The organism is Sulfurimonas sp. (genome assembly GCF_019429335.1).
Classification (GTDB): Bacteria; Campylobacterota; Campylobacteria; order Campylobacterales; family Sulfurimonadaceae; genus Sulfurimonas.
The window spans coordinates 57672-149276 of the sequence record NZ_JAHYJB010000002.1 but is presented as its reverse complement, the minus strand read 5'-3'; the positions used below and the strand labels follow the sequence as shown (position 1 = coordinate 149276).

The following is a 91605-nucleotide window of genomic DNA, read 5'->3' as shown; positions in this document are numbered from 1 at the left end:
CCTCTCAAACCCGCTACCCGTCATTGCCTTGGTGAGCTCTTACCTCACCAACTAACTGATAGGATATAGTCTGATCCCAAAGCGAAAAGACATTTCCCTTCATAACTTATGGTATGAAGGTATATCCGGTATTAATCACCGTTTCCAGTGGCTATCCCGGTCTTTGGGGCACATTAACTATATATTACTCACCCGTGCGCCACTCGTCAGCAAAGTAGCAAGCTACTTCCTGTTACCGTTCGACTTGCATGTGTTAAGCACGCCGCCAGCGTTCACTCTGAGCCAGGATCAAACTCTCCATAATTGAATTGTTTAATCTTTGCCCAAGATTTTAAAATCATTGGCTTTATGTTGCCATCATGTAATTTAATACTTGATGGACTTTTTATTCTGTATAGTATCTATACTATTGGGTATCTCTAAATTAATAGAGACCAAATAGAATAGACGGTTGTTGTTATTTAGTTATTTCTAAGTAAACTTATTAATGACCATCTAACTATTTCTAGTTATTAAAGTCTATTTACTTGCTTAGTTTTCAATGATCTCAAACCTAGATTTTTAAACCTAAACTTTAGGTCTCTTTGTTTGTGGAGGGGAATTATAGGGAAGTTATGCTTATTTAATTCTTAATCTTTAGGGAAATTTTCCTTTATACAATAATATGTAATTTTATATACAAAACTGAAAAATTTTATAATTTACGAATTTTAAACTATAGTATAGATTAAGATTGATTTTTATTAAAGAGTGCATAAAAGAGGTGTAATTAAAAGCGGGAATGGATGGTAAAAAAGCCTAGAAGATTATTTTCTTCTAAGCTCTTTAATACGAGCTGCTTTACCGGCAAGATCACGTAAATAGAATAGCTTAGCGCGACGTACACGACCGCGGCGAACTACTGTTATTTCATTAATAGAGTCGCTATAGATTGGGAATATTCTCTCAATACCTATACTGTTTGCACCGATTTTACGAACTGTAATAGTTTGACCAGTACCCTGACCTCTTTTTGCAATACAAACACCCTCGTAATTTTGTACACGAGTCTTGTCACCTTCTTTAATTGTTACCGCCAAACGAACAGTATCACCGGCACGAAAGTCTGGAATATTTTTCGCAGCTACTTGTGCTTTTTCAAAGTTTTCTATGTACTTATTTCTCATAAGATTTCCTTGTTCTGTGCTTTAAAAGCTGCTCTGGTCTGAAGAATTTGGTCTTACATTCAGACAGAGCTAATTTTAGTGAGCGGATTCTACTATGATTTCCCTTTAAGTATTCTGATGGAACACAATTGTTTTTATAATTTTCCGGTTTAGAGAAAGATGGAGCCTCTAGCAAATTGGTTTCAAAACTCTCTATGTTTAAAGAGTCGCTATTACCGAGGACGCCGTCTATATTTCTAGATATTGCATCGCAAATAACCAAAGAAGCCAGCTCTCCGCCGGTTAAAATATAATCACCAATGCTAAAGAGTTCATCAGCATACTTCTCGATAACTCTCTCGTCAATCCCCTCATATCTTCCACTCACAAAAGCTATATGGGATTTTTTTGCTAATCTTTTAGCATCATTTTGTCTAAAAGGCTTCGCAACAGGAGTTAAAAAAACTACATGTACATTTTTGTCTTTTGTTTTCAACTCGCTTAAAGCGTCATATAGAGGCTGTGGATTCATAACCATTCCGGCACCGCCACCAACAGCAGTATCGTCAACTTTGTTGTGTTTTGAGTTGCTAAAATCTCTCGGATTTAGGTACTCAATACTCAAAATATCTTTTTGAATCGCTCTTTTTAAAATAGAGTCTTGGAAATATCCCTCGACTATATTTTGAAATAGAGTTACAAATGTAAATTTCATTATGAAGCTTCTAGAATATCCATAGCACCGCTAACGGTTATGATTTTCTTTTCTATGTCGGTTTTTATTGTAAAAGGTTTGTTAAAAGGTATTAAAAAACTTTTTGCAAAACCCTCTTTTACCAAAGGCTCATCAGTTTTTACAAAAAGATAATTGGTAATAGAAATTCTGTCAACTTCATCAACAATGCCTAAAACTTTTCCATCTTCAACTACGCTACAACCCACTATATCAAACCAGAAATGTTCACCATCTTCTAAGCGGCACTCACTTCTTGTTCTCTCTATAGTTGTATATAGATGCTTATTTGTAAGTTTTTTCGCATCTTCTAACGAGTTGTACCCGCTGAACTTTACAAGACCTCTTTCAAGATTAACACTCTCAAGAGTTACACTCTCTTTTTCACTTATAAAAAAAGAGGTGCCTTTTTTAAACTGTTCAGGAAAATCACTTTTTATGTGAAGCTTCATTTCGCCTTTTAAACCGACACTTTTGCCGATTGTGGCGATATTTAGCAGATTACTTGATTGCTTCGACATTAATACGGTAACTTACACCATCTTTTGCTTTGCAGCCAGAGATGACGGTTTTTATCGCACCGATCATCTTGCCCTCTTTACCAATCAATTTACCGATATCGGCTTGATTTGCATAGAGGAGAATCTCGGTCGTTTCATCGCCCTCTTTTACCTCAACTCTTACATCATCAGGGTTAGATGCTATAAGTCTTGCAAATTGTGCGACAAAATCAGCTATCATCTTAGCGACCTGTTATCTTTTTAACACGATCGCTCATTTTAGCGCCAACACTTAACCAGTAATCTAATCTTTCGTTATCAACAACCATTGTCTTCTCTGCTACCATTGGATTATAATGTCCAATTAACTCAATCCAACCACCGTCTCTTCTTTTACGTGAGTCTGTTACCGCGATACGGTAAAAAGGTTGTTTTTTTCTTCCCATTCTAGTTAGGCGAATTACTGTTGCCATGTTTTGTCCTTCTCTGCGCTAGTCATATTTCAACTAGCTGTATATGTTAAATTTGCATTTTGAATGCAAATCTATAAGCTTCTAAAAGATTATAGATTTACTTTCTACATGTAGAAACAGAAGCTACCTTCTAAGTGCCCCTGCTCCGCCCATCTGTCCCATCATAGCTTGAAGATCTTTCATGCCGCTTTTGCCTGAAAATCTCTTAGCCATTTTACCCGCATTTTTAAACTGCTTAATCATACGATTAATCTCAACTTGGCTGAGCCCGCAGCCATTAGCGATTCTCTGCTTGCGTGAGTTGTTTAAAAGGTCAGGGTTTTCTCTCTCTTTCATCGTCATTGATGAAACCATTGCTTTGATTCTTTTAAGCTCGCCGGAATTATCAAGATCAAAATCTTTAAGTGCCTTGGACATATTTCCCATTCCCGGAATCATACCCATTAAAGACTTCATGCTGCCCATCTTCTTCATACTTTCCATCTGCTCTAAAAAGTCATTGAAATTAAACTCACCTTTTTTAATCTTTGAAGTAAGTTTTTTAGCCTGTTTTTCATCTATTACAGATGATGTCTTCTCGGCCAACCCCTCTATGTCTCCAAAGCCCATAAGACGGTTTACGACACGATCAGGCAAGAAAACTTCTAAGTCCTCCATCTTTTCGCCGCTACCGATAAAACGAAGCGGAACTTGAACCTGTGATGAGAGTCCAAGAGCAACACCGCCCTTTGAATCACCGTCATATTTACTTAAAATTACGCCGTCAATTCCAATTTTTTCTTTAAAAGTAGTTGCAGTTTTAATTGCATCTTGTCCAGTTAAAGAGTCTGCAACATAAAAAATCTCACTTGGATTTGCAGCTTTTTTAACAGCTTCAAGCTCGTTCATAAGTTCGTTATCTATCGCTAAACGACCTGCGGTATCTATAAGTACAACATCGTAAATACCGCTGTTTGCTTTTTGCAGCGCAGCTTTTACAACTTCGACTGGGCTTTTTGTACTCTCATCTTCGTAAAGTTCAACGCCTATTTGAGTTGTTATTTGACGAAGCTGCTCAACCGCTGCTAAACGCTGTAAGTCAGCCGCAACAACCATAACTTTTTTCTGTTTGTTTTTCAGATAAAGCGCCAGCTTACCTGTAGTTGTTGTTTTACCGGAACCCTGAAGTCCGGTCATAAGAATAACGGTCGGAGGTTTTGAGGCAAATATAAAGCCTCTGTTTCCGCCTATCTCTAAAAGTTCATATAGCGCACCCTTTAGAGCAGCCAAAAACTGATCTTTTCCGATTCCGTTTTTTCTAGTCTCTATCTGAACTTTGGCTATTAAATCTCTAACAACTTTATGGTTTACATCAGCTTTTAAAAGAGACTTCTTTAGCTCGTCAAGAGCCTTAGTGAGGGCTTTGTCGTCATCATGAAATCGAATTTTTTTAATAGCATTTGTAAACGAATCTGTTAATATATCAAACATAAGCCCTTCCTATTATAATCTCGTATTGCCTAAACAAGTCCAGACTTCACTCAGTCACTTGTGTGTTCTGTGCCATTTCAAAGCACAGAATAAAAGCTACGCCTTTGGCGAGAGTAAGTCTAAAAAACTATTATCGATACTTTACATTTAAGTGTAAAAAGTTGCGAATTTTATCTGAAAGTTACTTTAAGTTTGCTTTAATTTTTGCAATATTTAGTCAGAAACTTATGGAGCTGATTTGCAAACCGGTGAGCATCTTTTTGGTTGAATGGTTTTGGGCCTCTTGTCATCTCTCCGCCCTCTCTTATCTTTTCCATTAAATTCCTCATCGCCAAATATTGCTTAATATTGTCAATGCTATAAAGCTCGCCCCTGTGGTCAATCGCATGTGCATCTTTTGCTATAACTCTGTCGGCAAGCAGAATATCTGCCGTTATAACTAAATCCCCATCTTTTACCAGCTCTACTATATGGTTATCTGCCTCATCCGCACCCTGTTCTACTATGATATATGAGATAAGTTTAGATTTACCGATGGTTATATGTTTGTTTGAGACAACAAATGTTTCAATACGCAATCTCTCAATTTGGCGAAATATAATCGGCTTGAGCAGGTTTACAAATGCATCTCCGTCAACAAAAATACGCATTATTTTATAAGGGAGAGTTTTTGGATTTTTGAGAGCTGTTTGATTTGATGCTCTCTTTTTGAAGCGCTGCTTTTGTCAACGTGAGACTCAGAGTAGATTAGCTCTACCGGTCTTCTAGCGCGTGTATATTTTGCACCTTTTGGCGAGCTGTTGTGCTCGTCAACTCTTCTTGCTAAATCTGTTGTTATGCCGGTATATATAGTTCCATCACAACATTTTAACATGTAGATATGCCACATACTATTTTGGTTATTCAAAATGGATAAATGCCTTTGGTTCAGCTGCTACAAACTCCATATCAAAAAGTCTGACTTTATATGCATGAAGCATTACACGTTTTGCACGTCTTCCGCCGTACTGCTCATCACCGACTATAGGATGTTCTATATATCTTAGGTGAGTTCTTATCTGATGTGTTCTTCCATGATGAATAATACATTTGATTTTAGTCTTATTTCCGCTTACCAAATCCGGAAAAACCTCGGTTCTTGCAGGTTTGCCTTTTGATGAGACATTTGAAGTTGCACGATTATTCTTCTTTGTCGTCAAAATCGGTCTGTCTATCTCTACAGGCTCACTTATAATTCCCTCTACCCATGCGATATACTCTTTATAAACTCTGTCTCTTTTGAACTCTTGTATAGCTTTTTCTCTAAACTCTTCATTTTTTACAAGCATCAAAACTCCGCTTGTTTCGCGGTCAAGTCTGTGAAGAAGAACAGCAGGCTTAAACTGTCTCTCAATCTCATCTGAATTGACGTGCGCAGGTTTATCCACAACAACCAAATCATCATTCTCAAAAATCGGTCTTATTTTTTCAATCTTCTCTACCTTAAAGAGTGTTTTTGTATCGATGTCTCCGCGGGCAATCATTACCTTTTTATTTGCGGCATATACTAAACCGCGGTCTATCATCGACTTTGCTTCCGAGTTTGAAATTCCCTCTTGAGCTGCTAAAAGTTTATATGCTTTTTCTAATGCCATATCATTGTCCTTATTATTTTATTATTCTCTCTATTACAGGCTTTAAGTCTATCTTCTCTTCAACCATACTTGGCGGCAACTCTCTACATTTCACAAGCGCTTTATGTATCTCATCGCTCTCAACGTACTGAACATGATGAACATATTTAAAGAGCTCTTTTTGATGAAAAAAGTGTTTTCCTGTAATAATTTTACATCCGAAATGGGCAGGTTCAAGCGGATTGTGTCCGCCGACATCCTCTTTAAATGCACCGCCGAGTATTGCTATATCGCTGATTGCATAGATATTGTTCAACTCACCCATTGCATCGATTAAAATCAAATCTGTCTTAAACTCTCTATCCTGAGAAAATCTGCTTAGTGTCAGAGAGTTTTTATCTGCGTATTTTTTCATAAGCTCATATACTGCCTCAAATCTCTCTGGGTGCCTTGGAACAACGGCGAGCTTTGCATCACTCTGCTTTCTATACTCTACAAATGATTTTAAAACGCTCTCTTCTTCGCCATCATGTGTGCTGCCCGCTACTATCAACTCTACTTCAGGCTTTTTATACTCTTTTGTCTTAGCAATCTTGCCTGCGAGTTTGATATTTCCCATAACCTCTATGTTTTTTGCCCCGAGTGCTAGAAAACGGTTTTTGTCTGCCTCGCTCTGTGCATAAATTATCTCAACATTTGAGAGCAGTTTTTTATAAAACCATGCAAATTGAAGATACTTTTTTGCACTCTTCTCGGATATACGGGCATTTAAAAGAATTACCCTTGTTCCTTTAGCTCTTAAAACGCTAAATAGCATAAACCAGAACTCAGCTTCGAGTACAATTAGTATCTTCTGTTTCTTAGCCCAAAGTGGGATAAACATCTCATAAGGAAGGTATCTAACCTCTGCATCATACCTCTTGGCCTCTGAATGCCCTGTATGTGTTATGGTTGTTATCTTTATATCCTGATTGCCGAGAAACTCTAAAAGAGGTTTTAGCGCGCTTGCTTCACCAAGAGAACATACATGGAACCAGATTCCATTATCTTTTTTAAATCGTGGATTGTTAAAAAGAAAAAAACGAGACGGAATCGACTCTCTGTATTTTTGTTTAAATGAGAGATATACTAAAAGCGGCAGCGCTACAAAATATAGCACTACGCTCAATATGAAGTATAAGAGGGTAAACGGCTTCAAGCCTATTCTTTGTCAGTTTCCATATAGAGAATACGTCCGCAGTGTGGACAAGTTGTAATCTCCTCGGCTTTTATAACATCTGCGTAAATTTTGTCGTTGATAAGCATATGACAACCCATACATGCTTGATCTTCAACACGAACTACAGTAGAGTTTTTAGCCCATCTACGAATTTTTTGATAAAACGCAAGCCCTTTTTGGTTCATTTCAGAGATTAGTTTCTCTTTTTTTACAAAAACTTCTTGGCGAGATTTGTTGATAACTTCAAGCTTCTCATCTACTTCTGCTTTTATAGATGCAAGATTTGCATCAAGCTCTGTCAATGTTTTTCTTGCAGCTTCAACTTGCTCTGTTTTTAACTCAACAATTCTCTCAAGTCTCTCTATCTCTTCGTTTGCAAAAGTTACCTGCTCCTTGGCAATCTCCTCTTCTAGTTGAAGAGATTTCATTTCGCGCTCAGTCTTAACTTCGTTACTTTTTTTAGAATTATCTGAGAGTTTTTGCGAAAGCTCCTGCAAATGAAGTTCATTCTTCTTTTTTTTGAACTCTTCATCTCTGATTTCGTTAGTTAGGTTTTCTATGTCGGAGTCGATACTCTTTTTTTTAGCCAAAGCCGCTTCAAATTTATAGCTAGCTTCTTCTATTTGTGGTTCAAAAGCATCTATAGCTTTATCAATATGTGACAGGTCAATTAGCTGTTTTAGGTGAAGGTTCATTAATCTCCTTTTGGATTAAATAGTTGTGCCGATTTTCTTATATATAAGTAAAAGGGTTTTTTGATGATGAAATTATAGCTTCTAAACCTAAATTTTTCAAATGTTTAAGCAAAATCTCTGCAAAAAATTGTTCACTCTCGAAATGTCCGATATCAATAAGCGATAAATTTATGCTCTTTGCCTCCATGGCATCGTGGTATTTTACATCTCCTGTTAAAAAACAGTCCGCCTTTATAGATTTAATCAAAGAGCATCCGGAACCGGTTGTCAAAGCTGCTCTTTTTACTTTTGGAGAACATTTTACACATTTTGCATGTGGAAGAGAAAATGCGGAAGCAACTTTTGAAGCAAAGATGTCAAAATCTTCATCAATATCCAAATATGCAACAAATCCGTCTTTTTGCGAAATCTTATATCCCAAAATTTCAGTTGCCACATATTCGTTTAGATGCGTCTGGTCAAAATTGGTGTGCATCGAGATATTTGAGATATTTTTTTGTATCATCTTGTGAATAAGGTTTGCGGGATATTTGCTAAACTCAAGCTGTTTAAGCCCGCCAAAGATGAGCGGATGGTGGGTTACAAGAAGAGTATTCTCCTCCATGGAGTCTATAAGCGCTTCGTCAACATCTATGCTTAAAACTATTTTTTGTATCTCTTGGTTAAAGTCTCCAAGCAGCAGTCCCGAGTTGTCCCAAGACTCTTGAAGCTCAAAGGGCGAGAGTGCGTCCAAAAAGTTATAAATCTCCGATGTCTTCATCTGCTCTCCTAGCCTAGTTTTTCCAGCTCTTCTTGCGCCTCTTTAAAATCTTCTTTTAACGCAAGCGCATTTTTATACATCTCTTTTGCCTCTTCAAGATGCTTCATATCCACCAAAAGATTTCCGTAGTTGTAGTATGTTATAGGATTTTTATCATCAAGTGCCAAAGAAGCGTTTAGATGCATTTTAGCTGAGACAAACTCGCCCTTTACTCGGTAAACGCTTGCTATGGAGTTGTGGACAAACTCATTCTCTTTGTCCAGCTCAAGAGCCTCTTTATAGTACTTTAGCGCCTCTTCATTGTCGCCGAGCTGTTGGAGAATATAACCCATCTTAAATAGAACATCAGAGTTTTGTGCCTCTTTTGCGTTTGCTTCTTTTAAAAGAGCAAATGCTTTTTGCAGATTGCCAGCTTCAAACTCTTCATCAGCTTTAATGATTAATGCTTGAGGATCAAATGGAGAAAATGCCTCCGCACTTTTTTTTAACTCAGGCGAAGAGCCGCCCTCTTGTCCATCCGAATCTTTTAATGTTTGAATATGCTCATATACTTTATATGCAAAAAATGCTGAAGCGCCAAGCATAAGGAGTTGAAATAGTGTCATTATGTACCTTTTAATAAATTTTTGTTAATCAGCTCTATAAAGTGCAGCGGGTCGACCTGTTCGCCGCCGATTCTAACGCCAAAATGAAGATGCGGACCGCTTACCCTGCCGCTACTGCCGGAGAGTCCTATGACCTCTCCTCTTTTGACCTGTTGACCTTCTGCTACATCAAACTTGCTCATATGAAAATAACATGTATAAATTCCATGTCCGTGGTCAATTATAACAGAACCGCCTGAATAAAATCTATCTTTTACCATAACAACCCTACCGTCATTGCTTGCGACAAAAGGTGTGCCGACTGCAGCTCTAAAGTCAGTTCCACCGTGGTAGCCTGCCAGAGTGTTGTTGTAGAGTCTAGCTTTTCCAAAATCACTTGTTATTTTACTATCCATTGGGATAATAAATTCAGATGACATGTAACTTTTAGGCGTAGCGTTTTTATATATCTCCATCGCCTCTGCATACTCTTTTAAAGCTCTTTTTTGGTCCTCTTTGCTCAAAATTACTTTTGAGCTATCAACGCTTAGCGTCTCTTTTTCGTAATTGCCCTCTATCACATGAAATAGAAGCTCATTGCTCTTTTGTTTTGCACCATCTTTGTAAAAAATCTCTATTTTTTTATCGGATGGTTTTTCTTTGTAGCTTATGGGAATAAGTGCGTAAAACTTCTCTTCATTTAGCGGATTTTTAAAAATTTTGTATCTTTTTTTGTCCACCACGACATATTCATAGCCGACTCCCTTCTCTTTTTTAAACTCCAAAAGAGCTGTTTTTCCGTTTGAGATGCTGGAGTTTGCCATCTTTACATCGAGTGCAAAAATTGTACATGTAAAAATAAGAAGAAGAGAAAATAACCTCATCAATAATCCTTGATTGAGCGTTCCATATCGCGCTTCATATCCTTCTCTTTTAAATCATTTCTCTTATCGTGAAGCTGTTTTCCTTTTGCAATAGCAATCTGGATTTTTACTATATTTCTATCGTTGAAATAGAGTTGCAGAGGAACAACTGTATAGCCATCTTTCTCAACCGCTTTAACCATCTTTACTATCTGCTTTTTATGCAGAAGAAGTTTTCTGCTTCCTCTCTCTTCATGTGCATAGAAGTGATGCGTCGTCTCTAGCCTGCCTATGTGTGCATTGAAAAGAAATGCTTCGCCCTGAACAAAACGGATGAAACTGTCTTTTAAGTTTACACGCCCGGCTCTGATAGCCTTTATCTCGCTTCCTTTAAGAACAAGTCCCGCTTCAAACTTCTCTTCTAAAAAGTAATCAAAATAGGCTTTTTTATTTTTTGCTATTGTTTCGCCCATTATCTATTCTATCCTCTCTTTTACCCTAAAAAAACTGCTTCCGCTTCCGCTGAAGTAGTATCCGTGTCTGTAGTGATTTTTCAGCTCTTTGTAGAGCTCAAGAGCGGGCTTAAAGAGGTCGTTAGCCTCATCCGCCGCCACTGTTTTTAGTATATCTTTTGAAGCCATTTTTTTGAGCCTCTCAACTTCAAATCCATCTATAGGATTGTAAAAATTCTCTCTGTAAAGCCCATAAACCTTTGGCGTGCTTATCTCTATGGATGGCGTAAAAACTTCAATGTCCAAGAGCTTCTCTCTGAACTCTTCGACTATTTCGCCTATGCCGCTTACGTTTGCGCTATCATATCCGTAAATAAAAAACGGAACATCCGCGCCAACCTTTAATCCGATAAGCGCCAATTCGTTAAGACTTAAGCCCAGATGCAGAACTTCGTTGCACATTTTTAAAAATGTTGCCGCATCGCTGCTGCCCCCGCCAAGACCGGCAAAAGCAGGGATATTTTTTTTCACATGTACTCCGTATCTGCTAAAGAGATTTTGAAGTGAATGAGCCGATACCTCATCCAATGAGTCCAAAAGAGCCGCATAGGCCTTATATATTGTGTTTTGTTTTGTCTCGCATGAAAAGGAGCCGATAATTTTAAACTCATCGCTCACATCTTTTGGAACAAACGAGAGCTCATCATAAAGAGAGTCAACCCTCATAAATCTTGAGATGATTTCATGGTAATTTCCGCGCATGCCTGTAATTTTTAAAAATATATTTACTTTGGCGTACGCTTTGTAGAGCTTCATATAAAATTCTCTTATTTTTTAATAAATGCGCTAAGAGAGGTCAGGTCTGAGAGTTTTGTCCCTTTGGATGCGGCGATGTTTGCATCTTTCACATCTTCAAGCAGTTCGCTTCTGACGATTGAGACGTTTTTAGGTGCATCAATTCCAAGCTTGACTACTCCCTTTTCAACAGATATGACTTTTATTGTGATATTGTCCCCGATAACAATCGACTCATCCACTTTTCTTGATAAGACTAACATTCAATCCTGCCTAATTCGTAATTTACTTCTCTGTTCTTTATATTTATTATAGAGATAAAACTGCCGCTATCAAGCCAGTAGCATCCATCCCCTTGAATCTCTAAATCCTCTAAAGCAAGAACTCTTCCATATTTTAGATTATCACTCTCGCCGTGGTAAAAATTCTGAGCTATATTTAGGGACTTTTTTATATCAAGCGGCTTTTGCCCATCATACTCGAATTGACCTTCGCTCAGCCTCTCTAAAGCGCTAAGACTGCCAAACTCCACGCCGAGCCTCTCTGCTATCATCAGCCCAAGAGAGCGTATATAGGTTCCCTCTGAGACTCTTGCTTCAAAAGTTACAAACGGATGGCAATAGCTTATGAGTTTTGTCTCATAAATCGTAGAGTCTATCTTGTTTAACGTAAACTCTTTGCCCGCTCTTGCCAAATCATAGGCTCTCTGCCCGTTTATTTTTTTTGCACTGAATATCGGAGGCTCATACGTAAGATCTCCTTCCAAAGATTTAACCGCCTCCAAAACGCTCGATTCGTCAAACTCTTTTAATATCTCTACATGTTCTATCATCTCTGTGTCTAAAGTGTCGCTTTTTGCACCAAGCCAGAGAGTCGCGCGATAAACTTTCGGTGCTTTGTTCAAAAAACGAAACAGCTTTGTATAGCTTCCGATACCAATGAGTAAAACACCCTTTGCAAAAGGGTCAAGCGTTCCAGAAAAACCTGCTTTTTTTGTCTTGTACTCTCTTTTTAATTTTGTCAAAAAAAAGTTTGAGCCTACGCCGGCTGGTTTATATGCGACAAAGAGTCTATTCATAGTCTTTCAACAAACGAAGCCAAAATATCTCTTGAAGTGCCGGCAAAGTTAATGTTTAGCTTAAACTCTCTTCCCGACTTGCTCACGCCTATTACTCTGCCCGTTCCAAATACCTTATGGCGGACAAGGTCACCCTTTTTAAATGCCGTGTTTTTCTCTACTATCAACGAGCCTTCGCAAAGTCCGGCTTCATTAAAGAACCTGCTCTTTTGCAAATCGCTTCTTCTGCCCTTGTAAAATCTGCTATCGGCATGAGAGAGAGTCAGGGTCTCTTTTGCTCTCGTAAAAGAGACATATCCCAATCTTCTCTCCTCTTCAAGGTCACTTCCATCGCCCACAAGCGGCAAAAAGCCCTCTTCAAGCCCAATAATAAAAATATGGTCAAACTCCAAACCTTTTGAAGCGTGAATACTCATCATGTAGATGCTATCGCCCTCTACTTGGTCCTGTTCGCTCTGAAGTGTAAGCTCATTTAAAAACTCATCAAGCGAAGAGTCGGGAGAGTTTTTAACAAAATCTCTAAAAAGACCGTAAAACTCATCCATATTTAAAATCTTCTCAGCTTCATCAGGCATGCCTGCGTATATATCTTTTAAATGGAAAGTATCCTCTAAAATGTCTATAAAGTTATATGTGGACTCGCTGACAACCTTTGCAACGCTCTGAATATCTTTTACAAACTTTTTAAGAGTTTTAGCATTCTTAGCTTTTACCAAAGCCTCTAACTCTGCGATTGGAACTTTTTTAATATACTCAAATATAGAGCTGCCGTTTTCATGTGCAGCTAGCTCTATTTTATCCACGCTTGCTTTGCCCAAACCTCTTTTTGGTTTGTTTACTATGCGCTTAAATGAAAAATCGTCATAGAAATTTGTGATAACCCTTATATAGCTTATGAGGTCTTTTATCTCCGCTCTGTCGTAAAATCTAAGTCCGCCTATAAGTTTATAAGCAATACCTGAGCGGTTGAGTCCCTCTTCTATAGAGCGGCTTAGCACGTTTACGCGATAAAGTACCGCTATATTTTCAGCTTTTACGCCCGAATCCAAAAGCTTGGAAATCTTTGATGCGATTTTTCTCGCTTCCTCACTCTCATCGTTTGAGTTTAAAATGGTAACATCTTCGCCGCCCCCGCGCGTAGGAATAAGTTTCTTGCCAAGTCTTGAGCGGTTGTGCTCTATAAGCGCATTTGCAACTTTAAGTATCGGCTCTTTGGAGCGGTAGTTCTCTTCAAGCTTGAAAACAGACGTATCTTTAAAATCCTGGTCAAACTCCATAATATTTCTTATATGTGCCCCGCGCCAACCGTATATGCTCTGATCATCATCACCTACAACACAGATATTATTGTGCGCAGTGCATAGTTTTTGCAGAAGTTTGAGCTGAAGCTCGTTCGTATCTTGATACTCATCAACCATGATGTAGCGGTATCTCTCTGAAGTAGCATGTGCGAGCTGAGGGTTCTCATCAAGCAGCCTAAACGTAAGCGCTATTAAATCGTCAAAGTCAACAAGATTGTTCTCCAAAAGATAGTTCTGATACTCTTCGTATATCTTTGCTATCTGCTGATAGTTATAAACTTCAGCCTGCTTGTAGGCATCATCGGGACTCAATAGCGAGTTTTTATATCTTGATATTTCACTTGCTATTAAGGGGGTAGGAATCTCGCTATTTATCTTTTTAATGATGCGTTTTTTATCATCGGTATCGATTACTACAAAGTTATTCTGACGGTTTAAGAGATGGATGTTAAATTTTAAAAAAAGAAGCCCGAATTTGTGAAATGTACATAGTAGAGGAGGATGTGCAGGATTTTCCATCATGCTAGATGCGCGCTCACGCATCTCTTTTGCAGCCTTGTTTGTAAATGTAAGCGTTAAAGTATTTGATGCTGGAATACCAATCCCTTGCACGAGGTAAGCTAGACGCGAGATAATTGTTGTCGTCTTTCCGCTGCCCGCACCGGCCAAAATCAACACGGGACCCTCTGTCTGCCTGACAGCATCGACCTGTGAATTGTTTAATTTTTTAAATATTTTTTCCATCTCTTGCAACTACTATTATTGATTTGTTTTATTATAACCAAAAAGATATAAATTATTATGAAACTATTGCATTACTTATAATAATTAGTTATACTTTTGTCTATTATTTAAACTTATAGGAATTATTATGTTAAAAGATTTTGCAAAGTTAGAAACTTTCTTAATGGTCATAAAAGAGAAGAGTTTTTCAAAAGCGTCCGCTAAACTAGGCATTTCTCAACCTGCAGTAACCCAACAGATAAAATATATCGAAGATTATCTAGATACTAGGATAGTAGAAAGAAAGAAAAACGGTATTTTATTAACAAAAGAGGGAGAAGATCTTTTTAGAATCGCTAACAAACTTGAAAAAGCCATAGCAAGCGGCGAAAAAGAGATACTGAAAATAATAAACAAAGATTTTACCTTTATAATGGGGTCATCAAATGCGATTGGAAACTATGTTCTTCCAAACTATCTTGGTGAAATCAAAAAAAGAATCAACAACAACGTATATATGAATGTTGGATTGTCGTGTGAAATCATTGACCAGCTAGAGGACAAGAAGATAGACGTGGCTCTTATAGAATCTCCTGTTTTTAGAGACGGAATTGTATATAGAGAGTGGGTTTTAGATGAGCTTGTTGTGTTCTCCAACCAGCCACTAAAAAAACACCTGACAGCGGATGAGTTGCTAGACTTTGATTGGATTTGCCGCGACGAGAATTCACATACAAGAAGACTCACAAGTGAAGTCTTTGAGGAGATGGGGGTTCAGTGCAACAACTTCAGTGTGCTTGGCGTCTTGGGAAGTCCAACTGCCATAAAGGAGTCTATTCTTCATGCCGATCCGCACAGTGAAAGACCAGTTGTGTCGATAATGTCAAGGCATGTAATTGCAGCTGAGCTTGCAGAGGGAAAACTATTTGAAGCAAGACTTAAAAATTATAAGATTGAGAGACACTTCTATATTGCTTACCTAAAAGATAGAAAACATGACGCTTTTGTGGACAATGTTGTAAACTATCTTCTATCACTAAATAAAATATAAACTCGAAAATTGGCTATTTTTTTATAAACTTTGAGTTCTCAGGGTTTGACAAAAAAGATGCCATCGAGTTTTCAACTCCGCCATTGTCTGCTTTTTTAAGAGCTTTTTTCTCTTTTTTATAATTCGCCAAATTTATAAGCAGTGGCGTCTCGTCAACTATTACCTGCACAATAGAGAGCAACGGCACGGTAACAATACTGCCGAAATTATCAGCTCCAAATCCAGCTTCAAACACTAAGTTGTCTCCAACTATTGCAGCCGTATCAAACGTATATCCAGCCAAGAAAAAAAGCGTCATTGACCTAAACTCTTCAATTATCTCTTTTGGAAGCGGCGGCTCAAACGTTATATGTTCGATTTTACAAAGAATACCAAAATGCTTATCTTTTTCAAATAGATAAATTATTAAATTTAGTATACTTTTTTGCATCACTTTTGCAAAATTTCTATCTTCTAGCACATTATCTAACAAAAAATTCCTTTGCTTTTTTTGTAATTATATCAAAATCTACCATAGCATTCATAAGAGCAATTTTTGAATATTTTTCCAAATCATCTACTCTTATATCCTCTTGAAAGATTTTCCTCTCTCTTAGCAGCCTCTCTCTTGTCGTACCATTTAATAGTGGCGTACTCGGCGTAATCCATCTATTTGAGTCAAAAAAGGCAATGTTTGCAATAGTCGTATCGGCTATAAGAGAGTTCTTTACTATCAATACATCATCACACTCGCCTCTTTGAGCAAAGAGAGCATCCAATCTATCTCTACATGTAGATTTTAAAGGGTACTCTATATCATCATCATACAGAAGCTTTAGAGATTTTATATCTCTTTTTTTATACTCTTGATATGTAACTTCTATATTATGTGGTGAATCGGAGAGATTGTATGTTAGTCGGCATCTATATGTACCGATTTTTGGTGGATTTAGAAACTTTTCTAAGTTTTGCGCTTCACTTGCGCCAAACTGCTTTAAAACACTCTTGTACCGCCATTGATGGAAAGAGATATTGAAAATCTCCCCATCTACAGCTCTAATGGTCTCAAAAAAAGTTTTATTCACTAAAGAGGTCTGTGCTAAGATATCTCTCACCCGTATCACAAAGGATAGTCAGAATTGTCCTACCTTTAAACTCCTCGCGTGAAGCGATTTGCATCGTGGCAAACACATTTGCACCTGCCGATATGCCAACAAGCAGACCCTCCTCTCTTGCTAACATTTTTGCAGTGCTGATTGCATCTTCATTGCTTACTTTTATCACTTCACCATAAACCGTTGTGTCTAAAATCTCAGGAATAAAACCGGCACCTATGCCCTGAATAGCGTGCCCACCCGCGCGCTCTCCGGATAGAACTGCTGAACTGGCAGGCTCAACCGCAAATATTGCGATATTTTTTATCTCCCTCTTTAGCACCTTTGACACTCCTGTTAATGTTCCGCCTGTTCCGACAGCCGCAATAAATACATCAAGCTTTTTATCCGTGTCGCGCAATATCTCCTGCGCTGTTGTAAGCTCATGAATCTCAGGGTTTGAAGGATTTTTAAACTGCTGAAGAACTATTGAATTTTGAATTTCACTCTTAAGCTCATCAGCTTTTGCAATTGCCCCGCTCATTCCAAGTGCTGTAGGAGTAAGTACAAGCTCCGCTCCTAGCGCCTTTAATAGATTTCTTCTCTCCATGCTCATGGATTCAGGCATGGTTAAAATCAATTTTATATTAAGAGCAGCGCAATTTGCCGCAAGAGCTATCCCGGTATTTCCGCTTGTTGGCTCTATTACAGTAGTTCCCTCAATGATTTCTCCAGCCTCGATTGCGCGTCTTATCATATTGAATCCGATTCTGTCTTTAACGGAACTTGTAGGATTCATAAACTCGCATTTGGCAATAATATTTGCACCGCAAAGTTCTGATGCTTTGTTTAGTCTAACCAATGGAGTATTTCCGATTAGTTCGGTTATATTTTTTGCAATTTTCATAAATTATCTCCAAAATAATAAGGGTAACTCTAAAACATTTTTATGATATGCTACCAAAAAATTTCTAATAAGGAGCTGTCATGTACTTACGCAAAGAGATTAATTCTATTGAGGCGGTGCCTCAGAAGAGTGGAAAGGGCGTATTTATGAAGATGCTTTTATCTCCTGATGAGTCGCCGAATTTTGCCATGAGAAACTTCACAATAGAAGCGGGCGGTCATATGCCTCTTCACACGAACAGCGTAGAGCATGAGCAGTATGTTTTATCAGGTCGCGCGCTAGTCCAAATCGGGGATGAAACTTTTGAAGCAAAAGCCGGCGATATTCTGTTAATTCCAGCGGGTCTTTCTCACAGCTATAAAACTCTTGGAAGTGAAGCATATAGTTTTTTATGTTTGGTGCCAAATAGTGAAGACTCTGTTGTTCTTATTAAATAAAACACTCTTTATTGCTTTGCTTTTTATAGCAGGCTCTTATCTTGTTGCTCATGAGACGAGTAGTAATAAAGAGATTGAAGCTACTGAAACCAGCGAGGATGAAGCAAAAAAACTTTTTCTTTTTCAACATCTTGATATGCCAAAAGATTCAGATGCAAGAGATGCAATGATAGCAAAAATTTTTAGTAACTTCGGCTTGCTTCCATATGAAAAAAATTATTTTCTTCCTTTTGCATATACAACGAAAGATTATGAGCAAAAAGATCCTGCCCTCTACCCAAACTATTACCAATTTGACAAAAATATTGAAGCAGAGTTTCAAATAAGTTTAAAAAAAGATTTAAGCTACAATCTATTTGGTTTTAATGAAATAATAAGTTTTGGATACACGCAAGAAGTGTGGTGGCAGCTCTACTCGGATTCTGCTCCGTTTCGTGAAACAAACTATAGACCTGAAGTATGGCTTACCTTACCTATTGAAGATAAAGAGTTCTCTGAATTTGGATTTAAAGCTGTTAAGTTTGGTTTTTTACATGAGTCAAACGGAATGGGGTCACCACTCTCTAGATCATGGAACAGAATCTATTTGGAGTCTATTTTTTATAGCCGAAATCTTATGACAAGCCTTAGAGCATGGGTAGCAGATGCAGGAGAGAATAACAAAGATATAACCTCTTATCTTGGGTATGGACATTTAAAGTTAAACTATTTTCTCAAAAAGCATCAGTTTGACTTAACATGGCGCAACAATCTTCATTTAAACGGCGAAAATCGAGGCTCAGTTGAAGTAGACTGGTCGCATCCTACCGGAAACTCAAAAAACAACTTCTGGTACCTTAAAATATTTAATGGCTACGGAGCAAGTTTGGTGGATTACAATCAGCACCAAAACAGAGTAGGATTTGGATTTTTATTTTCTAGATAGATTAAGAGAGTTAAAAGCTTAAAAGGGAAGTTTTTATATAAAAATGGTGCGACCGGGGAGATTTGAACTCCCACACCCGTAGGGCGCTACCACCTCAAGGTAGTGTGTCTACCGTTCCACCACGGTCGCATAGAGGTCGTTAGCCGAAGCCAACGTGTATATTTAGGAGATTAACCTAAATATGGGTTTGCGTAAAGTGCTATAAGAGCAATTACAAGCGCGTAGATAACCTGAGCTTCGATCATCGCAAGAGCGATAAACATCGTAGTCATAAGCTTAGCACCTAGACCTGGGTTTCTTGCAGTACCGGCAATAGTTGCAGCAGCAGTATGACCCATACCGATAGCTCCACCTAATGCAGCAAGACCAAGACCAAGACCAGCAGCGATCATTGAGTAAGCTTTAAGAGTTTGGTTAGCAACATCAGTCGCAACAACAGCATCTTCAGCAAATAAAGCAGCAGCGAATGCTACCATTAAGAAAAGAATTTTTTTCATAGTTTCTCCATTAAAATTATTACAAATTTTTTCGGCTAGCGTAACCACATCCACAATGAATATGGCAACCTCTACATAAATGCAAAGATTTCCCTACTAAAATTTGATGGCGAAGTATACATAAAAAGTGCTAAAAATTACTTTAAGAGACCCCTGCACAACGATGCTTTTGCCCCATTTCTTTGTTGAAATTTAGTAAAATTTTGTCATTTACTACAGTAAACTCCTCAATTTGACTAAATTTCGCCTCAAACTTGAACAAAATCCTCTATTGTGCAGTGCTCTTTAATGTATGCAATTTTATCTACGCGCGTCCTAGAGAAATTTTATTGCCCTTGAATTCCAAGATTTCAACATCTATCTCATCGCCTTCACTCACTACGTCGCTTACCTTGTCAACTCTCTGCTCAGATATTTTAGAGATGTGTAAAAGTCCGTCTGTTCCATCCGGAAGTTCTATAAACGCCCCAAAATCAACTATTTTTTTGACTATGCCTTTATGTTTGTCTCCGACTTTATACTCAATTTTTGCAACTTTTGGAGTATTTACGATTCCCTCGATATGCTCTCTTGCAGATTTCACGCCGCTTTTACTCTTGCCTGTAACCTTAACTTTTCCATCTTTTTTATCTATGTCGATTGCTACTCCAAACTTCTCGATTATTTCGCGGATAGTCTTACCTGCCTGACCGATAATCTCTCCGATAAAACTTGGATCTATGTGAAAAAAGTCCGTACTTGGTAAAACACCTTCGTTAAACTTTATTTCTTTCTCTGCTTCTTGCATAATATCTATAATATGTGCTCTTCCCTCTTTAGCTTGATAAAGCGCTTCTTTTAAAACATTTAAGCTGATTCCGCCTAGTTTTATATCCATCTGCATAGCCGTGATGCCATCTTTTGAACCTGTTACCTTAAAGTCCATATCACCGTCATGGTCTTCTAATCCCATAATATCTGAAAGAATGGCATACTTTTCGCCATCACTTACCATACCCATGGCAATTCCTGCTACGGTATCGCTAGTCTCTATATCTGCAGCGCGAAGTGCCATATATCCGCCGCAAACTGTCGCCATCGAAGATGAGCCGTTTGACTCTAAAATCTCTGAAACTATACGAACAGTCTGTCCATCAAGGTTTACTATCGGCTCCAACGCTCTTTTTGCCAAGTTTCCATGACCCAACTCTCTTCTCTTTGTCCCCATAATTGGAGAGGCTTCTCCGACGCAAAATCCAGGAAAATTGTAGTGAACCATAAAGTTCTCATTTTGAGTTCCATCGTCTGTCAGATTTTCAAACATCTGCGCATCTTTTGGTCCACCCATTGTCAGAACAACTAGCGCTTGTGTCTGTCCGCGCGTAAATAGGCATGATGAGTGAGCTCTTGGAAGTACATTTGTGCTGATTGATATAGGTCTTATTTCGTTTAATGCTCTGCCATCAGCCCTGACTCTCTCATTTAGTATCTGAGACCTTACCTGTTCTCTCTTTACTTTCTCAATCCCATCTTTAAGTTCAGCCTCATTCCAATGTTCTTGATTTAACATTATCTTTTTTCTAAGCGCTCTAAGCGCGGTTGAACGTTCGGACTTTGCCATCTGATTCATAGCCGATTTTATATCCTCAAAGTGGTTGTCCTGCACATATTTGACCATCTCTTCATTGATAACATGCGCTTTGTACTCTATTTTCATAGTCTCTTTTTTAAATGCCTTAAACGCCTCTTCGTATTTTGCATTAGTCTCAAAAAGAAGCTGCTCAGATTTTTGAAAAATAGTTATCAGCTCATCTTCTGCTACGGCATTTGAGACGTGAGTTGTTATGATTGGAGCACTAAGCGTTGGGTCCATCATAGGGTCTGCGATAAGCGTGGTATCAACTTTCTCTTTGCCCATGCTTCTCATCTCAATCATCAAAAGGTCATCTTTTGTTCCTGAGAGATAAAGGTCTAATGTAGATCTGCCGAGCTGTGAAAGTGTCGGATTTAAAACAAGCTCTCCGTCTATCTTAGCGGCTCTTACGGCAGATACTGACGTATTTATATCTATATCGCTTACAAAGAGCGCTGCCGAAGCAGCATTAAGAGCCAAAACCTGAAGATCCGACTCTTTATCGACGCTAAACGTCATAATCGTTATCTGTGTCGGATGACCAAAGCCTTTTGGAAAAAGCGGGCGAAGAGAGCGGTCAACTATGCGTGATGTCAGTGTTTCAAAATCGCTCGGTTTTGTTTCGCGCTTAAAGAATCCGCCTGGAATTCTGCCTGCCGCATACGCTTTTTCAATATACTGAACTGTCAATGGAAGAAAGTCATCTTTTACTATCTCTGTCTCATCTATAACTACCGTTGCCAAAATAACAGTGTCACCGCTTTTTATCCAAGCTGCGCCGTTTGCCTGTTTTGCAACTTCTCCAAACGAGTACTCTTCTTCTCTATTTTTCAAATCTACTTTAATGTCATATTTCACTTTTTTCTCCTAATATTTTTTCTATTCTCTCTTCGCCTATCTTTTCAAGCTCTTCATAGTAAAGCGATGTTTCGACGTAATCATCTATTTTATGAAGAAAGAAGATACTGTCCGCAAACGGCTCTAAAAACTCCAAAACATCACTCGGTAAAATAGGAACTGCAATATATATCGCCTTTGGCTTCATTGCCAAAATTGCTTTAAGTGCAGTTACAAATTTCAGTCCGGTTTCCGTCCCCTCATCTACAAGCAAAACAATCTGGTTGTGCATGGAGGTAAAAGGACGCCCTTTTCTATACTTATAGATAGAACTTAGTATCCTCTCTTCATGTTTTCTATGCGCCTCACCGTAAATATAGTCATACTTTATTCCAAAGCTTGAGACTAGATTTTCGTTTATAACTATCTCTTCACCCTCACAAACTCTGGCTATTTCACACTCATGGTTATTTGGAGCCATTATAGCTTCTGAAAAAAGAATATCGATACTGTTTTTATATTTTCCCTTTATGTGGTATGCGAGCTCCAAGCCGCCTTTTGATACAGCTATCAGCCTCCAGTTTTCATCCTTGAACCTCTGCATCGGTATCACGTCATGAAGTTTTCTTGCTGCATCTTCACGGTCTTTTAAAATATTTTTATACTGCTTCATGCTCTTAATTTGTCTCCGATTTATCTGGAAATCTGTATGAGAATCCCGTTCCTTTGCCCTGCGGCGACATTATAGGTTTGAGTCTTATAATCACATATATATATCTGTCGTATATGGAGTCGGAAACACCGCTTAGATTAAGAATAGGTCTGTTATTCTCAACATATCTTAGTCCAAAATCCCAGCATCTTTTTTGATATAAAAAACCTACCTCAAACCCTTTTTTTTCGCTTCTCTCCAAATCGTAATCATGTTTAAAGCTGTATGAGTAGTGCTTGTTGTATTTGTAATTTATGCTGGTTGTCAAATAGCTTGTAATTGGCGTGTAGTTATCGGTTTTTGTTAAAAAAGTGTCTCTGTACATGTGGGAGAGCCCCAAATCAAAGCTGCTGTTTAGATACGTTATTTTGTTGAAATTCTTAGAAAAACTGCTCTCGTCATAGTTATAGAACATATTATTGTAAAAATTAAGATTGTCGGTTATCTGATAATCAAGCTCATTCTCAAGCTCGCCAGCTCCGCCACCAATCTCCTTATAAGAGATATTTTGCGCAAGCCTATGGTAAACTATCTGTTTTCCTGTCACATCATATAGATAGTGTGAAAAGTAGAGCTGCAGATTCTTCTCTATCTCTGTAATATTATAAAACTCACAAATAGGCTTTGATTGATTTACTCTAATCGAACAATAATCTCTTTGCTCATCATAATATCCGTCTTCAAGCTTAGAGCCATCCACCTGATACTGCGCACCGAAATCAACTACATGAGTAAACTCTTCAAACGCCCTTGTCAACTGAGTTGATGCCGAAAATGCATGATAATTTCTTGCAAAATAGCCGCTGTTATACTCATTTGCTGTGGGTATCTCCTCTTCGCCTTTAAAGCTTGTATGCTGCGCATAGATATTTGCTTTATATGCAATATTTAAATACTCGTCAAAAAGCGATGTTTGCAGCGTCAGAGGGATGTTTATATCTGTTTGCGTAGCACTCTTTCCAAGCGCTCTGTAGTAGTTGTCACTTTTCACATCCAAGCTGTATAAGAAATGGTCTTCAAGAAGAGTATCCAAATATCTGTGGTAGTGCAGAGCAGGAAGGTCTTGAAGAGTCCTCTTGTTGCTATCTAAATTTAAATCTTTATAGTGTTTAAAATAGGCCCCTATATAGTTATCATCAGTATTGTAAAAGAGGTTTATTCTTGAGAGAAGCTGCGTTGTTGTCGCATTTTTCGTAGTGTCGTTTGTTGAAAGATTAATATAGTCTACGTCATTCATGTTAACAATGTCCATATATAGACCAGACTGTCCCTTCAAGTTTGTGCCAAACCACTCATTTATTACGTCACTGTTGTCATAGAGAAAATTAAAACCGTAGTGTTTTTTGTTTGCCAGCTTACTATCATCAAAATACTTTTGCTTCTCTTTAAAATACCCTGCACTAAGAGAGCCTTTTGATATCTTGCTGTCTACGAATCTAAAAGTGCTATACAAACCGGAACCGCGATTTGTTCTTAATTGTGGCTTAAGCTCTAAATCCCACCAATTTTGCTCTGCAATATAGAGTGCCTGTTCATAGTATAGTCCCTCTTTTTCTGAAAAACCTACCATTGGAGGCAAAATACCAGTTCTCCTTGTTGTATCTAGTGAATATCCGAAATATGGTGTGTAAAAAACGGGGATATCATAAAGATAAAGCCTAGCGTTGTATAGATTTAACCACATGGTGTCTGTATTATACTCAGATGATGTAAACTCCATCTTCCAAAGAGGGTCATTTGGATCGCATCCGCTCATTACACCAGAAGTTATCTCAACCTCTTTATCTTTTGCGTATCCGTTGTCGCCGCTCAACCAAACATCTGATGTTTTTTCAAGCATAAAAAAAGGACTGAATGTTCTCTCTTTGTTTGCTATGTTCAGTTTTGCATACTCTCCGAGGAGCTGGATATTCTCGCCTTGGCTTGCTCTAATATTTCCAAATAGCTCCAAATCGCCGTTGTTTCTGTCATAGCGAGCTCTTTTAGCACTTAACTGATAGTCTTGGTATATTACGACAACTTCACCGTCTGCGGTAACGATATTATCTTTTGTGTCCATTGCAGTGGCATATACTTCAACCTTCTCATTACCGACTACATGCGTAGTAATCAGGATTAAAAATATTAGTAGCTTAAACATTTACAACCAAAGTCTTAGCGCTTTTATCATGCCAAGTTTGACGAGCAGGGTCTAATACGCCCCATAAAAATCCGAGATAAAAAAGCATCTCGCTCACCACCCTTACGATTGAGCGATTAAGAGAAACAATAACATTTGGCGTTTGCAATGTTTTTACCTCTACTACCCTGATTTTCATAAAAAGCTTGCCGAGCGTCGCACCGTACTGCATTACAAAAAAGGCTTGGTAAAAAAACTTCATCGCCATATATTCCAAAACAAAAGTGTTTGTAAGGATAATCATCTCCTCAACTGTTTTAGCTTCAAAAAAAGAGTTTCCTAAAGCTAAAATAAGCAAAAGCGAAAGCAGCATCTCATCTATAAAAAAGGCCATCGCCCTCTTCTTTACAGGCGCCAAACTCATTCCCTCGCGATGAAGTATATCTTGTATCTTTTCGTTCACTTCATCTCTTCTTAAAGCGCTTGATAAGCTATATCTGTACGAAGTTTTTTGCCTGCAAAGTGAACTTGCCCACATCTCATATATGCTCTGTCTCTCGCCTCTTTTATCGTATCTCCAATGCCTACGCAAACAAGAACTCTGCCACCATCAGCGTAAAGTTTACCCTCAATCATGCTCACTCCTGCATATGATATGTGGGTATATTTCTCTATCTCTTCATGATGTACATTATCTACTATTATCTCCGCTGGAGTTGAATTTTTATATGGATAATCCCCACTTGCCATAACAACGCCGACTGCAAACTTCTTAGAAAACTCTACTTTAATCTCGCCAAGTCTGTTTGTAGCGGCTTTATAAAACATATCACTTACGCTTGATGTCATCAAAGGCATAAGAATTTCACACTCAGGATCTCCGAAACGAACATTAAACTCTAGCGTAATAGGCTCGCCTTTTACTACCATGATTCCAATAAATAAAACACCCTCAAAAGGCGCTCCCTCTCTCTTCATACCATCAAGGGTAGGACGTATAATTCTATCTCTGACCTTTTGGTAAAGATGCTCATCAACAAGAGGTGTAGGAGCGTAAGCACCCATTCCGCCTGTATTTGGTCCTTGGTCATTATCCATAAGTCTTTTGTGGTCTTGCGCTGCCGGAAGAAGTATATAATCCTCTCCGTCGCAAACCGCAAACATTGATAGTTCATAGCCGTCTAAAAACTCTTCGACAACTACTTTTCTTCCAGCTTCTCCAAAACTTTTTCCACTTAACATTTCAGAGATTGCAATTTTTGCCTCATCATGAGTTTGGGCGATAATAACGCCTTTTCCACCGCAAAGACCGTCCGCTTTTACAACAATCGGGGTAGAAAGCTTCTCTGCAAATCTAAACGCGTCTTCGATTGAAGATGTTTCTATGTAGCGCGCTGTTGGAATATTGTACTTTGCAAGAAAGTTTTTCATATATACTTTTGAACCCTCAAGCCTTGCAGCCTCTTTGCTCGGTCCAAAAATTGTAACTCCATGAGATTTGAATATATCTACAGCACCACCAACAAGCGGAACCTCCGGTCCAACAATAGTCAGCTCAATGCCACTGCTTTTTGCAAATTTTGCCAATTCATCATAATCTTTAATATCTAGATTTGTTCCGAGGGAGGAGGTTGCGCCGTTTCCAGGCATAAAGAAGAGCTGGTGTGCCTCTTTTTCGTTTAAAATTGCACGAGCTATAGAGTACTCTCTGCCGCCGCTGCCTAATATTAAAATCTTCATCAACTCTCCATAAATTAGTTAAAAATATTTAGAGCATCTCTAAAGAGCCCCGATTAAGTGAGGATTTTTAGAGGTGCCCTTTGTTTAAGGTCAAAACAAAGACAGTGTAACTGCTTTGTACATGTAGCCCAGATAGCCGTCTCGCGTTTGGCTTGGTTCTAAAAGCCGTATTTGGGCGAAGAGAGAGCTTGCTATCGGCGACATTGTCTTGACAGAGTTAACGTATCTCAAACGACAACACCAACACACGCAAGTCCTACTAATTCGCTGTATTCATGTGTAGAACCCTCATAGGCGATATATCGAACTACCCAGACTACAGATACTATTATACAAAATAATTCTTGATTTTCTTTTATAAAACACTATTTTATATTGTGTGCCAACTCCACACAGCTCTCAATTGAGGTATTTTGGCTAACTATATAGCTAATTCCCTCTGGCAAGCAGTTGGCGGTTGTTGTACCGATAACGATAACTTTTGCATCAGGATGGATAGTGTTGTTTTTCAAAAAGCACTCTATTGATGACGGAGATGTAAAAATAAGCGTAGAATCATCGTTTACCCTGACATCCAAAATCTCTTTAGAGCATTCACTTGCGTAAAGGATTTTTTCATCAATTTTGTACCCATCATCTCTGCTTTTTTGCACGAAACCAGAAGCAATGAGTTCTGCTCTGAGATATAGCCACTTCGTCTCACTTCTATACTCTTTTATGCTTTTTGCCAAATTATCCCCATACCCATCACCAACTGCCAAAATTTTGCCACCGAACTCTTTATATAAATTTGCAGTTTTCGGGGAGACACAAAGTGCGGGAATATCGATAAAATCTTTTGTGTCATACTGCTCTAATGCTTTTACTGTCTGCTTTGATGTAATAATAAGATAGTCGTATTTTGAAAAATCAATCTCTGGTTTTAAGAACCTGACATCCAAAGATTTTATATTGATAGCATCTTTGCTTTTTGACGTTGCAAAGAGATAGATTTTTTTTTGCATGTACTGATTTTATTCCCACTCAATCGTAGCCGGAGGCTTGGAGGAGATGTCATACACTACGCGGTTAATACCGTCAACTTCGTTAATGATTCTTCTGCTAATTCTCTCTAACAAATCATGCGGAAGATGTGCAAATGTTGCCGTCATGCCGTCAACTGCCTCAACAACCCTTACACAAACAGTGTTGTCATAAGTACGGTTGTCGCCCATAACGCCAACCGATTTTACATTTAATAAAACTGCGAAAGCCTGCCAAGTTTTAGCATAATATCCGCCAGCTTTTAACTCATCAAGCAAAATAACATCTGCTTCACGCAAAAGTGTCAAATCTGCCTCATTTACATCACCCATGATGCGAATTGCAAGTCCCGGTCCAGGGAACGGATGACGATTAATCATAGCTTCAGGAAGTCCAAGCTCAAGACCGATTTTACGAACTTCGTCTTTAAATAGTTCACGAAGAGGCTCTATCAGTTCAAAGTCCATCCAATCAGGCAGACCACCGACATTGTGATGAGATTTTATAACCTCTGAAGGACCGTTTACGGAGATAGACTCTATAACATCAGGATAGAGGGTTCCCTGAGCCAAAAACTTGATACCGTCATGCTTTTTAGCCTCTTTTTCAAACTCCTCTATAAACGTATGCCCGATAATCTTGCGTTTTTTCTCAGGGTCTTTTACACCCGCAAGCTTGCCCAAGAAGCTCTCTCTTGCGTCTACCACTACCAAAGGCACTTTAAGATTGATTTTAAAAACTTCTTCAACCTGTTCTCTCTCGCCTTTGCGCAGTAGTCCGTTATCTACAAAAACCGGAACCAGTTGATCGCCGATTGCCTCATAAAGCATAGCGGCAACGACAGAGCTGTCAACCCCGCCGCTTAGTCCGCATAGAACTTTTGCGCTTCCCACTTTTTCACGAATAATCTTAATCTGCTCTTTTAAAAAGTGTTCCATTTTCCACTTCTCTGTTACTCCGCAGATAGTTCTTGCAAAGTTGCGAAGCATTAAATATCCCTCTTCTGAGTGCTGAACTTCAGGATGATACTGCATTGCATATATGCGTTTTTCTTCATTTGCAACAGCAGCATAAGGAGAGTTTGCCGAAGTAGCTATCGGCGTAAAGCCCTCTGGAAGCACGTCAACCTTATCGCTGTGGCTCATCCATACGATTCTGCCGTCGTCACAATCTTTTAGAAGAGGCGAGCACCCCTCTTCAGTATTTATAATTTTCAATTCAGCTTTTCCGTACTCATGGTGTGATGAGCGGATAACACTTCCGCCGAAATCTACGGCAATTCTCTGCATACCGTAACAGATGCCAAGAACGGGAATTCCCATCTTGTATATGCCCTGATCTACCTCATAAGCATCTTTGTTATAAACAGAAGATGGACCGCCGCTGAGTATTACCCCTTTTGGGTTTTTCAACTTAATATCTTCTACTTTTGTGTGATAAGGAAGAATTTCGCAATAGATTTTATCTTCACGAAGACGACGAGCAATAAGTTGGGTATATTGGGAGCCAAAGTCTAAAACTATGATGCTAACATTTGTCATAAAGTACCTTTATTAAGAGTGTATTGAAGTGCCAAAATGGCTTTAAGAGGGCGCACCCTTTCGATGATGAAAGGATACAATAATTAAGATTAATGTTTAATATATAGACCTAATACTTCATATTGCAGATACCAGATTGAAACCGATGCAACATAGCCTATAAAGATGGTCCACGAGTATCTCATATGCGAACCGAAAGTGTAGATTCCAGGAAGTTTGCCCATAACGCCTACGCCTGCCGCGGAACCAAAAGAGATAAGCGAACCGCCCACTCCAGCCGTCAAAGTAACAAGCATCCACTGGTCAAGACCCATTTCAGGGCTTGCTTTAAGCACTGCCGACATAACTGGAACGTTATCTACTATCGCTGAGAGGAAACCAACACCTATATTTGACCATGTAGGACCTAGAACCGATGGGTCGTAAACCACCGCCGCAAGCGCCAGCCAGCCTATAAAATAGAGTGCGCCGACAGCAGCGAGTATTCCGAAGAAAAAGAGAAGCGTATTGTTCTCTATTTTACTCATAGATTCAAAGATATTGAGATGTGAGTCATACTTTATCTTAAGTCTGTATTGGTACATTTTAAGAAGCGCCAAACCAAACATCATACCCCACATTGCAGGAAGGTGAAGCAGCTGATGAGAGAGTACCGCTGAAGCAATTGTTATAATACCAAGAGCAATTACTCTGTTTGCACCCTGCATAAGTTCAGGGACTTTCTCTTTTGTGACGTCAAAATCAGGCTGAGTCTCAGGCACAAATCTACTTAGCAGATATGCTGTTACAAGGTATCCGCTGATTGATGCAGGAAAGAGAAACATAAAATCCATAAACTGCCCTTTGCCTGCAGTCCAAGCCATAAGAGTAGTGATGTCTCCAAACGGACTCCAAGCGCCGCCTGCATTCGCCGCAACGACTATGTTGATAGCACCGGGGACCAAAAACGATATTTTTTCACGCTCTATTGTTATTAACACAGTTGAGAGAATAAGCGCTGTTGTCAAGTTGTCGGCAATCGGCGAGAGAAAAAATGCTAAAAAACCGGTAAGCCAGAAGAGTTTTCTATAGCTGTACCCTTTGGATATCAGGTTATATTTCAACTTCTCAAAAACATTCATGTGGATAAGCGTCTCAATATATGTCATTGCGACAAACAGGAAGAAGAATATCTCTGCAATCTCAAGTATAAGATGTTGCGCTTGAGTATGAACAAGATTCATATCAAGATGATTCAACATGTAATAAATTGCTATAAGGATAAACATAAACGTACCGATAAAAAGAGCCGGTTTTGCTTTATCTATGTGATATTTCTCCTCCGTTGCGACAAAGTAGTACCCCGCTATAAATATGACAAGAGCGGCAAATCCGACCCATGTAAACGTAAGGTCCGGAATTGCATCAACCGAACCGCCTGAGCTTGCAAATGCAAAACTAAAACTCAACATAATAATTAATAACTTAATCATTATTATCCTTTTCTATAAAATGTACACCTATTGATTCATCTCTGGCTAATGCTGCAAGCACTATCTCTTTTGCAGTAAGTAAACGAAATTTGAGAAGTTTACCAATTTTTTCATTCAAAAGAGCATTAATTTGGTTCAATGCGTCATTAAGAGCGCTTTTTGTCCTTACGATTGAGACGTTTTTCCACATAATACGACGAAGAAGATTTTTTTTCTCTTTGTCCTCTTTTAGACTCATCACCTCATCGCTGACTTCAAATTTTATATCTTTTTTTACATGTTCTTTTTTTAACATCTCTTCTACGGCTCTTTTTCCAAACACAAGTCCCTCTAAAAGGGAGTTTGAAGCAAGTCTGTTAGCTCCGTGAACCTTTGTTGATGCAACTTCTCCTACGGCATAAAGCGATTTGACGCTTGGAACCGCGCCGTTTACATCAGTCTTTATCCCGCCTATTGCATAATGAAATGCGGGAGATATAGGAACTCTCTCTTTAGGCGCATTAAAGCCCAGTAGCTGCAGATTTTTATATATATTTGGAAATCTTTTCATAAAATATACAAGGTCAAAATTTTTAAAAGAAAGATATATCTGCATCTCTGTTTTTTTATTGTAATCGTATATTGCTTTGCTCACTATATCTCTTGAAGCAAGCTCTCCTCTCTCATCATAATCAAACAGAAATCTTCTGCCATTCTCATCTTCAATGGTAGCGCCCTCTCCCCTTAACGCCTCGGTTAGAAGCATTTTTTGCGCGGAGTTGTTGTCTACATAGACAGTGGGGTGAAACTGCATCATCTCCATGTCAGAGAGTTCTATCCCCTTTAAAACACAAAGACCCTGCATATCGGCGCTGATACAAGGCGCATTTGTATGGTATTCGTAAAGCGAGCCTACTCCGCCGCTTGCAATTATTACATTGTCGGCATATATATTTCTACTCTCCCTGTGGTCTAACACGGTCACCCCGTAGCACTCGCCATCTTTTATAAGCAAGTCAACTACTCTGGCATCTGTTAACATCGGATGAGGATTCTGCTCTAATAAAAAGTAGTGAAGATATCTCCCCGTTGCGTCTCCGCCGGCATGAAGTATTCGCTCTTTTGAGTGAGCCGCCTCTTTGGTATAGAGCAGTTTTCCGTCTTTGTCTTTGTCAAACTCAAATCCGCGCGCTATTAAATCATCGATTGCTCCTCTTGAGCTCTCGCTTAAAACCCTCACAGCCTCTTCATCGCAAAGACCTGCTCCAGCATCAAGCGTATCTTGAATATGAGTCGGTATATCATCTTTATCAATGGCCAAAGCTATGCCGCCTTGGGCATAAAAACTGTTGCACTTAAAAGTCTCTCTCTTGTTTATGATTAGAACTTTTTTGCTTCGAGGCAGATGCATTGCGGCATAAAGACCTGCAACACCGGCACCTACGATTATTACGTCATATTTCATCTATTATCATTGTCGCTTTCGTTGTTATCGCTGTTTGGCTTTTTGATAATAAACTTTACATTATTATCGCCCTGCGGAGCGCTCTCTAAATAATACGGATCATCCTTGTATCCACATCCACTCAAACTTAATAAAAACATTGCTATAATTACTAAATGAAAAGCGCCAGTCAAATTATAAACTCTATCCAAAGCAGACCTCAATTCTCTAAACTATCTTATTATAAATGTATCAAAATAGTACAATCTATGTTCACTGCACCCGTACAAAAAATGATTAACTTTGCATACATAAAAAACAGAACTCTGTTTTTCGTCTTCAATCACCCCGTCGGCAAACAAGAGTTTGATAATAATATACAATCCATTAAAAGTGCTTTAAAGTTTTATATGCCCGATGAGTGCAAAGATTGCCAAGAGAGTCTCTTTGATGAGATAAAAGCTTTTGTGACGCATACTCCAAGAAAAAGCAAAGAGGAGTATAAAGAGATAAAAGTTCTCTACAAGGAGCGCTCTAGCGGTAATTTTGAAATAAATATACACGAAACGAAACTCAGAGAGCTTGTAATGTCAATTCAAAAAATCATAAAAGAAAAAAACAGCAATGACTCTTGAAGAGAGTATAAAACAGCTTCCTCAAAACGCGGGAATATACCAATATTTTGACAAAGAGGGGCGTCTTTTATACATAGGAAAAGCAAAAAGTCTCTCCAAACGTGTAAAAAGCTATTTCAGCTTCGCTCCCTCGCTAAAGCCAAATCCCAATCTCTCGGCAAGAATATCAAAAATGATCTCCCAAACAGCCTCAATGAACTACATAGTAGTAAACTCTGAGCATGACGCGCTGATTTTGGAAAATTCTCTTATAAAACAGTTAAGCCCAAAGTACAATATTCTGCTCCGTGACGACAAAACATACCCTTACATCTATATAGACAACTCAAAGGAGTATCCGCGCTTTGAGATAACAAGAAAAATCATAAAATCTTCAAATATTAAATACTATGGTCCGTATTCAGTGGGTGCAAGAGATATACTGGACTCAGTCTATGAGATATGCAAACTTGTCCAAAAAAAGGGGTGTCTGAAATCAAAAAAACTCTGTCTCTACTACCAGATAGGCAAGTGTCTTGGCCCATGCGAGCTTGATATCTCAAAAGAGGCGTACAAAAAAGAGCTTGATGCGGCAAAAGAGTTGATTGAAGATAAAAAAGTTCTTCTTAAGAAATTAGAGGAGAGGATGCTTTTTTATGCAAAAAATCTCCGTTTTGAAGAGGCTGGTGAAATAAGAGACAGATGCGAGAGGATAAGCCGCTCTGAGATTAAGAGCGAGATAGATTTTGCAAGCAATGAAAACTACGATATTTTTGTGCTTGAACACACAGAGCACAGAGCCGTAGTAGTGCGTATTTTTATGCGCGGTGGCAAAGTTATCTCATCATCACACGACTACATCCAGCTTCACGAAGGGTATGATGAAGATGAGCTCTACCAAAGGGTGCTTATGGATTTTTACTCAAACGGCAAACCTCCAATCATTGCACCCATTTTAGTCGCATCAGAATTTGAAGGCAAAGATATAATTGAGAGTTATTTAACAACACTCTTTGAAAAAAAAGCGCAGATAAAAGTGCCAAAAACAGGAAACAAAAAACAGCTCATTGATTTGGCGCTAATAAACGCCGCAGAGCTCTTAAAAAAAGAGTATAAAGAAGATGAAAGCAATATAGCTCCTGAAATAAAAAAACTTTTTTCACTCCAAAGAGCTCCATTGCGCGTAGAAATTTTTGACAACTCTCACATGTCGGGAGTAGCAACCGTAGGAGCAATGGCGGTATATGACGAGAATCAATTTGATAAAAAGAGCTATCGCATCTACCACCTAGATGCAAGAGACGAATACTCACAAATGAGAGAACTGTTAACGAGGAGGGTTGAGAGTTTTTCTAAAAATTCTCCGCCTGATTTATGGATTTTAGACGGCGGAAGCACACTTTTAAAGCTTGCACTTGATATTTTGGAATCAAGCGGAATTTTTATAGATGTTATCTCCATATCAAAAGAGAAGATAGATGCAAAATCTCATCGTGCAAAGGGAGGAGCAAAGGATATTATTCATACCAAAGATGACACATTTAATCTTCTAGAGAGCGACAAAAGGCTTCAATGGGTACAAAAATTAAGAGATGAAGCTCACAGATGTGCCATAAACTTTCATAAAAAAACAAAACTGAAACTCGATAAAGAGAGTAAACTTTTGACATTAAAAGGAATATCGCAAGCTAAAGTTGTTAAGTTAATAAAGCACTTTGGCACCTTTGACGCGCTTAAAAAAGCAACTGTTGAGGAAATAAGCTCTGTTTTAAATTTAAAAGATGCAAATATCATAAAAAATATTTATCTATAAGTTTTTTTTTAAACTATTAATGATATATTTAGTCAAGTTTTATGATATTAACTATATTACACAGAGGTTTTTATGAGCAGAGTTGTGCCGAAAAATGAAGAGTATATTTTTGATGGCAAGGTGGCCATTAGTCAAACGGATTTGGAAGGTAATATAACTTTTGTCAATAGAAAATTTTGTGAAATATCAGGTTATACTCTTGATGAGCTAATCAATACCAGCCACAGTATAATAAAACACCCAGAAGTAAGCGAAGAGATATACGAAAAGATGTGGAATACGCTAAGCAGCGGGCAAGTATACAACGGTATGCTAAAAAACCTGCGCAAAGACGGTCGCTACTACTGGACTGACATTGAAATTGCCCCTATATTCGACATAAAAGGGCAAAAGACTGGATATATATCCGTAAGCAAGCCTTCCCCTAGAAAAAATATTCAAGAAAATGAAAGAGTTCAGCAAAACGCTAACAATAAATAGTAAAGGGTTTACATGTTAATTTACAATCATAAAAAAGAGTTTTTGGGAATTGATGAGAGTGATTTAAAAGCTCTCGGTCTCTCTAATCTTACAGATCTTAGTGCGGAAGCAAAAGATTTTGCGGACCTGTTTGTTAAGTCGCCGGGCTTTATTCATAATTTTAAACATGTACATTGGATTGATTATATTACATGTAACGACACCGGTGTTGATTCAAAAGCCATTATTAACGTTAAGGGAAAAGGCTATACCACAAATATTGAGGTAAGAACTATCTTCCTTACTGATAACCCGACAAAAAAAGCGTATATTATAGAGTTCTCAGGACTAAGAGGGATTTCGCGAGCCCAAGAAGAAAAACTAGTAGGCAGTGTGGCTCAAAAACCTACCCCAACTGATTCAAAGTACGAAAACTTAAGCCCTAATATAGTTAAAGATATATATGAAGATGAGTCACATGAGCCTTCTGCCGGTCTTGAAATCGACCTTGACAAGCGCCTCGATAGAGATGTTGAGATAGAAGAGGAGAAGCATGATTTAGCAGTGGCTCCTCAAGTCCTAGAAAAAAAAGAGAAGCCAAAGCCGGTTCTTGAAGAGAGTCTTAAAAAACCTCTTGCGCCAAAGATAGAGCAAAAAGAAGATGATCAGTCTCCTTTTGCACACTATGTCTACGACCCAGCTGTTGCATCAAGCGACTTAGGTCTGCCGGTTGATTTGGTAGAGGAGTTTATACAAGATTTTATCGCTCAAGCGGAGAGTTTCAAAAAGGATCTTTATGACTCTGCAAGCAGCAGAAACATGGATCATCTAAAGATTCAGTCGCACAAACTAAAAGGTGTTGCTGCAAACCTTAGAATTGAAGATGCCCTTGATGCCCTTACTATTATCAACAGCTCAGACGATGACAATGAGATTAAAACAAATCTTGACAGACTCTACAGAATTATAAGCAGACTCTCAAATAAAGAAGATGTAGTCGTTCAGAGCGTGGCAGTTACAGAAAAACCAAAAGAGGTTGAGGAAGATTTTATTTTATCATTCAAGGATGAGAGTTTTGTTCCTACAAAAAAAGCGGATAAAATAAAAACTGCTCCCGCTCTAGAGATTGACGACTCAGATGTTCCTGCCTCCATTGATATTCCTGAATTGGCAGATGATGACTTCTTAAAGCATGATGCAATCGCTAAAAAATATGAAGATGAGGCAGAGAGTGAAGAGCTGCTGCTTCTTAGTGATTCTATTGAGAGTGCTCAAGATGAGATAAAAGAAGAGGTAGAGAATAGCGTTCTTCACTACGATAAAAAGAAGATAGCTCACGATATCGGTTTGGATTTAGGAAGCTTCAATGAACTTTTTGAAGACTATCTAAATGAAACCAAAGAGCTTGCAAAATCAATGAACACTTCAGTTGAAAAGAACGACCTTTATGGATGCAGAAGTGCTGCAATAAAACTAAAAGGGATGAGTGAAAATATGAGAATTCACGATTTTGACAGCTCTCTTGAGGCTATCATTAACTCATCTGATATGTCAGGAGTTGAAGATTTCGTTAGAAGTGTCACATCAAAACTAAATCTAATCTCAAAGGCAGAGGGCAAATAATGCAGCTAGGGCTAAAAAATAGATTAAAGCTAATCAGTCTTCTGCCTATTATTATTCTCTTTTCACTAACAAGTTATTACCTTTATAACTCCTATGTCTCATTTGATGCAGCTAGAGAACTTCAAGAAAAACTAGACCAGAACAGACATCTAAACGATGTCGTCGGAAACATTGCCCGTGAACGTGGCATGAGTGCAATGTATCTCGGTGAAAAAACTGAAAATATATTAAAGTCTCTTATTGAGCAGCGAAAGATTGTTGATGAAAAAATCAGCAAATATCTTCAATATGCGCAAAACAATACGACACTGCACACCCACAAAGAAAATATAGGCAAGACAGATTGTATTACCTGTGCAAGCATTGACGATGTTATCTCTGACATGGCTAAGATAAGGGTCGTTAGATCTCTTATTGATGAGGGCAAAATAGAGTTCGAAGAGATGTTTATGGGTGTTTACATTACAATTCAAAAAAACTTCATCAAACAGTTAGAACAAATTGCGGACAACCAAATAGATAAAGAGATAAGTGAGCTCTACTCTTTGTATATCTCAATGGCAAAAGCCAAAGAGGCATCTGGAGTTGAAAGAGGCCATATGGCATATATTATCTCTCGCTCAACAGAACTTTCAAGTGATGACTTAAACAACTGGATTGCTCTTATCGGTAGAGCCGATTCGATTGGTTACGAAGGAATACGGAATAAAGTTCTTCTCCGCAAGCTTGATGCTCTTTTTAAATCAGAAGAGAGTGAAGAGTTGTTTCAAGATATAAATAGCGAAAGAACAGCAATTATTTCTGCAGCTGACAGCGGAGAATATGAAATCTCTTCAGGTGCTTGGTTTACGATGCTATCCGAGAAAATCAACACTATTTCAGAGGCTGAAGATCTGCTTTTAACCGCGATGAGCGGTAGAGCAACTGAGGTTCAAAAAGAGTCTATGCAAACACTTATCATCACACTGTCAGTCTGGCTCATAGCAATTATTCTTGCGATTCTTGGCTATATTCTCTCAAAAGAGATTACAAGCAACATCAAGCACCTTGAGGGCGTACTTGAAAAAGTTGCTGAGGATTACGATTCTCAAGATAGAAATATCAATCTTCATACTTCTCAGGGTACCGACTTGGCTTATGAACTTCTTGAGCAGATTATCGAGCAGACCAAAAAAGATAAAATTTCTGCTCAAGAGGCTAGTGAAGCAAAATCTATGTTCTTGGCGAACATGTCGCACGAAATCCGTACCCCGCTAAACGGTATCGTCGGATTTACAGAACTTCTTAAAGATTCAGGACTGCAAGAGGAACAGCGTGAATTTGTTGATATTATTGAAAAAAGCTCGGAGAACCTGCTTGAGATTATCAATAATATTCTTGACCTCTCTAAAATTGAGAGCAATAAACTTGAAATCGAACATATTGCATTTAATCCTATTGTAGAGTTTGAGAGTGCTGTTGAAGTTTATGCGGTTCGTGCAAGCGAAAAGCATATCAACCTCGGCTGTTTCATCGACCCTAGTCTTGAGTTTCCCCTTAAAGGAGACCCTACAAAACTTAAAGAAGTTATTATCAACCTTCTCTCGAATGCGGTTAAATTTACAAACAATGTTGGCTCTATAAATGTCAATATCAGAAGAGTAACCTCTAGCGAAATAGGCAAAACAAGGGTCAAGTTTGAGATTCAAGACAGCGGTATCGGTGTTACAAGTGAACAAAAGTCTAAAATCTTCGAGGCATTTTCTCAAGCCGATACATCTATTACTCGTAAATATGGCGGAACTGGACTTGGACTCACAATTTCAAGCAACTTCGTTGAACTTATGGGCGGAAAACTTGACTTGGACAGCAAGATTGGAGAAGGTACTACTTTCTACTTTACTATTGATTTTGAAGAGGTTGAGACGCTAAATGAGAGTTCTAAAGATAGCTTCAACACCCTAAAAGCGCTTATCTTGAGTGATTCACTAAAACTTAAAAAACAAGACAGATACCTAAGAGAGTATCTTGACTACTATGGGGTGGAATATACAACATTTAAAGAGATTGGCAAAATAGAGATTCTTCAAAAAGAGACAAACTACAATCTTCTCTTTGTTGATTACGATTATATAAACGAGGAGTCTCTTCGCGAACTTGCTAAATTCCCGCAGGAGTTGGTAGTTCTTACAAAATCAAACCTGATGAAGAGAATAGATTCACTTGGTTTTAATATATTTAAAATCCTGTATGAGCCCATACATACTTCAAAAATTAAACAGACATTGGAAAACTATGTTTTATTAAATTCAGCTACTCAAGTTGTTAAAAAACAGTCTCGTAAAAAGTTTGACCTGAATAAATCTAAGTTTGTTGCGGATGTTTTGGTTGCAGAAGACAATATAATAAACCAAAAACTAATTAAAAGAACGCTTGAAGATTTAGGACTAAACGTAACTATTGCTAACAACGGTCTAGATGCGTTTCAAAAGAGAAAAGACGGCAAATTTGACCTTATTTTTATGGATATTCAGATGCCATTCCTTGATGGTGTTGAGGCAACGGCGGAGATTTTAGAGTGGGAGCATGACTACAAACAGCCTCACACGCCTATTGTTGCTCTTACTGCAAACGCCCTAAAAGGAGACAGAGAGAAATTCCTTGCCGCAGGACTTGATGAGTACACAACCAAGCCTCTTGTCCGTGCTGAGATAATCTCCATGCTTAACAACTTCCTTGCAGATTGCATTGTTGAGGCTGCCGATATGCCAAAAGCAAAAGCTAGTGAACCACAAAGCATAAGCGCAGAAGACGTTCTTGTCGAAAAACTAAGCGAGGCACAGGGTCGCACGGCTCCTGAATATAGAGCAGATATATTGATAGCTAAAAAGAGCGCTTTTGAAACTAGGCTATATATAAAAGTAATTGAGGCAATGGAGGGGCTTACATATGAAGTTGCCTCCTCTTTGGTTGACTTCCAAGAACTGATAAACAACTACTCTTACAAAGTTGTTCTTTTTGATAAAGAGTACAGTGACTTAGATGTTGAAGATATGGCTTCAAGTATCAGAAAACTAAGTGCTTCTAACGGACTTGAATCACATATAGTATTGGTTGACGACTCTATACAAAAAGATGCTTTAAGCAAAAAAGAACATGTAGATGAAATCATAAACAACGTAGTAAACAGAGACCTTTTAAAGTCACTGTTTGCAAAATATGCTTAATAAGGGAAAAAACAGATGTCAAAAGAGTTAATAATATTAGCGGTCGACGATGATTTAATAAATCTAAAGCTTTTAAAGTCTATGCTAATGAGGAATCCAGATGTAAAAGAGGTGATAGAGGCAAAAAACGGAGCAGATGCAATAACTCATATCAAATCAAGATCTGACATAAGTCTTATCCTTTTAGATATTATCATGCCTATTATGAACGGACTAGAAGTTCTGAGAGTTGTCCGCTCAGACGACAATATTGAGCAGCTTCCGATTATAGTTTTAACAACAGATGAGACTAAAAAGAGAGAGGCTTTAGAACTTGGCGCTAATGACTTTTTAATGAAGCCTATAAGAAGTGTGGAGTTAATGCAGAAAATAGATTCGATTACAATTTAATATCTAAATCGGTTTTAAACCAAAACATGGTTTAAAACCTCTTCTATCCTGCTTACTGAAACAATCTCAAGAGACTCTTTTACCTCATCAGGAATATCTTCTAAATCTCTCTCATAATTTTTTGCAGGTATAAGCACCTTACTCATCTCCGCCTTGTGTGCCGCGATAAGCTTCTCTCTAAGTCCGCCAATCGGTAAAACATCCCCGCTAAGTGAAACTTCGCCCGTCATTGCAACTTCCGAGCGAACTTTTCTGCCGCTTAAAATCGAAGCTATTGCGCTTACAAGAGCTATGCCGGCACTTGGTCCGTCTTTTGGTGTTGCTCCGTCTGGAACGTGAATATGGAGGTCATAACGCTTATAAACTTCACTGGAGTCAATTTTGATTTTGTCCTCTATTTCTTTTGGAGAAAGCGGAATATTTTTAGCGTCAATTTTTAATTTTTTAGTATCTATCAATGTTTTTACAACACTGTATGCAATTATCGCCGACTCTTTCATAACGTCGCCAAGACTGCCGGTAAGCTGCATTGTGCCTTTGCCTTTTATACGGATACTCTCTATTTTTAAAACATCGCCGCCTACTGCCGTCCAAGCTAGACCGTTAACTACTCCAACAACCGGTACTTTTGTTGTTTTTTCTATCTCGAAAACTGTTTTGTCAAAGTACTCTTTGAGATTTTTTAGTGTTAGAGAGACTTTAGTAACCTCAGGATTCTCAAGAATTTCACGGGCAACTTTTCTAGCCATATTTGCAAGACGGCGGCGAAGGTTACGCACTCCAGCTTCACGGGTATAACTATGAATCAGCTCTTTTAAGGCAGATTTTGAGATATTAACTTCTGATTTTCTAAGACCGTGTTTTTTAAGCTCCTGCGGCAGAAGATATCTTTGAGCAATCTCAAACTTCTCTTGGGGAGTGTACGAACTTATGCCGATAAACTCCATTCTGTCGCGAAGCGGTGCCGGAATATTTCCCACATCGTTTGCAGTTGCAATAAAAATAACCTTTGAGAGGTCAATATTAAAGTTAAGATAGTAATCGCGAAACTCTCTGTTTTGTTCTGGGTCCAGTATCTCTAGGAGTGCGGCTGTAGGATCGCCTCTTCCTGTTTTTGCAACTTTATCAATCTCATCCAGAACAACTACAGGGTTCATTTTTTTAGCATCTATAAGACCTTGCGTTATACGCCCCGGCATTGCGCCGACATAAGTTCTTCTATGTCCTCTAAGCTCATTTACGTCTTCTAGTCCGCCGAGCGCTATTCTAATGAGCGGTCTCTTTAGAGCCTCAGCAATTGAGTTTGCGAGTGATGTTTTACCTACTCCCGGAGGTCCCCAAAAACAGAGAATAGCACCTGAATTTCCTTTTGCGCCTCTTAGCTCCATTAGCTCTTTGACAGCAAAAAACTCAGCTATTCTCTGCTTTGGTTTCTCCAGAGAGAAGTGGTCTTTATCCAGCTGGCTCTCCACTTCGCTTATTTTGAGCTTTTTCTTGCTCTCATCTCCAAAAGGAATCTCTAAAGCCCAGTCAAGATACGTTTGTGTCATAGAAGCATCTGAAGAGTCAGGATGCATGCGCGAAAGCCTCTCTATCTGCTTATTTACCTCTTTGTAAGCCTCTGCGTTCATCTTCTCTTTCTTTGCATCAAGCTTTCTTCTGTACTCCTGCATCTCTTCATCTCTTGAGGTATCGCTGCCGAGCTCTTTTTGAATCTGCTTTAACTGCTCTTTTAGAAAATACTCTTTATTTACCTTCTCTATATGCGTATGAACTTTTGAGCGAATCTCTTTTTGAAGCTTATTGGCTTCAATCTCATCAATTATATGCTCTATCAAATCTAAAAATCTCTTCTCTGTATTTGACTCGACAAAAAGTCCGTAAGCCTGCTCTTTTTTTAACTTTATTGTGCTGCAGATAAGGTCTATAATACGGTTATAGTCATGATTCTCTTCAATTGTTCTAAGCAAATCAGGCGGAAAATAGTTACTTACATTTGCAAGCGTTCTAACTTTTTCGCGAAGTATTTCTAATATTGCGTCTATCTTTAGAGAGCTGACATTTGTAGCATTTATAACATCTACATGTGCGATGAGAGGATTCTCTGAAATCTTCTCAATCACCTTTGCACGGGCAAGCCCTTGAAAAAGAACTTTAACTCTTCCATCCGGAAGTGAAACTTTTCTCATTATCGCACCCGCTACGCCGGCATCATAAAGAGACTCAAATGCTCTCTCGCCCTCATGAGTAGGCTTTGTAGGACAGACGATAACCAAAGAACCCTCTTCTATGGCTTTTGTAGCTGCTTGTATATTGCTCTCATCGCTTAAAAAAAGCGGAGCAATCATAAACGGATATAAGAAAATCTCATCTTCGGCAATTACCGGTATATCTGCAGGAAAATTACTGTAATCACTCAGCTTCATTAGCATCTCCCGCCATATCGTCATCTTCTGATATTGAGTTTCTTGAAACAACGCTTTTTGTATCAGGTATCATAAAATCATACCAGCTAGATGTGCCGTCTCCCTCAAACCATGAGCGGTACCAAGGAGCAGTCGCTCCGCTTATCTCCTCAGATTTTATCCACGGCTGGGGATTTACATTTTTGTAATATGCTGCACTTTTTGGCTTATCAAGTCTCTCATAAAGGTCTACTATCTCCTCATTTAGCGCGTACTGTGCAAGGTAGAGACGAGTAAGCATTGTGTTTACGATTTCGCCATACATAGAGTTTGGATAGTTGTTTTTGAACGCCTCACCCTGCTCTATTGCCTCGTCTATAAGCGCTTGATCTCGTCTTGGATTTGGAAGGGCTTTATATTTTGCTTTTATCTTTAAAAACTCAGCCTCCTCTTTTTCATTCGGCGTTGCATATCTCTTTATGTACTCATCCAAAAAATGCTCACTTAAGAGATACTCTTCGTGGTTCATGTGGGCAAGCGCAAGTATCATCGTAGCTTCTGGGAGCAAAGGAGAACCTATATGCTCTCCTTGAAGTGAGCTGTAGTAGTAATCTGCTTGATCCAAATTACCGCGAGAAACATTTCCCACTATTTTGGAATACCAATACATAGCAGGTTTGTTATACTCCCCAACGCTGCTCTTTGAACAGTTTGTAAAAAGAAGTGCTATAGGCAAAAGAGCAATAAGCTTATAAGTTTTAAATTTCATTAAATATATTCCTGTTTATAAATAGGTTGATATTTTATCTAAAAGATATATAACACTCATTAAACTAGGTACATTTTATGCTTAAAGTGCTACAATTAACAAAATATACGAGAAGGCTTTTTATGAAATTTGATGTGTGTGTACCTATTTTAGGCTTTGAAAATGTAAAACAGGTAACCTTGGAAAAAATAGACGATATTTTTATGAGAATGCAGTCGGTTGATGACAAATATATAACTTTTACGCTGATTGATCCCTTTGTTCTCATAGATTATGACTTTGAAATTCCAGACAATACACAACAACTGCTCGGCATAGACAAAAACTCAAATCTCATCATTTTAAATATTGTCCTTATCCAATCACCGATAGAAGATTCAGTTGTAAACTTTATAGGACCTATGGTTTTTAACACTGACAACAACAAAGCTGCTCAAATCATCCTCTCAGAATCCACAAAATATGGTGTTGCAGAAAAAATTTCTAATTTTTTAAAGAAGTAGTTATTTTTTCAAAAGATTTAGAAATAATTTAACAGCACGGCAACTCTTTGCCTCGCTAAAATCATTAAGCGCTTATTAAGTACATCTGGTAGTATAATGTAATATCAATAAGTCAAGCTTTTGCTTTTACTTGGAGGACCCAATGAATCTATTTCGCTCTTTTTTAATTGTTTTGTTTTTTACGTTTTCTCTTCATGCAGATGACCTATGTTATGAAAATCCTTATAACAGTGGCTTCTTTTTCACGAAAAATATTATTCCAATAAAACATACAGACAATGGAACTGTCTTAGAAAATGTAAAGATTATTTATGCAATTTCTGGTTTTTCTTTTAGTTTTATGGAGACAATAGGCATAGATGGCAACACTTTTTCTGCTACCGTTGGTGATGATGACGCTGAAAGAAATTCACTTATTAGTATGAATTTTGGAACGGGAATGCCAAATTTTTCAATGTTTGATAAAGGGTATAACTACTATCTTCATCAAATGTCTAACGGAGAAGTGCAAGAAACTTGGACAAGTGAGTTCTTTTTTACCAACTGGATGAGTGAGTTTTTCTCATCCACTAAACTATTTGCAGAATATTACAAAAATGGAGAGTTTTATCGTGTTATACTAAACCCTTGTAGCGGCAATGATGTTACCGTTCCAACAGTAAGTGTTGCTGATGCTTCCATGCAGTCACCTACACAAGACGCCATCATGACTTTCAATGTTACTCTCAGTGGAACATTAAGTTCAGAGATAGAAACAGACTCTTACATACACTACAAAACTCTTAACGACACTGCTGTTGCTGGAGTCGACTACATAGCTGTTGACAATACGCTTATGGTTCCTGCCGGGCAAATAAGTGCAGATATTACTGTCACCATCAAAGCAGGTGCAAGCGGTAAGTTTAAACTTCTCTTAGACAATGCTTACGGTGCCTCCATAAGCGATGGCGAGGCGATAGGTTCTGTTTATAGTGAGTACGGACTTTGTTATGCCGGCTCAACAGGAGACAATATTAACACTGGAAAATGTATACTTGCAGGAGCTTTTTACTCAGCAACGAACAAAACACCGCATGATTGTGATGCACAAGTGACTATTGTAAATAGAGATGGTGATGCTCTAAGCAATGTAAGTGTTTTTAAAATATATGACTCAAATGCAAATAGTGGAACATGTTCCGGCGGCGACTCTTGCAACGGTCCATCTATCAGATCTATCAGCGGATTTCCCGATCATAATAGCGGCTATGAGTATATTTGGCCCTCTTTTGCAGGAGACTCAAATCAAACTGTAACAGATTCAGACACATGGTCTTCCTCCGGTGATTTCGACGATATCATTCTCTATGGTTCTTATACAAAAGATGGCTTGAACTATGCTCAAAAGATTAGCTCTTGCGGTGGAGGCGGAGGTTACATTGAAGAGGGCTTAGGCAATGGTGACTTTATTGATACGAACATTAATACTGCTGCCTTAAGCAATGCTTACAATGCAAGTACAGATACCAGTTCTTTAGGTTTAAAGTTTATTAAAACCAAAATTGCATCTGAAACTACGCCGCTTACGGCAGTTTACTTAAATGATTTTGGCGTAAATGCAGATTATGATAACAATTCAAGTGGGGATGTAGATAAAAAACTATGGTTTGCAATTCCGGTGCTTAATGATTTAGATGCTACAGGAGGATGTCCGTCTGCAAATTCATCTTTACTGCAACAAATCATTGATCCCGCTACCAATCTGCAAGCTATTTTTACCATTAAAGACTCAGGAGCATCTGATTATTCTCAAACAAAAGATGTCATCATCCCTGCAAATGCTTCAAAAAATGCCAAAATAGAGATGATAATTGTTGATACAAGCAAATTAAACGAAGATGCTCAAAACTGCGTTGAAGTGAGTTCTACTACCGGAAACTTAGAAGGTCTTGGTCAGTGTGTAAATAGTGCAGTACAGTATGTTGATGCATACGGTCAAACTGCCTATGAGAGATGTGCAATCAACGACACATACGGTAAGCCTTGCTTATCACAGAACAACGGGGCAGGAACTGGATTGTTTAATAGTCCATTAGGTTGTTTTATGTGTACTTTTTATGCGGGAACTGCATGTAGTAGTGATGACTTCGCCATCAGACCAAACGATTTCAATGCCACAATAGCCCCTAATGAAATTTTTACGGCGGGTAACCCTAAAACTATTACATTTAGAGCTGATAATTCCGTAGGTGCTCCGACCAATAACTATAATGAAGTAGAGGATGACTCTTTCTTTGTCGATGTCAATATCAGCGATAGCTCTAAAACATGTCAAGAATCTTCCATCAACTTCTCTCCATCTGTTAATTTTACAAATGGAGCAGTCACAGATGATTACACACTTCACAATGTAGGCGACTTTAATGTGACAATAGCAGAGAGAGTGGGTTACGAATTTGCGCTTGTAGATACAGATGACACACTAGATCCTGCAGATAGACTGATAACTCCTTATACACAACAGATAAAAGTAATCCCTGACCATTTTGAGGTAGTAGGAGGTCTAACAAACGGTTCGAACGGTTTTACATACCTCTCAAATTTTGAAGAGCACAACACAACTCTAAGCCGTGATATTTCGGCATCGCTAGACTTAAATGTTTCAGCGCAAAAAGCAGATAACAACATTACCTCAAACTATACTCAGGAGTGTTATGCAAAGGATGGGAATATAACACTTGCTTTAGCGCCTATCGTTATCAATCCTACAAATTCACTAACAGAGTTACTTTGGTACCATTATGATAATGACGGTGATACTAATGGCTCGATAGACTTAAACACAACTCTACCACCATATGTTATACCATTTTTAAGTACACATTTTGACAGCAACGACACAAACGGAACGGCGAACTTCAACTACAAAATAAATTTTGACAGAAATTTAACAAAAGTTGTAAACCCGTTTATGGTTGTAGTTACAGCTATAGATGCTGAAGATAATGATAGCGTTACCGGCAATAATTCCCTTGACAGTAATGCTACATTTGCTTACGGTCGCACACATGCTTCAAGACAGAGATATAGTTGTACTACTTCTCCTTGTGTTAAAAATGCAAACATCTACTTTGAGTCTTACTGTTTTGGAACTGGCTGCGACAAAACTCTACTTAACGGATTTAGCCCAAATCTTATGAGAACAGATGACGTAAGGTGGTATATAAATGAAGCGCATGTGCTTCCAAATGATGGAATAGTGGGTGCTGTTAGTGAAAAGGTTGCTACACCCCATGTAACAGAAACAGCATCAGTGACAAATACCAACCCGATACGACAAACAACAACTTTAAGATATAACGGTTCAAAAGGCTACCCATACAAAACGACTATGCAAAATGAAGCATCTCCATGGCTCATCTACAACGAAAGCGACCCTTTTGCTACTAGAAATGAGTTCCAAGTTGAGTTTGATAACGCAGGTGATTGGACAGGGGAGCATGATACGGACACGACTACAAAAACTCCAGACGGAACGACAACCAATAGGAGAATAATGTGGTAAATAGAAAAACTGCTCTTGGTAGATTTGCTTTTACCATGATAGAGCTCATATTTGCAATTGTCGTTATCTCCATTGCCGTAATAACTCTGCCTATGATGGCCCAGATTACCTCAAAGGGCATCGAGGAGAACATAGTTCAGGAGGCTATCTTTGCGGCTTCTGCAGAGTTAATGGGAGCGACATCTTACTATTGGGATGCATACTCTATGAATGACTATAATCTCAGTCACTTAGAGAGAGTAATAGACATCGGCGGTGTATGTGAAAACAATAGTTCTGACCCCGACTACAGACTAAGACTGGGACATGTTAATCAGCCATACCATAGAAGATGTTTGGATAGCAGTGCAATAAACATTCCTGCAAACACCTCAGGCGGAGTTTTTCCAACTTTAAACGATGCTACTCATGGAAGCGAACTTATCTTTACGGATGCTACAAAAAATGCCACAGGGTATAAAAACAATTACTACAGTATTGTTTCGATTTCAAATGTTGATGAAACAGGGGCGACTGACAATAATATTAAAAAAATTACTGTTACGGTTACTGACTCTGACGACAATAATATTACTGCGCTAAGTGTTTATAGCACCAACATCGGCGAGATAGATTTTTATAAGAGGAGATTTTGATGCGTAAATCTGCCTTTACACTCTTAGAGCTCATCTTTGTTATAGTAGTTATCGGAATTCTGAGCAAATACGGTGTCGAACTTCTTTCTCAAGCATATAAAAACTTTATATTCTCAAGTGTAAACAACGCTCTGCAGGCAAACAGCGCGGCGGCTGTAGAATCTATAGCTTCAAGACTGCAGTACCGCATAAAAGACTCTGTCATAGCAAGAGAGCTTGATGGAACATTTAGCGGACTTCCAGGCTATACGGCGGCAACTGCCCCTATTTTGGAGTGGGTCGGAGCTGATGTAGACGGCTTTAGGGGCAATACTCCCACTGGAGCTGTTTATTTACCGCACTGGAGCGGGATAATAGACATCAAGTCATCCTCTTCTGCTGTATTAACCTCTCCGGGAACGGACACAGGAGCGCTAAATACACTAATAGGAGTACTCTCAAACGGTGGTAGCGGCATTAATGATGCAGCTCTCTACTTCGTAGGCTCTGACAGCGATATTCAAAACGGATACGGCTGGACCATAGGCGGTGGCACTTTGAGCGACCATAACACAAGCGTTATGCACCCAATAAAGAGCGTTGCTGGTGAACCTACTCAATTTGAATCTAGTACGGCAACTGATTTTAGCGGCGCAAATATATATGAGTACTACCAGCTTGCATGGACCGCGTACGCCGTCGGTATAACTGACTACAATGCATCGACAAGCACAGGCACGCTTATGCTCTACTATGACTATCAGCCATGGAATGGTGGAAAATATAGTGATGCCAACACAAAAAAAGTAGTGCTTATGAATGACGTAAGTACGTTCCAGTTTAAAGCTGTCGGTTCAATAGTAAAAATTCAAGTGTGTGTAAATTCTGATTTAATGGAGGATTATTCGTTATGCAAAGAAAAAACTATATTCTAAAAGCGTATCCTCGCCAAAAAAAAGGGTTTGCGATGATTACCGCGATAATAGTGGTTTTAATCATCTCTACAATTATGGCTCTCTCTCTTGCTCTAACAGCTCAAACAAGTAAAAGAACCATAGACTTGTATCTGTATGAACAAGTAGCACTGCATGCAAAAAGTGCTGCTGAGTTGGCACTTTTGGATATAGCACAAGGCGGACCTTGTACAACTATTGCTCCATACACAATTGATGGCTTTTATGACGTAAATGTAAGTTTAAAATACATTTATACAAACCCTTCTCCATGCTCTTTGGCTCTAACATACTTTGAAGTTGCGACACCGGAACAAAACGGTTCTGTGTTAATGGATATGACAGTAAGTGTAAGAGCAGACCAAAATCTTAGCACAGAACCTATCCGTTACTTTAGAAGAAGCATCCAAAAACTCTAAATTGTAAAATATTGTAAACCATTTAATGATATAATAATTCATATTTAGAGACTAAAGGATTTAACATGAATATATCATTAACAGGAAGACATTTAGAGCTTACAGAACCCATCAAGACTTATATGAATTCATCTATCGAAACACTTAGCAAGTACAACATGGATATTATCTCCGTCAATGTTATCGTATCAACTCAAACAAAAAAGGGGAAAGAGCAGTCTGTAATAGAGTATGTTATAAACCTTGCTCACAAAAATTCTATAGTTATCAAACAAAATGACCAAGACCTCTATGCTGCTATAGATTTGGCGACTGCTAGAGCTCAAAAAGCTATGCGCCGTATGCATGACAAAGAGAGCAACCACTATAAAGAGGGCATAAACGAAGCTAAAAGTGAAGCTAGTGCAAATGTGGACCTGCATGAAGCAGGCGAAGCTATGGAGGACGAGATTGTCCCAGTTGAGCTTCCTCTTTACAAACCTCGCGAAGTTGAAGATGTTCTAAACGACATCAAAGAGAACAAAAAACTCTTTGAAATCTTTATAGACAATGAGGGCAAAACTCGTGTTCTATACAAAAGAAATGACGGAAGATTTGGTCTATATTAATCTGCATGTAAAAGGAGGTCAACTCCTTTTGCTTAAATCCATTTTCACACATTTTACTATCTCCTCATCTTCTGCCAAATCAATCCATCTAAACTGGCTTCCGCTTTGATTGTGTCCTTTTAGTAAATCACCGCCTTTTCTAAACTTCAAATCAAGATTTGCAATATCAAAACCGCTTGCTGTTTGTGTAAATCTATCTAATCGCTCGGACGAACTTTGGTTTGTATATAAGAAACAGTAGCCCTTTAAGCCTCTGCGGCTAACTCTGCCGCGAAGCTGATGAAGCGTGGAGAGCCCTAGCCTCTCGGCTCCGACTATTACAACCGTGCTTAATTTTGAGAGTGATATACCCACCTCCACAACGGTAGTGGCGATGAGAATCGCACCTTTTTTGTCAAACTCCTGCAAAACTTCCTCTTTCTCCTTATCCTTTCCATGGGTAACATAAACATTGTTAAAATTATTCTCCCAAAATCCTCTCGCCTCGTCAATACTTTGATAGCCTAAAAGTTCGCTCTGCTCAACCAGCGGATATACGAGCAAAATCTGATTGTCTGAGGCTATTTCGTTTTTTATATGCGTCAATAAATCTTTAAAATCACTTTTATGAATTACTCTGCTTGTTATATCTTTTTTAAACGGTGTAGTTGTAATAAGTGAGACATCTATGTGCGCGGTCTCTATCATCGCCTGAGTTCTAGGGATTGGTGTTGCAGAAAACTGCAAGAAATGGGGTCTAAGCTCTCCTGAGCTTACCAACTTCTCAAGCAAATTTCTCTGCGCCGTTCCAAAACGGTGCTGCTCATCAACCATGACAAGAAAGGCACATGGGAGTTCTCGATAAAGCAGCGCATGCGTACCGATGATAAAGTCATATGCGTCAAGATTTATAGCTTTTGTTCTGTTTGTTACAAGTGCTATCTTCATCATGGGAAGAAACTTTTTTGCTTCTTCATAAAGTTGATTCGCAAGTATCGTTGTCGGAGCCATAAGAACAGAACGATTTGGAAGCATCATGAAAGCCGACGCCAGAATTACCATAGTTTTTCCGCTTCCTACATCTCCGACTATCATCCGTCTTGCAGAGACCTCTTTGCTAAAATCTGCTTTTATCTCCTCTATGCTCTTTATCTGCTCATTCGTTAATCTAAAAGGCAAACTCTCCGCCCACTTCTCATAATCATTACATGTAGAAGTTAACGCCTTAAAATATCTTCTCTTGTTTGAGAGCTGTTTCATATAGCTAAAGAGTTCCGTATATTTAAGAGCCTTAATCGTTTTTGGTTCCAAATCTCTTAAATTAGGCACTTTTTGCGCAGGAAAATGAACATGTAAAAGCTCTCTTGCAATCTCTTCTTTGATTCCCTCAGAGATTAAATTCTCTTTTGTCAAACAACTTTGCATAAGCCGAAGCATAATATCACTTCTCAAGACTGATTTGTACTTTGGAGTAATCGCACCGATATTTGTCACTTTTTTTGGCATGCTTATACTGCATAAACCGCCTTTACATTCAACCATCCCGTAGTAATAATCTCTCTCGCCTACTTTAAACTGATGCATCATGTAGGGTTTTGGGCGAAACAGTACACCCGTGATGAGATGACCGAAATTGTGGGCAAAGAAAGTTATCTGAAGAGAATTTGGAGCTCTGTAAACCGACTCAACCGTAGCGTCGATGAGCTGCATGGCGTGAGTTTGAAGTTCGTCGGAGATTCTTAAATCTTCATAAGAGGAGGGGATAAGAAGAGCAAACTCGCAACAGCTGCCGATGTCCAGCTTTTTAAACTTCTCTTCTTGCTCTTTTGTTATGTTCATCTTAAATCCTTAGTATCAAATACTACCTATTTTCATGAACTACATGTTAAAAATATTGCGTTTTGCAATATTTACTTGGTAACTATCGCAAAACTCATATCTAAAATCTCTGTATGCGCTTTTATAAACTCGTTTAAATCACCTAATTTTAACTCTTTGACCAGTTCTAGCTCCTTAAGTGAATGCCCCAACTCATGGCCGTTATAGTACTCCATAAAAGTTCTGTTTAGTCTCTGGCTCATCGTCTCAACTCTTAGAGGCTCGCTTCCGAGCATAAACTTTTTAGTCTGCTCAAGCTCATCTTTTGTTACTCCCTTTTTTACAAACTCAGCCACAACCTCTTTGACTGTTTTTTTAGCCTCTTCCAAAGAGTCAAGCTTTGTTTGCAGATAACCGTTCATATATGAGCTTGATTTAGTTACATCAACCTTTGCATACGCCGAATATGCAAGACCTTTCTTAACCCTAATCTCCTCCATAAGTCTTGAACCAAAACCGCTGCTTCCTAGGATAAAAGTAGCTACTTTTGCTTTATAGTAATCTTTTGAATCAACACTTATGTCGTAAGGTGAGCCGAAATATATATATGCCTGTTCGGTCTCTTTTATAACTATCTTCTCTTTTGGCTCTTTTGAAACAGGATAGTTTTTTATCTCGCCGTTTTGGCCAAGAGGCATTGCTTTTATAATTTTTGCGACTTTAGCCTTTACATCCTCGGCTTCAATATCTCCGCCGACTACTACTATGAGTTTTGCCGTTACGATATTCTCTTTTATAAACTTCTTCACATCCTCTAAAGTGATGCTTTTTACGCTCTGCACCGTTCCCGAAGCTGGATTTGCCAGTACGCTGCCATCAAAAAGAAGCGCTTTTAACTCATTTGAAGCGATATAGTCAAAGTCGTTCTCTTTGCGTGCAAGCGAGCCTAGAGTAGTAGTTCTGACCTTCTCTATTGCATCTTCGGTAAGATTTGGCTCTTTTAATAACATGTTAAAATATTTAAGCCCCTCGTCAAGCTCCTCTTTTAAACATCCCATCTCTATAACAAAGGTCTCTTTTCCTGTTGAAGCGGATATATGAATAGCCTTGCTCTCAAGCTCCTCGGCAAATGCGCTTGAGCCGAGTTTCTTAGTCCCCTCATTCATCACTTTTGCACTGAATTTTGCCAAGCCAGCTTTTGTAGTGTCTGTTATAGTTCCGCTGTTTCTAAATACAAACTGCATTGTTACCAAGGGCAATCTTTTGTCCTGTTCGATAATTACAGTTATATTTGTATCTTTAACTTTTATCTCTTCTATTGTTGCTGCCATTATTATATTTCCTAAAGCGAGTAATATTAAAACTATTTTCTTCATCTATGCAAATTTCTCTAAAATCTCATACGCCGTATTTCGCACCGCAGGTATCTCTCCTATATCTTTTATGAGGTGTACCATCTCGCTCTTTGCCATTTTGTAGGCTGCACCCGCAGAGCTTACGACATTTTCTTCCATCATAGTAGAACCTAAATCGTTTGCTCCAAATCTAAGAGCCATCTGCCCGATATATGGACCCTGTGTTACCCATGAACTTTGGATATTTGGCACATTATCAAGATAGAGTCTCGCAACTGCAAGAAGTCTTAGGTAACGGTTTGACGAAGGTTTCTCCATGTCTGGAATAAGCCTCAACAACTCCGTATTTTGCCCTTGAAAACTCCACATGATAAATGCTCTAAAACCGTGTGTTTCGTCCTGAAGTTTTCTTATCATATCAAAATGTTCTACGATATCTTCGTCGCTCTCAATAGTTCCATACATCATAGTAGCCGTCGACATAATGCCGAGTTTATGAGCCTTTCTATGAATATCAACCCAGACTTCGCTGTCAATTTTTTTTGGAGCGATGATGTCACGAACTTTGTCGGAGAGTATCTCAGCCCCTGCCCCCGGGATAGAAGCCAATCCTTTTGCATGCAGCCTCTCTAAAACCTCTTCCACGCTAATGCGCGAGACTTTAGCTATAAAATCTATTTCGATTGAACTAAAGCCGTGAATGGTAATTGTGGGGTATTTGGTATGGATATGCCCAACCAAATCCTCATACCACTCTATTTTGAGTTTTGGATGCACACCGCCTTGAAAAAGTATCTGCGTACCGCCGATTTCAAGCAGCTCATCAATCTTTGCGTCTATCTCATCAAACGTCAAAACGTAAGCATCCGCATCTTTTTCATGTCTGTAAAATGCACAAAACTTGCAGTCCACCCAGCAGATGTTAGTATAGTTGATATTTCTATCCACCACAAAAGTGGTGATATTGTCTGGGTGCAGCTCTTTTTTGCGAGCCGTCGCCATACGCCCGAGCTCTTTTAAGTCTGCATTTCGTATGAGATGAAGCGCCTCTTCTTTTGTCAATCTTTTCATTTCCAACCGTTTCTCTTTTTAATGATTGGATTTTACCCTTTTTTTAAAAACAAAGCGATAAAGAACAAAACCAAGCACAAAAATTACAACTCACCCGTTTCCATCAAGAAGTTTCGCTAATCTTTTTGAATCAAAATAATCAGTATCAAAAGGTTCTATGCCATACTCTTCTAACATATCTCTGCCCTCATCTGTCGGGTTTTCAATAGCTTGCACTATCTCATTATAAGCATATATCCCGCCACAATCCTCAAAAGGTGCAGCCCTTTTTCCGCTGATAAATTTTGGATGCAATAGCTCTTCATCGCTTATAATAATTTTTTCCAAAACTATATTATGCACCCAATCATCTCCAAAATCATACACATAAAGCATCTTCTCTTTTTCATTTTTGAGAACATGTTCTATACTAAATTTTTGTGCCGGAAACTCTTTTTTATCTGAAAACAATGCTTGTGAAGAAACCTCTTCTTCATCCAAATAGTTTCCATTTTCCGTAACAAACTCCCACAAATGTGACTCATACCAACCAAAAAGAGTTTGAATAACAGTATGAAGTCCGTAAAAGCTTAAACTTGCCGGTACTTGTACTTTTCTCCAGATATTTGGCTTTGAGCCTTTTATGTTGATTTTGAGCTGATAAATTTTATGTTTAATCTCATTTTTTGATAGAACAAGCTGTATGTTCTGGGAACTTTCTTCATAACTTTTTTGAAGCATTTGTTTCATATTGTCACCTATCTGCATATTGTAGAGTGCGTAAATCCCATCTGCTATAATTCTGCCTTTATAAAACAGAAGTGTAGTTTCAAAAAGCTGATACGGTTCAATCATTATACCAAGAGGATCATACAAAGAGTGTACAAAATAGCTTATCTCGCTTTGTGTATCAAAAAGCACCGCACTTCCGTCTCCAAAAATTGAGGAGATGTAAAACTTTGAAAACTTATAAGAAAGGCTCATCTGCTCTATAATCTCTTTATCTTTTTTCGATGCTCTTGTTGATTGAAATTCGTCGCTTAGTTTTTGAAAATTAATAGCAATAAAGCCCCTCGCATTACTTGCTAAATTTGAATCAATCACATCTTCATCAAGAGTAAATCTTCCATACTCATCTTTAATATATGATTTTTGATATTTCAAATCATACATTTGGGAGTAAATTTTCGATGCAAATTCAAAAAACTTTGTCCAAGTATTGTAAAACTCTCCCATCTCTTTTTCACTAAGAGATTCTCGGGCATTTAAGGGTTTTTCGGTAACGGTTATGGCATCTGACTTTCGCTCATTTTTATTGAGACAGCATTTTTTATATTTTCTCCCACTCCCACAGGGGCATGGGTCATTTCTACCTACATTGTAAAAAGAGTTCTTAGTAGATTGATTCTCTTTTGTTTGATTTTGCTCTAAAAATTGATTTTTTCTTTGCTCATTAAGAGCTAACAAAAATACAAATATGGGAGTTGCTAGTTCTGTCATCTGTTTTTGAGTTGTGATGCTTTTATCTTCTTCCAATTCATGAGTAATGCCGATTAATGAGTAAAACAGAAAAGCCAACCCTTCACTTCCAAAAATTTTTGTAGCTTTTGCCATACTTTGGGCAGGGTCTTCATTTTCTGCAATACTAAACGCAAACTCTTCAAAAACTTCATCATAAACCATGTCTACAAAGTCGACAATAAACTTTTTTTGCTCTTGAATCGGCATACTTTTTAAAAGATAAGTCACAAGGTTTTCTATTCGCATAGCAAACTTCTCTTCATCTTCTATCATAAACATAGCAGAAGTATAATTGATAAATTTATTGTGAAAATCAAAGTATGTCTTTAAGAACATATTAGCTTTTTCAATAGATTCAAACTCTTGTTCTGCCGTTATCCTGTTGATAAGCGGTTGCATATTTGTGTCAGCTTGTTTTTTTATAAGACCAAGAAGTATAAAACCAACTTCGCCTAAGGCATTGAGCCTATTTTTACTCATTTTTTTAAGATATTTATCAAACTTTTCTATCTCATTTTTCATAGCACAATCCTCATTTATACTTGTGTGTGATAATAGCAAAAAAATTTGAAAACTCAATTAAATCAGCGGTTATTGAAGAGACTCAATATCTTTTTTCACTTTTTCAAACTCTGCATCGTAGCTAAAACAGCTTGATATGCTTCAAAAAGAGTGCTTATCAAAAAAGAGTAATCTTCAAGCAAAGCTTTTTGCACAGGTTTTACATTTGGAATACTTTAGGGAAGCTAAAGCGTCTCGCCTTTTGCTACTTTTAAAGCAAACTGAGCTTTGTTGTAATCACTGATCGCCCTTAAGTGATTAAGCTGTGCTTGCAAATAAAACTGCTGTACCTGAAACACTTCAAATGGCTTTGCTGTTCCAAGTTTCTGGCGTTCTATACTTTGGCTCAATGCCTCTTCTGTCATATTTAATGCCTCTTTCGAGAGAATTATTTTCTCTTTTCCCAACTCTATATCTTGGGTAGCATTGGTAACCTCTTCGTTGATCTGTGCTTTCATTTGTTGCAGTTTTACCCGCTCTGTCTGGATTTTCGCATTGTATCTCTCCTCGTTTGAACGATAAAGAAGCTCTCCCAGCGGTATATTCCATAACAAAGAGACATTCAAAGCCTGTGTCGGGTAGAGCTGTTTTGAGCCTTGGTTTGGTACTACAGGTGTCACATCACCGCTCAAACCTCCAAAATAGGATGCATAGGTATCAATGCTTAACTCAGGCATCCAAAGACCCTTGGTAATACTCTTTTTTTGTTCTTGTAATGAGAGAATCGAGGTGTCTATGGCTTTGGTTTCCGCCCTATCATCGTCTCCACCGGATCCTGCTTGAAAATCCAAAGGAAGCAGAAAGTTTTCGGCACTAGAGAGCTTGACGCTGCTTTGAAGGTTGAGAAGGCGTACCAACTCTGCCGATTTACGCCCATAGTCGGATTGCGCGTTCATCATCTCCAGTTTCAGATGTGCATGATTACCTTTAGCCAACAGTAGCTCTGACTGATAGCGCAGACCCGCCTCCACCTGAAGCCCTATCTGCTGCATAAGCAGATCGGATTGCTCTGCCAAATTTTTGTATGCGCCGTATTTCAACTGCTCAAACGCCATATCATAGTAAGCATTTACACATGAAAGAAGTACCCTGTTTTTTTCGGCATCGCTCTCATAAGAGTACGCCTTTGCACTTAATTGTGCCGCCTTGGTTTTATAGATGCCCTCGGCAAAGTCAAGCCGCATCCTTACCCCTACTCCGCCCCAGAGATTGTCGCTGTCGACATCGGTATAAAAATTGCCGTTGCCGTTCATTGCGGCTCCCCATAACTGCTGGGTTTTTACCCCTGCATAAATATTTGGCAGCCACCACTCTTTGGTTTTTTCCAAATCCCTCAATGCCTCTTCCTGCTTTGATTGGAACTCTTTGATGGTGAGATTATTTGCACCGCCCAATTGCAAAACGCTCTGCAAGTCAACAGAGACCGTCTCGGCAGCATAAAGCAGCGCACTAAAAAGAGCACTAACAAGAACATATCTCATGGTTTTCATAGCGGTCGCTCCTTTTTGTTTGTCAAAGATTTGGCATCAACCGATGCGCCATCAGAGCAGAACTCTTTTCCCTGAACGACAACCGCATCCTCAGCATCTATGTCGCCGTTTAGAATTTCTGTAAACTTGTTGTCTCGGATTCCTGTTTTGACGACTACTTTTCTAACCTTTTGGTTCTCAACCACGTAAACAAAGGACTCCCCCTTTATATTGCCGAGTGCTTCGTTTAAGACAGAGAGTGTATCTTTATGCCCGTTGATTGAGATGTTGACTTTGGCGTACATTCCCGGACGTATCGTAAACTCTTTGTTTGAAATATCGATTTGCACCTTCATGGTTTTGGTAGCCTCATCCAAGCCAAAAGAGGTACGGGAGACCTTCGCGCTGAAATCTTGATTTGGCAATTCGGGAAAAACAATATTTGCAATCATCCCTTTATATATGAGCGGTGCGTCGCTCTCGGGAACATCGACATTTAAACGAATCGGATCAATATCTTGAATCTCAAACAATGCGGCACTGTTTGCGTTGTTCAGTGCATTTTGAATGATAGCCCCTTTGTCGACAAAACGCTGAGTTATCACTCCCGAAAAAGGGGCTTTTACGCTCAGATAAGCAATCTGTACCGCTACGGCGCTCAGCTCTGCTTTAAGGCTTTCAAACTCAGCCTTGGCATTTTCTACATCAAAAATACTGGTAAGTTGCGGCGTTTTTTCATAAACATTTCTAAGTCTCTCATAGAGTGCTTTTTTACCGTTAAACTCCGCCTGTAGCTTTGCTCTTTGGCTAAGCAGTTCCGGGTTGTCCAATACGGCAACAACATCTCCCCCACGGACAAAATCTCCGATATCAACGGTTGTCTGTTTGAGATACCCGTCACTCATGGCAAATATTTTAACCTGCTGATTTGGTTTTGCACTCCCTGCAATTGATATAGAGGCATCAAACTCATGTTTTTGAGGATTGGCGACAAGAACCGTAGGCACTCTTTTTTCTTCTGTCTTCACGACCTCTTTTTGAGCAGCATCGTTTGTACATCCACTGAAAAATAGAATAGTAATGGTTAAAAATGTTATAAGTGAACTCATGTTAATTTCCTTGAGAATTAGATTTTTTATGAAATAAAAAGAACAATATAGGCACAATAAACAGCGATAAAACCGTTGCAGCTGCAACTCCGCCTATGATGGCGCGAGCCAACGGAACATTGGCTTCTCCGCCCGTTTCGTACCCAAGCGCCATGGGCACCATAGCCAAGATGGCAACCGTTGCCGTCATAATAATAGGGCGGAAGCGGTTCGCAACCCCCTCTTTAATTGCTTCGTGCAGATTTTTGCCTTCATTGTAAAGATTGTTCATTTTATCAACGAGCAGATTGCTATAGGCAACGGTAATTCCCACCATCATAATGATCCCCATCATAGATTGTATATTAAGATAAGTATCTGTTGCCAAGAGCATTGCAACAACACCGATAAGTCCCAAAGGGATAACTGCGATAATAATTAGCGGTAGAGTAAATGAGCGCAGCAGCGGAACAATAACCAGATAGACAAGAAAAACAGCAAGCACCAAACCTAAACCCAGGTTACTAAAGCTCTCCTTCATGCTTTGTATCTCCCCTTTTATCTCTACTTTATACCCATCAGGAATCTCTTTGCGCAACTCTTGGAGCTCCTGCTCTACTTCGGTTGCAACTGAGCCGATGTCTCTTCCCTCAACATTAGCATACACATCTGTAACGCGTTGCAAATCGAGATGATTAATCTCAATAGGAGCCGATGTAAGAGATGTCGTTGCAATATTTTTAAGCTGTGTTATTTTTCCGTTTGTTCCCATCATGGTAATGTTCTCAACAGATTTTGGGTCATCTAACTCTATTTCAGGGTAAGTAACTCCGACATAATAGTGATTACCGTTTTTTTCATCTATCCAAAACGATGGCTTAAAATTGACCGAGGAGTTGAGAGCTGAAACTGTATTTTTAACAACCTCGTCTGCATTTATTCCCAACATTGCCGCTTTTGTTCTGTCAATGTCGACTTTAATTTCCGGATGGTCATAACGCTGATGGATACGAACATCCTCAGTGCCTCGTATGTTTTGAACAATTTCACGCACTCTTACTGCAATCTCATGAGCCTTATGCAAATCATTGCCTATTATTTGTATATCAATCGGCGATGGAAGTCCAAAGTTAAGTGCACTCGTTATAATCCCGCCTGTGTTAAAAATAAATCCGACTCCGGGGAACTCCTCTTTAAGTTTTACACGCAGACGCTTCACGTACTCCACGGTTTTGGTCGCATGATGCTCTTTGAGTTGTACTGATATAGTACTGTCTTGCGTTCCTGAGTTAGAGGTGTATGCTGCGGGCCAGTCATTGAGGACTCCCATGTTTGAGACAATCAGATTTACATCATCGCCTATCTCTTTTTTAATAAAATTCTCAATGCTTGTTATAGTCTTCTCCGTACTCTCAAGCCTTGTTCCGCTTTCCATACGTACATCCATAGAGATTTGACCTACATCCATTTGCGGAAATAACTCTCGTCCGATTTTTTGAAATCCAAATAAAGAAAGGAGAAACAGTGCTAAAACCATGCCTAAAATCAGCCATCGCATTTTAAGTACACCGTCCATGGTTTGGACATAGCCATGAGTGAGGGCTTCAAACCCTTTTTCAAAAGCACCCAGAAAACCTTTTGGCTTCTTCTTTTCGTCGAAACCTTTAAAAAAAGCAGCCGCCATGATGGGAACAAGCGTCATTGAAAAAAATCGAGAACCGATCATCACTAGTGAAACAGTGATTGCCAAGGGAGCGAATAAGAACTTGGAGATACCGGTCAAAAAGAGAATCGGGAAGAAAACAATGATAATAGTCAAAGTTGTCACCAGTACAGGAAGAGCAACCTCTTTGGCTCCGTCATACGCCGCTTGAGCCGATGTTTTGCCCAATTTTAGATGTTTGTCGATATTTTCCAGTACAACAATACTGTCATCCACCAGCAATCCGATAACCAAAGCGATACCGCCCAGCGTGATAGAATTGATAGTGTCGCCCGTAAAATAGAGTCCGATAAAGGCAAACATTACCGAGAGCGGAATACTAAGTGCAACAATAAAGGTAGAGCGTATATTTCCTAAAAAAAGAAGCAGCGCCGCTGAGACTAACATTAGCCCAATAATGCCCTCTTTGATAAGTCCGTCAATCGAATTGCGTACATAGCTTGACTGATCAAGGATGACATCAAGATTTATGGATGCAGGCAGACGCTCTTTAAGATCGGAGAGCTTGTCTTTAACCGCATTTACGGATGCAATAGTGTTCGCACCCGTACGCTTGTAAATAGGAATGTAAACTTGCCGATTGCCGTTGATATGAACAACATTGGTTTGAATAGCGCTGGAATCTTTGGCGTAACCGATATCTTTGAGAAATATAGGTGCGCCGTTTGAGCCTATTTTGATAACCATGTCGTTAAAATCATCCACCTTGGGCAGCATTCCATTGGCATTAACACTATAGTTGATATTTCCAATATTTACATCGCCCGTGGGTATCATGACATTGTTTTTTTGCAAGGCGTTTAAAACATCGCTTTGAGAGAGATTGTATGCCTGTAATTTTTGGGGATAGACATACATAAAAATTCGGCGAAGTTTTCCTCCATACACGGCAGGAGCGATAATTCCATCAACAGAACCTAGCAAATTTCGCAATTGAAAATAGGCAACATCATAAAGCTCTTTCTCGCTCATGCTCTCACTGCTAACCGCTAGCAGCGCCAGAGGAGTTGAAGCCGTCGGATCATAAGGCATAACCATCGGAGGAACGGTTCCGGGCGGAAGATAGTACAAGTCCGACATTGCCAATGAAGTAACCTGCGAAAGGGCTGTATTTGGGTCTGTGTTTTCGCTAAAGAAATCTTTAACAATGCTAACCCCAATCATACTTTTGCTTTCTTGTTTTACAATCCCGTTTGACTGGCCGGTCCAGCGCTCAAGACGACTTGTTATGTCTTTTTCCATTACTTCAGCAGGCATTCCAGGATAAAGCGTTAAGACCTGAACCGCGGGGGTATTGTAGCTTGGTAAAATATCCACGGGAAGCCGCGCTGTGACAATAACGCTAATAACTGCGATAAGCAGTGACAAAACAACAATAAGATGTTTGTTTTTAAAAGCTAAATCTAGCATAATTATTCCTTTAACTATTATAGTTAAGCAATAGTACATGTCTAAAGTGCCTACAAAGTGCTTTTACCTCTTTAAGAGAGACTCAATATCTTTTTTCACTTTTTCAAACTCTGCACCGTAACTAAAACAGCTGTTTATCTTGCATGCCAGATACTCATCTGCATCATAAACATACCTGTAAACAAAGGGGTACTTTATGTCGTTTGCATCAAAACTATCCAAATTACTCTTTGTTGATTTTATAAAGATGGGCTCATATTCAAACATAAGAGATGCTAGCGTGGCGGTCGGATAACTTGAGGGGTTTGCGTTTATCGATTTTGCAAAATTATCTACTATCTCTTTTGCCATCGCAAACTTTTTCATATCAGCCAAAACGGTGGCGTAATTTAAAAGGTTGATACTTTGCTGTGCCAACGCACTTGCGTAGGCTCTTTCGCTTATGTCTGCGTATGTTACAAAGCCGTCGTTTGACTCCAACCATCTGCCCTCTCTATAAAAGAGTGTTATACTTTTTTCAGCAATCTCTTTGTAGAGCTCAAAATATCTCTGCTCCAAAGTCGCCTGATACACCTCAAAAAGAGCGCTTGTCAAAAAAGCATAATCCTCAAGCAGAGCCTTTTGCGTAGGTTTTACATTTGGAACACTCTGATGATAAAGTTCACTATCTACATACATCTTTTCAAGCAGCGCATCAAGAGATTTTTTTGCTTGCATGACGTACTTTTTATCCGCTATTGCGGCTTTAAACTTCCCTTTGATGTAGAGTGCGTTCCAAGCGGTGTTTATCTTATTGGCCACAAAAGCATACTCTCTTGTTTTGCGCATCTCCAAAAGCAGCTCTTTTGCCCTTTGAAGAGCTTTTGGCGCGACATCTGCCGTGATATGCGGATTGCTCAAGTGCCCCTCAAAGTTTCCATCTTCCGTTATTCCCAGATACCCAAGTGCAGCGTTTATCACCGACTCTTTTAAACCTCTTTTTTTGAGATACTCAAACGCTTCGTCGTGCTCATAGACAAAGTAAAATCCTTCCTCATTTTTTCCTTCGCGGTTTTTGCTATCGGCATTGCTTGCGCTCATGTAGACGCCGCCGATTTGAAATCTTTTATCCATTTGGGCGATTGTCTCATCTATGATTTTTTTATAGAGCGGGTTTTTAGTATGTTTGTATGCCAAAGAGTAGGCTTCAAGAAGTTCTCCGTTTGTGTAGAGCATCTTCTCAAAATGGGGAATCTGCCACTTCTCATCGACCGTATATCTGTAAAAACCGCCCTCTATCTGATCGTAAATCCCGCCTTTTGCCATAGCGTCCAACGCGCTAAGCGACATGTCAAGACTCTCTTTGTTTTTTGTTATCTCGTAAAGTTTCAGAAGCAGTATGATTTTTGAAGCCTCGGGAAATTTCGGTCGATTTGAAAAACCGCTGTTATTAAAGTCGTAATATGATTTAAAGTCGCTGATAGTTTTGTTTGCAAGACCTGACATAAGCTGGGCTTTGTGATTTGAAAACTTTTGGCTCTGCTCAACCGACAAAAGCACTTTTTCGCCCATCTGGGCTAATTTTTGATGAGAGATTGTTGAAACGCTGTTTATAATATCCACTAAACCACGAGAACCGTAACCTGCGGACAAAGGAACATAAGTTCCGCTAAAAAAGGGCTTTTTATCAGCCGTCATCATAATCGTCAAAGGCCAGCCGCCGCCTCTGGAGTTCATAGTTGCATAGACCTTTTGATAAAAACTGTCTATATGCGGAAGCTCCTCTCTGTCCACTTTTATGCTTATAAAATATTTGTTGAGCAGTTTTGCGAAATGCTCATTTTCAAAACTCTCATGCGCCATCACATGACACCAGTGACATGTAGAGTAGCCGATAGAGAGAAAGATAAGTTTGTTCTCTTTTTTTGCCCTAAGAAATGCCTCTTCGCCCCAAGGTTGCCAATCGACTGGGTTGTCCTTATGCTGTAAAAGGTATGGCGATGTCTCTTTAGCCAAGCTGTTTGAAGCTGTTGCCGACTCCCTAAAGAGAACAAAAAAAGATAAAAAGAAAATAAGTGTTATAATTTTCATAAATTACTCCTGCATTTGAGATTACATTATAATGATAATAGACAAAAGTGCCGCTAAAGTGCTGAGAGATTAGGTAAAGATGAAAATACTGCTTTTAGAAGACGACGAATTTATCTGCAAAGAGATACAAAACTATTTTGAGTTAAATGACCATCAGGTTGACTATTTTCATGATGGGGAAGCGCTTTTAGATAACGCTCTCTTGCAAAACTACGACATATTTTTGCTCGACATTAACACGCCTAAAAAAAACGGTTTTGAGACGCTTAGAGAGATTCGCAAAGAAAACATAATGACTCCCGCAATCTACATAACTGCCCAAAGTGATATAGAACATGTCAAAAGAGGGTATGATTTAGGGTGCAGCGACTATGTAAGAAAGCCTTTTTTGCTTGAAGAGTTGGAGCTTAGAATCAGTCAGATTCTTTATCAAGATACGGCGAAAAACAGTGTAAAAATCAGCGAGAATTATCATTTTAATCTTAGCACTATGGGGCTTTTTTACAAAGATGAAGTAGTTGATTTAACCGGACATGAAAAAAAACTTCTTTATATTTTAAGTAAAAACATCAACCAAATTATAACCACCGATATTTTAAAAGATTACATTTGGGACAACAAAGAGGTGCAGGACAACACACTAAGAACGCAGATAAAAAAGTTGCGCGCTAAACTGCAAGAAAACTTCATACTCAATGTAAGAAATGCAGGGTACAAGATAAGCAGCTATGAATAAACTAAAATTTGGTATCAAGCTTTTTTTCTCCTACATCATCTTTACGCTTATCCTAATCCTCTCTATCGCCGTTGTGCATCTCTATTTTTCAAAAGAGCAGCAAACACAGCAGTTTTTAAAAGAGGCAAAGCTTCAAAGCGGTGAGAAAAAAGAGAAGTTTGATGCACATATAAAGATGAAAAAAGATGCGCTACTCGCCGTTTCGCAAAATGAGCAGTTTTTAGATTTTACGTTTAAAGCAAAAGAGAACTATTTTGTAGATCTGCTCTTTTTAACGCTTATGGAAGCGAACAAAGATTACATGCAGATGCGTTATATAGATAAAAATGGTTTGGAGCTTTTGAGGTTTGAGAGAGACAGAGAGTCGCAAAAAATCAAAAAAACGCAAAGTCTGCAAGACAAGGCACAGAGAGACTATTTTCAAGAGATCTCCAAAATGGAGCAAAATGAGGTTTTTATCTCAAATATCGACCTCAATGTAGAACATGAAAAGGTTGAAATTCCGCATAAATCAGTGATTCGGTTTGCTACGCCTGTCTACATTAAAGAAAAATTTAAAGGAATTCTGATCATAAATGTTTTTATGGATGCCTTTTTACAAAATATAATAAGCTCCACACTTTATGATATCTCTTTGGTAAACGAAGAGGGCTACTTTATCAAGCACCATGAAAAAGAGCTTGAGTGGACAAAAGCTGACATAAAAGATGAAGCAAAAGAGAAAAAACATCTTTTGCAGCCGCTTTTTGTAGGGGTGCACAAAGTAGATATGCTATTAGTTGAAAATGAAGCAACGCTGCAAAAAACAAAAAACTATAACAATAAAATGATAGGCGTTATCCTTCTTTTTGCCGTCATTATGGCACTTCTCTTTACCGTTATCTTTACAAAAGCACTCAAAAATATATTTGATCTTGTAGCACTTCAAGCCCAAAGACTCGACACACTGCTTCAAAACCAAAGCAAACTTGCAGAACTCGGAGAGATGGTGGCAAACATTGCCCATCAATGGAGGCAACCGCTCACAAGAGTCTCTCTTATACTTCAAAACCTTAAAGCATTTAAAACAAAAGAAAAAATGAGCGATAAGATGTTTAACGACTCCATGCAAAGCGCACTTTCTCAAATAGAGTTTATGTCAAACACCGTCGATAACTTTAGAGATTTTTATAAAAATGATGCAAGTAAAACCGAGTTTTTTATAGAAGATGCACTGCAAAGTGTTTTAAATATCATCGGTGAACCCATAAGACACTCAAACATCAAACTATCCATCAACTCTTCGCAAAAAACTGCTCTCTTTGCAAATAAAAATGAGTTTTCTCAAGTCCTGCTCAATCTCATCGTCAACGCCAAAGACGCTATAGAGGAGAGAGCTGTGCAAGATGGCAAAATCAACATCAACATAAGAGAAGAGAACGGCAGCATCATTATTGAAGTTTGCGACAATGCTCTGGGTATAGAAGATGAACTAAAAGAGAAGATATTTGGACCCCTACTTTAGCACAAAAAAAGACAAGGGAACGGGCATCGGGCTCTATCTGGCAAAAACGATTATTGAGGATAAAATGGGAGGGAAACTAAGTGTAAAAAACTCCCAAGAGGGAGCCGTTTTTACTATTAGACTCTATTTTTGAACGCAATTTGAGCTAAGCCCAAATTTGCTACGCTAGCCGCTTAGGCACTGAAGCTTACCTCTGAGGAGGTAGAATTATTTACTGATGTTACGCACTAAAACGAACTCGTCCGTTTTAGTGGCAGGGACAAATGTCCCTACAACCCCCTAAAGCTACGAAAAGGGTACTTTTCGAGAAAATTAGAGGTATTTACGAACTTTTTTGCAAAAGTGCGTAAGGTCAGTTATTTATCTTTTGAAATTGCGTCAAGAACACCGTTTATAAACTTAGGAGATTGTTCTGTTCCAAATGCTTTTGTTATCTCAACCGCTTCATTTATAACCACCGCAGAGTCTAGTTCGCCGTAAAGTATCTCATAAGTTGCAAGTCTGAGCGTTGCTCTTTCTATAGCTCCAAGTCTCTCAAAATCCCAATCTTTCAGATGTTTAACTATTGCCACGTCAACCGGCTCTATATTTTTCATAACACCCTCATAGAGCGTAAGTGCGAAATCTTTTTGCTTGTTGCGAATCTTCTTCTCTTCTAAAATCTCATCCGTATGCTCTGCAATGTTTCCGTTGCCCAAATCAAATGCGTACAACAGGCTTACAACTGCCATTCTGGCTTGATGTCTAGTGGCCATCATTTTTCCTTATTTTATTTCGTAAAAATGAAGGGTTCCCTTCATTTATTTTATCACGGTATCGGAAGTAATTCCGCTACCTACGCTAACGCTAGGTTTCCTTCGGCAGGAAGCCCGCGACACTAGTGTCTTTTATAAGTTCTCATAAAGGTCTAACATCTCGACAACAACCGTCATCGCTTCAAAACCTTTGTTTCCTGCTTTTGTGCCCGCTCTCTCGATTGCCTGCTCGATTGTGTCGGTTGTCAAAAGCCCGAAGGATACAGGTTTTTGATACTTTAGGCTCATTGTCGCTATCCCTTTTGTTGCCTCGGCCGAAACATAGTCAAAGTGAGGAGTTGCTCCGCGGATAACAGCGCCAAGTGCACAGATTGCGTCATATTTTTTGCTAGCCAGAAGCCGGTCAATTATCATTGGAAGTTCAAATGCTCCCGGAACCAAAACATGTGTCAAATCAGCATCATCTCCGCCATGACGAGCGAATGCATCCTTTGCGCCCTCAACAAGTCTATCAACAATAAAGTGATTCCATCTCGTACTTACTATAGCAATCTTCTTGCCATTTACTACTTTTAATTTGCCTTCGATTAAATTCATTCTATATCTCCCGTATTTTTTTAATTTTATTTATTAGAGCTTCCAGCTCGTCTAATTTTATCATATTTGGTCCGTCACTAAGTGCGATACTTGGGTCAAAGTGCGTCTCAAAAAAGAAACCGTCCACTCCTACTGCTGCCGCTGCACTTGCCAAATAAGGAACCATTGTTCTGTCTCCGCCAGTTTTTCCGCCAAGTGCACCCGGAGCTTGAACGGAGTGCGTTGCATCAAAAATAGTCGGTGCAAACTCTCTCATGATAACAAGTGCGCGCATATCCACGACGATGTTTCCGTAGCCAAATGAGCTTCCTCTCTCACAGAGATAAACTCCGTGTTTTTTTGAAGCCTCATAACTCACCTCATCACAGCCACGGGTTTTAAGCACTTTTGCTATAGAGTAGCGCATATCTGGCGGATTTATAAACTGCCCTTTTTTGATATTTACCTCTTTTGTAGTTTTTGCACATGCAACCAAAAGGTCTGTTTGACGACATAAAAATGCTGGGATTTGAAGCATATCGACAACTTCGGCAACTTGAGCCACCTGATGCGACTCATGTACATCCGTTACAACTTTGTAGCCAAAATCGTTTTTGACTTTTTCTAAAATTCTAAGTCCCTCTTCTATGCCCAATCCGCGAAAACTATCGAGTGATGTACGATTGGCTTTATCAAAAGAGGATTTAAAATAAAAGTCAATGGAACTGTCATTTTGATAAATCTCTAAAGCTTTAGCGATTTTAAAAATATTCTCTTCGCTCTCTATGACGCAAGGTCCGGCGAGTAATTTCATCTGTTTGCCTTTTTAACTGATGTTACGCACCTAAACGAACACGTCCGTTTAGGCGGCAGGGACTAAAGTCCCTACAACCCCCTAAAGCTACGAAAAACTTTGTTTTTCGAGAACTAAAATATATTTTTACACATTTTTATGAAAAAGTGCGCAATGCCAGTTATTAAAAATAGGAAGCGATTATATCATAAGTAAAATCATTTTGCCTTTGCTACCATAATTCCGGCCGCTACTATAAGAGCTATTCCACATGCGGTCACAGCGCTTGGAGGAGCGTCGCCGAGCATTAGCCCGACTAAAATCGCAAATACTATGTTTGTGTAGCTTACGGCACCGACAATTCCTGCTTTCGTCTCGCTGTAAGCCTTTGTCATGTAGTACTGAGAGAGTGTTCCCAAGCTTCCAAGTCCGATGACATAGAACCAGACAACTCCGCTGGGCATAACAAACTCACCCAATATAAAATCAAGTTCTGAGATATAGAAATATTTTGAGAGGATAAAAAGCGCTATTGGACCCACTGTCCCAACAAACGTAAAAGAGAGCACTATCATTCTTGTGTCGTAGTAGTTTTTAAGCTCGCGAATGGAAGTGTATGCAAGCGCGGCACCTACTCCGCTGAAAATTCCCAGTATGTCATACTTTGTAAATCCTATTCCGGATGGCTGAGTTATCAAAAGAATTCCGCAAAAGCCGATTACAATCGCAAACCAAGCGTTTAGCGTGAGCTTCTCATTTAAAAAAAGCCAAGCGAAAATAGCGGTAAAAATGGGCGCTGTTTTTGAAAATGTAACGGCATCTCCAAGGGGAATATGGGCAATATTATAAAAATATGCCAAAAGTGCCAAAAATCCCATCAAGCCCCTGAAAAAAAGCAAAAAAGGTCTTCCGCCTTTTTGCACCATTGGAGTTTTGTAAAGAGCGTAACCTATAAATATTACGCCGAAAATATTTCTGAAAAATACAACTTCAAGCGAGCTCATATGCTCAGAGGCAAGTTTTGCAAATGCGCCCATAATTGCAAATAGAAATGATGCAAAGAGCATATATTTTACGCCGCTGTTTAATTCTCTTATTGGTTTCATAAGCGAAAGTATACCCACCTTTTTTAATTGAAATTGGCTATAATAATTTATATGTGCGTAGGAGGCTCAATGGTGTGGAGGTTAGCAACTCTTTTTTTCTATATAACAATGCTCTTTCTTAACGCAGCCCAAGATGACAATATCTCAGAGCGAACATTTGCTGAATATATTGATGAAAACCAGAAAAATTTCTCAAAAACGGTCACGAACTTATTTGACACTCTTGATAGCGGAATTAGCGGCTGGATAGATGATGATGATGATGAAAATATCACATGTGACGATATTGCAAACAAGCTTAATGAAGATTTTTTTCAAGACCAAGGTTCAATAGACGCATTTTTCAAAAGCGATAAATTTATTGATGATACTGAGGCAAGTTTTCTTCGCATACGCTTAGGCTCTGAATTTCAATCAAAAGAACCAGCTGAATTTAAATACAAAATAAGAGCTCAAATACCGCTTAGCAGAACAAAAAAAAGCTTTCAGATTTTCGTCGGCGATGTTGAAAAAAACTACTTCGATACAACCACCTCTACCGAGGTAAAAGAGAAAAAAACCGAGGTAGGAATCAACTTCTTCGCGCCAGTTTACAAAGATATAAAATCAAAATATTCAATTGGTATCAGCAGTTTCACCCCTTATGCCAAAGCCAGATACTCTAAAGATTTTAGTGCCATCGGGTGGCTTATCCAGCCATCTCAGCAGTTTAAGTACTCTATAAAATCCGAGTGGAGCGAAGAGACAAATATATATTTTGACAAACGTCTTGAAACAAACTCAATTTTTAGAACAACGCTACACAGAAAAACGCAATCACATATAGATGGATTTGATTATTCAGCTGCACTCTCCTACTATCTTACCCTCTCTAAAAAAAAAGGATTTAGCATCTCACAGCAGTTTTGGGGGAACTCAAAATATGTCTGCGAAATAGCACCTGAACCATATAGCGGGATAAGCAACTATGCAACTTTTGCATCTTGGCGCCAAAATATTTTTCGCAAATGGATTACTCTTGAGGTTCAACCCGGAATCAGTTTTCATAGACAGTATGAGTATGAGGCAAACTATGCAGTGAACTTTTATGTTGATTTTTATTTTGGAAAATTAGATAAATAACGCGTCTCTATAATCCTATATTATAATTAAATATATATTTAGGCATAATGCAAAATCTATTAAAAAGGAGTTTTATGAAAATTTTACTTATTCTGCTTCTATTGACAAGCTCTATTTTCGCGCGGGAAGTCTCAATGCGCTACGATGTACATGTTACTATGTTTGGACATGTCGGCTATGCTGATTTTACGCTTAGTGAAAACGGTGATGAGTATGAAGCAAACCTTCTAGCAAAAACAATAGATATAGCAGCAGCACTTTTAAAAAAAAGGGTTGAGACCTTTACTAGCAGAGGCAAAATTATTAACGGCATATATATTCCGTATATTTTTATAAAAACAAAAAATACAACAAGGGAAAATAGGGTGCAGACATACTACTTTGACCATGAAAGCAAGGAGGTCAGACTTGTTGAAGAGAAGACAAAAATCGTAAATAAAACAGGCTTTGATACAAAAAGCTTCCAAATTGTCACGCGAGAAGTAGAAGAGAAATCAAAAAAAGAGGAAACACTTGAAACATTTATAGGCAATGACACACTAAGCGCATATTTAAACAGCAAGTATGGCTGCTCTGATGAAGAAAAAAACCATACTCTTTTAGCAATCGGAGCGAATAACGATAAAAATAACATCTCGTACAGATGTCTTTCGGGGCAAAACAAAGAGGCTGCCCTCTCAAACTTTTCCGGCGGTGTTCAAGATATATATAATCTACATGTAGAACCGCTGGACAAAAATGACAAGATAGTGGATGTTCTCATCGCTTACGATAGTGACGGCTTTTTAAAAGAGGGTCTGCTTGATGAAATATTCTGGATTGGCAAGATGATGGCCATCAGAGTCAGCCACGAAATATCAAACTGATTACGGTTTATAATTTTAAATTCAAAAAAAGGATATAGATGGGAAATATAGTACTATTTACGATTTTAGGGCTCTTTTTTTACTGGATATTTAAGAGCTACTCAAAATATACGGACTACTCAAAAGAGGCGTTTAAAAACTTCTCTATTAGCAAAGAGTCGATTGAGCATAGCGACTTAGGTCTTTTTGTAGCACTCGTTGCAAAAGTTGCTAAAGCCGACGGAAAAGTTGATGCGCTTGAGGCAGAGCTGGTTGGCATCATGTTTGATGATATATCTGCCATATTTCCAGAACCGCAAAAAACAAAAGATATCTTAAAAGAGATATTTAACAAACAAAAAGATAGGTTTGACAACTTAGAAGATATCGCTCGCACTCTTGGCCGTGCTATAAAAAGAGACAGAGCAAAACAGCATCAGTTTATGGGATTTTTAATCCAGCTCTCTTTTGTAGACGGAGAGGTTAGCAAAAGCGAAGAGGAGATTTTAGCGGTAATCGCCGAGGCGTTTGAGTTTGACCCAAATGCTTATCATGCAATATTTGAGCAGTTTGAAAAGATGGTTCACAACATAAAGCCAAAAGTAAATGTGGGCGATGCCTATAAACTCTTAGGCGTAAATGAGAGCGATGATATAGATACCATTAAAAAAGCGTATAGAAAACTAATTAGAGAGTACCATCCGGACATCATAAAATCTCAAGGCAGAGACGATGCTTACATGCAAGAGGCAACCGCAAAAACACAAGAGATAAATCAGGCATACGAGATGATAAAGGCGCACAAAAAATAGCTCTAAAAAAGCGAGAGATTATTTTAAAAAATCTCTCTCCCAAAAAAAATCAATCCACCCCTCAGCTTCATTTATCCAAAAATCAGGTTCATAAATAGATGTTTTTTTATAAAAAAGAGTTGCTGATTTAAACTCAATATCTTTAAACTCTTCATTAAGCGAGTTCATTACCGCGCTAAGAGTGTCGCCGCTGTCTGAGATATCATCCACCACCAACACGCGCTTTATATTTTTAAATTCGCACGCTCCAAAGATAGTGATATTTTCTCTTTTTTTGCTCTTGTCGTAAAGTTCTGTTCTAATACTCTGAACTTGGCGTATCTCTAGACTCTCAGATATTGCATGAGAGAGGGTAAGCCCTCCTCTTGCTACTGCAACTATTGCTTCAAAGTTAGAGTCTCTAACTTTGTCTATCAGAATTTTTGTATCGTTTTTAAAATTTTCATAACTGTAATATTTCATGGCGACATTATACAATCTTAAAACTCTTTTGATAAAATTTCCTATAAACAAGGAGTATTTTATGTATAAAAATATTTTTCTCTCACTATTTATTGTCGCTATTATTGCCGGATGTTCCGCTCCAAAGCCGGAGGTTGCACCAGAGTGGTATACAAATGTGCCGAGTGATTCAAAACTCTACTACGCAGTCGGTGCTTCTGATAGTAAAGATAATTCAACAAAAGCGGCAATTGAGTCGATGGCGGAGAGTTTAGGCGCAAAGGTGGCTGGTAAGTTTAAAGATAAAGAGCATCCTCTGCAGCCTCTCGAGAATGAAACACTTGAAAAAATCTCCAAACATACCCTAGAGATATCAAAAAAACTCTCGCTGCAAAATATAAAATTGGAGAAATCCACAAGATTTAAAGGGAGAGAACTTGTTCTTATCAGTATACCAAGAGCTGAGCTCTTTGAGAAGATAAAACCTATCTCCGATTTGCAGTTTTTACGACTAAGAGAGGCGTATACTCTCCGCAAAACAAGCATAACCATAAAAAAATTTGCCCTACTTGATGAGCTGATGGAGGATTTTCCAAGGGTTGCGGCACTTGTCGGATATAAAAAATTTCTGCTCCACTCATACAACGCAGAGAACGAGTTTAAATTCCTAAAAGAGATAAAAGATGAGTACGACTACCTAAAATCAGCCATAAATATCTATCTCCTCTCCGATGCAAACTCAAGAATTTTTGCACACAATATAAGAGCTGCCATTAAGCAAAAGGGTCTTAGCACAAAGAACTCGCTTGATGACAAGAACTCAGTAAAACTGCTTATAACTTCTGAGACATCCGAAGTACAAAATTACAACTTTTTACAATCAAAATCGCTGATTAAATTTACAACCTTTGATAATGAAAATAAGCAGCTTGCGTTTAGACAACACACGTTTGTCGGGCAGTCGGCTAAAGATTTTCAAGACGCAAAAGAGCATGCTTCTGCGGACATGAAGAGAAAAATAAAAAAGCTCAGCCTATTTGATTTTATAGGGTTTGAGAAATAAAAGCTACTTTAGGGCATCTTTAGTTGGTAAATATTGTTTAAGATGAAAACTGCTACAATGATTTTGGAAAAAAAAGGAGATTAAGAATGATTAAAACCATGTCGTCAATTGCGTTAGCAGCCCTGCTTTTTGTTACGATAACGGGCTGTAGCAAGGAAGTTAAAGTTGGAGAAGATAGACCTGATTTTCAATGTAAACAAGAGAACGTAACAGCTCCTACATGGAGTTGTATACCAACTGTTGAAGACTCTTACGCCGGTGTTGGCATAGCTGAGAAAAGTGCTGCGGGAATGGACCATATGAGAAGAGTAGCTCTAGCAAACGGCCGCTCGGATTTGGCACAGCAGATTCAGTCTCAAGTTAAAGATAAAATCACTATTTACACAGGAACAACGGGCGTTGGAGGCGGCGAGACTGTTGATAAAGCAATCGAGACTGTAACTAAGCAGGTAGCTAAGGTTGACTTGGTCGGTTCAAAAGCTGTTGATATGTGGACCGCTCCATCCGGCGCAATCTATATGTTAGTAACAGTTTCTCAAAACTCTGCAAATGAGCAGATTAAAAACAATATGAAAACAAGTTTCAAAAACGACCAAGCTCTCTGGCAGCAGTTCAAAGCAAAAAATGCACTAGAAGAACTTGAAAAAGATTTTCCTACAGAGTAGGAAATTTTTCCGCTAGCTTATAATCCTCTATAAGCTAGTTTTTTATGAATCTAAAATTCCTCTTATATTTCGGTATAATTCCAAATAAACTACATAAATTTTCTTCACCTAGGCAAAAAAAATATGAAAAAAATCGCAATAATCGGTCGTCCAAATGTTGGCAAAAGCTCACTTTTTAACAGACTTGTCAAAAAAAGAGACGCTATTACATCCGATCTAGCAGGAACAACAAGAGATGTTAAGAGACGAGATGTAGTCATCTTAAACAAAGCCGCACTACTTTTAGACACAGGCGGGCTTGATCAAGGGTGCGAACTTTTTGACAAAATCAAAGAAAAATCACTTGAAGCCGCAAAAAAAGCGGACATCATTCTGTTTATGGTGGATGGGAAAAGCATCCCGGAAGATGGTGACAAAAAACTCTTTTACGAGCTTCAAACTCTAGGTAAAGAGGTAGCGTTAGTCGTTAATAAAATCGATAACGACAAGCTAAAAGATAATCTTTGGGACTTTTACGAGTTTGGAACTGATGCCATATTTGGAATCTCTGTCTCTCACAACAGGAGCGTAAACTCTCTTTTAGAGTGGATTTATGACAGATTGCCCGAAGAAGACATCATCAAAGAAGAGGGTGAAGAGGATGACGTAAACATCGTAGAAGAAGATGATAGCGAATATGACTTTGATAATGATGCTTATAACGAAGAGGAAGAGGATGACAACTTTTTTTATACAGACGAGGATGAAGAGGAAGAGGAGTTTGCAGATGACTCCATTTTTGCGCAAAACGACAAAATCAAAGAGTACAATCCAGAAGATGCAAACCATATAAAAATCTCTATCATCGGACGTACAAATGTCGGTAAAAGCTCACTTCTTAATGCACTTTTAGGCGAAGAACGTTCTGTTGTAAGCAGCGTTGCGGGAACTACAATCGACCCGATTGATGAGAGCATCGAGTACAAAGATAAACAGCTCACTTTCGTTGATACTGCAGGATTAAGAAGACGCGGCAAAATCGTTGGTATCGAGAAATTTGCTCTAATGCGTACAAAAGAGATGCTTGAAAACTCCAACATGGCACTTGTTGTTTTAGATGCGAGCGAGCCGCTTTTGGACCTTGATGAGAAAATTGCAGGTTTAGTTGACAGCAACCGCCTTGCATGTATTATCGTTTTAAACAAATGGGATATTGCAAACAGAGAAGATTATGACAAAATCATCCAAGAGGTCCGTGATAGATTTAAGTTCTTATCATATGCGCCAATCATTACGCTATCTGCAAAATCACACAGACGTGTCGATAAGCTTTTTGATATGATTTTAGAGATAAACGACAACTACACGCAGCATATTAAAACATCCGAACTAAATGTTGTACTGGAGAGAGCGCTTATCCGCCATCAACTTCCAAGTATGCGCGGACAGGTAATTAGAATCTACTATGCGACACAGTATGAGACAAGACCGCCAAAAATCGCTATTATCATGAATAAACCAAGAGGTCTTCACTTTACATACAGAAGATATCTGACAAACAAACTAAGAGAAGCCTTTAACTTTACAGGCTCACCTGTTCTCTTTAAAGCTAAAAAACGCGGAGAGAAGTAAAAAAACTTTTTTACTTTCTAAATTTTTATAACTAATACTCATTCACTTAGGCTTCACGATGGGTACCCCAAATTTTGAATTACAAAATTTGACCCATTTGTTGCAGAATCGTTCACTACGTATAGTTATAAAATTATGTTTTTAAAACGGTTTTATTATAACCAATGCCACAATAGCAAGAAGCAGAATTGTCGGAACTTCGTTGTAAGCTCTGAAAAACTTCCCGCTCTTTTTACACTCATCTTTTAAAAATTTCTCTCTAAAAAACCCAAGTGAAAAAAAGTATCCCATTAAAATAAGAACTAAAACTATTTTAACATGTAGCCAGCCATTGCCGCCAAAACCGATTTCATACGCAAGATATGCACCGCTAATCAGCGTTGCCCACATTGCAGGAAGACCTATATACTTATAAATCTTCATCTCCATAATTTTAACAACTTTTACAAAGCCTTCATTATCGATGTTTTCGGCGTGGTAGACAAAAAGGCGCGGCATGTAAAAAAGAGCCGCGAACCATGAAACCAAAGAGATTATGTGAAACCAGAGCATCCAGCTGTACATAAATTAGTCTATCACAACTTCCATCTCTTTAATAGAAGCCCCGTTATGCGAAATTACTTTGTCATGAAGACGGCGAAGCGCTTTTGTAGCTCTTTCTATCGCCAAGTCAATTGCCGTATCCAAATCATCATCCACTTGATTGATAACCACAGGCTGAGCATGCGCAATATGAATGTCAAACTCTACCAATATACCATTTTTCTCTGTTTTTAAATTAACATGTACCGTAGTGATATCTAGAGAATATTTTTTAAAACTCTCTACCGCTGCTTCAATATGAGCTCTTGTATTTGCGTGAAGTGTTACACCTTTTGCATGAACTTGTAAATTCATAATAAATCCTTTTTTGGGCAGTTTTGACTACCATATTTCATTTAATCATATCGAAATAAAGCTAAAAAATGTATAATACCACAGATAAATATTTAGAAATTTTGGAGTTATATTAATGAGAGTTTTAACAGGTATTCAGCCCTCGGGCGATTTGCACATCGGAAACTATTTCGGTTCGATAAAACAGATGGTAGAAGCTCAGTCACGAAGCAAAACCTTTGCTTTTATTGCAAACTACCATGCCATGACGAGTGTAAGTGACGGTAAACGTCTTGGCGAGCTGACAATGCAGTGCGCAACAGACTTTTTGGCGCTTGGCATAGATCCTCAAAAATCAGTTTTCTGGGTTCAATCAGATGTCAAAGAGGTGCTTGAACTATACTGGATTCTCTCATCCTTTACGCCTATGGGTCTGTTAGAGCGTGCGCATAGCTACAAGGATAAAACTGCAAAAGGGATCGCTGCAAACCACTCACTTTTTTCATATCCTGTTTTGATGGCGGCAGATATTCTGCTCTTTAACTCAGATGTTGTTCCTGTAGGAAAAGACCAGATTCAACATGTTGAAATTGCTAGAGATATCGCTATCAAATTTAACAACCAATACGGAGAGATATTAACCGTTCCAGAGTTTAGAGTTCAAGAGGAAGTAGCCACCGTTCCTGGGATTGACGGGCAGAAGATGTCAAAGAGCTACAAAAATGTTGTAAATATATTTGGCGAAGAGATGGAGCAGCTAAAGGTGATAAAAAAAATAGTTACACAGAATGTAGCGCTAGAAGAGCCAAAAGAGTATGAGACATGTAATGTTTACAATATGGCAAAACTCTTCTTGGAGGGTGATAATTTAAAAGCGCTTCAAGAGAGATATAAAAGTGGCGGCGAGGGGCATGGTCATTTCAAGGTTTATCTCGGAGAGATAATGTGGGAGTATTTTAGAGAGTTTAGAGAAAAGAGAGAGTACTTCGAAGCTCATCAGGACGAGGTTAGAGAGATTTTAAAGGCAGGCGCAGCCAAAGCAAGAGAGATAGCGCTCCCTGCCATTGAGAAGATAAGAAGCGCTACGGGAATAAAATATTAGTTTAAAGATATTGATTTAGATGCTATAAAGAATTTTTGTGACCAAATAGGTTCACCCAATTTTAATAGAGAGTGAACTTCACTATTTACAAGACGGTAATAGAGTGTCACCTCAACTCTATCTGCTCCCTTTTGAGTTGGAGTCTTTAGCACTTTCTTTCGATTAGCAGGAACACTCAAATCATCAGAAGAGCTCACGGCAAGATGTGGAATTGTCGCTTTGCCTCTTTTATCTTTATAATAAGTCGTCAAAGAGAGTGTTTTTGTCTCTAAAACCTTATCCTTCTTCTTAAAAACAAGTTCTGCAACTATCTCTCTTGAGCCAAAACCGCTAGGTATGTTATGTGGATTTGAATTTAAAATAGATATAAAAATCTCTTTTTGCTTCAGCTGCAGCTCCAAATCTAGCGCTCCTTCCCACATAGTGTCTGTATGCGCACCGGGAAATGCGTGCCCTCTCACTTCTCTGGCTTTTGGCTTTTTATTATCCATTCTTAGAGTTGCCGCTATACCATGTTTTTTTGACCCCATGTGGCAATCAACGCAAAGCTTGCCGCCCTCAACATACTCTTTTTCCATATTTACAAAAACGAAATCAGAAACGGACCTGTCATTTGCGTGGCATACAAAACAGAGCTTATTTGGGTCTTTATCCATATAGTCTCTATGCTCAACTTTATGATACGGGGACATCGCATCATCAAAAGGCCCGACCATTACACCGGACTTTGTCCACTCAACTCGGTTTATCCCTCTGACTTTATCATCTTTGTCAGAGTGTATAACACCTATATTGTGACAAACAACACAATTTATACCCTCACTAATAACATCACTCTCCAGAGCTTTCTTGGCCTCTGAATTTTTACCAAACCCCATAACAGATAAAATCTCATGTTCCATGCCCGTACTCGTTACAGATATCCTAGGATTATGGCATGCGGCGCACTCTACCTGCACACCGCTTAAGCTTTTTCTCGTTTTTTTGCTTACATACTCCGTAGTAGCTCTAAAATATTCATTGTTTTCATAATGGCTTTTTGCATGCCAAGATTGCTCCCACTCATTTACTATATGAAGATGGCATGCTTTACACTTTGTTGAGTCTTTAAATTTATCATCAATTTTAACCGGCTTTGCTCCAAACACAACTGTTGCTAATATGGCAATAATTAATAATTTTTTCATTTATCCTCTTTTTCTATCCAGCCAAACCATTAAGCCCTTTTGAGCATGCAGCCTATTTTCGGCTTCATTGAAGATTATCTCGGAGTGCTTTTCAAATACGCTATCGCTTACCTCTAATCCTCTATATGCAGGAAGACAGTGTAAAAATTTTGCACCCTCTTTGGCAAGCGACATCATCTCATCGTCAACCATAAAACCTTTAAAAGTCTTTATGCGCTCCTCTTTCTCTTCCTCTTGCCCCATGGAGACCCATGTGTCGGTCGTAACAACCGTTGCACCCTTTATCGCCTCTTTTGGGTCGTTCACAATCTTTATAACCGCTCCGCTCTTTTTTGCAAAGGCAAGTGCCTCTTCTAATATTTTAGCATCGACTTCGTACCCCTTTGGAGTAGCTACTCTAAGTTCAAAGCCAAGTTTTGCGGCAAGCATCATCCAGGAGTGGGTCATGTTGTTCCCATCACCGACATAGGCAGCAATAATATTTTTCTCCATGCCATACTCGACCAAAGTCATATAATCCGCCAAAAGCTGTACCGGATGATATGAATCTGTAAGTCCGTTTATAACAGGAACTTTTGAGTAGCGTGCGAACTCCTCTATTTTAGAGTGCTCAAAGGTTCTTATCATAACCATGTCACACATGCTAGAGATTACGCGCGCCGTATCTTTTACAGGCTCGCCGCGACCTAAGTGAATATCGCGGCTTGAGAGAAAAAGTGCATGTCCGCCGAGCTGAAACATTCCAACCTCAAAACTCACACGTGTTCTTGTGGAGCTTTTTTCAAATATCATCCCAAGAGTCTGGTTTTTCAGCTCATGGTTATATATTTTTGAGTTCAGATTTTTTTTAATCTCAAGCCCGATGTCAATTATCTCTAAAATCTCTTCTCTGCTAAAATCTTTTAGCGTTAAAAAATGTCTCAATTCTTTCCCCAAAAATTTAAATAAGTCCTAAGTCTATAGTAATTTTCTTTAATATTGCTTCTAAAAGTTATCTTAAACTTTTCAACGGAAGACAAAGGGTTACTTTTGTAACAGTTTTGCAACCTCTTTTGCATGGTAGGAGATAATAATATCCGCACCTGCTCGCTTAAAGCTGACCATAGTCTCCATTAGCACTCTGTTATAATCTATCAGGTTATTCATTCCCGCAAACTTTAGCATCGCATATTCGCCGCTTACGTTGTAAACCGCCATTGGAAGAGATGTGTTGTCTTTTATCTCTCTAACAATGTCCAAGTAGGCAAGAGCCGGTTTTACCATCAATATATCTGCACCTTGACGCTCATCTGAAATACTCTCCGCAACTGCTTCTCTTCTGTTTGCAGGATCCATCTGGTAAGAGGCACGGTCACCAAAAGTAGGCGTTGATTCTGCTACGTCACGAAACGGTCCATAGTAGCCCGAAGCAAATTTTGTCGAATAGCTCATAATAGGTAGATTTTCATATCCTGCCCCATCAAGCGCCTCTCTGAGTGTTTGTATAATTCCGTCCATCATTCCAGATGGCGCTATCATGTCAGCTCCCGCTTTTGCATGAATAATTGCTTGTTGCGCGGAAATTTTAAGTGTAGCGTCATTGTTTACGGTTTGAAGTTTCTCATCTATAATTCCGCAGTGTCCGTGCTCTGTATATTCGCAAAAACACAAATCAGTTACCACGAACATCTCGGGATGGGATTTTTTTATAGCCCTGATGGCTTTTGCTATTATCCCGTGTTCGCACAAAGAGTCCGAGCCGATAGAGTCTTTTACATCAGGGATTCCAAAAAGTATAATTGCGTAAAGCCCAAGTTTTTTCAGCTCCTCACACTCCTTCAAAACCTCATCAATACTCATCTGAAAAACTCCCGGCATAGATGCAACCTCGGTTTTAATACCCTCACCCGAACGGACAAAAAGCGGATAGATAAAATCGTTTACGCTTACACTTGTTTCACGAACAAGTGAGCGAAGATGACCATTTAAACGAGTCCTACGAAATCTTTGAAACATTATTAAACCTTTTTAGCTATAATTTTGAAAAATATTTTACCGTTTTAAAGTTAAAATTAGGGTACATTAATTGAACATAAAGATTTCAGAAGTAGCAAATTTACCGACAAGATTCGGTGATTTTAAAGTAAAAGCTTTTAAAGAGGGCAACAAAGAACATCTTGTAATTTTTAAAGAAAATTTAGACGAAATTCCTGTAGTAAGAGTACACTCTGAGTGTTTAACAGGCGATGCTCTTGGAAGTTTGAAATGTGACTGTGGCGCACAGCTTGAATATGCACTAACGCTTGTTTCGCAAATAAACGGGATGGTTATATATCTAAGGCAAGAGGGGCGCAATATCGGACTTTTAAACAAGATAAACGCCTACGCCCTCCAAGACAAAGGACTAAACACCATAGAAGCAAACCATCAGCTCGGCTTTGGAGCCGATGAGCGCACCTATGAGATGGTAACGTTTATTCTACACCATTTCAATATACATAAAATAAAGCTTCTTACTAACAATCCTGACAAGATTAAATCTATCAGCAGCATAGAGATAGTAGAGAGATTACCGATAGTTATGAAGTCAAATAAGTATAACGAAGCTTATTTAAACGTAAAAAAAGATGACATGGGGCACCTGCTTTAAAAAAAAGGATATATTTTTGAATTTAAAAACCGCGCTTCTAGAGCAAAAGATAGAGTTGCCTGAGAACTTTTTTCACAATATTCAAAAATATAAAGAGCATCTCTTTAAATGGAACAAGATTCACAACTTAACCGGCGCAAAAGATGAGAGGACTATTGATGAGTTTATATATGACTCAATTTTCCCTATAACTTTTCTGCCAAAATACAAAAATCTACTAGACATCGGTACGGGTGCAGGTTTTCCGGGTCTAATTTTAGCAATGGGACTCCCGGAGACTAAAGTAACTCTCGTAGAACCTTTGGCAAAGCGAGCGAGTTTTTTGCAATTTATAAAAGCCGACTTGGGGCTTGATAATGTAAAAGTGGTACAAAAGAGGGTCGAGGAGATGCAGAGTGAGATTTTTGAGCTAGTAACCTCAAGAGCGGTAATAGACACAAGAATGCTTCTTGAACTAAGCAAAAATTTTCGCGACACAGATTCAAAACTTCTTTTTTACAAAGGAGAGAGAGTCTATGATGAAGTCCCCCATAATTTAAAACACAAAATTATAAAAACGCAAAACAGACACTATTTACTTATCGGAGAAGATTTATGAGCCCTCAATGGATTGTTGTTATTGTTTTAATTGCTGTAGTTTACTTTATATTTATAAAGAAAAAACCGCAGGTGCAAAACAAAAATCAAGATGCAAAAAAAAGAGATGAAATCCAAAGTGACGAGATGGTAGAGTGTTCTGCATGTAAAATTTACTGCTCTCTTGAGGATGCGCTTTTAAGCAACGGCAAATACTACTGCTCCAAAGAGTGTTTGGAGAAAAGAAAATGATATTTTTTGGACACAGATTTATAGAGAGCGAGAGTTTCTACCACATCTCTAACATTGAGGCTATACAAAACACGCCTCCATCTTCGACTCTATACATTGAGTTTAGCGAAGCAAATCTAGACATAATGAACCACGCTCTTCTAAACTTGATGTCTACCGCGATAGAGGTAAAAAACATCGCTGAACTGCTTTATGCTTCATCTTTTGGCGCCTCTTATATAGTTGTGGAAAAAGCATTGGCAAAAACCGCTCAAAACGTAGCTGAAAACTATCTTTTTGATGCAAAGATATTGGTTATGATTGAAAATGAGGATGAAATTGAGGAGTTAGCACTTCTTGGGGTTGACGGTATTATATTCTCAAGCGCAATCATAAAAATTAATTCATGATTCTGGGATAACAAAATCTACAATCAAAAATCAAAATTCAGCAACCGTTCTCTTAATCTCAGGTTTTAAAGAGGTCAAAACCTCGTAGCTTATAGTTTTGGCAAACAGTGCGACATCTCTTGCATCGTCAAAAACCAAAATTTTCTCTTTATCGCTTTTAAACGTGCTGTTATCCATAGAGATTCTGCCTACAAGCTCTGCTCCATCTGGAGTTTTATAACCGCACGCACATGCTCTTAAAAAGCCGTCCCCATAACCAAAATCATAGTTGCCGAGTACGCAATCTTCTGCGGCAACGTAGTCGCCGCCGTAACCTACCCTATCACCGGCTTTTATCTCTCTTGTTGAGACTCTAGAGGCCCAAAGAGACAAGACGGGTTTTAACTCTTTTAAATGTAGCGCATCGGGCACTTCTATACAGCCGTAAGCCGCTATTCCGACTCTTGCCATATCTTCGTCAAAATCTAGTTGCCTAAAAAGTGAAGCGGAGTTTGAGGAGTGAAATCTAAGAGAGCCAAAACCAAACTCAAGAGCCAATTCACGGGACTTTTCTTTAACATTCACAAAATTCTCTTTTTGCCAAAACCACTCGCTTGTAAGCTCATCCGAGCTTCTATGATGCGTAAAGACGGCTTCGAGTATCAATCCTGCCTCTTTAATTTTCGAAAAAGCCTCTTCAAGCTCACTCATGGCTATGCCGTTGCGGTGCATGCCGGTGTCAACTTTTAGCTCCACCTTTGTGCCATGCTCAAACTTATCTATGGACGCTATATCGTTTATCGTATATCTTATCTTTTGACTTTTCAGAGCCGTTTGAGTCCTGCCCAAAACCAAAATATATTCAAAAAAACTCTCTATCTTTTGTGCCTCTTCTATAGTGCGCACAACCGCTTTTTCCACACCATACTCTTTTGCCATAGAAGCCATTTCAAGGAGCCCGTGTCCATACGCATTATCTTTTAAAACAAGAGCTATTTTATCTCTTCCTTTGGTACTTTTAGCGATAATGTCGAGATTATTAAAAAAATTATTTTTATTTAAAATTATATAAGCCATAAGGAATTATATCAGATGAAAAGGCTAATAGCAGAGTTTGAAAAACAGAGTTTTACACAAATTATATTTCCGCACGCAAAGAGTGACTGGGTAGAGTATTTAGAAGAGGCTCAGGAGACTTTCGTAAACATCATAAACGCTATTACAAAATATCAGGAGTGCCTTGTTGTGTGCGACAGTGTTGAGGACGTAAAGAGCAGATTTAAAGATACCAAGAACCTCTATTTTGTCGAGTATGAAACAAACGACACTTGGGCAAGGGATTGTTCAACTCTCTGCATTGAAGAGAGCAACACCGTAAAACTGCTTGATTTTACATTTACTGGCTGGGGCTCAAAATTTGAAGCCTCAAAAGACGACGCAATGAGCAGCGCAATAAAAAGATGCTACGACAAAGAGCTTAAAAAGATAGACCTTATCTTAGAGGGCGGTGCCATTGAGAGCAACGGCGTAGATACGATACTTACAACTTCTGAGTGCGTACTTAACAAAAACAGAAATGCCTCTCTTAAAAAAGATCAGATGACCAAGAAACTTCAAGAAGAGTTCGGCATGAGCAGGATTTTATATCTAAATAACGGCTACTTGGCAGGCGATGATACAGACTCACATGTAGATACTTTGGCGAGATTTATTGATGAAAAAAGTATTATGTATGTCAAATGCGACGATGCAGCTGATGAGCACTTTGATGCGTTAAAACTTATGGAGGATGAACTGATGGCATTCTCTAAGGAGTACGGATACAGGCTTATAGCACTCCCGATGAGCGATGCTTGTTACTTCGAGGGTGAGAGACTCCCAGCTACATACGCAAACTTTTTGTTTGTAAACGGCGCTGTTTTAGTCCCTACTTACGGAGTTAAACAAGATGAAGAAGCGTTAGAAATCTTTAGAGAAACATTTCCAGACAAAGATATCATAGGCATCAACTGCTTCTCACTCATAAAACAGCACGGCTCACTTCACTGTGTCACCATGAACTTTGCCGACGGAGTCCGACTCTCCTAAGATGGCAAAGCCGCTATACATCAAATAAGCCGAAAGGCTTAAACCTAAAATTATCAATATTATTCGTTTTATTTTTTCTATTTTACTCATGGCGGAATTTTATCACATCTGCTTTAAAAAATTAACATTTTTGTAACACAAACCATATACAATCAACTAATCTAAATAATTAAGGTTTATTATATATGTACAGAAAAATTATTCCCCTCTCAATTGTAGCCGTTGCGGTTTTAAGCGCAAATGAAATTGAACTTCCTAAAATAAGCGTTGAGTCTACTGTTGTTACGGAAGTTAGCCAAAATGCTCAACTCTCTGCCGATTTGGCTCAAGCGCTAAGCTCTAGTGTGCCTAGCATAGATATGAACCGCCGCAGCGGTATTGCAAATGATATCTACATTCGAGGTCAAAAAAGAGACAACATCTCTGTTGAAGTTGACGGAACAAAAGTTTGTGGCGCATGTGTAAACAGAATGGACCCGCCTGTTTCTCACATTCTTGCCAGCCAAATAGATGAGATAGAGGTAATCGAGGGTCCTTACGATGTAGAAAACTTCGGAACAATGAGCGGCGGACTTAAAATCAAGACCAAAAAACCGACTAAAGAGCCTCACATGGAGGTGACATTTGGTCTTGGAAGCTGGGGTTATAAAAAAATCGGCGCAACTATTAGCGGCGGCACAGAAACCGTTCGCGCACTTATCAGCGCATCACATGAATCCAGCGGACAATATAAAGACGGTGATGGGAATACATTAGCAGAGCAAATTGACAATTACGCAGCACTATATCCTGCAAATGCGCAGCTTCAAAAAACTAAATTCCAACCACAGTACCATGATATTGATGCTTATACGAAAAAAAGTATCATGACAAAACTTTTTGTAAAAACTCTAGAAGACCAAGAGTTGCGCTTGAGTTATACCGGCAACAGAAGCGATGACGTGCTTTATGCCAACTCAAAAATGGACGCTGCATATGATGACTCTAACATCTACAGCATTGAGTACAATATAGACAATCTCTCAAACAGCTACGAAAACTTTAACATCCAATACTACTACTCCGATGTTGACCATCCCATGGATACCAAATTTAGAATGAGCGGTTTGCCAAGCTATAATACAAATCACTTAAAGACATCTATGCAGGGCGTTAAGCTCAAAAACAGTTTCGATATAGATTCATACAAACTGCTTGTAGGCATTGACGGAAGCAAGAGAACTTGGGAGGGTGAAAAGTACAGTACAAATGCGACTACAGGCGTAATAAACCCTGCATCTATCCAAACAAGTTTAACTCATACTCAAACAGACAACAAGGCTCTCTTTGCAACGTTAGAGAAAAAATTTGGCGCGCTTAACCTAAAAGCTGGTGCCAGATTTGATACAACAGATATAACGCCGGATGATGCAACAAAAGCAGAGAACAACTATAACGCTATGAGCGCAAACATTATTGCAACATACTCTCTTGATGAACAGAACTCTGTTTTTGTAGGTTTTGGTTCTGCCGCGCGTGTACCTGATGCAAGAGAACTATATCCTGTGGTTGATAACATTACAGGAAATGATGAGCTAAAACAGACGAAAAACAGAGAGATTGATTTGGGTTATGAGGCTTCATACGACAACTTTACATTTAAAGCAAAGACTTTTTATTCAATACTTGAAGACTATATCTATCTCAAAAAAACAGGCGCAACAACATACGCTTTTGAAAATATTGATGCTACAGTTTACGGTGCCGAACTAAGCGGTTCATACTTTTTAAGCGACAACATGACGATAGACGCCGGCGCATCATACAAAAGAGGCAAAAAAGCATCTACTCCAACTCAAAGTGATAGAGATTTGGCTGATATTGCACCGCTTAGAGGAAGCGTTGCATTTAACTATGAGTACATGAACGACTCTAAAGTAACTCTTGAGATGCAAGCATCTGAGAGATGGGATACGATAGACAGCGACAATGGCGAGCAGGAGCTTAGCGGATGGAGCATCTACAATGCAAAAATCAAACATGCCATCAATAAGCATGCAGATATAACAATCGGTGTAAACAACTTGTTTGATGCAACATATGTACAAAGCAATAGCTATGTCGACTTGATACTTCTTAATTCTGCAGGCAGTACAATGCTTCTTAACGAACCAGGAAGATATTTCTACACAAATCTTACTTTCAAATTCTAGGACTGACCCTTGTCGTATCGACAAAGCGTTAAAAACGGCATTTTCAAGTGCCGTTCCTAAGTTGCTTGAGAGTTTTAGCATAGCTTGTTAGTAGCTCTTTTTTTGTCAGCTCATCTTCTACCGTAAAAATCTCATCCTTTGCTCTTGATATCTTTATTTTGTGCCTCAGCTGTGACAACTCACCACTATAATCTATCCCCTTGTAATCTAAAAATTCCCTAAACGAAAAAGTATCGAGATAAATATTGAGACTTCGACCCGTCAAAAGCGTACCAAGTTCGTTTGATAGCATAGAGGAGTGTGAACCGGTGATGATAAACTTGATATCACTCGATTCATACTTGCTTTTTATATAAACCTGCCGGTTGTCAAAGAACTGTATCTCATCAAAAATTACATAGATTTTACCTTGTGGATTTAGCGGTTTTAGATACTTTTCATAGATGACTTCTAAATACGAAGCATCATGACGAAACTCTAAAAATAGGGAAGTTTGTAAAATTTATTGCTAAAAAGATGGTGACTTTGAACTCCAGAAATATAGGTAGCTCTCATTAGTAGAAATTTGGTGGTATCTTTAGACTAAATTCATTTCGCTCTATATGCCCGACATCTACAACAGTAGAAATCTGGTGGTATCTTTAGACATAGTCAGCTTATCTGTCCTGCGTAATGATCTACAACAGTAGAAATTTGGTGGTATCTTTAGACTATTTGTGAGATAATGGCGGATGCAATATCTACAACAGTAGAAATTTGGTGGTATCTTTAGACTTTTGTATTCTAAGCTTCTCTTCCACATCTACAACAGTAGAAATTTGGTGGTATCTTTAGACTGTAACAACCACAAGAGAACTAACAGCATCTACAACAGTAGAAATTTGGTGGTATCTTTAGACAAGAGACGTTTTAGATAGCAAAGTTGATATCTACAACAGTAGAAATTTGGTGGTATCTTTAGACCGATGTGGACAGCGTCAAATCCAGTCGTATCTACAACAGTAGAAATTTGGTGGTATCTTTAGACGGCTGAGAAAATGGCTTCGGAGTCTGTAATCTACAACAGTAGAAATTTGGTGGTATCTTTAGACCAAATCTCTAAAGATTAAAGCTCTTGCATCTACAACAGTAGAAATTTGGTGGTATCTTTAGACGCCACTGCTCTTAAAATCAATGCCCTATCTACAACAGTAGAAATTTGGTGGTATCTTTAGACACAGTGTTGCTCTGGTAGGACTATTTAAATCTACAACAGTAGAAATTTGGTGGTATCTTTAGACTTCCACAACACCCGTATTAAGCTCGTTGATCTACAACAGTAGAAATTTGGTGGTATCTTTAGACATCCTTTTTCTTTTGCTTTTGCGTCCAATCTACAACAGTAGAAATTTGGTGGTATCTTTAGACACCACTACGTCGAAGATGGGAGCTATAATCTACAACAGTAGAAATTTGGTGGTATCTTTAGACCTAAAAGAGGAAGAGGCGAAGATTAGTGATCTACAACAGTAGAAATTTGGTGGTATCTTTAGACACCCGCTACTTTTAAAGTCTATACCTTATCTACAACAGTAGAAATTTGGTGGTATCTTTAGACGTTTGTGATGTGCTTGAAGGAATTGCATCTACAACAGTAGAAATTTGGTGGTATCTTTAGACCATATCCACGAAATGCGTTTTGATAGACATCTACAACAGTAGAAATTTGGTGGTATCTTTAGACATAGAAGAAAACAAAAGGTTGCTGCATATCTACAACAGTAGAAATTTGGTGGTATCTTTAGACAATAGGGCTTTAAGAGGGGTAAATAGTAATCTATAACAGTAGAAATTTGGTGGTATCTTTAGACAACCTTTTTGTGCAATATTCCTCCTAAATCTACAACAGTAGAAATTTGGTGGTATCTTTAGACTTCCACAACCCCCGTATTAAGCTCATTAATCTACAACAGTAGAAATTTGGTGGTATCTTTAGACTTTTTGCATTTACTTTTACAACTTTTGCGACATCTACAACAGTAGAAATTTGGTGGTATCTTTAGACCATATCCACGAAATGCGTTTTGACAGACATCTACAACAGTAGAAATTTGGTGGTATCTTTAGACTTCCACAACCCCCGTATTAAGCTCATTAATCTACAACAGTAGAAATTTGGTGGTATCTTTAGACCATACACCTATCCTTTAAATAAATTTCCATCTACAACAGTAGAAATTTGGTGGTATCTTTAGACGACAACATCCAGAGCTTGATGATATTCATCTACAACAGTAGAAATTTGGTGGTATCTTTAGACTATCATTTTTATATGAGATTGAATATGAATCTACAACAGTAGAAATTTGGTGGTATCTTTAGACATCTTGTCACTATCTGCTTCAAACTCATATCTACAACAGTAGAAATTTGGTGGTATCTTTAGACGTCACGAGATACATCAAGAGAATTGGAAATCTACAACAGTAGAAATTTGGTGGTATCTTTAGACAAAATAGCAAAAGAGCAAGTTCTCTTCTATCTACAACAGTAGAAATTTGGTGGTATCTTTAGACAGAGCTTGTGAGATGATGAAATTGTACAATCTACAACAGTAGAAATTTGGTGGTATCTTTAGACCAGATACATTCTTTGATATTGGTACAAAATCTACAACAGTAGAAATTTGGTGGTATCTTTAGACTTTATCAATGGTTATTGACGTAAAAAAATCTACAACAGTAGAAATTTGGTGGTATCTTTAGACCACAATCCCTTATAAGATAGACGAGGTTTATCTACAACAGTAGAAATTTGGTGGTATCTTTAGACTGCGTTTATTGTAGTGTTTTACATGGTGCATCTACAACAGTAGAAACTTGGTGGTATCTTTAGACAATTTATACAATGCTATTGAATCTTCATATCTACAACAGTAGAAATTTGGTGGTATCTTTAGACAAAAGAAGAAAAACCAGAGAGAGCTATTTATCTACAACAGTAGAAATTTGGTGGTATCTTTAGACTGCACTATGATAAAGTCCAGAGTCATGAATCTACAACAGTAGAAATTTGGTGGTATCTTTAGACGCCTCATTGGTCTGTTTTTGAGTTTCATATCTACAACAGTAGAAATTTGGTGGTATCTTTAGACGCAGAAGCAGGGTATGACGACCACTCTATCTACAACAGTAGAAATTTGGTGGTATCTTTAGACGGGATGAAGCTACAAAGTGTAGACAAAATCTACAACAGTAGAAATTTGGTGGTATCTTTAGACGTTATTTGTAGATTATTAACATTTAGTTATCTACAACAGTAGAAATTTGGTGGTATCTTTAGACAGTAGCAGGGAATTTTGCCCCACTCACATCTACAACAGTAGAAATTTGGTGGTATCTTTAGACCCCGTTTGCTTTGGCTGCTTTCTTGTTTGCATCTACAACAGTAGAAATTTGGTGGTATCTTTAGACTCTACTCTAAGCGGGTTGATGCTTCTTTATCTACAACAGTAGAAATTTGGTGGTATCTTTAGACCAGTTCAACGAGGATTTAACATTCATTATCTACAACAGTAGAAATTTGGTGGTATCTTTAGACAAAAGGGGTAGCAGGATTAGTTGGGTAATCTACAACAGTAGAAATTTGGTGGTATCTTTAGACCACTATACACAGCCTCGAGTGCTTTTCTATCTACAACAGTAGAAATTTGGTGGTATCTTTAGACATCACTCCTTGTTGAATTAATCTATTTGTATCTACAACAGTAGAAATTTGGTGGTATCTTTAGACTACCCTTTCTAAATAGTTCCGCTTGATTATCTACAACAGTAGAAATTTGGTGGTATCTTTAGACGAGATTGAAGCAGAGGGAGAGTGCATTGATCTACAACAGTAGAAATTTGGTGGTATCTTTAGACTGATGAAGTGTTGAAGAGTGTACCTGCATCTACAACAGTAGAAATTTGGTGGTATCTTTAGACCTAGAAGATACAACAGGGCATCATTACTATCTACAACAGTAGAAATTTGGTGGTATCTTTAGACTTAAAGGTGTTCTCTCACCGTCACAAGATCTACAACAGTAGAAATTTGGTGGTATCTTTAGACGACCTATATCAAAGGCGTGTGCTTGAATATCTACAACAGTAGAAATTTGGTGGTATCTTTAGACCGTTTGTACGAGATAGCTCTTTAAGAGATCTACAACAGTAGAAATTTGGTGGTATCTTTAGACAATAATACCAACTCTTAACGAGAATATATCTACAACAGTAGAAATTTGGTGGTATCTTTAGACTTTTGTTTTAAGCTCTTGATATTTAGTGATCTACAACAGTAGAAATTTGGTGGTATCTTTAGACAATATAAGAACTTGAGGAGTGAGCTAAATCTACAACAGTAGAAATTTGGTGGTATCTTTAGACATATAAAAACTATTAACGCAATAATGGATCTACAACAGTAGAAATTTGGTGGTATCTTTAGACTTAATGAGCAATGTGTTCTGGATTATAAATCTACAACAGTAGAAATTTGGTGGTATCTTTAGACCGATGAGAGAGTAAAAGCCGCTCTTGCTTATCTACA

86 protein-coding genes, 1 tRNA gene, 1 rRNA gene and 1 CRISPR repeat array (1 of these 89 cut by a window edge) are annotated in these 91605 nt (G+C 38.6%); of the genes, 31 read left to right on the top strand and 57 right to left on the bottom strand.

The annotated features are described in order from the left end of the window. The 20 genes from K0A91_RS01955 to K0A91_RS01860 form a co-directional block, all read right to left on the bottom strand. Positions 1–304: ribosomal RNA gene (locus tag K0A91_RS01955) — 16S ribosomal RNA — on the bottom strand; the annotation flags it as partial. Positions 305–806: 502 nt separating this feature from the next. Then, a complete protein-coding gene (gene rplS, locus K0A91_RS01950; RefSeq protein WP_295007609.1) occupies positions 807–1166 on the bottom strand; it encodes a 50S ribosomal protein L19 in 360 nt (119 codons plus the stop codon). Next, positions 1156–1860, bottom strand: a complete 705-nt coding sequence (gene trmD / locus K0A91_RS01945; protein ID WP_295007607.1) for a tRNA (guanosine(37)-N1)-methyltransferase TrmD — start codon at positions 1858–1860, stop codon at positions 1156–1158. Before trmD ends, rplS begins: the two co-directional genes overlap by 11 nt. Further along, positions 1860–2399: a ribosome maturation factor RimM gene (gene rimM / locus K0A91_RS01940; protein ID WP_295007605.1), complete on the bottom strand. Its 540-nt coding sequence runs from the start codon at positions 2397–2399 to the stop codon at positions 1860–1862. Before rimM ends, trmD begins: the two co-directional genes overlap by 1 nt. Beyond that, positions 2380–2619, bottom strand: a complete 240-nt coding sequence (locus K0A91_RS01935) for a KH domain-containing protein (protein WP_295007603.1) — start codon at positions 2617–2619, stop codon at positions 2380–2382. The genes rimM and K0A91_RS01935 overlap by 20 nt, the downstream gene beginning before the upstream one ends. A 1-nt stretch (position 2620) precedes the next feature. Continuing rightward, complete coding sequence (gene rpsP, locus K0A91_RS01930; RefSeq protein ID WP_294879932.1) at positions 2621–2851, bottom strand: 30S ribosomal protein S16; 231 nt, start codon at positions 2849–2851, stop codon at positions 2621–2623. Positions 2852–2974: 123 nt separating this feature from the next. Further along, positions 2975–4321, bottom strand: a complete 1347-nt coding sequence (gene ffh / locus K0A91_RS01925; protein ID WP_295007601.1) for a signal recognition particle protein — start codon at positions 4319–4321, stop codon at positions 2975–2977. 197 nt (positions 4322–4518) lie between these two features. Continuing rightward, entirely contained in the window at positions 4519–4971 is a 453-nt protein-coding gene (locus tag K0A91_RS01920) for a YaiI/YqxD family protein (RefSeq protein WP_295007599.1), read from the bottom strand. Continuing rightward, a complete protein-coding gene (locus K0A91_RS01915) occupies positions 4971–5210 on the bottom strand; it encodes a GIY-YIG nuclease family protein (RefSeq protein WP_295007619.1) in 240 nt (79 codons plus the stop codon). The genes K0A91_RS01920 and K0A91_RS01915 overlap by 1 nt, the downstream gene beginning before the upstream one ends. A gap of 10 nt (positions 5211–5220) precedes the next feature. Continuing rightward, positions 5221–5955 carry an RNA pseudouridine synthase gene (locus tag K0A91_RS01910; RefSeq protein ID WP_295007597.1) on the bottom strand — a complete coding sequence of 245 codons (735 nt, stop codon included), beginning with the start codon at positions 5953–5955 and terminating at the stop codon, positions 5221–5223. 13 nt (positions 5956–5968) lie between these two features. Continuing rightward, a complete protein-coding gene (gene waaA, locus K0A91_RS01905; RefSeq protein ID WP_295007595.1) occupies positions 5969–7132 on the bottom strand; it encodes a lipid IV(A) 3-deoxy-D-manno-octulosonic acid transferase in 1164 nt (387 codons plus the stop codon). 2 nt (positions 7133–7134) lie between these two features. Continuing rightward, a complete protein-coding gene (locus K0A91_RS01900; protein WP_295007593.1) occupies positions 7135–7848 on the bottom strand; it encodes a C4-type zinc ribbon domain-containing protein in 714 nt (237 codons plus the stop codon). 37 nt (positions 7849–7885) lie between these two features. Further along, positions 7886–8608 (bottom strand): Nif3-like dinuclear metal center hexameric protein, encoded by a 723-nt coding sequence (locus K0A91_RS01895; protein WP_295007591.1) that lies wholly within the window; start codon positions 8606–8608, stop codon positions 7886–7888. Between the two features lie 8 nt (positions 8609–8616). Next, complete coding sequence (locus tag K0A91_RS01890) at positions 8617–9213, bottom strand: tetratricopeptide repeat protein (RefSeq protein ID WP_295007589.1); 597 nt, start codon at positions 9211–9213, stop codon at positions 8617–8619. Then, positions 9213–10076 (bottom strand): M23 family metallopeptidase, encoded by an 864-nt coding sequence (locus K0A91_RS01885; protein ID WP_295007587.1) that lies wholly within the window; start codon positions 10074–10076, stop codon positions 9213–9215. Before K0A91_RS01885 ends, K0A91_RS01890 begins: the two co-directional genes overlap by 1 nt. Continuing rightward, positions 10076–10528: an SsrA-binding protein SmpB gene (gene smpB, locus K0A91_RS01880; protein WP_295007585.1), complete on the bottom strand. Its 453-nt coding sequence runs from the start codon at positions 10526–10528 to the stop codon at positions 10076–10078. The genes K0A91_RS01885 and smpB overlap by 1 nt, the downstream gene beginning before the upstream one ends. Before the next feature lie 3 nt (positions 10529–10531). Continuing rightward, the gene (locus K0A91_RS01875) at positions 10532–11323 is read right to left on the bottom strand and encodes a 4-(cytidine 5'-diphospho)-2-C-methyl-D-erythritol kinase (protein WP_295007583.1); all 792 of its coding nucleotides are present in this window, start codon (positions 11321–11323) and stop codon (positions 10532–10534) included. A gap of 11 nt (positions 11324–11334) precedes the next feature. Further along, positions 11335–11565, bottom strand: a complete 231-nt coding sequence (gene csrA / locus K0A91_RS01870; RefSeq protein ID WP_295007581.1) for a carbon storage regulator CsrA — start codon at positions 11563–11565, stop codon at positions 11335–11337. After that, on the bottom strand, positions 11559–12380 hold the full coding sequence (gene truB, locus K0A91_RS01865; protein WP_295007579.1) for a tRNA pseudouridine(55) synthase TruB: 822 nt from the start codon (positions 12378–12380) through the stop codon (positions 11559–11561). Before truB ends, csrA begins: the two co-directional genes overlap by 7 nt. Next, complete coding sequence (locus K0A91_RS01860; protein ID WP_295007577.1) at positions 12377–14425, bottom strand: UvrD-helicase domain-containing protein; 2049 nt, start codon at positions 14423–14425, stop codon at positions 12377–12379. Before K0A91_RS01860 ends, truB begins: the two co-directional genes overlap by 4 nt. A 127-nt stretch (positions 14426–14552) precedes the next feature. On the opposite strand from K0A91_RS01860, the gene K0A91_RS01855 reads away from it, so the two are divergent. Continuing rightward, positions 14553–15455: a LysR family transcriptional regulator gene (locus tag K0A91_RS01855; protein WP_295007575.1), complete on the top strand. Its 903-nt coding sequence runs from the start codon at positions 14553–14555 to the stop codon at positions 15453–15455. A 13-nt stretch (positions 15456–15468) separates the two neighbouring features. Here K0A91_RS01855 and K0A91_RS01850 read toward each other — a convergent pair whose 3' ends face one another. From K0A91_RS01850 to cysK, 3 genes are read right to left on the bottom strand one after another with little or no spacing between them, the layout of a single operon-like run. Then, positions 15469–15927, bottom strand: coding sequence for a hypothetical protein (locus tag K0A91_RS01850; protein ID WP_295007573.1), 459 nt, complete (start codon positions 15925–15927; stop codon positions 15469–15471). Beyond that, the gene (locus K0A91_RS01845; protein ID WP_295007571.1) at positions 15917–16519 is read right to left on the bottom strand and encodes an aminotransferase class IV family protein; all 603 of its coding nucleotides are present in this window, start codon (positions 16517–16519) and stop codon (positions 15917–15919) included. Before K0A91_RS01845 ends, K0A91_RS01850 begins: the two co-directional genes overlap by 11 nt. After that, positions 16512–17435, bottom strand: a complete 924-nt coding sequence (gene cysK / locus K0A91_RS01840) for a cysteine synthase A (protein ID WP_295007569.1) — start codon at positions 17433–17435, stop codon at positions 16512–16514. Before cysK ends, K0A91_RS01845 begins: the two co-directional genes overlap by 8 nt. Before the next feature lie 80 nt (positions 17436–17515). Here cysK and K0A91_RS01835 point away from each other — a divergent pair, with 80 nt between their 5' ends. Then, complete coding sequence (locus K0A91_RS01835) at positions 17516–17872, top strand: cupin domain-containing protein (RefSeq protein ID WP_295007567.1); 357 nt, start codon at positions 17516–17518, stop codon at positions 17870–17872. Then, positions 17856–18797 carry a phospholipase A gene (locus K0A91_RS01830; RefSeq protein WP_295007565.1) on the top strand — a complete coding sequence of 314 codons (942 nt, stop codon included), beginning with the start codon at positions 17856–17858 and terminating at the stop codon, positions 18795–18797. The genes K0A91_RS01835 and K0A91_RS01830 overlap by 17 nt, the downstream gene beginning before the upstream one ends. 44 nt (positions 18798–18841) lie before the next feature. Here the strand turns inward: K0A91_RS01830 and K0A91_RS01825 are convergent. The 12 genes from K0A91_RS01825 to K0A91_RS01770 all read right to left on the bottom strand — a co-directional run bounded on the left by K0A91_RS01825 (position 18842) and on the right by K0A91_RS01770 (position 31934). Then, a tRNA-Leu gene (locus K0A91_RS01825) sits at positions 18842–18926 on the bottom strand. Between the two features lie 41 nt (positions 18927–18967). Beyond that, positions 18968–19294 carry a F0F1 ATP synthase subunit C gene (locus K0A91_RS01820; RefSeq protein WP_295007617.1) on the bottom strand — a complete coding sequence of 109 codons (327 nt, stop codon included), beginning with the start codon at positions 19292–19294 and terminating at the stop codon, positions 18968–18970. Between the two features lie 304 nt (positions 19295–19598). Next, complete coding sequence (locus K0A91_RS01815) at positions 19599–21764, bottom strand: polyribonucleotide nucleotidyltransferase (RefSeq protein ID WP_295007563.1); 2166 nt, start codon at positions 21762–21764, stop codon at positions 19599–19601. Next, positions 21754–22416, bottom strand: coding sequence for a phosphoribosyltransferase (locus tag K0A91_RS01810; RefSeq protein ID WP_295007561.1), 663 nt, complete (start codon positions 22414–22416; stop codon positions 21754–21756). Before K0A91_RS01810 ends, K0A91_RS01815 begins: the two co-directional genes overlap by 11 nt. A 4-nt stretch (positions 22417–22420) precedes the next feature. Beyond that, the gene (locus K0A91_RS01805) at positions 22421–24595 is read right to left on the bottom strand and encodes an LPS-assembly protein LptD (RefSeq protein ID WP_295007560.1); all 2175 of its coding nucleotides are present in this window, start codon (positions 24593–24595) and stop codon (positions 22421–22423) included. Continuing rightward, positions 24588–25037 (bottom strand): RDD family protein, encoded by a 450-nt coding sequence (locus tag K0A91_RS01800; RefSeq protein WP_295007558.1) that lies wholly within the window; start codon positions 25035–25037, stop codon positions 24588–24590. Before K0A91_RS01800 ends, K0A91_RS01805 begins: the two co-directional genes overlap by 8 nt. Before the next feature lie 11 nt (positions 25038–25048). Continuing rightward, entirely contained in the window at positions 25049–26314 is a 1266-nt protein-coding gene (gene purD / locus K0A91_RS01795) for a phosphoribosylamine--glycine ligase (RefSeq protein ID WP_295007556.1), read from the bottom strand. Between the two features lie 365 nt (positions 26315–26679). Next, positions 26680–27318, bottom strand: a complete 639-nt coding sequence (locus K0A91_RS01790) for a uroporphyrinogen-III synthase (RefSeq protein WP_295007554.1) — start codon at positions 27316–27318, stop codon at positions 26680–26682. A gap of 9 nt (positions 27319–27327) precedes the next feature. Beyond that, on the bottom strand, positions 27328–28878 hold the full coding sequence (gene guaA, locus K0A91_RS01785) for a glutamine-hydrolyzing GMP synthase (protein WP_295007552.1): 1551 nt from the start codon (positions 28876–28878) through the stop codon (positions 27328–27330). A gap of 89 nt (positions 28879–28967) precedes the next feature. Beyond that, positions 28968–30350, bottom strand: coding sequence for a sodium:proton antiporter NhaD (nhaD, locus tag K0A91_RS01780; RefSeq protein WP_295007550.1), 1383 nt, complete (start codon positions 30348–30350; stop codon positions 28968–28970). Further along, a complete protein-coding gene (nadB, locus tag K0A91_RS01775) occupies positions 30343–31794 on the bottom strand; it encodes an L-aspartate oxidase (protein WP_295007548.1) in 1452 nt (483 codons plus the stop codon). Before nadB ends, nhaD begins: the two co-directional genes overlap by 8 nt. Continuing rightward, positions 31791–31934, bottom strand: coding sequence for a hypothetical protein (locus K0A91_RS01770; RefSeq protein WP_295007546.1), 144 nt, complete (start codon positions 31932–31934; stop codon positions 31791–31793). The genes nadB and K0A91_RS01770 overlap by 4 nt, the downstream gene beginning before the upstream one ends. A gap of 15 nt (positions 31935–31949) precedes the next feature. On the opposite strand from K0A91_RS01770, the gene K0A91_RS01765 reads away from it, so the two are divergent. From K0A91_RS01765 to K0A91_RS01740, 6 genes are all read left to right on the top strand, one after another. Then, on the top strand, positions 31950–32408 hold the full coding sequence (locus K0A91_RS01765; protein ID WP_295007544.1) for a hypothetical protein: 459 nt from the start codon (positions 31950–31952) through the stop codon (positions 32406–32408). After that, a complete protein-coding gene (uvrC, locus tag K0A91_RS01760) occupies positions 32398–34200 on the top strand; it encodes an excinuclease ABC subunit UvrC (RefSeq protein ID WP_295007542.1) in 1803 nt (600 codons plus the stop codon). The genes K0A91_RS01765 and uvrC overlap by 11 nt, the downstream gene beginning before the upstream one ends. Before the next feature lie 72 nt (positions 34201–34272). Further along, a complete protein-coding gene (locus tag K0A91_RS01755) occupies positions 34273–34680 on the top strand; it encodes a PAS domain S-box protein (RefSeq protein WP_295007540.1) in 408 nt (135 codons plus the stop codon). A 12-nt stretch (positions 34681–34692) separates the two neighbouring features. After that, on the top strand, positions 34693–36282 hold the full coding sequence (locus K0A91_RS01750) for an Hpt domain-containing protein (RefSeq protein ID WP_295007538.1): 1590 nt from the start codon (positions 34693–34695) through the stop codon (positions 36280–36282). After that, positions 36282–39488, top strand: a complete 3207-nt coding sequence (locus K0A91_RS01745) for an ATP-binding protein (protein WP_295007536.1) — start codon at positions 36282–36284, stop codon at positions 39486–39488. The genes K0A91_RS01750 and K0A91_RS01745 overlap by 1 nt, the downstream gene beginning before the upstream one ends. Positions 39489–39503: 15 nt before the next feature. Beyond that, positions 39504–39878 (top strand): response regulator, encoded by a 375-nt coding sequence (locus K0A91_RS01740; RefSeq protein WP_295007534.1) that lies wholly within the window; start codon positions 39504–39506, stop codon positions 39876–39878. A 14-nt stretch (positions 39879–39892) separates the two neighbouring features. Here K0A91_RS01740 and lon read toward each other — a convergent pair whose 3' ends face one another. Both lon and bamD read right to left on the bottom strand, forming a co-directional pair. Further along, the gene (gene lon / locus K0A91_RS01735; protein ID WP_295007615.1) at positions 39893–42304 is read right to left on the bottom strand and encodes an endopeptidase La; all 2412 of its coding nucleotides are present in this window, start codon (positions 42302–42304) and stop codon (positions 39893–39895) included. Then, complete coding sequence (gene bamD, locus K0A91_RS01730; RefSeq protein ID WP_295007532.1) at positions 42291–43052, bottom strand: outer membrane protein assembly factor BamD; 762 nt, start codon at positions 43050–43052, stop codon at positions 42291–42293. The genes lon and bamD overlap by 14 nt, the downstream gene beginning before the upstream one ends. A 122-nt stretch (positions 43053–43174) precedes the next feature. Here bamD and fliW point away from each other — a divergent pair, with 122 nt between their 5' ends. The 6 genes from fliW (at position 43175) to raiA (K0A91_RS01700) (ending at position 49693) form a co-directional block, all read left to right on the top strand. Continuing rightward, a complete protein-coding gene (gene fliW / locus K0A91_RS01725; protein WP_295007530.1) occupies positions 43175–43555 on the top strand; it encodes a flagellar assembly protein FliW in 381 nt (126 codons plus the stop codon). Positions 43556–43697: 142 nt separating this feature from the next. After that, a complete protein-coding gene (locus K0A91_RS01720; RefSeq protein WP_295007528.1) occupies positions 43698–47099 on the top strand; it encodes a hypothetical protein in 3402 nt (1133 codons plus the stop codon). Continuing rightward, complete coding sequence (locus tag K0A91_RS01715) at positions 47093–47734, top strand: type II secretion system protein (protein ID WP_295007526.1); 642 nt, start codon at positions 47093–47095, stop codon at positions 47732–47734. The genes K0A91_RS01720 and K0A91_RS01715 overlap by 7 nt, the downstream gene beginning before the upstream one ends. Next, positions 47734–48648: a type II secretion system protein gene (locus K0A91_RS01710; protein WP_295007524.1), complete on the top strand. Its 915-nt coding sequence runs from the start codon at positions 47734–47736 to the stop codon at positions 48646–48648. Before K0A91_RS01715 ends, K0A91_RS01710 begins: the two co-directional genes overlap by 1 nt. Then, entirely contained in the window at positions 48624–49085 is a 462-nt protein-coding gene (locus tag K0A91_RS01705) for a hypothetical protein (protein WP_295007522.1), read from the top strand. The genes K0A91_RS01710 and K0A91_RS01705 overlap by 25 nt, the downstream gene beginning before the upstream one ends. Before the next feature lie 65 nt (positions 49086–49150). Beyond that, on the top strand, positions 49151–49693 hold the full coding sequence (raiA, locus tag K0A91_RS01700; RefSeq protein WP_295007520.1) for a ribosome-associated translation inhibitor RaiA: 543 nt from the start codon (positions 49151–49153) through the stop codon (positions 49691–49693). Between the two features lie 18 nt (positions 49694–49711). Here raiA (K0A91_RS01700) and recG read toward each other — a convergent pair whose 3' ends face one another. From recG to K0A91_RS01660, 8 genes are all read right to left on the bottom strand, one after another. Beyond that, a complete protein-coding gene (recG, locus tag K0A91_RS01695; protein WP_295007518.1) occupies positions 49712–51511 on the bottom strand; it encodes an ATP-dependent DNA helicase RecG in 1800 nt (599 codons plus the stop codon). A gap of 71 nt (positions 51512–51582) precedes the next feature. After that, positions 51583–52821 (bottom strand): pitrilysin family protein, encoded by a 1239-nt coding sequence (locus K0A91_RS01690; RefSeq protein ID WP_295007516.1) that lies wholly within the window; start codon positions 52819–52821, stop codon positions 51583–51585. Between the two features lie 45 nt (positions 52822–52866). Then, the gene (locus K0A91_RS01685; RefSeq protein ID WP_295007515.1) at positions 52867–53916 is read right to left on the bottom strand and encodes a dehypoxanthine futalosine cyclase; all 1050 of its coding nucleotides are present in this window, start codon (positions 53914–53916) and stop codon (positions 52867–52869) included. A gap of 90 nt (positions 53917–54006) precedes the next feature. After that, complete coding sequence (locus K0A91_RS01680) at positions 54007–55938, bottom strand: SEC-C metal-binding domain-containing protein (protein WP_295007513.1); 1932 nt, start codon at positions 55936–55938, stop codon at positions 54007–54009. Between the two features lie 224 nt (positions 55939–56162). Further along, positions 56163–57467, bottom strand: a complete 1305-nt coding sequence (locus K0A91_RS01675) for a TolC family protein (protein WP_295007511.1) — start codon at positions 57465–57467, stop codon at positions 56163–56165. Next, entirely contained in the window at positions 57464–58555 is a 1092-nt protein-coding gene (locus K0A91_RS01670) for an efflux RND transporter periplasmic adaptor subunit (RefSeq protein WP_295007509.1), read from the bottom strand. The genes K0A91_RS01675 and K0A91_RS01670 overlap by 4 nt, the downstream gene beginning before the upstream one ends. 1 nt (position 58556) lies before the next feature. Further along, positions 58557–61667 (bottom strand): efflux RND transporter permease subunit, encoded by a 3111-nt coding sequence (locus K0A91_RS01665; RefSeq protein ID WP_295007507.1) that lies wholly within the window; start codon positions 61665–61667, stop codon positions 58557–58559. Between the two features lie 63 nt (positions 61668–61730). Continuing rightward, a complete protein-coding gene (locus K0A91_RS01660) occupies positions 61731–63737 on the bottom strand; it encodes a thioredoxin domain-containing protein (protein WP_295007504.1) in 2007 nt (668 codons plus the stop codon). Positions 63738–63816: 79 nt separating this feature from the next. Here K0A91_RS01660 and K0A91_RS01655 point away from each other — a divergent pair, with 79 nt between their 5' ends. From K0A91_RS01655 to K0A91_RS10990, 3 genes are read left to right on the top strand one after another with little or no spacing between them, the layout of a single operon-like run. Further along, positions 63817–64473, top strand: coding sequence for a response regulator transcription factor (locus K0A91_RS01655; protein ID WP_295007502.1), 657 nt, complete (start codon positions 63817–63819; stop codon positions 64471–64473). Next, positions 64466–65977 carry a HAMP domain-containing sensor histidine kinase gene (locus K0A91_RS01650; RefSeq protein WP_295007500.1) on the top strand — a complete coding sequence of 504 codons (1512 nt, stop codon included), beginning with the start codon at positions 64466–64468 and terminating at the stop codon, positions 65975–65977. The genes K0A91_RS01655 and K0A91_RS01650 overlap by 8 nt, the downstream gene beginning before the upstream one ends. Further along, complete coding sequence (locus tag K0A91_RS10990) at positions 65961–66110, top strand: ATP-binding protein (protein WP_366511614.1); 150 nt, start codon at positions 65961–65963, stop codon at positions 66108–66110. Before K0A91_RS01650 ends, K0A91_RS10990 begins: the two co-directional genes overlap by 17 nt. 223 nt (positions 66111–66333) lie before the next feature. On the opposite strand, the gene nusB is transcribed toward K0A91_RS10990, so the two are convergent. The 4 genes from nusB to K0A91_RS01630 all read right to left on the bottom strand — a co-directional run bounded on the left by nusB (position 66334) and on the right by K0A91_RS01630 (position 69207). Next, positions 66334–66732, bottom strand: coding sequence for a transcription antitermination factor NusB (nusB, locus tag K0A91_RS01645; protein ID WP_295007498.1), 399 nt, complete (start codon positions 66730–66732; stop codon positions 66334–66336). Between the two features lie 132 nt (positions 66733–66864). Next, positions 66865–67329, bottom strand: a complete 465-nt coding sequence (ribH, locus tag K0A91_RS01640) for a 6,7-dimethyl-8-ribityllumazine synthase (RefSeq protein ID WP_295007497.1) — start codon at positions 67327–67329, stop codon at positions 66865–66867. 1 nt (position 67330) lies between these two features. Continuing rightward, positions 67331–68122 carry a 3-deoxy-8-phosphooctulonate synthase gene (kdsA, locus tag K0A91_RS01635; protein WP_295007495.1) on the bottom strand — a complete coding sequence of 264 codons (792 nt, stop codon included), beginning with the start codon at positions 68120–68122 and terminating at the stop codon, positions 67331–67333. 197 nt (positions 68123–68319) lie between these two features. Beyond that, positions 68320–69207, bottom strand: a complete 888-nt coding sequence (locus tag K0A91_RS01630) for a DMT family transporter (RefSeq protein ID WP_295007493.1) — start codon at positions 69205–69207, stop codon at positions 68320–68322. 69 nt (positions 69208–69276) lie between these two features. Here K0A91_RS01630 and K0A91_RS01625 point away from each other — a divergent pair, with 69 nt between their 5' ends. The 3 genes from K0A91_RS01625 (at position 69277) to K0A91_RS01615 (ending at position 71986) form a co-directional block, all read left to right on the top strand. Next, on the top strand, positions 69277–70329 hold the full coding sequence (locus tag K0A91_RS01625; RefSeq protein ID WP_295007491.1) for a hypothetical protein: 1053 nt from the start codon (positions 69277–69279) through the stop codon (positions 70327–70329). Positions 70330–70403: 74 nt separating this feature from the next. Then, positions 70404–71195 carry a DUF3108 domain-containing protein gene (locus K0A91_RS01620; RefSeq protein WP_295007489.1) on the top strand — a complete coding sequence of 264 codons (792 nt, stop codon included), beginning with the start codon at positions 70404–70406 and terminating at the stop codon, positions 71193–71195. A 38-nt stretch (positions 71196–71233) separates the two neighbouring features. Further along, on the top strand, positions 71234–71986 hold the full coding sequence (locus tag K0A91_RS01615) for a DnaJ domain-containing protein (protein WP_295007487.1): 753 nt from the start codon (positions 71234–71236) through the stop codon (positions 71984–71986). A gap of 18 nt (positions 71987–72004) precedes the next feature. Here K0A91_RS01615 and K0A91_RS01610 read toward each other — a convergent pair whose 3' ends face one another. Continuing rightward, on the bottom strand, positions 72005–72448 hold the full coding sequence (locus K0A91_RS01610) for a phosphoribosyltransferase family protein (RefSeq protein ID WP_295007486.1): 444 nt from the start codon (positions 72446–72448) through the stop codon (positions 72005–72007). A gap of 61 nt (positions 72449–72509) precedes the next feature. On the opposite strand from K0A91_RS01610, the gene K0A91_RS01605 reads away from it, so the two are divergent. From K0A91_RS01605 to der, 3 genes are all read left to right on the top strand, one after another. Next, positions 72510–73490, top strand: a complete 981-nt coding sequence (locus tag K0A91_RS01605; RefSeq protein ID WP_295007484.1) for a hypothetical protein — start codon at positions 72510–72512, stop codon at positions 73488–73490. 86 nt (positions 73491–73576) lie between these two features. Next, positions 73577–74155 (top strand): LPP20 family lipoprotein, encoded by a 579-nt coding sequence (locus K0A91_RS01600; protein ID WP_295007482.1) that lies wholly within the window; start codon positions 73577–73579, stop codon positions 74153–74155. Between the two features lie 123 nt (positions 74156–74278). Beyond that, positions 74279–75766, top strand: a complete 1488-nt coding sequence (gene der, locus K0A91_RS01595; protein ID WP_295007480.1) for a ribosome biogenesis GTPase Der — start codon at positions 74279–74281, stop codon at positions 75764–75766. A gap of 141 nt (positions 75767–75907) precedes the next feature. On the opposite strand, the gene hemJ is transcribed toward der, so the two are convergent. Beyond that, positions 75908–76330, bottom strand: a complete 423-nt coding sequence (gene hemJ, locus K0A91_RS01590) for a protoporphyrinogen oxidase HemJ (RefSeq protein WP_295007479.1) — start codon at positions 76328–76330, stop codon at positions 75908–75910. A gap of 3 nt (positions 76331–76333) precedes the next feature. After that, positions 76334–76663 (bottom strand): ribosome-associated translation inhibitor RaiA, encoded by a 330-nt coding sequence (raiA, locus tag K0A91_RS01585; RefSeq protein WP_295007477.1) that lies wholly within the window; start codon positions 76661–76663, stop codon positions 76334–76336. 115 nt (positions 76664–76778) lie between these two features. On the opposite strand from raiA (K0A91_RS01585), the gene trpS reads away from it, so the two are divergent. Continuing rightward, positions 76779–77744 carry a tryptophan--tRNA ligase gene (gene trpS, locus K0A91_RS01580; RefSeq protein ID WP_295007475.1) on the top strand — a complete coding sequence of 322 codons (966 nt, stop codon included), beginning with the start codon at positions 76779–76781 and terminating at the stop codon, positions 77742–77744. On the opposite strand, the gene K0A91_RS01575 is transcribed toward trpS, so the two are convergent. The 3 genes from K0A91_RS01575 to hemB form a co-directional block, all read right to left on the bottom strand. Then, complete coding sequence (locus K0A91_RS01575; protein ID WP_295007473.1) at positions 77741–78931, bottom strand: multiheme c-type cytochrome; 1191 nt, start codon at positions 78929–78931, stop codon at positions 77741–77743. The two genes, trpS and K0A91_RS01575, sit on opposite strands and share 4 nt — an antisense overlap. Continuing rightward, positions 78932–79855, bottom strand: a complete 924-nt coding sequence (gene argF, locus K0A91_RS01570; protein ID WP_295007471.1) for an ornithine carbamoyltransferase — start codon at positions 79853–79855, stop codon at positions 78932–78934. Positions 79856–79954: 99 nt separating this feature from the next. Continuing rightward, complete coding sequence (gene hemB, locus K0A91_RS01565) at positions 79955–80926, bottom strand: porphobilinogen synthase (protein ID WP_295007469.1); 972 nt, start codon at positions 80924–80926, stop codon at positions 79955–79957. Positions 80927–80996: 70 nt separating this feature from the next. On the opposite strand from hemB, the gene ribA reads away from it, so the two are divergent. From ribA to K0A91_RS01545, 4 genes are read left to right on the top strand one after another with little or no spacing between them, the layout of a single operon-like run. After that, complete coding sequence (ribA, locus tag K0A91_RS01560; RefSeq protein ID WP_295007468.1) at positions 80997–81560, top strand: GTP cyclohydrolase II; 564 nt, start codon at positions 80997–80999, stop codon at positions 81558–81560. A gap of 16 nt (positions 81561–81576) precedes the next feature. Then, positions 81577–82158, top strand: coding sequence for a 16S rRNA (guanine(527)-N(7))-methyltransferase RsmG (gene rsmG, locus K0A91_RS01555; protein WP_295007467.1), 582 nt, complete (start codon positions 81577–81579; stop codon positions 82156–82158). Continuing rightward, a complete protein-coding gene (locus K0A91_RS01550; protein WP_295007465.1) occupies positions 82155–82388 on the top strand; it encodes a PP0621 family protein in 234 nt (77 codons plus the stop codon). Before rsmG ends, K0A91_RS01550 begins: the two co-directional genes overlap by 4 nt. Continuing rightward, positions 82385–82777, top strand: coding sequence for a hypothetical protein (locus K0A91_RS01545; protein WP_295007463.1), 393 nt, complete (start codon positions 82385–82387; stop codon positions 82775–82777). Before K0A91_RS01550 ends, K0A91_RS01545 begins: the two co-directional genes overlap by 4 nt. A 30-nt stretch (positions 82778–82807) precedes the next feature. On the opposite strand, the gene K0A91_RS01540 is transcribed toward K0A91_RS01545, so the two are convergent. Beyond that, complete coding sequence (locus K0A91_RS01540) at positions 82808–83833, bottom strand: alanine racemase (protein ID WP_295007461.1); 1026 nt, start codon at positions 83831–83833, stop codon at positions 82808–82810. Between the two features lie 15 nt (positions 83834–83848). Between K0A91_RS01540 and K0A91_RS01535 the strand changes: the two genes are divergently transcribed. After that, entirely contained in the window at positions 83849–84844 is a 996-nt protein-coding gene (locus tag K0A91_RS01535; protein ID WP_295007459.1) for an agmatine deiminase family protein, read from the top strand. 185 nt (positions 84845–85029) lie between these two features. Then, the gene (locus tag K0A91_RS01530) at positions 85030–87036 is read left to right on the top strand and encodes a TonB-dependent receptor (RefSeq protein WP_295007457.1); all 2007 of its coding nucleotides are present in this window, start codon (positions 85030–85032) and stop codon (positions 87034–87036) included. 43 nt (positions 87037–87079) lie between these two features. On the opposite strand, the gene K0A91_RS01525 is transcribed toward K0A91_RS01530, so the two are convergent. Then, positions 87080–87481 carry an AAA family ATPase gene (locus K0A91_RS01525; protein WP_295007613.1) on the bottom strand — a complete coding sequence of 134 codons (402 nt, stop codon included), beginning with the start codon at positions 87479–87481 and terminating at the stop codon, positions 87080–87082. 102 nt (positions 87482–87583) lie between these two features. Further along, a CRISPR array of direct repeats spans positions 87584–91605; the repeat unit is 36 nt; unit sequence ATCTACAACAGTAGAAATTTGGTGGTATCTTTAGAC (it continues 2050 nt past the right edge of the window).

What these genes read in the sequence shown, in the direction of transcription:
- K0A91_RS01690 (WP_295007516.1), bottom strand. Translation starts at nt 52,821, where the DNA reads ATGGCAGCAACAATAGAAGAGATAAAAGTTAAAGATACAAATATAACT.
- K0A91_RS01670 (WP_295007509.1), bottom strand. Translation starts at nt 58,555, where the DNA reads ATGAGTTCACTTATAACATTTTTAACCATTACTATTCTATTTTTCAGT.
- smpB (WP_295007585.1), bottom strand. Translation starts at nt 10,528, where the DNA reads ATGGGCGAAACAATAGCAAAAAATAAAAAAGCCTATTTTGATTACTTT.
- K0A91_RS01820 (WP_295007617.1), bottom strand. Translation starts at nt 19,294, where the DNA reads ATGAAAAAAATTCTTTTCTTAATGGTAGCATTCGCTGCTGCTTTATTT.
- rplS (WP_295007609.1), bottom strand. Translation starts at nt 1,166, where the DNA reads ATGAGAAATAAGTACATAGAAAACTTTGAAAAAGCACAAGTAGCTGCG.
- K0A91_RS01650 (WP_295007500.1), top strand. Translation starts at nt 64,466, where the DNA reads ATGAATAAACTAAAATTTGGTATCAAGCTTTTTTTCTCCTACATCATC.
- K0A91_RS01810 (WP_295007561.1), bottom strand. Translation starts at nt 22,416, where the DNA reads ATGAAGCAGTATAAAAATATTTTAAAAGACCGTGAAGATGCAGCAAGA.
- K0A91_RS01835 (WP_295007567.1), top strand. Translation starts at nt 17,516, where the DNA reads ATGTACTTACGCAAAGAGATTAATTCTATTGAGGCGGTGCCTCAGAAG.
- K0A91_RS01755 (WP_295007540.1), top strand. Translation starts at nt 34,273, where the DNA reads ATGAGCAGAGTTGTGCCGAAAAATGAAGAGTATATTTTTGATGGCAAG.
- K0A91_RS01740 (WP_295007534.1), top strand. Translation starts at nt 39,504, where the DNA reads ATGTCAAAAGAGTTAATAATATTAGCGGTCGACGATGATTTAATAAAT.
- K0A91_RS01685 (WP_295007515.1), bottom strand. Translation starts at nt 53,916, where the DNA reads ATGAAAAGATTGACAAAAGAAGAGGCGCTTCATCTCATACGAAATGCA.
- K0A91_RS01935 (WP_295007603.1), bottom strand. Translation starts at nt 2,619, where the DNA reads ATGATAGCTGATTTTGTCGCACAATTTGCAAGACTTATAGCATCTAAC.
- K0A91_RS01550 (WP_295007465.1), top strand. Translation starts at nt 82,155, where the DNA reads ATGAGCCCTCAATGGATTGTTGTTATTGTTTTAATTGCTGTAGTTTAC.
- K0A91_RS01620 (WP_295007489.1), top strand. Translation starts at nt 70,404, where the DNA reads ATGAAAATTTTACTTATTCTGCTTCTATTGACAAGCTCTATTTTCGCG.
- K0A91_RS01665 (WP_295007507.1), bottom strand. Translation starts at nt 61,667, where the DNA reads ATGCTAGATTTAGCTTTTAAAAACAAACATCTTATTGTTGTTTTGTCA.
- K0A91_RS01890 (WP_295007589.1), bottom strand. Translation starts at nt 9,213, where the DNA reads ATGACACTATTTCAACTCCTTATGCTTGGCGCTTCAGCATTTTTTGCA.
- K0A91_RS01790 (WP_295007554.1), bottom strand. Translation starts at nt 27,318, where the DNA reads ATGCAAAAAAAAATCTATCTCTTTGCAACGTCAAAAAGCAAAGATGCT.
- nusB (WP_295007498.1), bottom strand. Translation starts at nt 66,732, where the DNA reads ATGGCCACTAGACATCAAGCCAGAATGGCAGTTGTAAGCCTGTTGTAC.
- K0A91_RS01625 (WP_295007491.1), top strand. Translation starts at nt 69,277, where the DNA reads ATGGTGTGGAGGTTAGCAACTCTTTTTTTCTATATAACAATGCTCTTT.
- rpsP (WP_294879932.1), bottom strand. Translation starts at nt 2,851, where the DNA reads ATGGCAACAGTAATTCGCCTAACTAGAATGGGAAGAAAAAAACAACCT.
- K0A91_RS01860 (WP_295007577.1), bottom strand. Translation starts at nt 14,425, where the DNA reads ATGGAAAAAATATTTAAAAAATTAAACAATTCACAGGTCGATGCTGTC.
- K0A91_RS01895 (WP_295007591.1), bottom strand. Translation starts at nt 8,608, where the DNA reads ATGAAGACATCGGAGATTTATAACTTTTTGGACGCACTCTCGCCCTTT.
- lon (WP_295007615.1), bottom strand. Translation starts at nt 42,304, where the DNA reads ATGAAGCTGAGTGATTACAGTAATTTTCCTGCAGATATACCGGTAATT.
- der (WP_295007480.1), top strand. Translation starts at nt 74,279, where the DNA reads ATGAAAAAAATCGCAATAATCGGTCGTCCAAATGTTGGCAAAAGCTCA.
- trmD (WP_295007607.1), bottom strand. Translation starts at nt 1,860, where the DNA reads ATGAAATTTACATTTGTAACTCTATTTCAAAATATAGTCGAGGGATAT.
- K0A91_RS01680 (WP_295007513.1), bottom strand. Translation starts at nt 55,938, where the DNA reads ATGAAAAATGAGATAGAAAAGTTTGATAAATATCTTAAAAAAATGAGT.
- hemJ (WP_295007479.1), bottom strand. Translation starts at nt 76,330, where the DNA reads ATGTACAGCTGGATGCTCTGGTTTCACATAATCTCTTTGGTTTCATGG.
- ribH (WP_295007497.1), bottom strand. Translation starts at nt 67,329, where the DNA reads ATGAATTTAATCGAAGGCAAATTAAAAGTAGTAAATGGCAAGAAGATT.
- K0A91_RS01750 (WP_295007538.1), top strand. Translation starts at nt 34,693, where the DNA reads ATGTTAATTTACAATCATAAAAAAGAGTTTTTGGGAATTGATGAGAGT.
- trpS (WP_295007475.1), top strand. Translation starts at nt 76,779, where the DNA reads ATGAGAGTTTTAACAGGTATTCAGCCCTCGGGCGATTTGCACATCGGA.
- K0A91_RS01540 (WP_295007461.1), bottom strand. Translation starts at nt 83,833, where the DNA reads ATGGCTTATATAATTTTAAATAAAAATAATTTTTTTAATAATCTCGAC.
- K0A91_RS01530 (WP_295007457.1), top strand. Translation starts at nt 85,030, where the DNA reads ATGTACAGAAAAATTATTCCCCTCTCAATTGTAGCCGTTGCGGTTTTA.
- K0A91_RS01745 (WP_295007536.1), top strand. Translation starts at nt 36,282, where the DNA reads ATGCAGCTAGGGCTAAAAAATAGATTAAAGCTAATCAGTCTTCTGCCT.
- K0A91_RS01615 (WP_295007487.1), top strand. Translation starts at nt 71,234, where the DNA reads ATGGGAAATATAGTACTATTTACGATTTTAGGGCTCTTTTTTTACTGG.
- K0A91_RS01710 (WP_295007524.1), top strand. Translation starts at nt 47,734, where the DNA reads ATGCGTAAATCTGCCTTTACACTCTTAGAGCTCATCTTTGTTATAGTA.
- recG (WP_295007518.1), bottom strand. Translation starts at nt 51,511, where the DNA reads ATGAACATAACAAAAGAGCAAGAAGAGAAGTTTAAAAAGCTGGACATC.
- K0A91_RS01885 (WP_295007587.1), bottom strand. Translation starts at nt 10,076, where the DNA reads ATGAGGTTATTTTCTCTTCTTCTTATTTTTACATGTACAATTTTTGCA.
- bamD (WP_295007532.1), bottom strand. Translation starts at nt 43,052, where the DNA reads ATGAAATTTAAAACTTATAAGCTTATTGCTCTTTTGCCTATAGCACTT.
- K0A91_RS01675 (WP_295007511.1), bottom strand. Translation starts at nt 57,467, where the DNA reads ATGAAAACCATGAGATATGTTCTTGTTAGTGCTCTTTTTAGTGCGCTG.
- kdsA (WP_295007495.1), bottom strand. Translation starts at nt 68,122, where the DNA reads ATGAAATTACTCGCCGGACCTTGCGTCATAGAGAGCGAAGAGAATATT.
- uvrC (WP_295007542.1), top strand. Translation starts at nt 32,398, where the DNA reads ATGACTCTTGAAGAGAGTATAAAACAGCTTCCTCAAAACGCGGGAATA.
- K0A91_RS01900 (WP_295007593.1), bottom strand. Translation starts at nt 7,848, where the DNA reads ATGAACCTTCACCTAAAACAGCTAATTGACCTGTCACATATTGATAAA.
- K0A91_RS01535 (WP_295007459.1), top strand. Translation starts at nt 83,849, where the DNA reads ATGAAAAGGCTAATAGCAGAGTTTGAAAAACAGAGTTTTACACAAATT.
- K0A91_RS01630 (WP_295007493.1), bottom strand. Translation starts at nt 69,207, where the DNA reads ATGAAACCAATAAGAGAATTAAACAGCGGCGTAAAATATATGCTCTTT.
- K0A91_RS01610 (WP_295007486.1), bottom strand. Translation starts at nt 72,448, where the DNA reads ATGAAATATTACAGTTATGAAAATTTTAAAAACGATACAAAAATTCTG.
- K0A91_RS01920 (WP_295007599.1), bottom strand. Translation starts at nt 4,971, where the DNA reads ATGCGTATTTTTGTTGACGGAGATGCATTTGTAAACCTGCTCAAGCCG.
- K0A91_RS01855 (WP_295007575.1), top strand. Translation starts at nt 14,553, where the DNA reads ATGTTAAAAGATTTTGCAAAGTTAGAAACTTTCTTAATGGTCATAAAA.
- guaA (WP_295007552.1), bottom strand. Translation starts at nt 28,878, where the DNA reads ATGACAAATGTTAGCATCATAGTTTTAGACTTTGGCTCCCAATATACC.
- K0A91_RS01575 (WP_295007473.1), bottom strand. Translation starts at nt 78,931, where the DNA reads ATGAAAAAATTATTAATTATTGCCATATTAGCAACAGTTGTGTTTGGA.
- K0A91_RS01655 (WP_295007502.1), top strand. Translation starts at nt 63,817, where the DNA reads ATGAAAATACTGCTTTTAGAAGACGACGAATTTATCTGCAAAGAGATA.
- K0A91_RS01660 (WP_295007504.1), bottom strand. Translation starts at nt 63,737, where the DNA reads ATGAAAATTATAACACTTATTTTCTTTTTATCTTTTTTTGTTCTCTTT.
- K0A91_RS01915 (WP_295007619.1), bottom strand. Translation starts at nt 5,210, where the DNA reads ATGTGGCATATCTACATGTTAAAATGTTGTGATGGAACTATATATACC.
- fliW (WP_295007530.1), top strand. Translation starts at nt 43,175, where the DNA reads ATGAAATTTGATGTGTGTGTACCTATTTTAGGCTTTGAAAATGTAAAA.
- hemB (WP_295007469.1), bottom strand. Translation starts at nt 80,926, where the DNA reads ATGTTTCAAAGATTTCGTAGGACTCGTTTAAATGGTCATCTTCGCTCA.
- K0A91_RS01770 (WP_295007546.1), bottom strand. Translation starts at nt 31,934, where the DNA reads ATGTTTTTATTAAGTTTGAGTGGATGTGGATACAAGGATGATCCGTAT.
- K0A91_RS01720 (WP_295007528.1), top strand. Translation starts at nt 43,698, where the DNA reads ATGAATCTATTTCGCTCTTTTTTAATTGTTTTGTTTTTTACGTTTTCT.
- K0A91_RS01765 (WP_295007544.1), top strand. Translation starts at nt 31,950, where the DNA reads ATGAAAAGCGCCAGTCAAATTATAAACTCTATCCAAAGCAGACCTCAA.
- rimM (WP_295007605.1), bottom strand. Translation starts at nt 2,399, where the DNA reads ATGTCGAAGCAATCAAGTAATCTGCTAAATATCGCCACAATCGGCAAA.
- ffh (WP_295007601.1), bottom strand. Translation starts at nt 4,321, where the DNA reads ATGTTTGATATATTAACAGATTCGTTTACAAATGCTATTAAAAAAATT.
- nhaD (WP_295007550.1), bottom strand. Translation starts at nt 30,350, where the DNA reads ATGATTAAGTTATTAATTATTATGTTGAGTTTTAGTTTTGCATTTGCA.
- nadB (WP_295007548.1), bottom strand. Translation starts at nt 31,794, where the DNA reads ATGAAATATGACGTAATAATCGTAGGTGCCGGTGTTGCAGGTCTTTAT.
- raiA (WP_295007520.1), top strand. Translation starts at nt 49,151, where the DNA reads ATGAATATATCATTAACAGGAAGACATTTAGAGCTTACAGAACCCATC.
- K0A91_RS01875 (WP_295007583.1), bottom strand. Translation starts at nt 11,323, where the DNA reads ATGAAGCTCTACAAAGCGTACGCCAAAGTAAATATATTTTTAAAAATT.
- csrA (WP_295007581.1), bottom strand. Translation starts at nt 11,565, where the DNA reads ATGTTAGTCTTATCAAGAAAAGTGGATGAGTCGATTGTTATCGGGGAC.
- cysK (WP_295007569.1), bottom strand. Translation starts at nt 17,435, where the DNA reads ATGAAAATTGCAAAAAATATAACCGAACTAATCGGAAATACTCCATTG.
- raiA (WP_295007477.1), bottom strand. Translation starts at nt 76,663, where the DNA reads ATGAATTTACAAGTTCATGCAAAAGGTGTAACACTTCACGCAAATACA.
- K0A91_RS01605 (WP_295007484.1), top strand. Translation starts at nt 72,510, where the DNA reads ATGTATAAAAATATTTTTCTCTCACTATTTATTGTCGCTATTATTGCC.
- K0A91_RS01705 (WP_295007522.1), top strand. Translation starts at nt 48,624, where the DNA reads ATGCAAAGAAAAAACTATATTCTAAAAGCGTATCCTCGCCAAAAAAAA.
- purD (WP_295007556.1), bottom strand. Translation starts at nt 26,314, where the DNA reads ATGAAGATTTTAATATTAGGCAGCGGCGGCAGAGAGTACTCTATAGCT.
- K0A91_RS01600 (WP_295007482.1), top strand. Translation starts at nt 73,577, where the DNA reads ATGATTAAAACCATGTCGTCAATTGCGTTAGCAGCCCTGCTTTTTGTT.
- K0A91_RS01910 (WP_295007597.1), bottom strand. Translation starts at nt 5,955, where the DNA reads ATGGCATTAGAAAAAGCATATAAACTTTTAGCAGCTCAAGAGGGAATT.
- K0A91_RS01805 (WP_295007560.1), bottom strand. Translation starts at nt 24,595, where the DNA reads ATGTTTAAGCTACTAATATTTTTAATCCTGATTACTACGCATGTAGTC.
- truB (WP_295007579.1), bottom strand. Translation starts at nt 12,380, where the DNA reads ATGAATAGACTCTTTGTCGCATATAAACCAGCCGGCGTAGGCTCAAAC.
- K0A91_RS01545 (WP_295007463.1), top strand. Translation starts at nt 82,385, where the DNA reads ATGATATTTTTTGGACACAGATTTATAGAGAGCGAGAGTTTCTACCAC.